Raw genomic sequence first — 115,343 nt, 5'->3', positions numbered from 1 at the left:
CTCAGTTTGGAAAAGGATGTAATCCTGAGAGACCACTTGGTGCGCCAATGGTAAGTAGCGAAGGTGCTTGCGCGGCGTATTACCATTTTTCCAAAATCAGCGGTCAGGTAATGGAAGCCTAGTACATAAACCAGAATTAACCTTAAGTTATGTCGGAATATAAAAGTATTTTATCATCCTCCTGCCCCATGCCCAAGCTTGATTTTGAGATCATTACCATGGGGCATGGCAGTGGAGGCTTGCTTACCCACAAACTTTTAGATGCAGGAGTATTTGATGTGCTTTCCAATGAATACCTAGATAAGCAGCATGACGGCGCTGTCTTTGAAGTTACTCCGGGAAAGATGGCTTTTACTACGGATAGCTATGTGGTTTCTCCGATATTTTTCCCTGGAGGAAATATCGGTGAATTGGCGATCAACGGTACTGTGAATGACCTTTGCATGTGTGGGGCAAAAGCAGCTTTTATTTCCTTATCTTTTATCATTGAAGAAGGCTTGCGTGTCAGTGATTTTTGGGAAATCTTATTGCATATCAAGCAAGCAGCAGATCATGCCGGGGTCAAAATAGTAACTGGGGATACCAAGGTGGTAGAGCGTGGAAAAGGAGATAAGATTTTATGAATATCCGCCTACATACAAGTGGGCAAATTTTATACTTTGACAATAAGTGTCAATAACTTTCAGGGCTGAATTGTAAGTGTTTAATTGGCTGTAAATAAATAAGAAGGCCATGAATATTCTACAATTCAATGAAAGATATCCTGATGAGGCAAGTTGCATCCATTACTTGAAGGAACAAAGGGAAAGAGAAGGTGTTATTTGCAAGAATTGTAATTCCAAGGATCACTACTGGCTTAATTCTCTCAATATGTTCCAATGTAAACATTGTAAATTTAGGACAGGACTGAAAAATGGTACTATTATGGAAAACAGCAAGTTACCATTGAGGACTTGGTTGCTTGCAATGACTCTTGTAAGCGCAACCAAGAAGGGATTTAGCTGCCTTGAACTACAGAGGCAGATGGGTCATAGCAGATACGAGACTGTTTTCAGACTGTATCACAAGCTCCGGGAAGCAATGGGTAAACGTGACAGCCAATATAAACTAGAAGATATGGTTGAATATGATGAGGCTTTTGTAAGCAAGGCAACAAAATCTTCGGAAAAGACGAAGCTGAAGAAAGGCCGTGGAAGCCAAAAACAAGCTACTGTCGCTGTTATGGCTGAATCATCTATTCTTGAAGACCTAATTACTGGAGAAAAGGACAAAAGCTGCAGATATTTCAAGATGGTCAAAATAGATAACTTGAAGGCAAAAACAGCCGAAAAACTGATAAAAGGACTGATTGACAAAAAAGCCGTGCTCCAAACTGATGAAAGTACGACTTATGCTAACCTAGAAGATTGTATCGATGTTCACGTGAGCGAATTATCTTCCACAAAAGAGGGCAAGTTCAACCTCAAATGGGCACATATAGCAATAAGCAACCTTAAAAGGGATTTACAGAAGTACCATATGGTTTCAGAAAAGATGCTTCAAAACTATCTCAATGAATTCTGTTATAAACTAAACCGAAGATACTTTGGTAAAAAACTCTTTGATAGACTTGTTATTGCGAGCATTTGCCCCTACTTGTATACAAGCGGATAATCATATAAGATTTTTATCAATACAAGTGGAGTGGGGAAGGTGCATCCAAAAGCGGATATTTCGGTTGACCGAATCAAAACAGGGGATAAGGTGATTATTTCCAATGATATTGCAAGGCATGGTATAGCCATTATGAGTGTCAGGGAGGGCTTGGAATTCGAATCGGATATCGAAAGCGATACTTGTCATTTCAATACGATTATTGAGCAGCTTTTGGAGGATTTTGGCAAGGGGATTCACTTTTTAAGGGATGCTACCAGAGGTGGATTGTCTACCATTTTGAATGAGGTATCAAAGTCTTTGTTGAAAGGAATTGCCATTCACCAAAAAGACATCGTTGTAGATGAATCAGTTGCAGGAGCTTGTGAATTATTAGGTTTAGATCCACTATATGTAGCCAATGAAGGGGTTTTTGTAGCATTTGTAGAAGCCTCCATCGCAGATCAAGTGGTCCAAAAATTAAAAAATTGGGAGAATGGAATACATGCAGCAGTGATTGGAGAAGTAATTGATGGTCATCCTGGTCAGGTGGTTTTGCATAGTCAAATCGGAGGAAGAAGGGTTGTCAATATGCTGGTAGGGGAACAATTGCCGAGAATTTGTTGATATGGATGATAAGAAACCAAATATAGCGCTGAATATTACCCTGAAAAGAGCTGTAGCTCCTTCCCTGAGTCCCGGTAAGAAAGTTCCGGTAATTGAGGGTTCAAATAGGGTTTTTTTAGGTGACCCAGGGAGTCCATTTCTTGCCCCGAGGGGAGTGTATGTACATGGCAACAAACTGCTGGTTTCTGATACCGGACAGAATAGGGTTTTCATTTGGCATCAGATTCCAGCGCGAGAACAACAAAAACCAGATTTAGTCATAGGGCAATCTGATTTAAAGAATACCGGTAGAAATGAAGGGGGAGAGGCTTCTGCTCAATCCCTTCAATATCCTTCGGCAGTATGGACAGATGGGAGAAGCTTAATTGTAGCAGATGCTTGGAACCATAGGGTATTGATTTGGAAGCAATTTCCCGAGCAAAATCATCAACCTGCAGATGTTGTCTTGGGTCAGGAGGATTTTCGGGGAAACCTGCCCAATAGAAAAGGAGTGAATTCAGAGCCTTCTGCTGACTCCCTTTATTGGCCTTATGGGATAGCTGTATTTGATGAAAAATTATTTGTGGCTGATACTGGTAATAGAAGGGTATTGGTTTTTAATCAAATCCCGGAGTTGTCAGGTCAGGCAGCCGATTCGGTTATTGGCCAGGAAAATTTTGAAAGTAGAAGCTATGATCCAGAGAATGCCATTTGGCCTTATGGAGTTGCCCTTGGGCCAAAAGGAGAGTTGGCCATTACAGATACACAGTACTATAGGGTCCTCCTTTGGAATCATTGGAAAGATTCGTTAAATCAGCAAGCGACATGTCTTGTTGGCCAACCCAATTTTGAGTCCAATGGGCAAAACCAATTTGGCTTATCACCAGGTCCAAATACATTGAATTGGTGTTATTTTGCAGGATTTTACAAAGAGGGGGTTTTTGTAAATGATACAGGGAATTCGAGAATTCTCTGGTTTGAAAAAATTCCTAAAGAGCATGGTGTATCTGCGGACGCTTTGATTGGTAAGCCGGATTTTTATACGGGCAGTGAATTTGGGGAGACAGTATTTGGCACTGAAAAGTCTCTGTACTGGCCTTTCAGTTTTAGTATGTTTCCTGCGAAAAATCAAATAGTAATTGCTGATACAGGTAATCATCGGATCGTATTGTGTGATTTACAAATGTCTTAAAAAGGTTAACATATGAATGGGACAGAGAGCTTGTTAGAAATGATGAAGCAATTTAACCTGCCGGTTTTGACTCAGCATGGGAAGCATATCGAGACACAGAATGGCTATGTAATTGAGGTAGAAGGCCCTGCTCTTTATAAGCTCATCCATTTGGGTGATGTCATCGCTCCGTTTGATGACCTTGAGGAACTATGTGGATTTATTAAAACTTACAGCTAAATGAAGGATACTTTAGAATTGGTGGAAGTTTTTATCGTTGCCATGTCACCAAGTACGAATTTCCCTGGTAAATTCGCTTTGATTTTGGAGGACTTGGATAAAAAAAACAGGTTTCCTTTGCTTATTGGCGAGGCTGAAGCTTTATCCATTGGGGTTGCTTTGGAGCAGATTAAAACCCAGCGGCCACTTACCCATGACCTTTTTTTCGATGTGGTGAGTTTGTTTCACGCCAAAGTGGAATATGTTTGGATTAAAGAGATCAAGGATAATATTTTTAAGAGCGAAATTGTTTTCAAAACGGCTGAGCGTAAGGAGCTGTGCGTGGACAGCAGGACATCTGATGCTATTGCCTTAGCCTTAAGGTTTGATAGCCCGATCTTAATTCCTAAGCAACTTTTGGAGGAACAACGCATAGATATGGACATTTATGTAGGGGAAAGCAAGCGAACTGCCTTTTCTTCGTATACCATGGAAGAATTGGAGAACCTCTTACAAAAGGTACTGGAAAAGGAAGATTATCAAAGCGCTGTCAGGATAAGAGAGGTAATTGCAAAGAGAAAAAATATTAATAACTAATCATGCACGAAATATCATTGGTCAAAAATATTTTCGGATCCCTTGACTCAGTCTATCCGGAAAAGGAAAGAAAAAGAATTAAAAAGATCCATATGAAAGTTGGGCTACTTTCCAATGTTGAGCCCATTTTGATGCAAAATGCATTTGAAGCGGTAGTGGCTACAGAAAGAAAAGAGTATAGGGATTGCGAGCTTTGTATTGAAGTATTGCCTATTTTAGTACATTGCGATGAATGTAATAAAGAATCGGAAGTGGTTAATTATAAGTTTGTTTGTTCTTGTAATAAACCTACCAATAAGGTAACCCAGGGAAATGAGTTGTTGATTTCAGGGGTTGAACTTATTGATTGACTTCCTTCGAGCCAAAGCCGTTTGATTGTCAAACCTAGTGTGAAGCATATGCCTGAAGACTAAATTCCCGATTACAATGCCTAGGAAAGATACCAAAACAAGAATTAAGGAGGTAGCCCTGAAACTTTTTAACAGGGATGGTTTCGTCAATGTTAGATTACAGCACATTTCAGATGTCTGTGGGCTTAGTTTGGGAAATATTGGTTACCATTTCAGAACAAAAAATGATATTCTTTATGCCTTATTCAGTGACTTTGTGGAAGAACAAAAGCTTTTACTGTCTGAATTTCGTGTTTTGCCACTTTTTGAAGATTTTAACCGTTTTCTCAATTCTAATTTTGACTTACAAAAACGGTATGTGTTCTTTTACAAAGATGCTCTGGACTTGACCAGGTTGTATGAAAACATTTCGAAGCAATACAGGGAACATTTGACCTGGCAAGAGCTACAATTGCAAGGAATGTTGGTTTTCAATGAAGCAAGGGGGGCTTTGGACTCAAAAGGGAATCAGGATTTCGTACAAAAAATGTCCTCGCTTTTGGTTTGGGCCAGTGAAAGTTGGATCAGTAGGCAGGCAGTAACAGGTGCAGAAGAATTGGATAAAAGTAGCTATCTGGAAATGGTTTGGTTTTTGTTGAGGCCTTACTTTACGGATACAGGAATAGAAGAATTTGAAAATAGGGTTATAATACATGAACTATGAAAAAAAATCCGGTTTTAGATTTTCAAACGTATAATTGGTTACTTCGCTCCATCAATCAATTATCATTGTATGAGGATAGATTGGGAAACGAGACAGAATTTAATTTCTTGCGATCCAACGAATGGCTTGTAGATACTGCTGTAATAGACAGGTTGATTTACCGAAGAGGAGCTTTTAGAATAGATCTTGTTTTTGCACATCATAAACAACCCTTAAAGTTCTTGGTCCGAAACATTACAGTCCAATCAGATAGAAAAAAGGCGGAAATTATGTCCCAGTTGTTTAGGCGACAAGCAGCAAAAGATCAACGGGGAACATTGATGATCAAAGAGGGGTTATTAAATTTGGATTATAATTAACAGCTGGGAAAATGTCTAAAACTAAAGACAGAATTTTAGAAGCAGCGATAAGCACTTTTAATGAACATGGGGTAGCCAATGTAAGGTTGCAACAGATAGCGGATGCTGCGGATATAAGCGTAGGAAACTTAGCTTATCACTTTAAAAACAAAGAGGCAATAGTTTCTCATGTCTATGACTTCATTTTTAGTGAGTTCTCTGAAATATTGTCTGATTATCTTTTTATAGAGAACTTTCAAGGACTGGACAGAAATCTCGAGCAATACTATGCTTTTTTCATGAAGTACCGCTTTTTCTTTACGGACATGTTTGAGATAGAGCGAAATTATCCAGATATCCTGGAGAAATGGCACAAGTATTCCAACCGGATGTTATTACAGGTCAAATCCAGGATTGAATTTGATGTTCAGCGGGGTGTCCTTGTTCCTCAATCTGATGAAATGAATGAGTTACTTTCCAGTAATATCTGGATGTCTATAATTTTTTGGTTACCGCAGAGAATATTAAGAGGGCTTCCAGCTGAGGAGAAACTTTTCAAAGAGGCCGTTTGGAGTCAAATGACACCCTACCTGACAGACAGGGGAGAAGAAGAGTTTGTGGCTTATATATATCCCATTCTTATCTAAGCTCTTTTTTATTACATAAACTGATAAAATCCAAGGATTTAAGATTAGTATGCTTTCAAAACCCTCTCAGTTATCATTTTTCTAATTTTTAGAAAAATTTTTCTAAAAATTAGAAAAAATATTCAAAAAAAATTAGGAAACGCTTTCTAATTTGATTGAGAATTTTTAAATTTGATATCATTGCTTGATTTCAATATTTTGTTTTGTGATCAAGTGAATTTCATTTAACAATTTAACCTAAAACAACAACTTAAATGGCAAATGTTCTTTGGTTGCAAGGAGGGGCATGTAGTGGTAACACCATGTCTTTTTTAAATGCAGAGGAGCCAACTGTAGTGGAATTGGTAACCGATTTTGGTGTCAATATTCTCTGGCATCCATCTATAGGTCTTGAAATAGGCCATCAGGTCTCTGACCTTTTGGAAAGCATCGTTGCTGGTAAAACCCAACTGGATATTCTGGTTTATGAAGGTTCCATCGTACAAGGGCCAAACGGAACCGGTACGATGAATTATTTTGCTGAAAGGCCTATGATGGATTGGATCAAAGACTTGTCCAAAGTTTCAGGCTATGTGGTCGCGATAGGTGACTGCGCAACTTGGGGAGGTATTCCAGCGGTGCCGCCAAATCCTTCTGAAAGTACCGGAATGCAATTTCTCAAAAAAGAGAAAGGAGGTTTTTTGGGTGCTGATTATGTTTCCAAAGGAGGATTACCGGTAATCAATATCCCAGGATGCCCCGCGCACCCTGATTGGATTACCCAAATTTTAGTAGCCATTTCTACAGGAAGAATAGGGGACGTTTTATTGGATGAGTTTCATCGACCTAAAACCTTCTTCACCGATTTTGTTCAGACAGGTTGTCCAAATGCCATTTCATTTGCCCAAAAAGTGGATGGTCAGTTCGGTAAACGGGGCGGATGCTTATTTTACGAAGTAGGCTGTAGAGGTCCCATGACCCGTGCTAGTTGTAACCGTATATTATGGAACCGCCAATCCAGTAAGACCAGGGCAAACCATCCTTGCTTAGGCTGTACAGAGCCTGGCTTCCCTCACAATGATCTTGTAAAAGGCTCTGTTTTCAAAACCATGAAATACTTGGGTTTTTTACCAAAGTCAGTCCCGGCCGGTAATACCAAAGCAGGGTACTATGCGAGAGCCGGATTTGAAAAAGCGATGGGTACCCTGGATAAGGTGATTGTAGGAACAAGACCTCAATTTGAAAGCTCAAAATAACCAAAACAATGTCAACATATAAAGAATTAAATATATCTCCGGTCGGACGTGTAGAAGGAGACTTGGACGTAAAAGTGTATATGGAAAACGGGGTAGTGACAAGAGCACATACCCAGGCTGCCATGTTCCGTGGTTTTGAACAAATCATGGCCGGAAAAGACCCTCAGTCTGGGCTAATAGTCACCCCAAGAATTTGTGGGATATGTGGTGGGTCACACCTGTATTGTGCCTCCTCTGCCTTAGATACCATATGGAAGACACAGCTCACTCCAAATGCCCTTTTGTTAAGGGCTATAGGACAGGCTACTGAGACGCTACAGAGTATACCAAGGTGGTTTTATGCCATTTTTGCCACCGATATGGCCAATAAAAAGTTTGCGAATAAGCCGCTATATGAAGAAGTGACCAAAAGATTTGCAGCATATGTGGGTACTTCCTTTCAAACTGGCTTAACTGCCTCTGCTTTGCCGGTGGAGGTCTATGCTATTTTTGGAGGACAATGGCCACATTCCTCTTATATGGTTCCAGGAGGTGTAATGTGCGCCCCCACCTTGAAAGATATCACAAGAGCACATGCAATCCTGAATCATTTCAGAAACAGATGGTTGGAGACAAACTTCCTAGGCGGCTCTATAGAAAGGTATTTACAAATAAAATCATGGGATGATATGTTGGCCTGGGTAGAGGAAAATGAAAGTCAGAGAAATAGTGATTTGGGACTGTTTATCAGAGCCGGTCTAGAATTTGGAATAGATAAGTTTGGACAGGGAGTAGGCAAATTTATCGCCTATGGTACTTATTTGCACAAGGATAGATATAATCATCCGACCATAGAGGGGAGGAATGATGCGGTTATTTCAGCTGGAGGATTTTATGATGGATCCAAATTTCACCGCTTAAACCATCTGGATATTCAGGAGCATGTGGATCACGCTTGGTACAAACAAGTTCCACCTGCCCACCCTTGGGATGAGCCTATTCCGACACCGGTACCTTCTCAGAATCTGGAAAATACTGATTTTTCAGGTAAGTATAGTTGGTCTAAAGCTCCGAGATATATGGGGTTTGCTGCTGAAGCAGGTCCATTATCCAGGGTGATTATGGCAGGAAATCCTGATAATTTGGAGCACCAAAACAGAGACCCTTTGTTTTTGGATATCATGGATAAATTAGGACCTTCTGTATTTACAAGAACTTTGGCCCGGCTTCATGAGGCCCCAAGAATCTATGAATATTTGAATGAATGGCTCAGTCAGATAGATCTGGACGGTGAATTCTACATCAAGCCAGAAGAAAGAGATGGAAAAGGATGGGGAGCAACTGAAGCGGCCCGTGGTGCTTTGGCACATTGGGTTGAGATCAAAAATGGTGTGATTGAAAATTATCAAGTGATGGCCCCAACCACATGGAATGTAGGCCCAAATGATGGTAAAGGAAACCCTGGCCCTATCGAAGCAGCGCTCGAGGGAACTGAAATCGAAGATCCGCATGATCCCGTAGAAGTGGGTATGGTGGCGAGGTCCTTTGATAGCTGCCTTGTATGTACAGTTCATGCCCATGATGGAAAGAGTGGAAAAGAATTGACCAAGTTTAAATTATAATGCCTTCCCCAGCTAAAAAGTGGAATCCTGGAAAGGCTTCCACTTTTTTATTTTCATAACTTGGCATTTGTCAAGTTTTAGGGATTTCCACTGTTATTTACTCTTTTAGAAATCATGATAAAAACTGCCATACTTGGATTTGGTAACCCTGTGAGAAGTGATGATGCTGTAGGTTGTGAGGTAATTCGCTTATTAAAAGATAAGTTGAATCCTGTTAATGAGCACTTGACCATTATTGATATGGGGACTTCAGCCTTCGAGGTCTTGTTTTCGCTTAAAAATCATGATAGGATTTTACTCATAGACGGTGTCATACATTCTGGCCACGAAGACGGAAGTCTATTTAAATTGCCTGCTGAGGAGATCCAATCAGCCATACAAGATGATCCCATGGTTTTTCTGCACAGTCTCAAGTGGGACCAAGCGCTCTCCTACGCCAAAAAAATCTTTAGGGATGAATTTCCTGAAGACAATATCACCGTTTATTTGATAGCAATCACAGATACTAAATTAAGCGTTGGTATGTCAGAAGTCATCCAACGATCTGCGCACAACTTGGCCAATAAAATTATTGAAGATTTAGAACTATTTGAGAAAAATGGAAAGGGCCTTTGATTTCAATCAAAATATTCCACAGCAAAGCAAAATACTGGATACTCCTGTTCAACTCCAAAATCAACACCTGATTATCCAAAATGATTTGGCAAACCAGGTGATTGGTGAGGAAAGACAAACCTATGCGGCGATGATGCCAGAAGAAAGGAAAATTCTTTTGACAAAGGCAAGTAATAAGGCGTTTAAGGCAAAGTTTAAACCCATTATGCTATTTGTCAAACAAAAGAATATTAAAGGGGACAAATCAATTTCCTTACAAGAGTTTTTTGCAGATCATCCTGATTTATCTCAAGAAAATCAGGTGCTGAAATATAGTTTTGACGAAAAAGAAGGTATTTTAGAAATACATATTTTATGATCAAGTTATTCTGTCACATTGGCTTATGGGAAGAAATAAAAGATGCTGTTTATTTCGATTTTAAGATTCAAGAGTGGATTGAATTTGCAGATATTGAGACCATGAAGCCTTCAGCTTCTGCTAACCACCTTATCGTGGATAAAGGGTATATTACCCTGCCTGTAGATTGGCAAAATGCAATGCCTCCCTATCTCCTTCCGGAAAAAATTTTATTCAGTGAAAAGGCACTTTTGGCCTTAGTCATGATAAGATTGGGGGAGTTTGAAAAATCCTTGCAACTCATTTCATTTTCCCCGACACTAAAATCAGAATTTCAAATCATTATCGGTTTGATGGAAGGTGGCGAAATAGATCCTTGGCTAATTTCTGTAGAGAGCTATGTGGAGTTTGATGACTATAGGCTGATGCATAATCATGCAGTGGTAAGACATTATGGACATGTGACAGATCCCGCCAAAGTTGACTATTATTACCAGGAAGCTACGATGTCTGCCCCAACTGAGGAATACGCTGCATTTTCAGCCTTTCATTATTTCAATTATCTGTTTGATGAAGGGAGATTTGCTGAAGCGGAGGGACAATTGAGAAGAATCCATACAGCAGAAATTTCCCAGGAAGGAAAAATGAAAATCCAGGCTACATTGGCCCATCTATCCACGCAGTTGTTAAGCCCTCCTTATGATGAGGAAGGTTTGACAGTATTGAAAGATAAGTTGTGGCAATGCGTCACCTACTATGATATTCACGGGTTTAAAGTAGAAGAAGCGCAATGTCTTTTGGACGCTGGGATGATAGCCAGCTTTTCTGAAAGCTTTTCAGAAGCATTGGGCTATTATACCAGAGCCGTCAAGCTTTTTCAGGAAGAGGGAATGGAAGAATTTGCCCATCAAACCTTGTTGCAAAAGGCCAGACTGCTAACCACCTGGGCTCAAAAAGGCAATCCTCAGTTTTTTAAACCGGCTATGGAAGCCTATCAGCAGGCCAGTAGGTTTTTTACGAAGGAATATTTCCCCTTGGCCTATGCAGAGATTCAAGAAAGCTTAGGGATCATTTATTCAGAAATCCCTGATGAAGCGAAAAAGAAAAGTGTTTGGGCGGCAGTTTCAGCTTCGTGCTTTGCAGAGGCCTTGACCATTTTTACCAAAGAAGAATTCCCTTACGATTATGCCAGAGTCTGTACCCATTATGGGAACGCTTTGATGAAATACCCACAAGCTGTAAGGTCAGATAACTTTGTAAAAGCACTTAGCTATTTTCAAGAGGCTTTGGCTGTCAGGGATGCAGAAAATTTTCCGATTGAAAGAAGTATTACTATATTGAATTACTTAGAAGCGTCTTGGTATGCCGATAATTCTTCTGATGAAAACAATCCTGGTAGGCTTCATGAGATGCAAATGCGGATCGATGAATTGATGGACATCCACGCAGGTGAAGAATTTATGCGTGAGGCCCAGCAACATCAAGAAAAATTGAACCAACTTAAAAATATTATTGCAGAAGAAGGTAAGAGTTAGTGGAATTCAAGCATTTATTTATGGTATGACAAAATCAATCCAACTAACTCATTCGAGGAAGGACCATCTTTTTGTTTGCAACAGCTTCCAAGGTACACATGGTACCATAAACCTGCTGTAGTAACTGCTCTGTCATCACTTCTTTTGGTGGACCGTCAGCGATCAACTTCTTATTGTCCAAAATGAGTACGCGGTCACAAAACCAAAGTACATGATTAGGGTCATGGGTGCAGACCAAGACTGACTTTCCCTCCTTCTTCAATTGTAACAATGTACGCCAAATCAGCAATTGATTTTTAAAATCCAAAGAGGAAGTGGGTTCATCCAATAACATCAATTTGGTCTCCTGGGCCAGTGCCCGTGCGATTAATACCATTTGCCGCTGTCCACCACTAAGCTGATTAAAGGGTTTATCCGCTAAATCCCCTAAAGAAAGTGCTTGTAACGCCTCTTCTACTTTGAAGTATTGCTCATCTGATATTTTTAAAAAATTAGAAATGTGTGAAGTTCTTCCCATGAGAACCATTTCTCTGACCAAGTAAGGGAAAGTAATGGGATGATCTTGAGGGACATAAGCTACTTTTTTTGCGATTTCGATGATTTTATGTCGTTTGACATTGATTCCATCAAAAGAAATGCTCCCCCTATTTGCATGTATAAAGCCCATAATACACTTAAAGAGTGTGGACTTTCCACTTCCATTAATACCCAAAATAGCACATAGTTCCCCGGCTTTCAAAGCAAAACTGACATCCTGAAAAATAGGTTTGGTATCATACTGAAAACTTAATTGATCTACCTCCAGCAACATGTTATACGGTTTTGGTTCTTAGTAAATAAATCAGATAAGGAGCACCTAAGATTGAAGTAAGAATACCAATCGGGATTTCTCCAGTGGCCATATTTCTGGCAAGGGTATCACAAAAAAGTAAGAACAAGGTTCCAATTAAAGCGGATAATGGAATTACATAACGGTTATCAGGCCCAATGATCATTCTTGCTGCATGGGGAACCATCAATCCTACCCAGGCTATAATGCCTACGTAGGCCACCGAAAGGGATGTTAAAACTGTAGCACACAGGATCAGGATAATCTTATTTTTTTTCGGGTCCACACCTAAGCTCTTGGCTTCTTCATCTCCAATCGAAATCACATTCAACTTCCATCCTAACAACCAAACGAGTCCGGATAAAGGAATGATTATTGGAGCTAAAAGATAGATTTCATTCCAACCGCTGTGGTAGAATCCTCCTAAAAGCCAAAATACTATTTCTCTTAGAGCAGCATCATTGGATAAATATTTTAAAATAGAAACTAGGGATGAAAAGAAAGAACCTATGACCACCCCTGCTAAGATTAAGGATAATGTTTGAATCTGTCCCCTGACAACTCCCAGGGACAAGGTCAGTAAGACTGTCAATCCGGCAAAAAGAAAGGCGGATAATGGAATAGAAAAAAACATGGCAGGAAAAACGATGGCCATCGAAGCCCCGAAAGCCGCACCACTGGACACTCCAAGGATATAAGGCTCCACCAAAGGATTCCTAAAACAAGATTGGAAGATGTTTCCGGAAATGGATAAGGCACTGCCAACCAAAACTGCCAATATGATTCTTGGCATTCGAATTTCCCAGATGATTAACCTTGCCAAATCCCCTCTTTCCGTGGCAGGAAGCGGAAGACTTTTGGTCTGAAAGATCCCATTTAACACCTCCTTTATTGATAAGTCATATGGGCCAATACTCAGAGAAATCAAGCCTGTCAAGATCACGAAAATCCCCAGAATTAGCAGAAGTGCCTTCTTTCTAGTGTAATGTTTTTTGGAAACAAATACCTTATGCATGGTTTTAAAAATAATCAATTGTCCAATCTAACCATTGAGCGCTTCTTAGCTTGATAGCCATTTCCCGATCTATATGGTAAGTTTTTTGATAAAAGTCTAAAACCCATTCATGAATTTGAATGTCTGCAAAAGCTTCCGGATAAGCACTTTTGGCAATCATCATTACCTCTATGGGGTATTCCAGTCTTTTGGAGCAATTGCAAGGTGTCCAAGGTAATGCGATGACTTTTTTTTCTTTAACGGCCCGAAGGTTTTGTAATCGAGAATAGTAGGGTGCTTCATAGATTTCCTCAGGTGGATGGTAGCCTGAAGCCGTATGTAAAATTATTATATCAGGGTCAAGGGCCAAGATCTGCTCTTCGCTAAGCATCAAGGAGGATGATCTTCCACCTCTACCCTGAATGGCATTATTGGCATTTATAACTGTTTCTATAAAATATCCTTCGATAGTATCAGTTCCTCTAGTGACACCTGCACTCCCACCTTCCCTTGCTACTGGAGATAGTCCCAGCATAAGGACTTTAGGCTTTTCATGTTCTTGGAGATCAAAGGTTCGGTTTTTGATAAATTGAATGGTTTCATTTAAATAAGTCACCAATTGCTGCGCTTCTTCTGTTTTATCAAACAACATCCCAAGTAACAGGATTTCCTGGTTCAACATATCCAAATTTGGCGGGTCGTAGGAGGTGGTGCCCTTTAAAACCACTACTGGAATACCCATTGATTTCAACATTGATAAGGCCTGTTGGCTTTTAGGGTCATCCAAATTGTTGAGGGTGCAACTTCCTTCTCTGAGAATTACAAGGTCTGGTTGTAAGGCTACCATCTGCTCTAACTGCAGTGGTAATCCAGAACTGGCGATTAAAGGTAATTGTGCAGTTTCCGGATAAAGCACGCGGACAGGATTCATTCCATCTGTATAACTGTAAGTTTTGTTCTTACCGTGAATATCGTAGGAAAAATTATGTTGCACGCATCTTGAACCTAGGGCAATTACTTTATCTAACTTTCCAAAGGCCCACAATACGGATTCTAGCATCCCATCACTTACGGTAATGATCCGTTCAGGTGAAATGGGAACATCCACTGAAACATTCCGCATATCAGTGATCGTTTTGATTCCTTCTTTAGTATTGCTGATGGCAGTATGACCTGATTTATGATTGCAGGCTCCCAAAAGTATAACAACCCACATCAATACAAAGTTGATAATACGGAAATCAATCTCAGGTTTAGTCTTACACATTTTAAGTTGTATAATTGTTGCTGCTGAATAGGCAATTCATGCTCAAACTAATCATTCGAAAGTGATTCTTCACCATTCTTAATTAGTAAAAATTTTCTAGATTCAATTCAGAATTGTAGAGATTAGTGCTAGTTGTATATATTTCATAGCTTTACATTGACCTTATTTATGGAACTCCAACTCTCCACACCTGCTTTGCTTTTTTCAGCCATCACTTTGATGATGCTGGCATTCACCAATAGGTTTTTGGCCATTGCCAATCTGATTCGGGGACTTCATAAAAAATACCTCGAAAATCCTGAAGAAAACATCATCATTGAGCAAATTCACAACCTGAAAAGGCGCTTGAGCATGATCAAGTACATGCAGCTTTGTGGGGTACTCAGTTTCCTGCTCTGCGTGATATGCATGTACCTGATTTTCATTGAAGCCCAGGAAGCGGCCAATTATGTCTTTATTGGCAGTATGCTGGCACTCTTGGTTTCATTGGGGATTTCAATGATTGAAATATTGGTTTCAAACCAAGCGTTGAATTTGGAAATTCAGGACATGGAAGAATTGTTTCAAAAGCGCTCTTCCGGATTTTGGTTTAAAAAAGATAAAAATGAAGACTAACATTTATGGACTAATAATCTTGTTGCTTCTTTTTTCCTGTAAAAAAGAGGCCTCAGACAGTCAAAAAACAGCACTTGCTTCAAATGGGCTGCATAGGATAGTACTATCTACGGTAGAAGAGGCCAGGGACTTCTACGCTTGGACTTTTGATAGGATCCCGATGGTCTCTGCACACAGGGGAGGACCTTATCCGGGTTATCCCGAAAACTCCATAGAGGCATTTGAAAACACTTTAAAACATACGCCTTCCATCATCGAATTTGATGTAGCGCTGACCAAAGATTCGGTTTTGGTTTTGATGCATGACAATACCTTGGACCGAACCACAACAGGTAAAGGGAAGGTAATTGACCATACTTTTGAAGAAATCAGAGAATTGTATTTGGTAGATAAAGAAGGTTTACAGACAGATTTTCGTGTGCCTACCTTGGATGAGGCACTGGCCTGGGGAAAAGGAAAAACTTTATTTACCGTGGATATCAAAAGAGAGGTACCTTTTGAAATGGTTGTGGATGCCATCAAAAGGCATCAAGCCGAACCCTATGCAGCGGTAATTACATACAGCGTAGATGCGGCCAGAAAGATACACAGGTTGCATCCTGAGTTGATGCTTTCTGTGACCATCCGCAATGAGGAAGAGCTGGAGCGCTTCGAAAATTCCGGAATTCCCGTTGACCGTTGGATTGCATTTACAGGGACATCAGAGAGGCCGGAAGCCTTTAATGCCATGCTCCATGAAAGGGGCGTTTTTACCATTCTTGGGGTTTTGGGCAATATTGACCGAAGCGCCATTGCCCGTGGGGACCAAATCTATGCAGAGTTTGTCGAAAAAGGAGCGGATATTTTGGCCACAGACCGTCCTATAGAAGCTGCAAAGGCGATTGTGGGCTTGAGTCCGGAAAATAGTTCCAAGTTGAAGTATTTTAGGTAAGAAGCGAGAACTTAGACTTTAGATACAAGACTTAAGACATAAGATTTTGAACAATTAAGGAGTTTAGGGATTCATTAAGAGCCAAGGTAAAAGAGGACTGAGCGTAAATAAAAGCTATAGTAAAGCATTTTAGCGAGGGGCCAGGTTGCAGCGCGGAGAAAAGGCGGATTTCGGAAATAGGCCTGAAGGGCCGCTCTGTAATAGCCCAGGATGCAGTCCTGGGTAAAAAAATAATATCATACAGAGGTCTGAAAGACCGATCTTGTGGGAGATTTCGGATTTCGAAAGTGTGATTACGGAAATAATTAAGGATAAAGGAAGATGGAAAGCGAGAGATCAGGTTTATGTGTGGGTTTGAATGGCGGTCGACGGGAAGTTCCAGATCTCAAATCTTGCATCTCATGCCTTATGTCTAAGATTTTTAGTCTTTATATTTACCATTTGCGGAAAAGTCTAGTATCTCGCTTCTCGCATCTAATCTCTTAAAAAATATGATAATCGATTTACGATCGGATACCGTGACCAAACCTACCAAAGGAATGTTGGAGGCCATGTGGTCTGCCCAGGTGGGGGATGATGTTTTTGGGGAAGACCCTACCGTTAATGCCCTGGAACAAAAACTAGCGGATATGTTCGGGATGGAAGCAGGGCTTTTCTGTCCTTCTGGCACCATGACCAATCAAATTGCCGTCAAGCTACATACCGGCCCTCAAAAGGAAGTGATCTGCCACAAGTATTCCCATATATACCTCTATGAGGCTGGAGGTATCATGGCCAATGCCCATGCATCTGTTAAACTTTTGGATGGGGCGTATGGAAAGATTACTGCCCAGGATCTGGCTGACAATATCAGTCCTGATGATGTGCATGCCTGTGAGACATCGCTTGTATCTTTGGAAAACACGATGAATAAGGGTGGGGGAAGTGTTTATACTTTGGAGGAAGTGAAGCCGATCAAAACCCTTTGTGATCAACATGGTATCAAACTCCACTTGGATGGCGCCAGGCTTTTCAATGCCTTGGTGGTGACCGGTGAAAGCCCCAAAGACTGGGGTGCTCAATTTGACACCATTTCCATCTGTCTGAGCAAAGGTTTGGGCTGTCCGATTGGATCAGTGCTGCTAGGGACAAAAGCCGATATCAAGAGGGCAAGAAAAATCAGGAAGTCCTTTGGAGGAGGAATGAGACAGGCTGGTTACTTAGCCGCAGCTGCCATCTATGCCCTAGATTATCATGTTGATCGTTTGGCCGAAGATCACGCCAGGGCGAAGGCCATAGACCAATTGTTGGAAAAACATCCACTTGTATCGGAGGTTTTTCCTGTGATGACCAATATCGTGATCGCGAGATTGCAGGGCATCAGCCCGGAAGATTTCCTTTCCAAACTGGCAGCCAAAGGCATCAAAGCCGTGAAGTTCGGCAAAGACCAGGTCCGTTTTGTGACGCATCTGGATTTTAATGATGAGATGTTGGAGGTGTTTGGGGAGAGGATAAGGGAGATATAGTAGATATTAATAGATATTTAATTCATGATATTGGATCTGCTTGGGTAATATATGCTTTGCAAAATGCTTTGCAAAATGGGTACAAGATTGACTGGCCGATATTTCAGCCATGAAGGCTTTCCATTTTCATATCAAGAATACCTTGACTTTTTAGACCTAGATGATAGTCAGGAAAACTTCAATGACTATCTTGTCAAAGGTGGATTTCCAGAATTCCTAAGAGACCAAACCCTGAAATACTTCAAATGTTATTGAAGGATATCTTGTATAGAGATATAGCGGTTAGATTTGGTATAAAAAATACACATGTCCTGATGGATATTGCGCTGTTTCTGGTTTCAAACATCGGAAAAGAGGTGAGTTTTAATGGTCTGCGAAAAGCTTTCAATGTAGGTTCTCCGAGCACGGTATAAGATTATTTATCTTGGAAGGTTTAGTAGAAGCCATGAACTTTTTCGAAATAGATAAGGGCTTTATTCTTACTTTAGAACAAAATGATCGCTTCATTGTAAATGAAAAATCAATCGTAATTGAAGATGTAAGATCATTTTTTGACCTATGAAATTAATTTGAAGGATAGCCTTTCCAATTGTAATCTTATTACTAATTTGCTTCTTCAATAATTCCCTGACAAATGATTGACAGCACCCCTTTGGCAGAACGTATGCGCCCTTCCCGTTTGGAAGAGTTGATCGGGCAGGAGCACCTGACAGCCCCAACGGCATTTTTGTACAAGGCCATCAAGTCGGGGAATGTGCCTTCCCTGATCTTTTGGGGACCTCCGGGAGTGGGGAAAACCACTATAGCCAACATCATTGCCAATGAAATCAAGGTCCCTTTTTATACCCTCTCTGCTATCAGTTCAGGGGTGAAAGATATTAGGGAAGTCATTGATAAGGCCAAATACCAAAGGGGTGCCGTGCTCTTTATCGACGAGATCCACCGCTTCAACAAATCCCAACAGGATGCTCTTTTGGGAGCAGTTGAAAAAGGGATCATCCGTCTGATAGGTGCCACAACCGAAAACCCATCCTTCGAAGTCAATGCTGCCCTGCTTTCCAGGTGCCAGGTCTATACCCTAAATTCCTTGGGCAGACATGAACTTGAGGCCATGCTGCAGCAGGCCATGGAAAAGGATGTGGAGTTGAATAAAAAGCATATTGAACTCAAGGAAACAGAAGCGCTGCTGCGGATGTCAGGAGGGGATGGCAGGAAACTGTTGAATTTGTTTGAAATTGTCATCAATGGCATCAATGAAGACCCCTGTGTCATTACCAATGAAAAGGTGATCAAGACTGCCCAACAGAAAATTGCGCTTTATGACAAATCGGGAGAGCAGCATTATGATATCATGTCTGCCTTTATCAAATCCATACGTGGTTCAGATCCCAATGCAGCTGTGTATTGGTTAGCCAGGATGATAGAAGGCGGAGAGGACGTAAAATTCATTGCCAGGCGCTTGGTAATTTTAGCTTCTGAGGATATTGGCAATGCCAACCCCAATGCCCTTTTGCTGGCAACGAACTGTTTTGAAGCAGTGAAAATGATCGGCTACCCTGAATCCAGGATTATCCTTTCCCAGTGTGTCACTTACCTGGCCTCCTCTCCCAAAAGCAATGCTTCCTATATGGCGATCAACAGGGCGCAGGCTTTGGTCAAGGAAACAGGAGATCTTCCCGTTCCCCTGCATCTGCGCAATGCCCCCACCAAACTGATGAAGGACCTGAATTACGGGAAGGAATACAAATATGCCCATGATTATGAGCAGAATTTTGTGGCGCAGGAATTTTTGCCAGAGGATATCAAAAACACCAAACTCTATGAGCCCGGGAACAATGCCCGGGAAAATGAATTGAGGAGGTTTCTGAAGGACAGGTGGAAAGGGAAGTATGGGTATTAAGTGGGATTTTCACCATTAAGGAGTTAAGGCTTTGAAGAATTTCATTAAGTTTTTTTTTAAATAATTAATAGTGCATGAATGTCGTACCTAACGGCAAATTGGACTTTTAATAGACATCACTTACCAGAGAAAATCTTGCCTTGGAAACTTATCCGATTATATCCGATTAGGGCTTTTAAGATGTGTGAAATTAGGATAACTTTATTTTGAAGTTGCTTTAGCTATGAATAAAAAGGTGATTACTCAACTGTCTTATGATGTGCTAGGCTGCGCAATTAATGTCCATAAAGAAGTCGGTCCGGGTCTTTTGGAAAGTGTTTACCAAAAATGCCTAACCTATGAATTGAGATCAAAGGGCTTTGAGGTTATTGAAAAAGTAAAAGCACCATTGTTCTATAAAAATCTTAAGCTTGAAGTTGAATTGAGGGCAGACATAATAGTCAATGAATCAATCATCGTTGAGCTTAAGACAGTTGATTGTCTCTTGGCTGTTCACGAAGCCCAATTATTGACTTATATGCGGCTTTTGAAAATCCCACAAGGTTTATTGATGAATTTTTATTCAGACAATCTTTCAAAAAATACTATCCCCATGGTAAATGAATATTTTAGAGCATTGCCTGAATAAGAACTTAATGAAGGCCTTTCTGCCTTAAATCCTTAATGGTTCAAATAAACACTTCAATTCATTTTTTTAAAAAAAACTTTTCCGAATTCCGTCTTTCGAAATCCAACTTCACCTTTTTTTCACCAATTAGAATGACCTGAACTCCTCGATCTTTTCTATCTTTTGCCTCAGGTCGCTGATATTGATACTGTCTTTTATGCCGTTGTCCCTGGTTGATTTTTTGTCTTTCAGGTTTTTACTGATGCGCTCATATACCTGCTTTGGAGATTCTTCGGTACCTCCTACTTTTCTGCCTTTGATAATGCCATTGTTATTTGCCAGATCAAGGGCATCAAGTACCCGTGTATGATAGCTATCTGCAATTTCGAAAAAGTTGTCATAGTACATGATAAATCTCTTTGACAAGTCAGCCAAGGTACTCATGTGGGTACTGAAGTTTTTCAGGTCAGTTTCACGTTGGAGTAAATTAGAATAATTGATTTCACCCCTATTGTTTTTATACCTGTTCTCAATTCTTGTCAGATAAAGTTGTACATAATCATAGGAAAAACCGTTTAAAACACGGTTAAAATAAGCGTCTATGGTTTCGTTATTAAGTCTGTCAGGGACTTGGTAACCTAACTTTGGTGCTTCTTTTTTAAGCCTTGACATCAATTCCAGCTGAAGGTTTTCAAGAAGTAAAATCCTATCGTTGTAGGAGGACTGATTGGCTGCATTGGCTTTGTCCAAGGCAGCGAAATAGGTGAGGTACTTGTTCAGTTCTGTTTCAAACCGGTTCAATTTCTGGAAATCTGGTTTTTTTTCAGTCATCAAGGAACTGTATGCCACATTCAAAAGGGAATTGGAAGCCGATACAGCTTGAGAAACAAATGGGATGCCTGCTGCGATCGGACTGGCAATCACTGAATTGGTGATTTCAAGAAAACGGTCCATTTTGGACTTGCTCTCAAATATTCCGATTCTTTTTACGGATTCCATGATGACCTCCTCAAAGGAAAAACCCAATGGCCCTCCTTCAATTGATCCCAATGAATTGATGAAACCCTGATAATCCTGATCCGTCATCCTGGACTTTAGATTGATGATGTCATCACTCAGTTTTTTATAGATTTGGGTAGAATGAAGAATGCTTGATTTTAGGTTGGTCCATCTCGTTTCATCTGAAATATTTTTGTCACGGATCAGGTCATTCAAAGCCATGTTGGTGATTTCCAGGCTGCCTGACAGGTTTTCATTGTAGTTTTTCAGCGTTTCAATTTCTTTTTCAAGCCGTTTGATTTTCAAAGAATCGGCTTCAATTTGTGAAAATGAGGCATTGGTGAAGGCGATTATCAATCCTGCTGTCAAAATTACCTTTTTCATAGGTTATAGGGGGATTAAACTTTTATGTTGCAATCACAAAAATCAAGCAAGAATTTTAATTTTTTACCGACTGCCTTCAATTATTTTTTATTTACCTAAGAAAAATCACTTCTTCATTCGGTTTCCTAAACCTTTCGCCATATATTCCATCTGGAAGCCCTTTGCCACAGCCAATGATCATGTTAATTTCGGCCCCTGAAGGCAGTCCCAGTAATTTTTTTACCCTTAAGGAATCAAAACCTTCCATGGGACAGGTGTCGTAGCCCTCGGCTTTCATGGCATACATAAATGTCATGGCAGCCAATGCAGCACTTTTGTGGACGGATACCCTTACATCTGCATCTGATACTTGCCGGACCATAGGTCTGTAAATACCAACCATCCATGCTATAACTTGTTTGATCAAAGACCAGAAGGGGAATTTGCGATAAAGTTTGGGAACCAGATTGGAATAATAGGACAAGGCTCTTTTGAGCTTTTTGGGCTCGGCATCTTTGTAGCAATCCTTGATATAGTCCTCATTGGCTTTGGCGCGTGATTTCCATAAGTCCCTTCTCGTTACCACAACCACCAGTTCCCGGGCAGTTGTGGCGGCTTTTTGTCCCATGCATAATTGGGCAAGTTTAGCTTTGTTGGGAGAAGATTCCGGTATCCGATAAAATTCCCATAGTTGCATGTTGCTGCTGTTAGGGGCCAATATGGAGGCTTCCAAACATTTTTGTACAATTTGGTGGTTGAAAGCCTCTTTTTGGTCAAAGATTCTGACGGATCTCCGCTCCTTTACGACTTGAAAAAAATCCTTTATATCCGTTCTTTCCATCATTTGGTCAATAATTCAGGTTTCACCTAATTTCTGAAATTTCTTTTAGTTATATTCAAAGCTCAAAAATAAGTTTTTATCCTATAACCACATCGCATTCTTATTATGATCCTTAGTCTGCTTAAGTTGGAGTTGTTGAAGACCATACGGTCAACTTCTTTTGCAAAAAGTGCCTTGGTGGCCATTTTTCTTACCTTTCTGGCAGTAATACTGCTCTCTTATTTACTTTTGCTTGGCATCTTTTTAAAAGAAGTCATTGAAGAGGGTTTTGATAGTACCGATGCCTATGCCACTGTAAGCGGGGCCCTGATTTATTTTTACCTATTTGAATTTATGTACCGGTATTTTGTACAAAAGCTTCCTGTGATGGAACTGCAGAGTTTCTTGCATTTGCCCTTGAAAAAAAGCAGCATCATTCAATTCCTCTTGGGAAGGAGTTTCGTGTCTCCTTTGACATTGATCGCTCCGCTTTTATTTGCACCATTTGCTTTTAAGGAAATTGCCCCAAGATTCGGTGATCTGGCGGCCTGGTCCTGGTTGGGTTCAGTTGTGATGAGCAGCTGGTCCCTGCACTGGTTGATGCTATGGTTCAAACAAAAGTTTGAAGATAGCCTCATCGGATTAGGAATAGTGTTTTTGGTACTCTTATTGGGAGCAGGATCCAATTATTATGGATGGTTCAATTTAGGTGCTTTGATGAAGCCGATTTTTGATTGGTCGTTGGTTTCTGTTTTTCCGCCGATTATCATGACCTTGGTTTTTCTGGTCCTTTACCAATTGGCTTATACTTACTATTACAAAAATGCCTATTTGGAAGACCTAGTAGAAGAGGAGGATACCAAATTCCTGAATCAGAATCTTGGGATTTTCAACCGTTTTGGCTTGGCAGGGGAACTGGCCAATCTGGAATGGAAGTTGATCATCAGACACAAAAAGAGCAGGACCTACCTTACTTTGGCTGCCTTTTTCCTGCTTTATGGATTGATTTTTTATACCAATCCCCAATACAAGACAGAGGAAGGCTTCAATCATCTTTTTGTTTTTGTGGGTTCCTTTATTACCGGAATATTTATGTTGCAATATGGTCAGCTTTTCCTGAGCTGGAATTCTTCCAATTTTGATTTTTTCCTAAATAGAAAAGGAGGGGTGAAAGCATTGGTGAAAGGAAAATATCTTCTATTTATAGCCACTTCCATTCTATGCTATATCCTTTCAGTACCTTACGTGTATTTCGGTTGGGATATATTGCTTATCCATACTGCTGCCTTCCTTTTTAATATAGGCGTGGTGATGCATTTTGTGGTTTACCTTGCCCTATGGAAACCTAAACCCATGGACCTGAATAAAGGGGCGATGTTCAATTATGAGGGGGTGGGGATAGCCCAGTTTTTAATGATCATCCCTATGATGGGTGCCCCTTATTTGATTTATCTTCCCTTTGCGCTTTTGGTCAGTCAATATGCGGGCTTGCTTGCCTTGGCCATAGTAGGTATGGTAGGCGTGATAGCCTTTCCTTATTTGTCAGACCTGTCGGTACAGAGAGTTTTATCCAATAGATATCAGATTTCATCATCTTTTAGACAAGAATTATGATCAGTGTACACAATTTAAAAAAACAATACAAAGAAGTAGTTGTACTGGATGTTCCCCAATTGGAAATACCCCGAAAGGAATGTTTTGGTTTGGTAGGTAACAATGGGGCTGGAAAAACCACCCTCTTTAGGATCATGTTGGATTTGGTGAGGGCAACGGAAGGCTATGTCCTGTTGGATGGGACCGATGTTGCCAAAAGTGAGGACTGGAAATCGAGGATGGGGGCTTTTTTGGATGAACACATGTTGATTTCCTATCTAACCCCAGATGAGTATTTTGAGACATTGAGGAAAATCTATGTACTTTCTGAGGAGGATTTAAGGCTTCATTTGAAAAAGTTTGAGGAACTCTTCAATGGAGAGATTATTGGTAAAAAGAAGTATATCCGGGATTTGTCCAAAGGAAATTTGAAAAAAGTAGGGATTGCTGCTGCCATGATGGGAAATCCCGAGGTAGTTATGTTGGACGAGCCTTTTGAAAACCTGGATCCAAGTTCTCAGGTGAGGTTGAAAAAACTTATCCTTGAAGAAAAAGAGCGGTCGCAGGTAACTTTTCTGATATCCAGCCATGACCTCAACCATGTGACTGAAATTTGTGATAGGATCATTTTACTGGAAAAAGGAAAAATCATCAGGGACCTTCGGGAAAAAGCAGAAATGGTAGAGGAGTTGAATGCTTATTTTGGCACTTAAAATTGTCATAAAATTTCGCATTCTTAAAAAGAGGTGTTACCCCTTCTGGTATCACCTCTTTTCATTATTACCAATACCTGCTTGCCCAAGCTATCCAAGTGCTCCAGTTTGGACTGGTACTGAGTCCACCGGCATGTTGTCTAAAAGCCAGTTCACCTTGGGTCAGGGCAGTGCCCAATACGGGAAAGTCTTTTTGTTCCAGTCCTTTTTTACCCAAAATCTCATACGCAGGAGAAGCATCCACTCCAGCAAGAAACATGCCTTTGCCATCAATCCAATTTCCCTCTACATGAGGAGACCCAATACTGATAAAAATAGGTCTTGGAGCGCAAAATGCTAAAAGTTGATGTGCATGGGCTTACGGTGTTGTCCCCGATTGGCCAAGCCAATTATTCCACTTCTCAAGCCGGCACCATGATCCGCCTGAATACTGTCGGGAACCAATATGGCAAAGCCCCAACCTTTAGCGAGCAATTGTTCTTTCCAGTTAGGTTCATGGGGAGAACCCAAGCCAATGGCTGGTTCCTGGGGCAGACTGAAAGGAGATCGGATAAAACCCAATTGAATTACCAATGGTGTTTTTCCCTCCTTTGCTGAAGGACTTACAACCAAAAGTTCTATTTCCACATTGATTTCCGGAAAAGCGCTGTTGTCAACAATCCCCTTGACCATTTTTTCCTGAGCGGGGAAGTTGCCTATGGTAGTATCTTTGACAGAAATCACTTCCCAAAAGACCTAGGGTATGGATTCAGGCAGCCTTCCATACATTTCACTTTCAAAATCTTCAATGATCTCCTTTCGCCTTTGTTGCCACCACATGCGTTCATCATTGACCGGAACCCCATTTTTCATTTGCATCAATTCAGGTAGCTTATAATTCCTGACCTTGTTTTCATCACTATTGGCGGCATTTGGGGCTGAAGGATTTCCAGATGGTCCTGGTCTTAAATCTGATTCCTTTATTCCTAGTTGGTCTAGCATTTGAATGAAATCCGATTGGGTAAGTTTATTGATGGAGTCCCTTGCAGCATTTGAGAATTGGCCAAAGGAGGAAAATTGTAAACAGAACAAAAAGATGAATAGAACTTTATACTTCATGGTCTGGGTTTTTAAATATAAATCTAAAAAATAAGTGATTACGTGTTGGGAAAAAAGCAAAGTTGGTGTGAAAATAAAAAATCCCTGTAATTGTTGAGATTACAGGGATTTTTTTGTGGTGGAGCTGGCGGGATTCGAACCCGCGTCCAGATAGGGAAACACCGTACCGTCTACATGCTTAGTCACCGGTTGGGTTTTCGACCAAACACTGCTGGATGACACACCTATGTTTGGCTTAGCCACTTGTCTTAGTCCTGATTAGTAGCCTCACAGGAAGCAGCCTTGTCTTATCGACACCCCAAATCCATCCGGACAATGCAACAGATGGCGGGATGTGGCCGGGGAACGCCGCATGGGTGCTCAACCCTTTAAGCCGGTCTCATCCAAAGATAGGAGAGATTAGGCAGCCATGGCGTAAGAAGTTTCGCCAGTTATCTTTGCATGAATCTTTTAAGGCCGTACATACTCCAGCCTGCATGCGAGCCCGATCTTCACACCTACTGTCAAAACCGGTCAGCCCCTAAATTAGGGTACAATTCTATAGCAAATATAAATGGAAAAAAGTTCCCGCCGGAAAAAGCCTCCATTTTTGACAAGTAGTTTTTTATCATTGAAGCCATCGAATTTTAAAATTGCTTAAAATGAATGGTTTACATAAAATTCAAGCAACTATGATTTTTTTACAGGAAACATAATTCCAATAATTTTATATCTTGCGGTGATGGAAAATTTTGTTGTTTCTGCGAGAAAGTATAGACCTTCCAATTTCAAAAGTGTAGTGGGGCAGGGCCATATTACTACGACTTTGAAAAATGCCATTAAAAATAACCATTTGGCACAGGCTTTTCTTTTTTGTGGTCCAAGGGGTGTGGGTAAAACCACCTGTGCAAGGATCTTGGCCAAAACCATAAACTGCCAGCATTTAACGCCTGAATTTGAAGCCTGTAACCAATGTGACTCCTGCAAGGCTTTTAATAACAATGCTTCCTTCAATGTCCATGAATTGGATGCTGCGTCCAACAACTCAGTAGATGATATCAGAAACCTGGTAGATCAGGTGAGGTACGCACCCCAGCAGGGCCAATACAAAGTGTATATCATCGATGAGGTGCACATGCTTTCCAATCAGGCTTTCAATGCCTTTTTGAAGACTTTGGAAGAGCCTCCTAAGTATGCCATATTCATCTTGGCTACTACTGAAAAGCACAAAATTATTCCCACCATCCTTTCACGTTGTCAGATTTTTGACTTCAATAGGATTCAGATCAATGATATCACCGAACACCTGAAATATATATCCAGGGAAGAGCATATCGAAGCCGAGGACGAAGCACTAAGGCTTATTGCTACGAAGGCAGATGGGGCTTTGAGGGACGCACTTTCGATTTATGACCTCATTGTCACTTATTCGGCCGGGAATAAAGTCACTTATCAAGAAACGATCAATAACCTGCATATTTTGGATTATGACTATTATTTCAAGGTAGTCGATGGCCTTTTGGCAGGTAATATTTCAAACGTACTTCTTATTTTTGATGAAATACTCAAAAAAGGTTTTGACGGGCATAATTTTATTCTCGGGCTTACTGAGCATTTACGGGACCTGATGGTCTGTAAAGATCCTGCCACTGTGGACCTGATTCAAGTGTCTGATGCGACCAAAGAAAGGTATCTGGAACAATCAAAAGACAGCAGTATTTCTTTCTTGCTCTCGGCCTTAAACATTTGCAATCAATGTGATATCCACTACAAAGCCAGCAAAAACCAACGCCTTCATGTAGAATTGGCTTTGATGAAATTGGCTAAACTTCCACAAGCACTCAGCCTGGCAGCCTTAGCACAAGAAGAGTCAAAAAAAAAAGCCTGATTGAGCAAGAGCAAAGCCCAAATGGTAACGGCAATGTAGCCCCATCGCTCTTTAAAGATGCCAATCCTTTTGCTGCCAAGAAAACCCCTGTACAGAGGACGATTTCCATTCCGGCGAGTTTGACTGAAGCCAGAAAAATTGTTCAGGAAAAACCTCAAGCGGAGGTTCAAATAGCAGAACCAAAAAAGGAAGAGGAAAAGGTCAGCCTCAACCCCAAACTGGCGGAGGAATTTGATGAGCAGAAGTTGAACAGTGTCTTACAAGAGATCATTGGCCAATATAGAGATCAGCACAAGAACCTTGAAACAACAGTCCTTAAACAGCCTGTAATCCTCTCAGGGGAAACCATTACCTTTCAACTTAATGGGGAAATTCAACAGGATATTTTTCATAAAATCAAGCCCGAAGTTTTTCAGTTGTTGAGAAGGAAATTGAACAATTACAGTATTCATTTAGAATCCGTAATTGTGGAGGAAGAAGCTGGTGATGGAAAGAAGAAACTTTACACAAGCACGGATAAACTTCAATACTTAAAAGAAAAATCCCCTGCTCTGGTAGAGCTGCAAAAAAGATTCGGGCTGGAAACAGACTTTTAAAAGTCCAGGGTCAGCCCAAAATTGATCATATTTTGAAGTTGTATGGCCTGTCGTGGAGGGCCGCTTTCCTGTTGAATGAGTACATTTTCATCATAAATGAGAATGGTCTCAATCCGGGTTGAAATATATTTATTCACCCGCATCGTGATCAGGGAGTTGAAGTTTACGACAAAATTGCCGAGTTTTTCGAAGTTGGAAAAGAGGTTAAGGTCTGCTTTCCATCTTACATTTTCGATGATTTGAAAGTCTGTGGTAGAACCGAAAGAAATACCGGCCTCTGCTCTCACCGCTTCCCCGGGTACCACCCCAAAAGCCCCCGCCCTGCTCAGGGAATCGTCAAGTACCACGGTAAACCTTCCCGTAAAAGGAGAGGCAATAATGGATAACCTATCTTTATTTTTAAATTCTTTCCGATAATTTAAACCTGTGGATGACTGAAGATAGGCCGGTGCCAGAAAGTCTGAAATCTGACTTCTGGAATCCTGTTCCGCACCTGCTGGTCTAAAGTACCGGAAGCCTTCTAATAACTGTGTCCTTGCATCAATCTGGGTGGACAGATACCAGAGTTCAGTCAGTTCTCGACCGTATTTACTGATAAAGATAAAGTTGTCATTGGTTTTTCTGGTTTTGAATCTTCGGTCTGCTTGCCTGTTAAAGCCGGCATTGATATTGAGTTTTGTGTCCCAAATTATCCTGTCCTTTTTATAGTTGGCAAACATCGCCAAACCGGAGTTCAGCGCCATATTACTAGCCCCACCCGCATTCCAGTTGGAAAGGCTGACCTGTTGGATGCTCAGGTTGAAGTTCCCGCCTTTTTCCCAATAGATAGGTCTGATTTTTTGTTTGACAATGATCGAATCACCTATCATGATGATGGTGTCTCCGGCTATCAAAAGTGTATCAGCCAAAATAGCAGGGTCTTGGGCTCTTGATATGCCCAATGACCCTGCTAATAACAATATTATAAGCGAAAGCCTCTTAATCATCTATGTATACTCCCAAAAAAATCAGGGTTTTATGATGGTTATTTTTTGCCCTACTTGGATTGTATTATCGGGCAAATTGTTCCACTTTTTGATGTCGTCCACACTTACGCCATAGTTTTGGCTCAAACGGAACAAGGTTTCTCCCGGGCTTACAGTATGGATAATTGTGCCACTTGAGGTTGACCTGTTTGGAATAGAAGAAACGCTCTGAGTGGGAGCAGCAGATCGATTGATGATGATTTCCTGACCTACTTTAATGGTATTGTCCGGTAAATTATTCCATCTTTTGAGATCATCCACACTTACGCCATAGTTTTGGCTTATTCTAAACAAAGTTTCACCTGGGGATACGGTATGCACAGTTCTTCCTGCAGTTGCGTTGGAAGGTTGAGGCCTATTGACAGTCTCTGTTGACCTTACCGGTTCAGCACTCCTTACCGGGGCGGCTGTTTCCGTTCTGATAGGCTCGTTTCTAGCAGTTTCTGTTCTGCTTGGCTCTGTTCTAACAGGCTCGCTGCTTCTTGTAGCCGGTGCTGTACCTGGAGTTACTGAAGTACTTGGCTGTGAAGTAGGCGTACTGGGTTGGGATACTATCGAAGTAGCAGGAGTATTGGCCTGTGCCTGGCTAGTAGATAAGGCTTCCAACATTTTTCTATACTCCGAACCTGAAACCATCACGAAATCTTCGCCTCTTTTTCTTGGCTCCTGAAGGTTCAGGATCATTCCAGGGGAAAGATCGATGTCGTCTCTGATCCTGTTCTTGGCTTTGAGGGCGGCAAGTCTGATGCCATATTTCTGAGAAATTGACCAAAGTGTTTCTCCAGGCATCACCACGTGATTGGCTACATCTGCTTTGGTGGCTTTTTTATCAAGATAATAATATTGGCCAGCTACCACGGGATCATTTTTTCCCAGATCATTCAGTTTCCTGAATTTATTGGGCTTCATTCCTATCTGTTCTGCAAAGCTTGCCTGGGAAACAGAATTGGCTGCCCGAACCCCGTCTATGTTATTTACTTTAATTTGGTTGGGGCTTGTAGCGCTTTGTTGGTTGCCTGAAATTCTAGGGAAACCGGTAGAAAGTGCCTGGGTTTGTTGCGGACTGCCAGCACTTGAACTTTCTCTTTGTGCAACTATAGGTCTGGCAGGAGGGGTTCCTTGTCTCAGAAAAACTACAGAATAGGTTTTATCACTTGGAATATCACCTCTCCCAATCCATTTATTGTATTCCCTCAAATGCTCTTCACTTACCCCTAAGCGGCTTGAAAGATCCCTGAGAGAGGAAGGCCCCTGTACTCTGACTTCTTCCAGATAACCGGTATTGCTCACAAAATTTGCCCCTGCATGATTTTCAAAAGCCACTTTGTGGGCAAGAAATTTTTTGAAATACCAATGTGAATTCCTGTCCACATCGATTACTTTTTTACCATTGAACTGACTTCCAAAATAGGCTTTTGCGCCTCCCAGTCCCATTTGGTAAGAAACCAGGGCGCACATCCAGTTATCAAACTGTGCATTGTTTTTTTTGAGGTAAAGTGCGGCCCCTCTTGTGGAGGATACAATGTTCTTCCTCTCATCAATCTGGTTGTCCACTCTTAAAAATACTTCCTCTGCTGTTCCTTGCTTAAATTGCCAAAAGCCAACTGCATTGGAGCTGGAGACTGCATCCGGAATTAGGCTAGATTCTTGAATTACTAAATACTTAAAATCTTCAGGTACACCAGATTCTCTCAGTTCTCTTTCGACTAATGGTAGGTAAAGGTTGGCCCTGTCAGCTTTGCTTTTGAAATAAATCTGGTTACGGTGAAGCGCATCCACATCCAGCTGAATTTCCCGCCTTGCCTGCTCATTGATTCTAATGGTAAGGTCCGCAAATCGCATTTCTTTAGGTACCTGGGGCACTTGGGCCATAGTTTCAAAAGAAAAAAACAGAAACAAAATCTGAATGTAGGGATTTCGAAACAATTGACTTTTTTTATTTTTCATAACTTTCTTGCTATCATTAAGCCATCTCTGATTGGTAAAAGTACATTTTCTACCCTAGGGTCCTCCTGTACCATACGGTTGTATTCCAAGATAATTTTTGTGTCTTTATCGATTTTCTGGCCTTCTTTTAAAACAACTTTTCCCGACCAAAGGACATTGTCTGCAATAATAATTCCACCAGGGCTTACACGGTCTATTACCAGATTGTAGTAGTTAATATAATTATTTTTATCCGCATCTATGAAGACCATATCAAAATTTCCTTCAAGTGAAGGAATAATTTTCAAAGCATCTCCCAATCTGTAGTCAATTTTATGGCTTAATCCTGATTTTTCAAAGAAATTCCGGACCATTGTTTCCAATTCGTCATTGATATCCAAGGTGATGAGCTTACCTGCTTCATTAAGACCTCTTGCCATACAGATACCGGAATACCCCGTGTATGTGCCAATTTCGAGGATGGTCTTGGGTTTCAGAAGTTTGACAAAAAGCTCGAGCGTCTTGCCCTGCAAATGACCGGAAATCATCCTTGGCATCAATACTTTGGCATGTGTTTCCCGGGTAATCCATTTTAATAAAGGATCCTCTTCCGTGGTATGCTGTTCGCAATATTTTAATAACTCCGGTGAAATGAATTCCATGTCAGGAAGGTAAATAGGTTAAATAACTCATTTGATTGGGATCAAATATTTCATTGGCAATATCCATGAGTTCCTCGGCTGTAGTGCTTCTTATGATTTCAAATATACTATCCAGTGAATCTATCCTGCCCTTATCCAAAAGATTTTTTCCATACACAAGCATCAAAGCAGCGTAATTTTCTTCTGCCATCGCCATTTGACCTATCGCCTGTTCTTTTGCCATATGAAGTTGCAAGGTTCCCATTTTTACTTTTCTAAGCTTCTCCATTTCCTTTAAGACAAGTTTTTTGGCTTTATTGGCAGTCTTCTGCTCTGTACCAAAGAAAACACCAAAAAAACCAGTATCTGAATAGGTCTGGTAATGGGATTCCACGCTGTACACATAGCCATGTTTTTCTCTCAATGCCATATTCAGGCGGGAGTTCATACTGGGACCCCCGAGTATATTATTGAGCAGATAGAGCTTAAACCTTCTTGGATCAAACATCGAGAAGGCAGGTTTTCCAATGGCGCAGTGGGCCTGGGTGATCTCCTTCATTACCATTTTCGTTTTGGGCTGATAATTTGAAAATCCGCTGCGGACATATAGGCTTCTTTTATGCGGTATCTCAGAAAGGAGTCCCTCGATTTTTTGTAAAGCCTTTTCGAAAGAGATATTGCCGATTACAGAAAATACGATCTGGGTAGTATCCAATCTGCTCGAAACAAAATCAAAAAAATCCTCTTGCCTGAATCTGCTTACAGTTTCTTCATTCCCCAGGATGTTTCTTCCCAAGGCATGGCCTTCAAAAACCATTTCATCAAAATCGTCTTGGAGTGAGTCATCCGGGGAATCTTTGTACATGGCCATTTCCTCCAAAATTACCTGCCTTTCCTTTTCTATCTGCTTTTTTGGGAAGGTAGAATTGAAGGTGATGTCAAAAAGAAGTTCTGCTGCTTTTCCATAATGCTCCTTTAACACACTCGAATAGAAACAAATTTTCTCCTTGGTAGTGTAGGCATTGAGTTCCCCGCCTAAAGACTCAAGACGGTTGATGATATGGTAGGCCTTTCTTTTTTTGGTGCCTTTGAAAGCCATATGTTCCCAAAAATGTGCAATCCCCTCTTCCTCTTTGGATTCATCCCTGCTGCCTATGTTTAACACAAATCCGCAATGGACTATCCTGGTATGGTTGACTTCCTGATGAACAATTCTGATTCCGTTGGCTAATTGCTTTAAATTGTACTGCATGTAATCCTTTTTCCTCACCTCAATGTACAAAAATAAAAGACTTTCAATACTCTTTTTCGATTATTCCAAAGATTCAATTTCCCTTAGTGGTTTTTTTAGCCGGAGTGAATTGATAATTTAGAGTTTTGTAAAGCATGATAAAATCCTTAGACACTTAATTTACTGAATTCATAAGCATTGAAAACTTACTTATCTATGAAATACACACCTCTTCCAAAAAGCCTTTATATCAAAAACAGGAAAAAATTAACCGAGAAATTGCCGGCTAAATCAGTAGCGGTTTTTCATTCCAATGATATTATGCCGACCAATGCAGACGGGACCATGCGTTTCAGACAAAACAATGACCTTTTTTATCTCAGCGGGATTGATCAGGAAGAAAGCATTTTGGTCATCTGCCCTGATTTTCCTGATCCTACTATGCGCGAAATTCTATTTTTAAGGGAAACCAATGAACATATTGCGATTTGGGAAGGGCATAAATACACCAAAGAGGAAGCCCATGAAATTTCAGGAATAGAAAACATCCAATGGGTGAGCAGTTTCGACGGTGTTTTTAATACCCTGATGGCTTTAAGTCAGCATGTTTTATTAAATACCAATGAACATCTCCGTGCAGATATCCAGGTAGAAACCAGAGATGCCAGGTTTATCAAAAAATGTAAGGAAAAGTATCCCCTTCATCACTATCACAGGCTGGCTCCGCTGATGCACCAGTTAAGAGGGGTTAAAGAAAAGGAAGAAATTGACCAAATGCAGATAGCCTGCGATATCACCGAAAAGGGTTTTAGGAGAATACTTTCCTTTGTAAAGCCAGGAGTAACCGAGTACCAGATAGAGGCTGAGTTTATCCATGAATTTGTGAGGAACAGGAGCAAGGGTTTTGCCTATGAACCCATTATTGCTTCTGGGGCAAATGCCTGTGTGCTGCATTACATAGAAAACAAAGATACCTGTAAAGATGGAGACCTGCTTTTACTTGATGTGGGCGCAGAATACGGGAATTATAATGCGGACATGACCCGGACTATTCCTGTAAATGGGAAATTTACAGAAAGACAAAGGAAGGTGTATGATGCAGTATTGAGGGTGCAAAGAGGGGCTATGAATATTCTCAGACCTGGCATCAATATCCAGGATTACCATAAGGAAGTGGGGCTGATCATGCAGTCTGAATTGTTAGGCTTGGGTTTATTGGATCAGACCGACATCAAAAACCAAGACCCCAAATGGCCTGCGTATAAAAAATACTTTATGCATGGCACATCTCACCATTTAGGTTTGGATGTACATGATGTGGGTACCATGTATGACCCGATTACCCCGGGTATGGTTTTTACGGTTGAACCCGGTATCTACATCAGAGAGGAAGGATTGGGGGTCAGGCTCGAAAATAACATCCTGATCCAGGAAAACGGATATTTTGACCTGATGCGCAATATTCCAATTGAGGCGGAAGAAATCGAAGAATTGATGAATCGATGAAATTTTGATTTCGAAAGTCGGATTTCGGAAATGTGAATACCTTGCAATTGATATCGAATACCGGGAATTCCAACATCCGAAATCTGACTTTTAATTTTATTTCTTGTAACTGATCTTATAAATACAATTGGCCATGTCATCCGAGACCAGCAGGCTTCCATCAGGAAGCTGAAGCACATCCACAGGTCTGCCCCATACATCCTGGGTTGCATGGTTGAGCCATCCTTCAGCAAAAACCTCTTCCCTGACCACTTTTTGGTTTTTATCCAATATAACATGTGTAACCTGGTAACCGATTTTTTTGCTGCGGTTCCATGATCCATGCTTGGCAATAAATATGTTGTTATGATATTTTTCAGGGAATTGGGAACCGGTATAAAATCTCATGCCTAAAGGAGCTGTGTGTGGGCCAAGTTTGGCGGCAGGAGCGGTGTAGGCATTTTTATCCTTTCCCTTATTTCCAAACTCCGGGTCTTTGACATCACCGGCATGCCAATAAGGATATCCAAAATGCATGCCTTTTTGGGGAGCATGGTTGAGCTCGCAATCCGGGATATCATCCCCCATCATATCTCTTCCATTATCAGTAAACCATAATTCTTTGCTTTGGGGGTGCCAGGCAAAACCAACAGTATTTCTGACCCCTTTGGCAAAGATCTCTGGCTTAATGATAGGGGAATTGACATCGATCCTGGTGATCGAAGCAAATATTTCTTCTGATTCACAAATATTGCACGGAGCACCAACTGGTACATAGAGCAAACCATCCGGTCCAAAAGCGATAAATTTCCAGCCATGATGGGCCTTGTCCGGATATTGGTCATAGACTACTTCAAATTTTGGATTTTCAAGGTTCTTTTCGATGTTTCGGAAACGTAATATCCTGCTGACTTCTGCCACATAAAGATCCCCATCCTTGAAGGCAACTCCATTGGGCATTCTGAGTCCCGAAGCTAGGGTATATCTTTTATCTGCTTTCCCATCTCCATTGCTGTCCTTTAAGGCATACACGTTTTTCCCCTGCCTGTTGCCGACAAAAATGATACTGCCGTCCGCATTCATGGCCAATGACCTGGCATCGGGGACATCTTCAGCCCAAACCGAAATCTGGAAGCCTGCCGGTAGCTTGATGGTCTCCAGTTGGATGTAATTGTTTTTTTTGTTTTGTCCTGAACAGGAAAAGCTAATCAGGATAAAAAGCCCTAGGATCAGTTGTTTTGCCATTACTTGGTTTTTTAGATTCTCACTCAATTTAACCAAATCTTTCACGCATTGTTAGTCAATTTGGATAAGTGATAAAATGGGTGCTTAAAACCTATTGAAGTTAATTTAAAAGGAAATGTGGAATCCAAACTCAGCTTAGTTTGTTAATTTAGCCGACTGGATTAGCGTATACCTGAATCTGAAGCATGTTATCTATCAATAATCTTTCTTATTATATAGGAGGGAGGGCCCTCTATGAAAATGCCTCTTTGCATATCAAGCCTAAAGATAAAATCGGTTTGGTCGGCCTGAACGGAACAGGAAAATCTACTTTGCTCAAGTTGATCAATGGAGATTATCAGCCCAGTTCCGGAGAAATCCAAAAGGCCAAGGATTGTACCATAGGCTTTCTAAACCAAGATTTGCTTTCCTATCAGTCAGAAGACTGCATATTGGACGTAGCATTAGAGGCTTTTAAAGAAACCCTACAGCTTCAGGAGGAAATTGATAAGGTACTCAAACAGATGGAAACCGATTATTCAGAAGAGACCATCAATAGACTCGCCAAATTGCAGGATCAGTTTGAAGCAAAGGAAGGCTATACCATCAAGGCTAAGGCAGAGGAAGTTTTGGAGGGGATAGGATTTTCGACATTGGATCTGAAAAGACCACTAAAGACTTTTTCAGGAGGATGGAGGATGAGGGTGATGTTGGCCAAGTTGCTTTTGGAAAAACCCTCCTTATTGATGTTGGACGAACCGACAAACCACCTGGATCTTCCCTCTATTCAGTGGGTGGAAAATTATCTGAGGACCTACGAAGGCGCGGTGATTGTGGTTTCTCACGACCAAGAATTCCTGGATAATTGCATCGAAACTACGGTAGAAGTTTCCAATGGAACGCTGACCATGTATCCCGGAAATTATTCTTTCTATCAAAGGGAGAAAAAGGAAAGGATGGAAATCCAGCAGAATGCTTATGAAAACCAGCAGCAGATGATCAAACAAACGGAACGCTTTATTGAGCGTTTCCGTGCCAAGGCTTCCAAATCCAATCAGGTCCAATCCCGTATCAAGGCTTTGGACAGAATGGAAAGGGTAGCAGAAGTAGTGGATGATAACATTGCCGTTAATTTTAAGTTCAAATTTTCCCAAAAATCAGGTAGGGACGTAGTGGTTTTGGACCATGTGTCCAAAGCCTATGGGGACTTGGTCATTCTCAAAAATGCCTCTGCCAGAATTGAAAGAGGAGATAAAATAGCCCTCATCGGGGCCAATGGCAAGGGGAAATCAACCCTCCTCCGGATTATTGATGGAACAGAGCACATTCAGGGTAAGCGAGAACAAGGGCACAATGTCATCAAATCCTTTTATGCGCAGCATCAGCTTGAAGCCCTTAATGTTGACAATGAAATCCTGCAAGAATTGCAACAAGCAGGATCAGGTAAAACCGATACAGAACTCAGGAATGTACTGGGCTGCTTTCTATTTACCAATGACGATGTGTTTAAGAAAATCAAGGTGCTCTCAGGAGGTGAAAAATCAAGGGTAGCGCTTGCCAAAACACTTATTTCTGAGGCTAATTTTCTACTGCTTGATGAGCCTACCAACCACCTGGATATACAATCTGTCAACATCCTGATCCAAGCTTTGCAACAGTACGAAGGTACTTTTATTACTGTTTCCCATGACAGGCATTTCATCCGAGGGGTTGCAAATAAAATTTGGTATATAGAAAATCAAGAAATAAAGGAGTATCCCGGAAGTTACGAGGAGTTTGTATATTGGAAATCCCAACAACAGGAAAACCAAGCCCAGGTCCGGCAAGAGGAAAAAAGCAAAACTGAGCCCAGGAAGAAAGTTTTTAATGATGTAGAACTCCAACAGAACAAAAAAGAGCTCAAGAAAAAAGAACAGGAACTGACTCAATTGGAAAGTAAAATCATGGACTGTGAATCGCTTAAAAGTGAGTTGGAAGCTGCATTGTCAGATCCTGAAAATTACTCCGTTCCGGAAAAATTGGAAAATCTTAACAGGCAGTACCAACAGGTGAAGCTTAAAGAAGATGAACTGAACAGAGAGTGGGAACAACTCGTAGAACTGATTGGGACCCTTCAGGAAAACATCCGATAATGGCATATCCTTTGAGTTAACTGTTTAATCAAGAAAAACTGATGATGCGCAAAATTCTTATTCTATTTTCCCTCTTTCTTTGGTCTGAAACTGTCATAGGGCAGGCTAACAAAGTGTTATATGACAGGGTCTTTGAAGAAAATATCCAATCAGTTAGGCTTTTTCCTATGAGAGGGGATTTGGATGCACAGATGAATTCTCCTGTTATTCAACTTGGCGGCAACATCCCACTTGTTTTATTATTTGATGACCTGGCCTATGATCCTGATATGTATTCTGTGAAAATCATTCACTGTAATATGGACTGGACTCCTTCGGATCTCAAAGAACCGGAATACCTCGATGCCTACAACGAGTTCAATGTGACTTCCTACGATTATTCTATCGATACCCGAATTCCCTACATTCATTATCGCTTTACCATTCCTCCGGTAAAAAAATCAGGGAATTATGCCGTGATGGTTTACCGGGGTAGGGACCAAAATCAACCCATTATCACAAGAAGGTTCATGGTGTTCCAAAACATGGTCAATCTTGCAGCAAGGGTTGTCCCTCCCAGTCAAACCGAGATGAGAAGGCAAGTGCAGCAGATCAATGTCAATATCAATTATAAGGGAAGGGAGTTGTTTGATCCCATCAATAACCTTAGAGTGGTGATCAGGCAGAACCAAAGATGGGATAATGTAAAAGTCCTCAACAGGCCGACCATGCTTAGGGAAGATACCAAAATGTTGGAGTACAATCTATTTGATGGAAGCAATGCATTTTTTGCAGGGAATGAGTTCAGGTTTGTGGACTTAAGGTTCATGAGGGCCAGAGGAGTCAATGTCAATGCGATAAGGATAGAGGAGGATGCTGTCTTTGCAGAAGGGGGGCTTGATAAAATTCGCCCGGCAGGGGTTTATTCTCAATACCTCGATCTCAATGGACAATATGCTGTTATGAATATGGAGCGCCAAAATTATGAATTGGAAAGTGAATACATGATCATGACTTTTAGCTTGAATGCAGATGGAATCACCGAAACTCCTTATCTCATTGGTGCACTTTCAGCGTGGGGATTTAGTCCCGATGCAAAAATGACTTTAAATAAAAAAAGGAATGCCTATGAAACCACTTTGATTCTTAAGCAAGGGTGGTATGATTATCAGTTTGCTTATAAAGGTCAGGAGGGTTGGGATATGCTTCCAATAGAGGGGAGTTATTTTGAAACAGAAAATGAGTATGAAGTTTTTGTGTATTATAGGGATATGGGATCCCGATATGATGAATTGATCAGTTATTTCAATTTGAACCCCAATAAAAGGAGATTATAAAAAAAATCCCGATCGATAGATCGGGATTTTTTTTAGATTTCCTGTTCACCTTCAAGTTGATCAGGTTTTTGCCTTTCCGAATGGGATTTGTAAGGAATGAAACCTTCTCTTTTGAACTTGTAAGGTTCAGTTCTTTGACTTGGCAGATGGTTTGCTAAGTCTAGCATGCCAAAACCTTTGTGGGTGAAGGCACCCAGTCCACATTTGAACACAAAGTCCTGAACTTCTGGAGCAGCATACAAAGTAAAAGGCAAGGTGTAACCCCTCACTTCATATTTGACATCCATGTCGTAAACAGAATAGATCCTGGCAAATTTCTTTTGCTGTTCTCTTAGCTTGTTTACATAATTCATGTCCGGTACAACTTGGAACTTGTAAAAAGATTCCATTTGTTCCTGGCTGTACCAACCTGACTTTTCCATTCTGGTCAAGGTGGATTCATACAACAGATCCGAAAATTCATCGGTATCCGGATTGATGAAACGCTTGCCTGACTCATCATTGAATGAAGGGGTGATCAGTACCAAAGGTGAGATACAAACAAATTTGTTTGAACTCTCCAAGGTTGGTTCGAATTCCTGCTCAGTGTACTCCGGGGATAGGATCAGATTGCCCAACTCAATTTTCGGAGTTTCAAATACTTGCTCCAGCAGATAGTCCATAAATTCTTCATTGGGTGATGAAAGCACTAAGGTGACTAAACTGGAATAATAATGAAGCCCGCTTCTACTTACTTTGGTCTGACCTTTCAGACCGGAGAAGTTGAAGTAATTGTAGTTGAAAAATTCTTCACGTCCACCTTTTACGATGAGACCTTTAAGGAATTGTGCCAGAATGTACTGGTGGTGAAAGGGTAAATAAGCACCTTTGTTTTTCAGGGAAAATATTAGTCTTATTCTCACGGTTTTAAAAATAAAATTTAAACAATCATTAAACTTAGATTACTAACTATTTACTTTTTGTTTGGTTTCTGGCAAAAGTACAAATTTTTTTTAAAGATTAATTAAACATTGAACCTAAAATGCATAATATCTCCATCTTGTACCACGTACTCTTTTCCTTCAATAGCTATCTTGCCATTTTCCCTACAAGCAGCCTCAGTTTTAAATATCTGATAGTCATTGAGTTTAATTACTTCAGCCTTGATGAAACCTCTCTCAAAATCCGAATGGATTACTCCCGCTGCTTGAGGGGCTTTCCATCCTTTTTTTATGGTCCATGCCCTTACTTCCTGGACGCCAGCAGTAAAATAGGTAATCAGATCAAGTAATTTATACGCAGCACGGATCAATTTGTTGAGTCCACTTTCCTCTAATCCATATTCTGATAAAAACATGGCTTTCTCCTCTTGGTCCTCAAATTCTGCAATTTGAGATTCAATGGCAGCACAGAGAACAATAACTTCTGCATTTTCCTCTTTTACTTTTTCCTTAAGCTGATCTACAAATTTATTGCCGGTAAGAATGCTGCCTTCATCTACATTAGCGACATATAGCACTGGCTTAATGGTCAACAGATGGAGGTCCCTGACTGCTTCCAGGTCCTCTTTTTCAACTTCTACTGCTCTGGCATTCTTGCCTGACTCTAATCCCTGTTTGAAAAGTTGGAGGATCTCCAATTCTTTCTTTGCTTTGGCATCACCGGATTTGGCGATTTTTTCTATTCTTGTAATTTTTTTCTCTACTGACTCCAAATCTTTCAGTTGGAGTTCCGTGTCTATGACCTCCTTGTCGAATACAGGGTCCACGCCGCCTGCCACATGGACAATATTGTCATCCTGAAAGCAACGGATGACGTGGATAATGGCGTCTACCTCCCTGATGTTTGCTAGAAATTTGTTGCCCAATCCTTCCCCTTTGCTGGCACCTTTGACCAAACCTGCGATATCAACGAATTCTATAACAGTGGGAACGACCCGGTTAGGATTTACCAATTTCTCCAGGATTTCCAGCCTTTGATCAGGTACGGTGACGACACCCACATTAGGTTCGATGGTGCAGAAAGGAAAGTTGGCAGCCTCTGCTTTGGCACTTGACAGGGCGTTGAATAAAGTAGATTTACCGACGTTGGGAAGCCCAACGATACCACATTGTAAAGCCATTATTGATTATTTTCTTTTACAGTTTAAAGATTCTGTACTCCCTGTAACCTTTGTAGAATTCCAAAAAGGAAACCCTAAAGATGGTGTAAACAGGTATCGCAAAAATCATCCCGAGGATGCCTGCGATTTTAGCACCGGCAAAGATAACAACAAATATTTCAAGAGGGTGAGCTTTTACAGATTTAGAAAAAATTAATGGTTGGAGTACCACATTGTCGGTCAATTGTACCACTGAAAATACAGACAGGATTTTTACCACCATGAAGAGGATTTCGTTGGAGGAGTCAAATGAACCGGTAGTCAGGCCTACAATTACGCCAAATGCCGCTCCTAAAATAGGGCCTGCATAGGGGATTAAATTGGCCACTGCTGCAAACATCGCAATGGTTAGGGCATATTCTATTCCCATTAGGCTCAATCCTATTGCTGCCAATGAAAAAATGCAGGTCAGTTGAATGAGTAAGCCAACGAGATAATTGGAAAGCAACCTCTCCACTTTGTTGAAAGTATATACTGCCAATTCAAAATAGGCATTGGGTACCAGGCTCATAATATTTCTTCTCAGCAGGCCATTTTCCAACAATAAGAAAAAAGTGATGAAAGAAATAGCCATAAAAGCGAGTAATATAGAGCTGGTTGTGCTGAAAATGGTGTTTATTAAGCCCTGGATATCAATTCTTCCAAAACTGTTCACCAGATTTTCCCTCACCTGGGTTATCAGAAATCCAGGTTCACTTTTGATGATTTCATATTTGATCAGAAGGTCCTCAATTTTCCCGGCTGGATTTTGAATCTGTTGATAAAGGTAGTCAAGGTCGTACGAAGCAATCACCTGAATCTGTGCCCCAATCAAAGGGAAAAACAGGGCGCCTATAAAAAATATGATGGCCCCCACTACCGCAAAGGAGATCAAAATTGAAATCCATCTGGGAACATGCTGCCCAAAAATATGAAAAGAGTTTATCCTATTGGTCAGCGGCCTAAGAATGGCGGCAAGGACCAATGAGAAAACGAAATACATGGTGATGTTTGAAAAATACCAACCTACTGCAAAGAGCAGTAAAAAAATCAGGACAAGTTTTGGTATTGGTTTTTTCATAGCATAACAAAAAGGAGAAAGATGCTCTTCTCCGCATTTGAAATCACGCAGCGAATAGACTTTTGTCCTTAAGCTTCTTTCTCCTAAATAAACTAAAAAACGGGAATTATTCCCACCTTAATTCATCATCAAATTCGTTTTCTGATTCCTCTTCTCTTTCAAATTGAGAGAAATCAAAATCCGCCATCAAATCGTTTTTTACATGATCCACTGCGTCCTGTAGCGCTTCAAGAAACTTAGAGAAATCTTCTTTGTAAAGAAAAATTTTGTGCTTTTCAAAAGAGAAGGAATCATCTCTCATTCTCCTCTTACTTTCTGTAATTGTTAAGTAATAATCATTTGATTTAGTTGACTTAACATCGAAAAAATACGTTCTTTTACCTGCTTTTACTCTTCTAGAGAAGATTTCTTCTCTGTCGTTGCCTCTGTTGTCTTCCACTGTCAAAAGAATTTATTGTTTGTGTTTGGAATGATTTGTCCACCAAGATAAAGCAAATCAAAAAATATATTCAAGGGAATTGTCAGTTTTTTTTAAATAAATGATGGGAATTGTGTAGCAAACGGTTAAAAATCAGAAGTATTTATAAGTTGAAAAGGTAAAAAAAGAGGACCGTCTGAGGTCCTCTTTTTTTACTCACCATGCAAGAATATCTTTTTGGCCATCAATTCCTCCTCTGTCTCCCTGTGATCAGGATCATCTACACAGCAGTCGACCGGACATACCGCTGCACACTGGGGCTCTTCATGAAACCCGGTGCACTCCGTACATTTTTCAGTTACGATATAGTAAAACTCATCGGAGAGAGGTTTTTGTTTTTGGTTGGCATCAATTACCGTTCCATCGGGCAAGGTCACTTCTTTGAGATTAGTGCCTCCTGCCCAAGTCCACTCTATTCCTCCTTCATAGATGGCTGTATTAGGGCATTCAGGCTCGCATGCACCACAATTGATGCATTCGTCAGTTATCATTATAGCCATAGTAGATCCAATTTTATTTTTCCCAAAATTACTATGCAAATAACATTGGATGCAAAAAAAAGTTGTCATGCTAACTAATTTAAATTCATTCTATCCAAAGTTCCTTTTTTCTATTTGAATATCTTTGTGCCGGAAATGTGGAAAAATGACCTTAGAAGATAGAATTAAAGCTTTTGTTTTGCTTGGAAAAGCCATTTCGGAAATTTCCCAAGAAGAGTTTGATGAACTTTCCTGGAAAATCGAAAATAATAATATTTGGTTTACTCCTGACCAGACAAGATTGGCTTTTCTAGCCATTTCAGAAATGCTTGAGGAAAATAAACTCAGGAATTGGGTCAAAGCTTATCATTTGGAGGATAAGGTTGAACCAAAGGACATAGGAATACTCATGGCCGGTAATATACCTGCTGTCGGCTTCCACGATTTATTGTGTGTGCTGATAGCCGGCCATCATGCTTCTGTAAAGCTCAGTTCTTCAGATACAGTGTCCATAAAATGGCTGATGAATAAGCTGTTTTCCATTGATTCAAGATTCGCTTCTATGGTAAAATTTGAAGAAATGCTGAAAGGCAAGGACGCATATATTGCCACAGGAAGTGATAACTCTGCGCGGTATTTCAATTATTATTTTGGGAAATATCCACATATAATCCGAAAAAACAGAACCTCGATCGCTATTTTGGACGGTAAAGAATCACCTGAGGATTACAAGGAACTTGCGAAGGATGTTTTTCAGTATTTTGGAATGGGCTGTAGGAATGTTTCCAAAATCTATATCAATAAAGAATCGTCCCTTATCGGCTTTTTAGAAAACATAAATGGGTTCCAATTTTTAGTAAGCCATCACAAATACCTCAATAATTATGATTACAATAAGTCCATTTACTTGGTAAATAAGGATCCCCACTTGGACAATGGTTTTCTGCTTTTAAAAGAAAGTACAGACCTGGTTTCTCCTATTGGGGTATTATATTATGAATATTACAGTAACTTGGAGGAACTTAATTCAAAGATCAATTCCATCAAGGAAAAAATTCAGTGTATCGTAAGTAAAGATGCCTGGTTTGAAAGCAGTCTTCCTTTCGGTCAGGCACAATGTCCAGCTTTAGAGGATTATGCTGATGGCCTTGATACCATAAAGTTTTTGAAAAACCTCAAATGATTTCCGGGTTCTTTTTGGGCAAACTAAAACTAAAAGCACTTCCTTTGTTCAGTTCACTGGCTATATTCAGCACTCCTCCGTTTTTTACGATGTAATCTCGGACGAGCACCATGCCCAGTCCTGTACCTTTCTCTTTGTTCTTTCCAAAAGTTGTAAAGGAAATCCCCTTTTTCAATTTATCCAGATTTTCCGGGGTCATACCAGCACCGGTGTCTATGACCTGGATAAACACGGTGTTGACCTGTTCAGTGGCTGATAATAAAATCTGATCCCCTTTGCTGCAGAATTTAATGGCATTACTTAACAAGTTTCTGATGATCAGGTCAATCATATTTCGGTCTGCAAAAACCTGAAGGTTTCCTTCTTTTTCCAATCGGATTGAGATGTCTTTGTCTTGGGCAAATTTCCTGAATAGCTCCAAATGTTGATCCATCAAAGATCCAAGGTCAAATTGTTTCTTGGCAATATATTCTCCCTGCATCTGAGTACTTGTCCAGGCCAACAGGTTTTCCATTAGAATGGAAACAGAATCAAGGTTTTTGGAGATTTCAGGCATCAGGTCAAAAAACTCCTCCTGACTTACCAAGCCAGAACGGGTCATTTTGATGAGTTCTTTAAGACCGAAAATAGGCCCTTTTAGGTCATGAGAAATGATGCTGAACAGTTTGTCCTTAAGCTGATTCAGGTCTTTAAGTTCTTCTGCCTGTTTCTTTATTTGTTCGGCTGTTTTCCTGTCCTCTGAGATGTCATCAAAGGTTAGGACAGAACCCAGATAATTATGGTTTTTGCTATAAATAGGACTCAGGCTTAATTGTAAATGTTTCAATTCCCCTGATTTTGCTTGGATGATTTCTGTTTTCCCGCTTTTTTGTGAAGCAAGATTTTTTTCAATTTCTTCATGGTCTTGAAAAAGATCTGAGATTTTTCTCCCTATCAATCTCCTTTTTGGTAGTTCTAATAAGCTGAATATAAATGGATTGTAGTCAATGATACGATTTTTGGGGTCAACAACCAAGATCCCTTTGTCGAGGGATTCAATGATGGTGTCTCTTACAATTGGCTTGAAATCAAACAGCCTATATTTGAGTAATGCAAATCCTACAATGATATACAGCAACAAAAAAGAAAATGGTGTAAGGTCAATATGTCCAAATGGCCTGTAGCCGAACATATAAAACAGGTTGAAAAACCACGGAAAAAATCCGGCCATGATCAAAAGATAGGTTTGCCTTCTGTAGACTGGATCAACATTTTTAAACTTTGCCAATAGAATGGCATTGCCGGCAAACAAACTGATATAAAAATATCCAATATGGACATAATACCAAGGCCCAATCCTTATGTCCAGCATAGGAAAAGGCCCAGAGGGGTCTACAGAAGTCTGGGCATAATACAATCCATGCCATTCATTCGTCCAAACCAAAGACAGGGTAATCAATGGAATGGAGAAAACCAGTATCCAATAAAATTTTTTGGTGAATTTTTGAAGTCCTGAATAGGATAAGCAGAACCAAAACCAAGTGGCTGGGGCTAATGCGATACCAAGGTATTCGATTTTTACCCAGAAAAGCATGCTTTCCAGGTCAAGGCTTGCAAGTTCAAAACCATAAGCCATTGCCCAAACGGAAACGGCAACCATTGTTATGGCAAACCAGCGGATGCTGCCGCGGACCTGACTGATCAAAACGCTGGAAATACCTGCTACAGTCAGTCCAGAAACAAGTAGTACAACCGAAAAGACATTCAACTCCACCTTTTCCTCTAGGTTTTTAAATTATCTCAATCTGTTTTTTTCGCTCCCAAGAAATTTTAATATTGAAGGCTGAACCTGATAGTTGCTGGTCAAAGCTTTCAAGAGTAACACATGCTAAGAAAACTTAAATTCCCTTCCACTTTTGAAATTGCACTCTTTTTGAGCCTGCTGGTCTTTTTATTGGCATTAATTTTTACCAAGCCGAATGGGGGTAACTCATTTTTTTACGGTCTACAGATATTATCATTTTGGAAATCAGGGTTTTGGGAACTCCTTGAATTTACCATGCAGATGGTGCTCATTCTGGTGCTGGGACATACTTTAGCTTTATCCAAACCCGTTGATAGGGCGTTAAGAAAACTGGCTGGAATGGTCACATCCAACAGACAGGCAGTTTTACTGACAGGTTTGATGGCCTTGGCTGGCGGATACATCAATTGGGGCTTTGGTTTGGTCCTTGGGGCGATTTTGGCAAGAAAAATAGGTGAATCCGCACAAGAAAAAAAACTTTCCATCAATTATTCTTTGGTAGGCGCTTCCGGTTATTTGGGAATGTTGGTTTGGCACGGGGGATTATCAGGTTCAGCCACACTCAAAGTAGCAGAAGATACTCATTTTTTATTTGGGCTCATAGGGGTAGTACCTGTGAATCAGACCATTTTTTCGAGTTTTAATCTGGCCATCAATTTATTATTGGTCCTCATTTTGTTTTTGCTATTGGTCTTTTTGTCTTCCAAAAAATGGAAAAATTTACCTATTGTCCTAAAGCCTAATCAACCGGTGCAGGCAGATGAATCTTCTGACAAGTTGGGATGGGTTGTAGGAATAATCATATTCCTTTCTGTTTTTTGGGAAATTTTTCTTTCACAAAACGATGATTGGTCCTTTATCGACCTGAATTTTGTAAACTTTCTTTTATTAGGGACAGGGCTTTTGTTTTATGGCAGCCTGAGGTCTTTTGTTGGAACATTGGCCAATGCATTGAAAGGTGCCACAGATATTATCATTCAGTTTCCTTTTTATGCGGGAATCTTGGGAATCATGAAGTATTCTGGGCTACTGGTCCTTCTGGCAGATGATATGGTGGCCCGATCTTCAGCGGAAACTTTCCCTTTGTTTTCTTTTTTCAGTGCTGCTGCAGTCAATTTTTTCATTCCTTCTGGTGGAGGGCAATGGGCCATTCAAGGCCCGGTAATGATGGAGGCAGCTATAAAAATGGGTTTGGATATACCCTCAATGATATTGGTTTTCGCCTATGGTGACCAAGTTTCCAACATGTTGCAGCCATTTTGGGCTTTGCCCTTACTTTCCATAACAGGTATTCCTGCCAAAGAAATCTTCAAATACACAATTTATTTCTTTTTTGCTGGATTTTTAATCTTTGGCCTTGGTGTGTGGATTGCAGTTAGTTGAGGGTTTTTTTAAATTCGGTATAAATAACTGCTTATGATGGGATTTCGCTTCCATTTTTGCCGCTAATTTTTATCTTTGCGGACGATTTAAATAACCTAATCCATATTTATAATTTTAATTATTAGTAATGGCATTCGATATAGAAATGATAAAGGCAGTCTATGAAAAATATCCTTCCAGGATAGCGGCTGCCAGAAAAGCGGTAGGTAAACCACTTACTTTGACTGAAAAGATTTTGTACGCACACCTGACCCAGGGAGAAGCTACGCAGGTTTTTAAAAGAGGTGCAGATTACGTGGACTTCAATCCGGACAGGGTAGCCATGCAGGATGCAACCGCACAAATGGCATTGCTACAGTTCATGCAGGCCGGTAGAGATAAAGTAGCCGTTCCTTCCACCGTGCACTGCGATCACTTGATTCAGGCAGAAGTTGGAGCGGCAGCAGACCTTAACAAGGCAAAAGACAAAAACAGAGAAGTTTACGAATTCCTTTCTTCCGTATCCAACAAGTATGGAATTGGTTTCTGGAAGCCAGGTGCCGGGATCATCCATCAGGTGGTTCTGGAAAATTACGCTTTCCCTGGAGGAATGATGATCGGAACCGACTCGCATACACCAAATGCCGGTGGTCTTGGTATGATTGCTATCGGAGTTGGTGGAGCTGATGCCTGTGATGTAATGGCAGGCTTGCCTTGGGAATTGAAGTTTCCCAAGCTGATCGGTGTTAAGTTGACCGGAAAGCTTTCCGGTTGGACCTCTGCCAAAGATGTGATTCTTAAAGTTGCCGGTATCCTTACTGTGAAAGGTGGAACAGGTTATATTGTGGAATATTTTGGAGAAGGGGCGAAGTCCTTGTCTGCAACCGGTAAAGGAACCATCTGTAACATGGGAGCCGAAATTGGTGCTACCACTTCTATTTTCGGTTACGATGAGAAATCAGAAGCTTATCTAAGAGGAACCGACAGAAGCGATGTTGCTGATATGGCAAATGCCATCAGAGAACACCTTACCGGTGATGCGGAAGTATATGATAATCCTGAAAAATATTTTGATCAGGTTATTGAAATTAATCTTTCCGAGTTGGAGCCACATATCAATGGTCCATTCACACCTGATTTGGCATGGCCTCTTTCCAAGTTTGCTGCTGCTGTGAAGGAAAACGGATGGCCCGCAAAATTGGAGGTAGGTCTAATAGGTTCTTGTACCAACTCTTCCTATGAGGATATTTCCAGAGCTGCTTCACTGGCCAAGCAAGCGGTAGATAAGAAACTGGTTGCTAAATCTGAATTTACCATTACTCCAGGTTCTGAACAGGTGAGGTATACGGTAGAAAGAGATGGTTTCCTGGATGTATTCGGTAAGATGGGCGGCGTGGTTTTGGCCAATGCCTGTGGTCCTTGTATCGGACAGTGGGCCCGTCATGGTGCTGAAAAACAGGAAAAGAACTCCATCATTACCTCATTCAACAGGAATTTTGCGAAAAGAGCTGACGGTAATCCAAATACCCATGCTTTTGTCGCTTCCCCTGAAATTGTAACGGCCATGGCAATTGCAGGTGACCTTACCTTCAATCCCATGACAGATACATTGACCAATGAGGATGGGCAACAAGTAAAACTGGAAGAACCGAAAGGTTTGGAATTGCCAACCAAAGGATTTGCCGTAGAAGATGCAGGGTACCAGGCTCCAGCGGTTGATGGTTCAAAAGTGGAGGTAATCGTTGATCCGAAGTCTGAAAGATTGCAGCTTTTGGAACCTTTTAAACCATGGGAGGGAACAGACCTCAAAGGTTTGAAACTATTGATCAAGGCAAAAGGAAAATGTACTACAGACCATATTTCAATGGCAGGTCCTTGGCTGAGATTCAGAGGTCACCTGGACAATATCTCTAACAACATGCTGATTGGGGCTGTAAATGCCTTCAATAATGAAACCAACAAGGTCAAAAACCAATTGACTGGGGAATACGGAGAAGTTCCTGCTGTACAGCGTCACTACAAGCAACAGGGAATTGGTTCAATTGTCGTAGGAGATGAGAACTATGGAGAAGGTTCCTCAAGAGAACATGCCGCTATGGAACCAAGGTTCTTAGGTGTTAGGGCAATCCTTGTAAAATCATTTGCAAGGATTCACGAAACCAACCTAAAGAAGCAAGGTATGCTGGCATTGACCTTTGCTAATCCAGCGGATTATGACCTGATCCAAGAGGATGATTCCATCGATATCATAGGATTGACTGAGTTTGCTCCAGGCAAGCCCCTGACTGTGGTATTGAACCATGCAGATGGCTCAAAAGATGAAATCAAAGTAAACCATACTTACAATGAAGGTCAGATTGAATGGTTCAAGGCAGGCTCTGCATTGAACCTTATCAAAGCCGGGATTTAATCAGTAGGTAAATAATAACCAGATAGAGCCGGGGGGAGTCATCCCCCGGCTCTTTTTTTGTTTTTTGCTTTTATTTATACAAATGGATAACCTGTTTTTGCATCTTTTCTCTATTTTGATCAAAAATCCAAGTACTATGGTAATGGAGCCCATCATTCAGCAGCATTATCCCAATGTCAAAACAGGAGAAGAGATCACCTTTAATTATTTGAATCTTCTTGGTAGAGAATACAAGACCAATCTTAAAAAGATGCTCTTTGCTACGTCTTTGTGTTCGGATGATGTGAATGTTTCCACTGATTTTAGAAAGGTCTTGAACAGACCATTTTCCATGGGTGGGCTTGGAGGACTTCCCTATTCCGGTCTGACAGGCATGGTGGCTTTTTCCCATCATATTCCAGATGGAGGAGATGCTTTCATTTTTTATGGGCCCCATATAGGAATTACTGATGAGGGTGAATTGGGAAGGATGAGGAGGCTGGGGCAGAAGAAACTTACCAACAGCTGCGGTGCACTGATGTTGGCTTTGGAAAGGTTTCAGCAGGAAGAGAAAGGCGAGGAGACCTATGTTCCCCACTTGGTAGAATATGATTACCAACAAGTCCTGTTGGAACAGATGCTGATGCCATTCAAGGACAGAATTATCCATGCCGAAAATCCCAAAAAGGAAATTACCGAAGTAGCCTATTATAAGATCAATAAGCAGATCAACCGCCTGGTGAGAATGAGCATCAAAGAATTCCGTTGCCAGAAAATCTTCCTTTTAGGCGGTATCATTATCAATACTTCCGAAGATTACCACGATTATGTAGACATTAGGAATTTTGAGGTCATTCATACCAAAGAGCAAGAGCAGTATATACCAAACTCCATTCTGGAAACAGAGGCTTTCAAACATTTGTAAACCTTTATCTCAAAGATAAATTTAGCAGGGTTTATTTTTTAAATCCCCAAAAATGCATTACAATAACGCTATTTATCTTTGTTTAACAAGGCTGTTTTTTATTTGGTAATTTGCTTTATATTTAATCCGTTTTGGTAAAAGTTTTAATGAAAAAGTATGGGCCGTTTGGCTGGTAAAGGGTATAAAATCATTTTGATCCTGATTCTTGGATTTCCAATTTTTCATGGAACGCTGGCGCAGGTGGTAGAATCTGACGAAAGGGCCTTGTTGAAAGTGGAAGATGGAATTTCCTTTTCTAAGGATTCCTTGTTCCTCATGAATTTTAGGTTTAGGATGCAAAATAGGGCAGGCTTCAATACCCTGGAGGGTGACGATTTTCAGGTAAATCAATTTGAAATGAGGGTCAGGAGGCTTCGTCTCCGTTTTGATGGATTTGTAGGCAATCCTAGGCTACAATATTACATTCAATTGGCTTTTTCAAGGGCAGATCTGGATCTTGAAAATGCCTTGATTGCCCAACCTGTAAGGGATGCGGTACTTTATTATGTGGTGAATGAAAATTTTTACATAGGTTTTGGGCAGGCAAAGCTCCCCGGAAATAGGCAGCGTGTGATCAGTTCAGGAAACTTGCAGTTTTCAGACCGCTCTACTGCCAATGCGCTGTATACCATTGATAGGGACTTTGGTCTGTTTTTATATCAGACTATCCCTTCTAAAAGCAGTTCCTTGCTTCAATTGAAGGGCGCTTTGACAACAGGCGATGGGAGGAATGCCCCTGCCATAAACAATGGACTGGCGTACACCGGTAGGGTGGAATTTTTACCTTTTGGTAAATTCTTAAATAATGGGGACTATTCGGAGGGAGACCTGGAGTTTGAAATCAAGCCCAAGCTATCTATTGCCATGACTTATTCTGCAAATTATAAAGCTACCCGAACAGGAGGACAGTTAGGGTCAGAATTGTTTGCCCCTCGGGATATGAATACTTTGATTATAGATGGGATGTTCAAGTATGCAGGTTGGGCAATTTTGGCAGAATACTTTAAAAGGACCAGCCCGGACCCTATTACCGTTAACGAACAAGGGGATATCAGGTTCGTACAGGAAGGAGTTGGTATTAATACCCAAATCAGTAGGATGCTGGATAGGGACAAAGAAATTGCCTTTCGTTTCTCAAAAGCTACACCGGATACGAGTATCCGCCAATTTCAGGAAAGGGTTGATGAGGCATTGCTGGGATTTACTAAGTATGTCAATGGGCATAGGATAAAATTACAGGCAAATATTGGGTATAAATGGTTAGAAGGACTTTCAAGCTTTGAAAATGTAGGAAACTCCTGGACAGGAATGTTTCAGGTAGAATTTGGGATTTAAGGGCTTAAAAACAAATTTTTACATTTTAAAAGCAAAATATTTGTTACAAAAAACAATTTAATGTATGTTTACATCGGCAATTGTTCAGTACCGCAATTATCACCCGATTATTTAACTTTATAGACAGCGTTATATTTGACTTTCGATGAAAGAAAGAGGTATAAATAACACTTTTAAGAAAATAATTTTCGAATCCAGCGAAATGGTTTTTTTGGCTGATGATTCGTATCCCTATAATATTTTTTACAGTAACCAGGCTTTCGAAAACCAGATTGGTCAATTCCTTGACGAAAGGAGTCTTGTCGGTTTAGGACTGGATATCAATTCATATATTTTTAATGAAGAGTTGATCTTGACCTTCATGGGAGTGGAGTACACCTTTTTTCTTGAACTTCCTCAGGAAAATGCGTCCAACTATTTTCTTTTTTATAAAGGAAAAGAATTAAGAGGACAGGGCTTGCCCAATAAAAATGATTCACAATATTTTTTCAGAAATGCGATTGACCTGATAGGTATTGGCCAAGAATCTTTCCTTACTTGGGTAAGCAATTCTGTGAAGCCTATTTTGGGATATAATCCCGATGAGATCATCAATATTGAATTATGTGGGTTTTTCCATCCCGATGATTTGGAAGAGGTGAAATCTTTGCTTTTTGATGTCAGACAGGAGAGGAAGAATACGCATTTTGAAGCAAGACTTCAGACAAAATATGGAGATTACCGTTGGTTTGAGTTCAACGTTCATTTCATAGTAGGTAAGTTTTACGCTGTTGCAAGGGACATCAACGATTTTAAGACCCAGCTTCTTCAATCCCAAAGTCTTTCCGAACTCCATAAACTTGGGGAGAAATTGAGTAAGATTGGTTTTTGGGAAATTAACACCCAGTCCAATTCGGTTTATTTTTCCGATGAGCTTTACAATATCTTTGCCCTCAACAAAAATACTTCTCTCAGTCTGGAGGATACCATTGAACTTTTCCAGCCTGCCGATAGGTCTTTGGTCAAAAGTTCCCTTTCTTCTCTTATTTCCTCCAGTAAGGAAATTGACCTAATATTGCAAATAAAGGCGGGAGAGGATGGACTAAAATGGGTTAAGCTTTCCGGGAGGGCCCATGTGCTGACCAATAAAACAGCCAGAATTTTTGGGACAATTCAGGATATTTCAAAAGATCAGGAATATATCGGCCGGTTGGATATTTACAAAGAGCTATTTGATCTTTCCCCTGACCCTGCAATTATCCTTGATCTTTCAGGTAAGATACAGTTTTTTAATCAAGAAGCCCAAAGAAGGCTTGCAGGATCGAATGCGCAACACTTTCCTCAAACAATTGGCCAACTTGACCCTCAGTTTTCAGAAAAGGAAATTTGGGAGAATCACTTGGGATACCTTACTACCAATGGGGAAAAGCAATACTTGAGCAGGATAAAAAATAGCAAGGGCGAAGATATTCCCTTTGAAATTTCTTCAAAGCTTGTTCAGGTCAAAGAAACGAATTATATCATTTCCAATTTTAGGGAAATAACTGAAAGACAGGCTGTCGCCAGCAGCCATGGTGCACCGGATTTTCTTTCTCATCTTACAGAGCACATTCCCGGGGCGCTGTACCAGTTTGTCGTAGACAAAGAGGGAGAAATGAAGTTCAATTACCTCAGTCCTGGTATTAAGAATCTTCTGGACCTGGATGAAAAGGAACTCTCAGAATTTAAAGACGTGGGAAAGGCTATTGCCAAGGTACATCCGGAAGATATTGCCAATGTCCTGACATCTACTGTTTCTTCAGCCCGAAAACTTACAGCATGGTCCTGTAAATTCAGGATTGTTGAACCTGGAAGCAAGAATTATAAATGGGTAATGGGTGCTGCGAAGCCAGAGCTACAGGAAAATGGGGACGTGGTTTGGTATGGATATCTGACAGATATTACTGACCAGAAAAGATTTGAGGAGAAATTGAGGGATGCGAAGGAAGAAGCTTTGAAAACCAGCCAGGTAAAATCTGAATTTCTTTCTATCATCAGCCATGAACTTAGAACTCCTCTCAATGCGATTTCAGGTTCTGTGTATTCTCTGCTCCAGGATGAGCATACTCCTGTACAGGCCTCTGCATTCAAAACCATCAATTTTGCAGTGGATAATCTCATAGCCATGATCAATGATCTCCTTGATTTTCAGAAAATTGATGCAGGTAAGTTGACACTGGAGATGAGTCCAATGAATCTGGAGGAGGTCATAAAAAATGTGATCAGTGGATTGGAGTACCATGCGAAGGACAGTGGTAATAAATTGACCCTTCACCTGAAGAGCGACCTTGATTTCGAGGTGAAAGGGGATAAAACCCGTTTGGCCCAGGTGTTGAACAACCTGATTACCAATGCGCTTAAATTCACGGATAATGGTAATGTAGATGTTACGGTTGAATTGAAGGAGAAAAATGATTCCAAAGTAAAGGTATATTTTGAAGTAAAAGATAATGGAATTGGCATAGCTGATGAGCACAAACAGCGAATCTTCAATGAATTTGACCAGATCCAGCACTCATTTAGCAAAAAATATGGAGGAACAGGTCTAGGCCTTTCCATCACTAAAAAGCTTCTAGGGCTTATGAACAGTCAGATTGACCTTCAATCTGAATTAGGAGTTGGATCTACTTTCTTCTTCGAAATTGAGTTTGAAAAAGTTTTTGGTCAATCTTCACTAAAACCGGCTGTAGACCATAAACCAGTGGTTGAGGTAAAGCCTATCTTGCCAGAAACTCAAAAACCAGAGATCCCTGAGTCCAAGAAAGAAACGACAGCTGTAGACAATGAAAAAGGGAAGGAGGTGGAGTCAAAAGTGCCTGTACAGTCAGTAAACAGGCCTAAGAGTCTATCCGATGTTAAGCTGTTGATGGCGGAAGACAATGATGTCAATGCCCTTGTATTGGGTAAAATCATTAAAAAATGGGGTATACAATTCCACAGGGTAAATAACGGAAAACTTGCTGTTGAGGCAGTTCAGGACGGTGATTATGACTGCGTGCTGATGGATATACAAATGCCGGTAATGAACGGATTTGATGCCACTGAAAAAATAAAGGAAATTTCGAATGTTCCTGTCTTGGCATTGTCGGCAGCAGATAAGATTGAGGTAATGGACAGGATTGACAAAACAGGTTTTGATGGCTATGTGGCCAAACCGATAGACGCTTCCGAACTTTTGAGAAAAATCAAAGAGGTGCTCAAGATCTCCAGTCAGAGCGTCTGAGCCAAAGAAAGATATTCCTGAACCAGTTCCATTTCCGGATCTTTTGCATGGACATCTTCCAAATACCTTAAGGCCAATTCTTTTTGGCCTTTTTTTGTATAATAAATACCCTTGTTTCTAAGAGCGTATAAGTTTTTGGGATCTTGTTTCAGACTAAAATTGATATCTTCAAGACCTGCCTCCAGGTCGTTGAGAAACAGTTTGTAGAGCCCTCTGTTGTTGTAGGGATAAGGATCTCTGGGATTCAAAGCAATGGCCTTTTCTACCCAATCCAATGCTTTTTCCGTTTCTTTTTGTTCAAATGCAATCATGGACCTGAGATTGAAAATATTGGACTCGGTAGGATTGACCTTTTCAGCCTTTTCCAAGAGGGCTTCAGCCTCAGCATAAGATTTTTTGTAGAATAATAATATCGCTTTATTGACCAAAAGGTCGGAATTTTGGGTTTCCAATTGAAGGCCTTGGTCAAAAGCTTCCAAAGCAGCTTCCCAGTTTTTTAATTTTTCAAGCACAAGGCCATGGAGAAAATGGCTTTGCCAGTTGTCAGGATATAGTGCTACAGATTTTTCTGCATCAGCCAAAGCTTTATAATACTCTCCGTTATCCATCAGAGCCAATCCTCTTTGGAATAAAGCCTCCCTATGTGCAGACTCAATAGAAAGAACTGCACCGAAATCCGAAATGGCTTCATCTAATCGGTTTAGTCTTTCGAATACCAGCCCTCTGTTATACAAGGCATCTACAAATTGGGGATCTATTTTCAGTGCTTCAGAATAAAAATCTATGGCTGATTTGGTGTCATTTTCTTTCAATTTTTCATTCCCTTTCAGAAGGAACCTACCTTTTTTATCTTCCTGTGAATCACAGGCACTCAGTATAAGGGCCGCCACAACAATCAAAAGCAAACTACGTCTCATCTGTTTTTTCTTTCTTTTCACTTTGTAACTCTTCTTCACCTAACAAGATGGCATAAGGCTTGGTTGCATCACTGAGTTCAAAAATTTGTCTCAAAACTGCTAAAGCCGGTATGATGATGATCATCCCTGCTATTCCCCAAATAGCCGCACCCACCATTAGGCCCACAAAGGTAACAAAGGCATTAAGGTTAACATTGCTTCCCACGATTTTTGGGGTCAAAAAGTTGCTTTCAATCAATTGGATCAACTGGAATGAGATCACCACGCCCAAAGGATACCATAAACTGTCCTTGGTCAAGAAGGCAAAAATAGTGGGCAAGATGGCTCCCAGAAAAGGCCCAAGAAAAGGGATAATGTTCAATATTCCGGCAAATACACCAAAGAAAACAGCATGTTTTATCCCTAACCCAAACAAAACCGCTGTATTCATCACCGCCAGGATAGCCATTACCTTCATTACTCCGATGATGTATTTTTGGATCACTTTCCTGAGGTTTTTTATTTCCCTTTTGACATTTTCAGGCTCATGATGTTTAAAAACATGGGAAATAAAAACTGTTAAATGATCCCGATAGAGCAAAAAGAAAAAGATAAAAACGATCAGAAGGACAAAGGATGTCAATGATCCCAAGGTGCCAAAAATGAAATCTGCCACGCTTTTGCTATTGTCCTGTAGAAGGCTGATCAGATAATCCTGGTTGATACCTTTTCCTATACCCGTCTCTATTTGAAGTTTTTCAGAAAGGAAGTGTTCAGCATCAGCCAGGTATTTGTTTAATTTTTCCCCTACATTGTCCAAATCTCTGCTGAAGCTTGCCACCTGGAAGGCTATGAATGTCAATAAGCCCAATATGCCCAATAAACTTGAAAGTAATGCCAAAAGCGAACTTGAGATCCTGGAAAATTTTTTGGATTCAAGCCAATTGCTTAATGGTATCAATAGAGCCGAAATGAATCCAGCCAAAAAAAGCGGAATCAATAGACTTTTTCCTAAGATCAGGATAAAGATGATGACTATGATCAAAAGTAAAACAGACAGTGCCTTCAAATAAGCGGGCAAAATAACTGTGGGCTTTTCCATAATATTTTAAACAAACCGTGAACCTGTTGGGATTATTACATTGTTGCTCTTAGATAGCAATCGAATCAATTGCAGAGCTTGAATGAAATAAATAAGGGCATTCCTTAAATTTAATCTTATTTTTGCCACTTAAAAAAAACCTTCGGTGGAAAAAGAAAAAACGTTTTGGATAAGGATTTCATTTGTTATCAGTATTTTACTGCTGATCGTGAAGTTCTATTCATTTTACATTACGAATTCTACTGCTATCCTGACAGATGCACTTGAAAGTATTGTGAATGTGGTAGCAGCTGGTTTCGCTTCTTACAGCATTTACCTTAGTTCCAGACCCCGGGATGATAACCATCCCTATGGACATGGGAAAATCGAGTTTTTCAGCGCTGGGGTGGAAGGGGTCCTCATTATGCTGGCAGGCTTATTTATCATTTACCAGGCTGTTTATAATCTGTTTTTTCCAAGTGGATTGGAAAAACTCCTTGAGGGGATCATTTTGGTTTCTTTTTCAGGAGCAGTCAATGGGATTTTGGGAACAATTCTCAAAAGGAAAGGAAAAAAGCTGAACAGTATTACCCTTGAAGCTAGTGGAAAGCATTTACTGACAGATACCTTTACTTCATTCCTGTTGATTTTGGGTGTAATGGTCATTTATCTGACTGGATTGAACTTTTTGGATTCAGTCATTGCCATAGGTTTTTCCATGTACATTTTATTTTCAGGATATGGCCTGGTCAGAAAGTCTGTAGGTGGTCTAATGGATGAAGCCGATCCTGTTGCGGTCGAATCTACTGTCAGCGCTATCAATAGAAACAGAAAAAATATCTGGATCGATATCCATAATATGAGGGTACAGCAATATGGAGGGGATCGCCATGTGGATCTGCACCTTACACTTCCGTATTATTTGGATTTGGGGCAGGTACATGATGAGGTGGAGGAACTTGAAAAAGTTTTGGAGGATGATTGGCCGGGAGTGATGGAGGTATTTGTACATGCTGATCCTTGTATACCCGAAAAGTGCTGTCATTATTGCCAAATCTCAGATTGTCCCGTCAGAAAATTTTCCATGGATACAAAAATTGAGTGGAATGCACTGAATATGTCTAAAAATCAGAAACATTACCACGAATTGAGTGATTAAAAGTTATTTTTTCTTTTGCGAAAAGAAAATTTTTCGTTTATTTGAATCACTGCAAAAATATTTGTATATTTAACAAAAAAAAGGCTATGAACGAGGAAAAACAATTCAAGATACTATTGGCGATCTCGTCGATCGTATGGTTGATCCTTGTTGGGTTACTCATTGTGGTCTAACAGGATCCAAGGAGTGCAAAGCTACTTACACAAGACAGCTACTGCTTTTCAAATGGATTAAAGAGTTTAGAAAGAGGATGTCACTTGACATCCTCTTTTTTTTCCAGGATTCTTTTAGTTTTCAATATTTATCAATAAGCGAAATTCCAAACATCATCCTGGGATTTTATAAGGGTGAATATGTTGATCATTTTACTTTTGTATCATTCATCTTATCCAAAATTCTGTTTTGTTTTACAATTCATTGGCTTATTTTTATGAGCAGGTAATTCAGCAAAACAAAAAAGTCACCTCTATGAAAAAATCCATACTCAGTTTGATGGGAGGGTTCTTGTCCCTATTTGTTATGGCTCAGGAAACTTCCCATGACGCATTTATTGTCAGAAATCTGGACAATAATACCGAAAGGTTTTCTAAAGTGGCCAGGGAAATCTGGGAAAATCCTGAATTGGGTTACCTCGAATTTACCAGTTCCAAATTGCTCATTGATGAGTTAAGAGCGGCCGGATTTAAAGTAGAAACCGGATTGGCAGGTATGCCCACCTCTTTCGTAGCAACTTATGACAAGGGTGGACCGGTTATAGGTTTTCTTGCAGAATATGACGCACTACCTGGATTGTCCCAAGATGCTGTTCCTTTTAGGTCTGTATTGGTAGATGGAGGAAATGGGCATGGATGCGGGCATAATCTTTTTGGCACAGCAGTGGTGGCCTCTGGCGTCGCCTTAAAAGAATGGATAGATGCCAATAACATTCAGGCGACCATCAAAATATTTGGAACTCCTGCAGAAGAGGGGGGAGCGGGTAAAGTGTATATGGTAAGAGAAGGCCTGTTTAAAGGGGTAGATGCAGTAATCAATTGGCATCCCAGTGACAGAAATGCTGCCAATGCTTCTACCTGTACTGCTGTGATGCAGGGGTATTTTAAATTCCATGGTCAGACTTCCCATGCAGCAGGGGCACCACAACGTGGACGCTCTGCTCTGGACGGTGTGGAAGCCATGAATATGATGGTCAATATGATGCGTGAGCATGTGGATCAGGAAAGTAGGATACATTATGTGATCACCAATGGAGGTCTTGCTGCCAATGTGGTACCTGATTATGCTGTAGTGGAATACATGGTCAGACATCCAGATGTGACAGAAGTGAAAGATATCTGGCAAAGGGTCATCAAAGCCGCGGAAGGAGCCGCCATGGGAACAGGTACAAAGGTGGAAGTAGAAGTGGTAGCTGGAATTTATGGCCTTCTGCCCAATGAAACTTTGGCTAAAACCATGCACAAAAACCTTACCCTTGTAGGAGGGGTGGAATATGATGAAAAGGAAACTGAATTTGCCAAACAGATCCAGGCAAGTTTCAATACGCCTAGGGTACCTCCTCTTTCTGTTGCCAAACAGGTGCAACCCTACCAGTTGACCCATTTCCCCGCTTCCACCGATGTGGGCGATGTCAGTTATGTGGTGCCTACAGTAGGTTTAAGTACAGCTACATGGGTACCTGGAACAGCAGCACATACCTGGCAGGCAGTGGCTGCTGATGGAATGAGCATTGGCTACAAAGGGATGATGGTTGCTGCCAAAACAATGGCACTGACGGGAAAAGACCTTATCCTTAATCCCCTGTTGATCAGAGAAGCCAAAAAGGAATTTGATGAAAGGTTGGGGGACGTGGTTTATGAACCGCTTATAGGAGACATGGCTCCTCCATTGCATTTCAGAAAAGACCAAAACAAGGTAAATTAGGGCGATAGCCAAAAATTAAAAAATCCCACAAAGCCATGACCTGGCTTTTGTGGGATTACTTTTTCCAGCAGGAATTAACTGATCAAACCCGCTCTTTTCAATAAGGCTTCCGGCCTTGGATCTCTTCCTCTGAATCTTTTATAAAGAATCGACGGATGTTCGCTTCCCCCGGCAGCCAATATGTGCTGCTTGAATGAAGTAGCTGTCTCCCGATCAAAAATCCCCCTTTCCAAGAACAGTTCAAAGGCATCTGCATCCAAGACTTCAGCCCATTTGTAGCTGTAGTATCCTGCTGCATAGCCTCCCTGGAAAATATGGGAAAATGAGGTGCTCATCAGCGTTCCTTCCACCTCCGGAAGCAATTGTGTGGCTTTCATGATCTCCTTTTCAAAAGCTGCAATATCAGAGATTTTTTCAGGATCAGAGCCATGATAAGCCATGTCCAAAAGCCCAAAACTGATCTGTCTTACGGTCTGATAGCCCTGATGGAAATTTGCCGCATTTTTGATCTTTTGGATCAGTTCCGTAGGAATAGGCTCCTCAGTTTCATAATGCTTGGCAAATAAATCCAAACACTCCTTTTCATAGCACCAGTTTTCAAAAATCTGAGAAGGGAGTTCCACGAAATCCCAATAAACACTGGTACCGGATAAGGATTCATAATTTCCTTTTGCCAACATGCCATGCAAAGCATGGCCGAATTCATGGAATAAGGTGGTTACCTCATTGAAAGTTAAAAGTGAAGGCTTTGTTTTGGTGGGTTTGGTGAAATTACAAACAATGGAGACATGAGGCCTGTAATCTACCCCATTTATGATTTTTTGCCCTCTGAAACTCGTCATCCATGCTCCATTTCTTTTTCCAGGCCTGGGGAAAAAGTCGGCATAAAATACCGCTACATGATTTCCGTCTGTATCAATGACTTCATAGGTGGTCACTTCAGGATGGTATTTCGGTATGGCGGCATTTTCGACAAATCTGATGCCGTAGAGTTTTTCAGCGGTGGTAAAAACTCCTTCAATAACATTTTCAAGTTTGAAATAGGGGCGTAAAAGTTCATCATCTACTTCATACTTTTTCTTTTTCAGCTTTTCGGCATAATAGTTATAATCCCATTTTTGAAGTTTATCTAAGCCATCCAACTCTTTGGCAAAAGCTTCAAGTTCTTCAATTTCCAATTGCGCCTTGGGTTTTGCCTTTTCCAGTAAATTTTGCAGAAATTCCATTACTGTGCTTGCACTTTTGGCCATCCGCTCTTCCAAAACAAAGTCGGCATACCTTTTATATCCCAAAAGATTTACCCGCTCATTTTTCAAGCGCAGCATGTCTTTGATGTTTTGTTGGTTGTCCAACTCATCTCCTTTGCAGGATTTTGTATTATAGGCAATGAATAGCTGCTTTCTCAATTCCCTGTTTTCCGCATACGTCATAAAAGGGATGTAGCTGGGGAAAGCGAGGGTAAATACCCATTTACCGGGCTTTCCTTTTTCCTCCGCCGTCTGTGCAGCGGCTTCTTTGATGGCTTCAGGAAGACCGGCCAAGTCTGCTTCATTTTCTATTACCAATTCAAATTTGTTGGTTTCAGCAAGTACATTTTCTCCGAACTTCAGACTGAGTTGTGATAACTCCCTATCTATTTCCCTCAATCGGGCTTTTTGGGAATCATCCAATTTGGCTCCATTTCTGACAAAGGCCTTGTATGTTTTATCCAACAGGGTTTTTTGCTCTTCTGTGAGTTGGAGATCGTTTCTCTGTTCATAAACTAACTGAATCCTTCTGAACAGCTCTTCATCCAAAAGGATGTCATTGCTGTGCGCAGTGAGTAAAGGAGATATTTCTCTTGCCAATGCCTGAATCTCATCATTGGTTTCAGCACTATTGATATTGAAGAATATAGAGGAAATGATGTTCAGCTTTTCCCCCGATCTGTCCAGGGCGACAATGGTGTTTTCAAAATCCGGTATTGGGGAAGACTTGATGGCTTCTATTTCGGATTTGGCAAGTTGTATGGCTTCCTTCACAGCAGGAAGGTAGTGCTCAATTTTGATCAGATGAAAAGGAGCGGTTTCAAAGGGCGTATCGAATTTTTCCAATAATGGATTCATAAAATCTTTGATTTGTTGACTTGGTGTTAATAGAGACAAATTTAAAGAAGTTTATCGAAAAGCATGAGAAGCAAAATGGTAAAAGGGGAAAGGGGAAAAGGATGATCAGATGTAAAGAATCAGTCCAGTATACTGATTTTAAAGATCCTTTTCCGCGAGCAAGGCAATCGGGGAGGCCAGGTTATAAGTTGGGAATAAGATCCAAGGTAAAAGTAAAAAAAACCAAGAACTATGTGCCTATGACTAAATTCCAGGTTCTATGTATCGGGAGGGAAATTTTTTTGATTGGTGTAGAAGAAGGTTAGAAAAGGGGAAAAAACTCTCCCCTTACCCCATTAACTATTTTAAATGTTTATTTCAATATCTGAACATGGATGGCTGTTGGGTTTTCAGCATCATGATAAACTTTGTGGGTTGCCTTAATGAAATCAGCATCATCTGCCTTGAAAATATTTTCTACATATTTCTGGGGATTTCTGTCTATTAAAGGGAACCAGGTGCTTTGTATTTGAATCTGGATTTTATGTCCTTTTTTAAAGGTGTGCATGACATCCTGTAACTGTAAAGGCACTTCAGTGATTTGATTGGGTACAAATGGTTTCGGCTCGGAGAAACTTTCCCTGTATCTTCCCCTGATGACTTCAGACCGTACCATCATGTGGTAATTGCTCAGATGGGTTCCTTCCTGGACACGCTCATGGTCCGGTGTATCAGCTGGGAAGACATCCACCAGTTTAACAATCCAATCCGCATCGGTTTCCGAAGTGGAAACCATCAGCTTGGCCATAATTTCTCCTGCAAGTGTCAAATCTTCTTCCAAGACATCGGTTTCAAAAACCAATACATCCGGTCTTCTTGCAGCAAAGCGCTGGTCATCGGCCATGTATTTTCTTGGAGTAAAGTTAAATTTGATATCAGGGCTGTAAGGTACGGGTTTTGCAGGATCTGAAATAAAAGTGGACACTTCATTTCCTCGTGGAGTCTGTGTAGACAATTTGCCATTAGCATGGGGGTAATAGACGGTATTGACCGCTTCTTTTGGAGGCCAGGTATCAAAGGTTCTCCATTCATTTTTTCCTGTATCAAAGATGTAAGCCTCCGGCAAATTGGTTTTTCCATCAGCAGGTCCTTTGAGGAAGTGCTCAAAAAATACAGCCTCTACATTTTTTTGGTACCAGGTAGAGATAGAATCCCCAAAATAGATGTTGGAAACCTGCTGATATCCCCTTTCCCTTGCCCAGTCCCCGTGGGACCAAGGGCCCATGACCAGGGTGTTGTAGGTGTTGGGATTGTTCTTTTCGATGGTTTTGTAAATGGTCAATGGGCCATAGAGATCTTCTGCATCAAACCATCCCCCTACAGTCATTACCGCGGGTTTGACATCTTTCAGATGCGGAATAATGCTTCTTTTTTGCCAGAATTCATTGTAATCTGGGTTTTCTTTCAATTGGGTCCAAAAGAAATTGTCTTCTCCATAGTATTTGTCAGCATTTTTTAGGGAACCCATGTCCATAAAAAACTGGTAGGCATCCTTTGTTCCGGTATTTACCATGGTGTACCAGGGTTTATCGGTCGGTCCATTATGTTGATAGCCAAATACAGCTGTGGCTACCCAATAACTCAGAAAATATGCGCCGTTGTGATGGAAATCATCAAAATAAAAATCTCCGATAGGCGCCTGAGGAGAAACAGCCTTAAGTGCCGGATGGGCAAAAGGGAGGGCTGCTGCCGCATAAAAACCAGGGTAGGAGATACCCCATTGCCCAAATTTCCCATTGTGGTTTTGAATGTTTTTCAAAAGCCATTCTATGGTGTCATAGGTGTCAGTGCTTTCATCGATTTCTTTGCTTCCCTTTTTTCTGTGGGGAACAGTTGGCCGCATATTGTCATATTTACCTTCCGACATCCATCTTCCTCTTACATCCTGATACACGAAAATGTATCCATCTTTCATCATTTTTTCTGATGGGCCCAAAAGGGTTTTCATTTCCCCTTTTCCATAAGGGCCTGAACTGTAAGGAGTGCGCTGCATGACAAAAGGATATTTCTTTGTTTTGTCTTTGGGGGTATATACCACCGTATGCAGTTTGACCCCATCCCTCATTGGGATTTGGTATTCCACTTTTTCATAATGGGTTTCTACATATCCGGGCTCCTGTGCCTTGGCTTGAAACAGGGTCACAAAAAAAGCCCAGATTAGGAAAATGGATCGGTATGTATTCATCATAGCATTTGCTTTTCTGTTAAATATACCAATCAAAAAAATCAAGGGAGCAATTTTTTTGGGGAATGGACTTATTTATATACCAGGATATAAAAAACCAGCCATAACAGGAAAAACAGGACGTAACTGAATAGGATGACAATAAATGAAGTGCTGAAACTTCTATTGCTTAGGTGTTGGAATCCCAGGGTCAAGAGGTAGATGTAAATCAGTTCAAAAAGATTGATAGCCCGGAGCGGGTAATGGAATCTGGTATCGAAAGAGGGGCCGTCGATCAAAGTGAACAGTGACAATGGGTAATAGTCTTTTATTTCCTGAAAACTTACGCTCTCATGGGGCTGGATGAAATAGATCATTTTGAATAATTCAGGTAAAATGAAAATAACTTCTGCTACCATGACAAATTGCCATAGCTTCTTGAATGATATTTTATAACCGAATGCAAATGCTCCTGTCCAGATTAAAAATGAAGTTAGGGTAAACTTCCAGAGTAGAGCAAAAGGTGTCCACAGGTAATTCAGGGTGTTGAAAACATGAAAGATAAGAAAGGAGCCTTCCTCCTCTAGTTTTTCATAGCCGGGAATGGATTGTAAGATAAGGTCATTGGTGATGTACCGGATTACAACAAAAAATAACACCAGAATGAAAAAAAATATTCTTTTATCGAAATCTAAAATCGATTCTATACGTTCTGAGAGTGTGGTTGTTTGGTGCGGCATAAAAAAGAAATAATTTATACCAAATCTAAACGATTATTTGGATTAGCCCATAATTTTGGGGAAGATTTAGAACAAGTATGCAATTGAAAATAAAAAACGGAATATCGGTGCTGATTTTTTTCTTCTGGCTTTTGCAAGGAGGTATGGCATCGGATAGCTTTGCTTTTCAGTCTGCGGAGCAGGGGGCCAATTCACCATTGGATAAAATTGGTGAAAATGAGTCGCCTTATTTGCTATTGGATAAAGGATTGCAGTTCAGGATTACAGAAAATGTCAATGCCCTTTACAATTTTGAGTTTGAGAAAGCAGAGAGGGGATTCAAGGTGATGCAATACCAGTATCCTGATCATCCTTTGCCTTATTTTTTAATGGGATTGAGTACCTGGTGGAAAATAGCTCCAGATGTAGAAAATAAACGATATGATGACCTTTTTATCAAGCAGATGGATGTAGTGATAGAAAAAGCCAAGAAAATGCTTGATAAAGATCCCGGAAACAAAGAAGCAGCGTTTTTCCTGGCCGGAGCCTATGGTTTTCAGGGAAGGTTACTGAGTGAGCGAAAAAGCTGGACCAAGGCTACTTTTGCCGGTAAAAATGCCCTCAAATACTTGAATATGAGTAAAGGTGAGGAAGAGCTCAACCCGGAATTGCTCTTAGGGGATGCTTTGTTCAATTATTTTTCAGTGTGGATTCCTGAAAATTACCCCATCTTGAAGCCGGTGGTAGCCCTCTTTCCTAAAGGAGACAAGGCATTAGGGCTAAAACAACTGGAAGATGTGGCGCAGAATGCATTTTATGCAAGGGTGGAGGCTCAATATTTTCTTTTCCGCTTATATGCTTCTGAAGAAAAACAGCCCTACAAGGCTTTGGCAATAACGGAATATCTTCATACCAAGTTTCCCAATAACCCTTATTTCCACAGGTCTTATGCCAGGCATTTGTATACAGTCGGCAGGATTACAGAATCTAAAGAGCAATCAGAAGAGATTTTGAGGAGAATTGATGAAAAATGGACCGGATATGAAGCCAACAGCGGGAGGTATGCAGCTTTTTACCTAGCGCAGTATTACGACAGGGTCAATGACAGGGCCAATGCAAAAAAATATTACCTGCAAACGCTTTCCTATGGGGAGGAATCTGAAAGCCAGGAGAGTGGTTATTATCTCTATTCCCTGATTGCTTTGGGCAAAATGGCCAATGAGGACAAAAATAAGGCCCAGGCAAAAGAATATTTCAACAAAGTCAAAAAATACGCTAAAAGAAAACATCCTGCTCACAAGGAAGCGAGAGATTATATAAAAAAGAATAAACTTTAATTTGATTACTTCGTTAGATGGGATAAAAATCAGGAGATAATTTGAAATTTTCCGATGCTGCGGGAATATTTCAAAGTAAAAATTAGAAATTACCTGTATTGCTATAACAATATTTCGAAATTAGGCTCGTTTTTTGTTTGCAATTGCTTTAAAATAATATCAAAATATATTACATTTGTACCGCATAAAATTTTGAAAAAACACTAAAGATGGATAACAGCATAAAAGTGAAATTCGACAAGATAGATCGCAAGATTCTTGAAATTCTGCAGGCTAATGCTAAAATCACTAACGCTCAACTTTCCAAAGACATAGGATTGTCTCCTGCACCGACTTTGGAGCGTGTTAAAAAATTGGAGCAGTCTGGCATCATCAAGAGTTACCATGCGAAATTGGATCCGGAAAAAATCGGTTTGGGTGTGAGCACTTTTGTGTTGGTTAGCTTGATTGGCCACAACAAAGGCAATATTGATGCTTTCATGAAGGAAATCAACCAGATTCCTGAAGTGATAGAGTGTCACCACATTACAGGTACCGGTGATTTTATTCTTAAAATCATTGCTAAAGACATCACAGCCTATCAGAAATTGATGCTTGAAAAAGTAAGTGAAATCAAGGAGGTTGACTCTATGCAATCTATGGTAATTCTTTCTACCTTTAAGGACAGCAAAGTTTTGCCTATCCCTGCGTAATTAAGTTTGAAATTTTATAGGAAGGGTGGCTTATGGTCACCCTTTTTTTGTGCTATGGAAAATAATCCCTGGAAAACCAAAAGCAAAAAGATAGTGTTTGAAAATCCCTGGATAGTGCTCGAGGAGCATCAGGTCATCAATCCCTCAGGTAAGGATGGGGTTTATGGTAAGGTCTCTTTTAAAAATAAGGCTTTGGGTATTGTACCTTTGGATGATGAGGGTTACACCTGGCTGGTTGGGCAATATCGGTATCCTCTGGATGAATACTCTTGGGAAATCCCCATGGGGGGAGGTCCGGTCGGAAAGGATATCTTAGAATCGGCCAAAAGGGAGCTTAAGGAAGAAACCGGTCTTTCTGCTAACCAATGGACCAATGTCATGCGCATTCATACTTCCAATTCGGTTACTGATGAAGAGGGTTTTGTTTTCCTTGCCGAAGATTTGACCCAAGGAGAAACAGATTTCGATGAAACGGAGGTTTTAAAGATAATCAGATTACCTTTGCATGAAGCTGTGGAGAAAGTAATGAAAGGAGAAATTACTGACGCAATCAGCATAGCCGGATTACTCAAAGTAGCCCGACTAAAAGGGATTTGATACCAGCCAATTGCCATGATCGGAAACTTTAAAGATAATTTTTCAAAAACTTTTAATTTGGCTTTTCCAGTAATGCTAAGCCAGTTGGGCCAGGTTTTAGTAGGTGTGGCCGATAGTATGATGGTGGGACGTTTGGGTGCTGAACCTCTTGCTGCTGCTTCTTTGGCCAACAGTATCTTTTTCGTTGTGCTGATGTTTGGCATAGGGGTCTCCATGTCCATTACACCTTTAGTGGCGATGGCAGATGGAAAGAACAATCCCAAAAGAATTTCAAGACTCTTTAATCATGGTCTAAGTATTAACCTGGCTTCAGGTTTTATGCTGTTTTTGTTGATTATCCTGGCTTCGCCCATGCTTTATCATCTCAATCAGCCCGAAGAGGTGGTCATCCTGGCGATTCCTTACTTGGCGATCATTACTTTTTCCTTATTGCCTTTTATGATTTTCCAGACATTTAAACAATTTGCCGAAGGGCTTTCCCAAACCAAGCAGGCCATGTACATTACCTTGATCTGTAATGCGGTCAATGTATTTCTGAACTGGGTTCTGATATATGGAAACCTTGGTTTCCCTGAAATGGGGTTGAACGGTGCTGGCTGGGCTACTTTGATTTCCAGAGTTTTGATGGGATTGTTTATGGGGTATTATGTTTTCAAATCAAAGAGATACCTGCCCTATAATTTGAGCTTTAAACTGAAGAAGCTGAGCTTCCCTATGGTTTCAAAAATGCTAAGAATTGGTGTTCCGACAGGTTTTCAGTTTATTTTTGAGGTAGGGGCTTTCAGCTCAGCCGCTATCATGATGGGGTGGATAGGGGTGACAGCTCTTGCGGCCCATCAGATTGCCATCAATTTGGCTTCCATCAGCTACATGATGGCCTCAGGGCTTTCCACTGCTGCAATGATCCGGGTAGGCAACCAACTTGGAAAAAATGATGTCAAAACCTTGAGAGAAGCAGGTTTTACCGCTTTTGTTATGGTAGCCATATTTATGAGTGTGAGCGCCATGATCTTTATACTCTTTAGAGAGTTTTTACCTTCCCTTTACATCAGTGATGTTGAGGTAATCCAAATGAGTGCAACTTTATTGATTATTGCCGGATTATTTCAATTGTCAGATGGGGTACAAGTAGTAGGCTTGGGCGCTTTGAGGGGAATGGCCGATGTACGAATTCCCACTATTGTCACGCTTGTGGCTTACTGGGTCATAGGTCTTCCTTTAGGTTACGTTTTTGGATTTATTTTCAACCTGAAAGAAGTGGGGATTTGGTATGGGCTTTTGATCGGTTTGACTGTCACAGGAGTGATGTTGCTATACAGGTTCCATTCATTGAGTGCCCGATTACTTCACCAAAATAAGAAGCAGGTATCACTCATATAGTTTTGCTTTTTATTGTTCTATTTCTTTTCTATTTTCCAACACTTGTTTTAACAACTGACTCTATGCATTTCAAACGATTCATTACCCTCATCTTGGTCATGCTGATGAGCGCACCTTTAGCTTTTTCCCAAAAGTTCCACATTTTATCTCAAAGAGAACAGGCCGCTGTCATTGACCAATGGCTTGAGGAGAGGATAGAGACATTACTGCCCTCGCTGATGGACAGGGCCGGAATTGATATGTGGATCATTATTTCCAGAGAGTACAATGAAGATCCTGTCATCAGGACTTTTTTGCCTGCCACCTGGCATGCAGCGAGAAGAAGGACCATGTTGCTTATCTACAAAGCCCCAGGTGCTTCCAAAGTTGAAGCTTTAGCTGTTGCACGGTATGATGTAGGTAAATCTTTCAAAAAGGCCTGGGAGCCAGAGACCCAACCTGACCAATGGAAGCGATTGACAGAACTTATCGTGGAGCGCAATCCCACTAAGATCGGGATCAATATGTCCAAAGACTATGGCCATGCCGACGGGATCAATCTGACTGAATACAATACTTTGATGGAATACCTTCCTGAAAATTTTCGAGGTAAAGTTGTCTCTGCCCAAAACTTAGCCGTAGGTTGGTTAGAAACCCGAACGGCATCTGAAATGGCCACCTACAGACATATTCAGGCGATTGCCAATGATATCATTGCCGATGGCCTTTCAGAAAAAGTCATTACTCCTGGAGTGACGACTACGGAAGATGTGCAATGGTGGTACAGGGAAAGGATCAAGGAATTGAAACTGGATACTTGGTTCCATCCTTCGGTTGATATCCAAAGGGCTGACCCATCCAATAAGGAGAGTGAAAGGAACTTTGCGGTTAAAGCAGAAGCCGATGTGATCATGCCCGGAGATATGCTGCATATTGATTTTGGAATTACTTACCTGAGACTCAACACAGATACCCAGCAATTGGCTTATGTATTGAAACCCGGTGAAGATGATGTGCCCCAATACCTCAAAGATGCTTTCAAAGTAGGTAACAGGTTACAGGATATCCTGACTTCAAACTTTGTTTCTGGAAGGACAGGCAATGAAATCCTACGTGAAACTAGGAAGCAAATGGAGAGAGAAGGTATCCGAGGCAGTATATACTCCCATCCACTGGGTACCCATGGACATGCTTCAGGACCGACCATTGGGATGTGGGACAATCAGGGTGATACACCAGGAGCGGGTGATTATCCGCTCTATCCCAATACTTTGTATGCAATTGAGTTGAATGCCGTTGTTTTTTTGAAAGAATGGAACAAAGACTTCAGGGTGATGTTGGAAGAAGGTGCTTTCTTTGATGGTCAAAAAGTTACCTACCTGAACGGCCGTCAAAAGGAAATCATGCCGATTCCAAGGCCACAGCCACATTTAAAAAACAGATAATAATTGTCCAGGGTTTAAAAACTCTGGACTTTTTTTGACTTTCAACCCAATTTGTTCTTGGATTTTGAATGATGCGTTGAAAAACAAGGGGCCTTTCACGCGCTGCAAGCGTATGACAACTTTAACCCTTTAACCCTTAAGCTTTCAACCTTTTCCCTTATCCTTTTGAACCCTCCATCATTACTTATCCTCCGGCACCAAAAACCTTTGCTCCTTGGGAAGCATAAATAAATAGAAAAAAGCAATCACGGCAGTGACGGCGCCAAGCGAAAAGACCAAAGGGAAATTTTCTGCTTTATTGGCAAATACCCATCCTGAGACCAAAGCACCTATGCCAATGCCCGCTTCCAAAGCAATATACATGGTTGCCAGGGCCCGTCCCCTAAAGGCATCCAATGACAAATCTATGGTCCAAGCTGAAATCGTAGGTGAGTTCATCCCGACAGAGCAGCCGAAAATTACCCCGCCCAACATCAACATGGCTTTGCTTTGGGCAAAAGCAATCAGTATCATCGCAACTGCCATAGAAAGTGTGGCAACTTTCATTACCGGAATCCTTCCGTATTTGTCAGAAGTTTTGCCTGCAATGATCCTTATGCCCAGTGATGAAAGTGTAAAAACTGCAAAAAACAATCCTTTATTCTTAATACCCAGATATTCAGAGTAATCTGGGATTATTGTTAACACTGTTCCAAATGAAAACACTGTTAAAAACAAAACCAAAGAGGGTTGAATTACCCTTTTTTCGATGATTTCATGCCTGTGTAGCCTCAGGTGTTTCCTGCTCATTTTTTCAGGATCCTGCATGGTCTCCTTCAGGCGGATAATAACAAGTATGGAAAGAATGGCTGTAAAAGCGGAAGCATAAAATAGGGGTTCAATTCCCCAGATTTGTCCGATGTAGCCTCCCAAGGCCGGACCTGCAGCCATTCCCAACGAGCCAAAAAGTGATTGTAAACCCATGGCTTCTCCTCTTCTGTTGAAAGGCACAATATCGGCGACATAGGCTGATACCCCTGTGGGTGTAAATCCTGTTGAGAAGCCATGGACAAACCTCAGCAGCAGAAATCCTGCTACGGAGGTAATGACAGGATACATCAAACTGACTGCAAAGCAGATCCCCGCACCAAACACCATGACGGGTATCCTGCCAATTTTATCCGCAAGTTTCCCACTAAATGGCCTGGAAAGGCCTGCCGTCAAAGTAAAGAGGGAAATGATGAGTCCCTTGTAATCTTCCCCTCCCAAAGACGTAAGATAAGCAGGCAGTTCAGGAATGATCATATTGAAACTGGCAAAAAATAAAAATGAGCTTAGGCAAAGCATGAAGAAATTCCAGGTGAAAAAGGGAGGTAGAATTTTCATGTTTTTATCAGGGAAGAATTAGGGATGCTTGGTAAAAGAAAAAACCTTCCGGTAAAATATGTTCCGGAAGGTTTGAAGTATTAGTCTTGTTTTGCTTCTTCCTCACTTTGGGCAAGGAGATAAGCTTTGATGAATTCATTGAGTCCTCCGTCCAGTACATGCTGAACATCTGAGGTTTCATACCCTGTTCTTGCGTCTTTCACAAGTTTGTAAGGATGGAGAACGTAATTTCTGATCTGTGAACCAAAATCGATTTTCAGCTTGCTGGATTCGATTTTTGCCCTTTCGGCATTCCTTTTCTCCATTTCCATTTGGTATAACCTGGATTTCAGCATCTGCATGGCCCTTTCACGGTTGGCCAATTGGGAGCGTTCGACCTGACACACCACAACAATGCCTGTAGGCTTGTGTGTCAGCTGTACCTTGGTTTCTACCTTGTTGACGTTCTGACCTCCTGCACCTCCGGATCGGGAAGTGTGGAATTCAATATCAGAAGGGTTGATTTCAATGTCTATGGTATCATCTACTACCGGATACACATAGACAGAAGCAAATGAAGTATGTCTTCTTCCGTTGGAATCAAACGGTGAAACCCTTACCAGGCGGTGAACACCTGTTTCAGATTTAAGGAAGCCATAGGCCAGGGGACCATCAAATTGTAAAGTAACTGATTTGATGCCCGCTACCTCGCCTTCCTGAAGGTCCACTTCTGTTACCTTGTAGCCATTTTTCTCTCCCCACATGATGTACATCCTCATCAGGATGGAGGCCCAGTCGTTGCTTTCTGTACCCCCTGCACCCGGATTGATTTCCAACATGGCAGATAACTGATCTTCCTCGCTGCTCAACATTTTTTTGAGCTCAAGCTCTTCTACCTCTTTTAGGGTTTTTTGATATTCAGATTTCATCTCCTCTTCGGAGACCTCATCCATAGAGTAAAAATCAAACAGTACCTCCAGGTCCTGAAGCATGGTTTCCACCTTTTCAAAGGAAGTGGTCCAACTTTTTCTCGCCTGGATCTGTTTCATCGTTTTTTCAGCCTCTTCCGGATCATTCCAGAAGTCCGGTTGCGAAGAAACAGCCTCCAAATCTTCTATTTCAGCTTTCTTTTTATCGTAGTCAAAGATACCTCCTCAAAGCCGAAACACGGGCTTTCAAGTCTTTCAACTGGTCTGCGGTCATAAATTTCTTGAATTTTAAGGTGCAAATTTCGCAAAAAATATCCTATAAACCTAAGTCTTTTCAATCCCCATAAAGAATTACCAATTGTATCTTATTCTTGCCCTGGTTTCGGAACTTTTTGTATTTCATTTTTGAAAGCAAAAAACCACCTGCAAATAAGCCTACAGGCCAAGCCCATGAATTACTGACTTCAGAAAGATCCCCGTTTTGATACAGGCTGTTTACCGTACTTCCCAGCAGAAAAATGAGCCCTCCACCCATGCCGAGGTAACCTAAATTGCCAATGGTGCTGTTGCGGGGATCTTTATGGAGGATAAAAACCTCCGCGATATCTTCGGGAAGCAGTAAATTTTCGGTCAATACAATGACCTCTGGTGTGATATCTTTGATTCTTTCGTAGATAAAAAAATCTGATCCCCTGGTCTTGTAAATGAATTCTTCACCGATCTCATATTTAAGCCTGGATTTTTGATTGGACCCTCTTTGAAGCAGGATAAATTTTTGACCAAATACAGGTTCCCAAATTCCTGTGAGACAAAAAATCAAAATAAAAATTAAGCTGCTCTTTGGATTCATAGGGATTGGGTTGCTTTTTCAAACTAAACGTAAAATAAGATCCCACGTTCTGAAACGCGGGATTTCTCTTTATTTTTTTTGCATGTTTCCGATGCTGGATTTGTATTGCAAATTTTATTATCTGTTTGTAAAGTATGGACAAGGGACTGGTAAAGTGAATTTTTTGGAATACAGCTAAGACCTGAATAAATTTCTTAAATACCTTTACTCTTTAATGTTTCAAAAACCCCTCCTTCCACTTCCGACCACCACCTTTCAAAATCCCACCTGTTCTGTCGGTCCTTCAGACCTCTGGTATACCTTTATCCCAATTTAACCAGGGCTTCGTCCCGGGCTTTAACTATACGGCCCTTTATTGGCTTTTAATTTCTAAATCAAACATTCGAAATCCGCCTTCCGAAATCCGCCTTTCATTCGACTCGCTTTTCATTCCACATTTCTCATTCTCTGTCACGTCCTGATTTTACTTGACACTTTTTTCTTTGTTTTTTCTTTTATTTTCAATCCTCTTAAATGCCCTAGAGCCCAAGTAAGGAGACCTGTCAAGGCCGGAGCGAAGCGACGTTTATATAGCCTTGACAGGTCTCTGTCTTGGGCTACTTTTGCGTTTGAGAGATGAAAACACTGTTAGTCCCTCATGTACCTCAATCGGCTTCTTCATATTTAATGAACAATGTGGCCTCTTTTCATTGTAGGCCCATACTCCATGCCTTACTGCTGCAAACGCTTCTTTGAGATTCTTAAACCTGTCCCCAAGTTTATATTCAATCTTCAGAATCCCGTTAACCCGCTCTGCCATTGCATTATCATAGCAATTCCCTGCTTCTCCCATACTGGACTTTATACCTTCCTTTTCCAGTAATTCAGTATAAATCTTACTGCAATACTGAAAGCCCCTATCTGAGTGATGAACAATGCCTTCTGTTGACGGACATTGTTCTATCGCCATTTTTAAGGCTTCTACAGCACATTTTGACTCAAGCGTATTCCCCAAATACCATCCTACTATCTTCCTGCTGTATGCATCGGTAATAAGATACAGGTACCTGAAGGAATCCCCGACACGGATATAGGTTATGTCCGAAACCCAGGCCTGATGGGCAGTGGTCCAGACATTGCCATTGAACAGATCCTCATATTTACTGTAGCGCATAAATGACTGCGTTGTAACAACATACTTCCTCTTGCGCTTGACCAGCAAGCCTTCAGAACGCAACAACTCAAAGAGCCTGTCCCTTCCTATGCTGATCTCCAACCTCACCGCATCTTCTCTGATCAACTCCTGAAGCTTTCTTGTGCCCATCATCGGATGCGTCCTCCGGTAATCCCGGACAAGCTCCAATACCAGGTCGTATTGCGCTTCCTCCTTCAACTTGGAGTCCATCCAACCATAATATGCTGACCTACTGTAACCAAAGTAAGTACAACCGGACTTAACGCTCACTTCTTCAGGCCTTTTTGAAACAGTCCGTTGCCAAAGTTTTTTTTTAAATCCGTCTTGTATTCATCATTTGAAACATCTATCAGCGTCTCAAGCATCTTGTTGGCAACTATCGAATCGGCCAAGGCAAGTTTTAACCTCTTGTTCTCCTCTTCCAGTTCCTTAAGTCTTCTCTTCTCATCCATAGTCTCTATTCTAACCCTTTTGTTCAACAAATGATCCCTGCCAAAGGACCTGACCCACCTCTGGATCGTCTCCGCTCCTCTAATATCATACTTCTTTTGTAGATAAGAATAGGAACTTCCATTTTCCAGCTCCTCTACTACTTGCTTCTTGAAGCTAATACTGTACCTGTTAAATTCCCGAACCGTTTTTGTCATTTTTTTCCTGTTTTTAGTTTGACTTAATCTGTCAAGCTATTTCAGGACGTGACACTCCATTCCTCATTCCTTACTCTTCACTCTTCATTCTTCAGACCTTCACAATCCAGCCCCTGCTATCCGCAACTTTTCCGTATTTGATATCATCCAGTTTTTTGAGAACCTGGTTTGAAAAGGCATATTCAGGTTTCTCAGGAAGTTCATAATCCTTCCCTTTGATATTGATTTTGGCTATATGGGCAATGGTAGCGGCAGTTCCTGTACCAAATGCTTCCTGAATACTGCCATTTTTCAGCGCATCTTCCAATTCAGAAACTTTAAGGAATCTTTCTTCCACCACATATCCCATTTCTTTTGCCAGCTGTATTACCGAATCTCTTGTAATACCTTTTAGTATGGTTCCTGTATGGGTTGGTGCTGTAATCAAAGTGTCATTGATCATGAACATGACATTCATGGTTCCGCTTTCCTCAATATTTTCATGGGTTTTAGCATCCGTCCATAGCAATTGGTCATAACCTTGTTTTTGGGCCAAAAGTGCAGGATATAAAGACCCGGCATAATTTCCTGCCGCCTTGGCAAATCCAGTTCCTCCTTCTGCTGCTCTTGTGTAATGTTGCTCTACTTTCACGCTGACCGGTTTGGAGTAATAGTTTCCAACAGGACAGGTGAAAATCATGAATTTGTAAGTTTCAGATGGTCTTACGCCCAGGTAATCATCCGTAGCAAAAATAAAGGGCCTGATATACAGAGAATAACCCGGTTTGTTGGGAATCCAGTCCCTGTCAAGATCCAGCAAAGTCATCAGTCCTTCCATAAATATTTCGGCAGGAACTTCCGGGATACACATCCTCACTGCAGATTCATTTAACCTTTTCTGATTGGCATCTGCCCTGAAAAGCAAGATTTCTCCTGCTTCATTCTTATAGGCTTTCATCCCCTCAAAAATTGCCTGACCATAGTGAAGGGTGGAATTCGCAGGATAAAGCATCAAGGGTGCATAAGGTTCTATCCTAAGGTCTGTCCATTCCCCGTTTTTATAATCTGCCACGAACATGTGGTCGGAGATGGACTTTCCGAATACCAGGTTTTCGAAATCAGTTTCCTGTAAGCGGGATTGCTTGGTTTTGCTGATGCTGATTTGTAAGGTTGTTTTCATCTGGTTACATTCTTGGCTTCCATGTTACTTCTTCTACCCCTAACTCCAGGGCTATCATCCTACCCAGGACAAAAAGATAATCGGAAAGCCTGTTTAAATATTTTACAATGATTTCATCTACATGTTCCACTTCCATGAGGTCAATCACACACCTTTCGGTACGGCGGCAAACAGTCCTGGCGATATGGCAAAAAGATACAACCTGATGCCCGCCAGGAAGGATAAAGTGACGCAAGGGGGGCAATTTTGCTTCCATGGCATCTATTTCCTTTTCGAGAAGTTCGAGGTCCTCTTCATGCAGGTCCGGACGCTTTACGTTTTCTTTACCGGGTTCAGTAGCCAAAGTAGCCCCAATGGTAAAAAGTCTGTCCTGGATTTCTTTGAGCAAACTTTCCCTCTTTAAATTGATTTCCTGATCCCTTAGCAAGCCTATGTAACTGTTCAGTTCATCCACAGTACCATAAGCATCTATCCTCAGGTCTGCTTTTGAAACCCTTCTGCCTCCCAAAAGGGAAGTTTTACCCGTGTCTCCGGTTTTGGTGTAAATTTTCATCCCGTGCAATAAATTTCGTAGGGATCTATGCCCTTACTACGCTACAAAAGTAACAATTGATTTTTAAAAATCTTAAGAAAGACTATCCGATGGCAGCTACTGTCTTCCCTCTGGTTGGGTTAGGATTGACGGTATCAGACTCCACCAAGCCATCTCTCAACCTTACAATCCGGTGGGCATAGTGTGCGATGTCATCTTCATGGGTAACCATGATGATGGTATTTCCTTTTTGATGAAGTTCATGAAAAAGCTCCATGATATCGTAAGAAGTTTTGGAATCAAGATTTCCTGTTGGTTCATCTGCCAAGATAATACTTGGATCATTAACCAAAGCCCGTGCGATGGCCACCCTCTGGCGCTGACCACCCGAAAGTTCATTGGGTTTGTGGTTAACACGGTCTCCCAATCCTACATTTTTTAGGGCCTGAAATGCCTTCTCTTCTCTTTCGGCTTTTCCATAGCCTGCATAGATCAATGGTAGGGCCACATTTTCAAGGCAGGAGGCCCTAGGCAGGAGGTTGAAAGTCTGGAATACGAATCCGATTTCTTTATTTCTGATCTCTGCAAGTTCATTTTCAGACATGTCGCTGACATCCTTGCCGTTGAGGATATAAATGCCGCTGGTGGGTGTATCCAAACAACCGATGATGTTCATCAAAGTGGATTTTCCTGAACCGGAAGGCCCCATAAAGGCCACATATTCACCTTTGTTAACTTCAATCGAAACAGATTTCAGTGCCTGCACTTCTTCGGCACCCATGCGGTAAGTTTTTTTGATGTCCTTCGTTTCAATAATTTTTTTCATTGGTGAATATTTTTGCTCAATTTAAACCAAAAACCAAAAAGGGAAAAATATACTTCTAACAAACGTCTCTTTTTACCAATAGTTTTGCATCTGTAACCTTTCCAATTGGGAGGGACTCAGCCATTGTCCCATTTCAGATAGGGCTGTACCTGCATAATTGTCAAGTCCCACTTTTCTACTCTGATTCACATACAATATCCAAAGAATGGGATCCCGGTTGAATTGTATGGCTTCTTGGAGAAGCGCGTACCTTCCCATATCATCCTCGGTTTCCCTTAACTTTTTCCAAACCAGAGGGGTCCAGTAAGCATTTCTGTCCAACCCTAAATCAGGTCTGAATATTTGTGAAATTGAAGCTTCCAAGCTTTCCTGTTTTCCATGTACATAATCGAACCAATGGTTCAGGGATGCTTCTGTCCAGCCTGTATTGGACTGTTTCAAAATAATATCTTTGATTTTTTTGAAGCCATTGGCATCGAAGGCGTGCAGTTTATGCCGCATCAAAGCCAATGCCCATTCTGCTTGTAATGTTTCGGACCCGAGCTGATCCAAAACAACCAAAAGATCTTCCGGTAGCTGTTCGTGAAACCTGCCTAAAGCCGTCCAGAATTTCACCTGTGGACTTTCTTTCAGTTTTCCGGATTCATTCCACTCCATCCATTCCGGAAAATCCACTTCAAATCTTTGGTGAATGGAAATCGCTTCTATAGGTTTTCCCCCAAAATAGAGAATGGCCAAATGTACAGGTTGAAAGTTTTCAAAGCCTTTTTCATAGGCCACTAAAATATCCACAGAAGCTTTCCCCAAATCCCATTGACCTGCCAGGACCTTTGCCGCAAGGGCATGGTAATAGGCGGCTGAATTAGGGTAAGTAGCCGCGGTTCCATTCAGATATTTCAGGGTTTCATTGATGTGGTTGTCTTGTAATGTCCTTAAAATCCTGGTTTCGCGGTAATTTCTTTCCTCAAAACTCATTTGTTGCTGTCCTATCAGGCTGTCCAGTAAAAGGATGTCCGACTCATAATCACTGATGACCTGATTGCTCCATTGGTTACGCAGCAAAGCTGTTTTCAGTACAAAATTTTCGGGAAGGTCCTGCGTTGGCAAAACGAACGGAGCGAAATTACCCTGCCGGTTAGCATGTGCCAGGTAGTTCAGTTGATAGGGTAGGTCCTTCACGATTTCCAGTCCTTCCTCTATTCTTGCCTGATGTTTGACTTTTAGTCCCAGCAGATTGGATTTGGCAACATTCAGCTCAGATTTCATGCTGTTCAAACTGGCATATGCATCTGTAGGCCGGTTCAATTTTGAATAAAGCAGTGCGAGGTTGTTGAGCAGGTAGGGGTTATCGGGAAAAATTTCCAGACCTTTCTCCAGGTAAAAAATTGCATCAAAAATTTTGTCCTGTTGGTGCAATTTGTCGCTGAGCAGCAGGATACTCTGGACCGAGGGCACATAGTCAAAGTTTTGGTACAAGTGTTCCATGGCCTCGTTGGAATTACCCAATTGGAAGCGGAGGTGGGCAGCTGCATTTTTGGCCTTGTAATTTTTGCGGTATTGTAGCCAGCTGTTTTCATAAAGAATCGCAGCTTCCAAAGGCCTATTGCTCTGATAATAATAATCGGCGGAAATATTGGTACTAAAAGAAGACAATTGCATGCCTACTACACCATCAGCGAATATAACCAAAATGACCATCGCCATGATGGCCCCTATCCTCATGTGGAAATAAGCAAAGAACTGGGGTTTGAAAAGTACTTTTTCAATGTCACGACCGCTATTGATAATTTCGTAGAAATTGGCCAGGGTATACAGAAAAAACAATAAACTCAAAGCTATCTGCCCATAAATGAAGCTATGGTTGAAAAATTCAAACAAAGGTTGGTTTCCTGTGAAATCTGCCTTTGCCCAAGTAAAAGCGGTGATGGCAAATCCCAACCAATAAAAAGATTTGCCGATCAATGGCCTGTCATAATACTGGTCAGTCTGTTCGATTTTTAATTTCAAGACCCCATATCCCAAAAAACCGGCTATCAGCATCAACACCAAAGGGGGGAGCGTAGGGAAGGGGATATTGACTTCTCCGGTCAGGTGTAATAAAGTGAAAACCAATAGAAGGAAATAAAGAAAAAAGATCACAATGAGGTGCCAGATGATTTTGATCCCAGTGCCTTTGTTCAATCGTATCAATAAGACGGTGATACTTGAAATGACTGCATGACCAATGTGAAGCAAAAACAGTACGGTGACTATGGCAGCTGGGAAAGTTACATTTTCGGAAAGCCAAAGCCAGGGGTTTTCAATTCCTGAGTTTTTCACCAAACCCCAAAGGCTCAAGGAAGAAATCAAGAGCAAGACCAAAAACCTTTGGACCAGACCCCAGGAAACCGCAAAAAAAGAAATCAAAACAAGGGGCAGAACAGTGCCGAGGAGCAAAATAATCAGTGCCGTATTGCTGGATAATCCACCTATGTTGAGGCCATTGATCCCACTGAATGTAAATAGAAAAATCGTTAAACCTGTGGCCACAATAAAGTACATTCTTTTCAGTGTACTGACCAGGCTCAGGCCTAAAATAAACAAGATCCAAATGATGGCTCCATAGATAAGGCTAAGCTGAGGAAAAATTAAGGGAGGCAGTGATTGGAAATTCTGGAAAATTAGAAAATTGTCCATTTCCAGTGAGAAGATCTCGGATCCAATACTATAAAAGTTGACGGGAACTTTGATTGATTCAGAGAAAATCCCCGGAATTACGGGCATTATTTTATCATCCCAGATAAAGAAACTGCCTAAGAGCAAAAGGCCTCCTATGATACTCAGCATAAAGGGAAGGCCTTTGAAAATTATTTTTTCGGCTTGTCTGCCGGTATGTATCGACATTATTCAAGAACCTTAGGTACCCTGAAATAATCCGAATCCTTTTGTGGGGCATTTTGTAGGGCTCTTTCATGGGAAAGGTGTTCTCCCAACTCATCCGGCCGGAGAACATTCACCTCTGAGGACATGGTGGTCAGTGGCTCCACTCCCTCTGTATTGATCTCATTGAGTTGTTCTTCCCAGTCCAGAATTTGGGTCATGTCTTTCACCATCTTTTCAGCACCTTCTGCGTCAAATTCAAGACGGGCCAGGTGGGCTATTTTTTTAACGGTATTTAAATCTACTTTCATACACTTTTTATAATTGTTTTTTCCGATTCGGGAAGCTGATTGTCTTTCCAAAGTTGGTTTTGGATGATTTCATAGCATTTTTCCCTTAATGCGGGTAAATCTTTCGATGTCATTCCATCCGTAACCAAAGGAGGATGGATGACTATTTTTCCTTTTTTAAAATTCAGCAAAAGCCTGCCGTCATCGGGCAAAATTAAATGATTAAATGATAAGGTGACAGGAATCAACGGTATTTGTTTGTCTATCGCCAAAGAAAATGCGCCATCTTTGAATCGGTTCATATGGGGCGGCTCACCGGTAGTAATTCCTCCTTCAGGAAAAATTACTATGCTGCTGCCTTGACTGATTGCTTTTTTTGCCTTGATAAAAACTTCTCCTCTGCTCTTGAGAGATGAGCGGTCCACAGCTATATGGAGTTTTTTGAAGTAGTAACCAAATAAAGGGATTTTGGCTATGGAGCTTTTGCCGACAAAAACCACATCCCCCGGCAAAAAACCCATGAAAGGAATGTCCAAATAGGAAAAATGGTTGGCTACAAAAATATAAGGCTGCCCCTTCTGGATATGTTCTTTTCCTTCAATCTGAATGGGCATTCCGATAAGGATAAAGTATATTCTGGCCCAGAATTGATTGACCACCCTTCCGTATTTTTGCCAGCCCGGTACCCAAGCAGCCACACAAAATACAGGAAATAGGATCATGAAGGTGATCAAAAAGACCAAAAGTGCATAAATGGAATATAAACCTCTTAAAATCACCATATTTATTGGTTGATCATATGATTGGCTACTTTGATAAAATAATTCATCAATGCTTCTTTGACGTCAGTTTCAATATCCACTTTATCCATGGCCCGAAACATACAGTCCAGCCAAATGTTTCTCATGCTGTCATCTATGGCCCATTGAAAATGCCTTCTTCTTAACATGGGATGCCCACGTTTTTCCAGATAGGTATGAGGGCCACCAAAGACATGTACCAAAAACAAAAATAACCTTTCTTCTGCTGGGGCCAAATCCTCTTCGGGGTAAAGTTTCCTTAATTCCGGGGTTTGCTCCACATGGCTGTAAAAATGATGGACCATGTTTTTAATTTTTTCTTCCCCCAAAACTTCATAGATGCTATTTCCAGAATTCATGCCCCGAAATTAAGCGATTTTTTTGTACCCTTTGTTTAAAAGCCATAAGCACACCAAGAATTTCTTTTAGACTTTAAAGAAGATGCCGGTTTCTGATTTAATATAAACCGCAATGGCCGTAAGTTCCACTCCATTCTTCATTCTCCATTACTCATTCTTAATTCCACATTCTTCATTCCTCATACCTCCTTTCTCACCCTACCTTCCTTACCTTCAGACTTGTCCCTTCTGTACTGATCACTTTTATCCTTTCTCCTTTATCGATGAATTCTCCTCGGGAATAGGCATCATAAATTTCATCCTCAATCATCACTTTTCCGCTTGGCATCAATCGGGTGTGGGCGGTGCCCTCTTTTCCCAATAATTCATTGCTATATAATGATGAAGTGTAGCCTTCTTCCCTTTTTTGGGTAGTAGCCAGCGCAATGCTGCTGAAAGCTCTCCATTGATTGACTTTGGGAGCCATGAAGAAAATTAGCCCTATCGCAGCCAGGGCAGACAAGATGACTGTTACCAATGCTGCAAAGAGCTCACCTGAGGGAACAAAGGTGAAGTCAAAGGCATCGTTGGGAATCATGCCTAAAGTCAGCCCTACCAATATCCCTATGATGCCTAATATTCCGAAAATACCAAAGCCCGGAATAAGGAATATTTCTACCAACAAAAGAATAACCCCGACAATAAAGACCGCTATTTCCCAATTTGCCGCCAAGCCTGTCAGGTAATAAGGGATAAAATACAGAATAATGGCCGTAACAGACGCTGCCAATGGAAAGCCTACACCTGGTGTCTGTATTTCAAAATAAATACCTGCGAATATCACCAATATCAAAAAGCCACTGACTACCGGATTCAGGAAAAATGCGATCACTTTCTCCACTCCCGATATTTCATAGGTGATGATTTCATAATCTTTGATGCCCAATTTTTCTTCAATTACTTCTTTTTTAGATTCTGCTTGTCCTTCACAGAATCCGTTTTCAATCGCTTCCGAAACAGAAAAGGTAATGACTGATCCTTTGGAGGTTATGCCTTCGATTTCAATGTTTTGGTCCACCATGGCCTCCGCAATTTTGGGATTCCTGCCTTTGGCTTCTGCGGTGCTCCGCATCATGGAACGCATATAGGATTGGTATTTGTCAGGAGCAGCATCACCTCCTCCCCCCATGACCACCGTAGCAGCACCGATACTGGCGCCTGGCGCCATGTAGATGCTGTCACAGGCGATAGAAATCAATGCCCCTGCTGAAGCAGCGTCTTTGTTTATCCAAACATGGATGGGAATTTCTGATTCTAAGATCATGGTCCTGATATCATCTGCATCATTGACGGCCCCTCCATAGGTGTCCATTTCTATGAGAATCAGGTCAGCCTCTTTGTTTTTGGCATCCTCCAGAGCCAATTGAACCCTGCGGTTCATCCTAGGGTCAATATTGTCATCGATCAAAAAGGTGTAAATTTTTTTCTTTTTAATTTCTGATGTACCGTCCTCTTGTGCATAGACAACTGGTGATGCCCAAAAAAGACCCAAAAACATCAATATTGCGAGGTATTTCATCTTGTATTGGTTTAGTTTTTGAATATACCAATAATCTTGGATATCCGAATTTATAAATAATCCGTAAAGAATCATGGAGCAAAAAAAGGATATATCCTTTACATGCCGCTCACTTGGAAATGATAAAATTAATCTGAAATTTGTGCATTAATTATCCTGTAGAATATGAAGAAGTTGATTGTCCTTTGTTTTGGTATTTTGGTTTTTGCCCAGGCCCATGCCTATGAAATCCATCCTATGGATTCCATTGGTATAGAAAGGGTGGGCGATAAGACATTTATCATCCATCAGGTTGATCCAGGGGAAACACTTTTTGGGATTTCCAGAAGGTACCAAACAGCAATCAATGATATATTACAAGCCAATGAACAATTGAAAGATGGTCTGAAGGCCGGGCAGAGGATCCGTATTCCATACATTACCAAAGCTGCTATTCCTACCGATTCGAGGTTGCACAAAGTAGCTCCGGGAGAGACCCTTTTTGCAATCTCCCGTCAATATGGAGTGACCGTCAATGACTTGATGGCCTGGAATCAATTGAAAGGCAATGATATTTCAGTGGGGCAGGCCCTTATCATTAAAGGAGTGGCAGAGCCTGAGCCTGCACCTGCGCCGGTACAGCAAACTCCCCCTGTTCAGGTAAGTGCTCCGGTAGCCGCTTCAAATGAAAGAGCTGCTAACAATAGAGAAAGGGCTTCAGCTGCAAGGGAAGAAGCAAGAACTAAAGAAGAACCCAAAGCTGCCACAGCACCATCAAACCCAGCTTCTTCACTAAATAATAGACCTTTGCCAGGTGATTGGATAACCCATACTGTGGCACAAGGGGAAACGCTGTTTTCCATTGCCAGGGCTTACGATGCCAAGGTGGAAAACCTCATCAATTGGAACTCTTTGTCCTCCAACAACCTTACCGTTGGGCAAAAGCTTAAAGTAGGCCGAGAACCGGAATCAAATGTGCCAGTGGTGACATCTTCTGTTCCCATAGTGGTCAATAATCAAAGAACTGAAGGTCAATTGGCTGTACCAAAACCGGAGATCAGCAATCCGAGCGCCAGTACAGCCTATAAAAACATCAAAGAAACCGGGTTGGCAGAGGTGATAGAAGGAACAGGCAACCATAAAAAATACCTTGTACTACACCGTACCGCCCCTGTGGGTACCATCATGCGGGTCAGGAATGAGGAAAATGACATCACGATTTTTGCCAGGGTGGTGGGTAAGCTTCCAGATACCGGTGACAACAGCCGATTGGTAATTAAACTCTCCAAAGCTGCTTACGATCAGTTGAGGGCTGTCAATGCCCGATTCCCTGTGGAAATTGCTTATTAATAGAGACAGATTTCGAAGGTCGGAAGTCGGAGATCGGAAAGTTCGCTTCCGAAATCCGCCTTCCGATATCCGACTTTATATTTCCGCCTTTCCAATGGTTCAACTTTGTAACCATTTCCCCATAAAATCCAATGGTAACTGCCAATCATTTTGGGAATCCAAAACCTTAGCCTTACCTTTGTGTAGTATTGCCTTCCTGATGAATAAATTTCAACTGATATTTCATAATATTTTCCGTTTTTTATGGAATGCCATTTTCGTAATCTCTTATCCGGTAATGGCTACCTTTGGGCTTCTTTTTGTAGGACTGACTTATGTATTTTCTGCTCTGTCACGTTTTTTGGCTAATCTAAGGCCTGAGAAGGAAACTACAGTTCCTAAAAAGACGGATTGGGAAGAACTGCCCAACACCCAAGGTTTGTTGGAAGCCAAGGTTCACAAGCAGATCATGTTTGGACCCACCTGTTTTCAGATCAGGAGAAAGGATGGCGTTCCCTCTGTGCTGGAAGAATATTATTTTGGGGGTAAAATTAAATTCATTGAGGAAGGGTTGCTTTTGGAAAAATGGAATACCACCGACCCGAAAAGCCTTCCGGATTTTGATGTTTGTCTGTATGATCCTGATAGTGACAGACTTACTTCTCTGGCCCATATGAAATGCTTCGATTGGCATTTATCCGAAAGAAATGACAATCAGCTATTGTTCAAATGGTTTGACGGTACCCAAGGTGGGGAAGTGAATGTAGCCCTATAAATGGATTTAAAGGATTTTTTGGACCAGAAAGTAGAGGAATTTAACCGGCCGGATTTTATCCCATTGGATCCCATTTCTATTCCCCATCGTTTTTCGAAAAAACAGGACATTGAGATAGCGGGTTTCATTGCTGCGGTTTTGGCCTGGGGGCAAAGAAAGACCATCATCAATAAGTGTTTGGAGCTTTTTGAAATGATGGACTATGCTCCCTATGATTTTATGTTAAATCATAAAGAACAGGATTTAAAGCCTTTCCTTCAGTTCAAACACAGGACTTTTAATGATATTGACACCCTGTATTTCATTGAATTTTTCAGCTGGTATTATCAAAATCATGAGAGTCTTGAGGAAGCTTTTATCATCGGATGGACACCTGGGATCGATATCATGGGGAAGCTTTTAAGCAATTTCCACCATTTTTTCTTTCAATTGCCCGATGCGCCTCAGAGGACAAAGAAACATATTGCTACCCCGGAACGGAAGGCAGCCTGTAAGCGGATCAACATGTTTCTCCGATGGATGGTGCGGTCGGATGAAATGGGAGTGGATTTTGGAATTTGGAAGACCATCAAACCCTATCAGTTGGTCTGTCCCTGTGACCTACATGTGGACCTGATAGGGAGAAGATTAGGGTTGATTACCCGAAAGCAGACCGATTGGCAGACAGCTGTTGAGTTGACAGAGCGGCTAAGGGAATTTGATTCTGAAGACCCGGTCAAGTATGATTTCGCCCTGTTTGGATTAGGGGTAGAGGAGAGGATGATGGGATGAGATTATCCATCGCTAATCTCATCTCGGTGAGGATTATGGCTGGCACAATGCCCTTTGGGCAAAGTTGTGTTATCTCGATCCCTCGGGCCTCGGAGGATTGGGGGGAATGTGCGTTATAATTGATGGGCTGTGCCCATCATTGGGTTATTCCGGCAATGTACGGTGAATATTGCTGGATTATCACGGCCTTTCAGGCCTGATTATACGGGAATTAGCTTGATCTAGGCCTGAAAGGCCGATATATCATAGGAATGGGTATAGCCCGTTCCGAATATAAACGAGTATGGGAAATACCCGTTCCGAATAAAAAACAAATATCTCCTATGTTCCCGGGCCTGAATGGCACGGATAATTTGAGAACAATAAAAAAGCCCCAAAACTGGGGCTTTTTCGATTTTTTTTATTTTTCAATGGCCTGGAAAATATCAATCTGTGTGGCTTTTGCTTTTTCTTCAAAAGGTTTCCAGTCATTTTCAAAGAAAGCTTTCCAGACCTTCATAGCCTCTTCAGCACTTTCTTTGGCATGCTGCATCAGCCGCTGTTCAGTAGCTCCTGGAGCTCCGAAGGATGAGCTGGCATAACTTCTTGGCGCAAATAACCTGGTCATGGTCGTCGGGAACAAATTCCTCACGATACCCTGCCCTTCTCTGCTCGGCCCATAGAATGCCTCTCTGGTTGCATCCACTTTTTTCTTAGTATCATTGGCCAATTTTACCAATTCTTTCACTTCATCCGTATTCACATCTTTGGCATAAGCCAAGAGTTTGTCAATTACCCTTTTTGCTTCATCCAGCTGTCTTGTTGCTTTCATGACATCAGCTGCAAGCAATTCAGCTTCTTTCAGGAAGTTTTCCCTTGCCTGAAGATTTGCCAAAGCAGGTTCGATCCTTGGGTCTGCATTTACTTTGATACTCGTTTCTGCCGATGTGTCGCCATAAGTAAACACAACTTTGTAAGTTCCCGGTAGCGCAGGGCCTCCGCTTGGCTCAAAGAATCCTCTCGCTCTGCCTGATTGGCCCCCCCATCCTGAAGGGATGTCTGCTGCGGATTTTCGGTCCAGGTTCCAGATCACTTGGTTTACACCTTGCTGCGGTAAGATTTTCAATGTTCTGATCTGCTCACCTGCGGCATTGAAAATGGCTACAGTTACAGAGTCCATTTTTTCTTTACCGGAATCATTGATGATGAAATGCAATCTGCCTCCAAATGGTCTGTTCTCAGCAGCATATTTCCCATCTGCAGGGAAGCGCTCTCCGTGAGGCTGATGGATTTCAGCCTGGTAGGCTTCTGAAGGTTCGACTGCAGTGATTTTTGCTGTTGGTGCCTTGCCCTGGTTTTTCGCATAGACCCTTAGGGGGCGGATATCATCCAGTACATAGATGGATCGTCCGAATGTGCCTATCACTAAATCGGCTTCCCTTTCCTGAATGACCATATCGTAGGTGGAAACGGCGTTTGGATAGCCATGTCTCCATTGGTTCCATGTTTTGGCATTGTCAAAACTGACATACAACCCGAATTCAGTCCCTAGAAATACCAGATTAGGTTCTACCGGATCCTGAATAATGGACAAGGTATAACCCCAGACTTTGTTATCATCAGCAATGCGCTCGTAAGTATTGCCATAGTTTTTGGTGCGGTATGCGTAAGCCGTGAAATCGTTGTTTCTGTAATTGTTTGCCACAACCCATGCCTCTCCTGCATCATAACGGGATGCCTGGATTTGTGGGATCCAACTGTTTTTTGGAAGTCCCGGTAATTTGGCAGCGGTATTGGTCCAGGTTTTCCCACCATCTCTGGTTACCTGTAAATTGCCGTCATCTGTTCCCACCCAAATTACGTTGGGGTCGATTGGACTTGGCGCTATTGCGATAATGGTGGTATGGTTTTCAGCACCGGTAATGTCATAGGTCAAGCCTCCTGTTTCCTGTTGTTTTTGTTTTTCGGGGTCATTGGTGGTCAGGTCAGGGGAAATGATTTCCCAGGTTTCACCCCTGTCCGTGCTTTTGTGCAGAAACTGACTGCCATAGTAAATGGTCGCAGCATCATGTGGGGATTGTGCAATGGCGGCATTCCAGTTGAACCTGAGGAATACATCTTTATCGGGATGGGTAGGCCTAATATTTCTTTTATGCCCGGTTTCTTTGTCATAACGGGCTACATTGCCTCCTTGGGACATGGCGTACCCGTACCTTGAATTTTCCGGATCAGGCACTACATCAAATCCGTCTCCGAACATGATTTCCTGCCAGTAGGTATTGCGGATACCGTCCCGTCTCCAGGCGTAAGCAGGTCCGACCCAGCTTCCATTGTCCTGAAGTCCTCCATAAATATTGTAAGGTACCTCATTGTCCACATTGATATGGTACCATTGCCCTAAGGGTAGGTTTTCTGCAAAATACCAGGTTTTACCTCCATCTCGGGTAATATTCAAACCTCCATCGTTCCCATCAATCATGTAAGCGGGATCCTCAGGATGAATGTACCAGGCATGATGGTCCGGGTGAACACCCTCATAGCTCAGCAATTGGGTAAAGCTGCGGCCTCCATCTTCAGACATGCCTACCCTGGAATACAAAGTATATAGTCTGTCCGCGTTTTTAGGATCAGCAAATATTTCAAAGTAGTAAAATGGCCGGTCTCCGATTTCAGGTTTGTCGTTGACCATTTTAAAATTGTCGCCGCCATCTTCAGAAACATACAGGGCGTTTTTTGAAGATTCTATCAGGGCATAGACCTTGTTGGAATTGGCTTTGGAAATGGCCAAACCCATTCTTCCAAGCTCTCCTTTAGGAAGTCCGTTTTTCTCATCCAACTTTTTCCAGTTGTCCCCTCCATCGATGGTCACATACAGTCCAGAGGATGGGCCTCCTGATTTGAAAAACCAGGGATAACGGCGGTGTTCCCACATATTGACAAAGAGTTTGTTGGGATTGTTGGGATCCATGATCATTTCCCCCACGCCTGTTTTGCTATCCACATATAGGATTTTTTTCCAGGTTTTTCCGCCGTCTGTGGTTTTATACACTCCCCTTTCTTCCTGTTCGCCCCAAGGTGAACCAATTGCTCCTACAAAAACGGTGTTGGGATCATCAGGATGGACAATGATGCGGTGGATGGCACGTGTTTTTTCCAATCCCATCAATTGCCAGGTTTTGCCGGCATCAAGGGAACGGTAGACGCCATATCCCATATTGAGGGAGTTCCTTGGATTACCTTCACCTGTTCCTACCCAAATGATATTGGGATTTTTCTGAAAGATGGAAATGGCACCTATTGAATGCACCCTTTCCTCATCAAAAATCGGGCTCCAGGTGATGCCTCCTGAAGTGGATTTCCAAAGCCCTCCTGAAGCAGATCCGGCATAGATAATATTAGGTTGGGCATGTACTGCATCAATTGCCGTCACCCTGCCGCTCATGGCAGCAGGTCCTACATTTCTGGTTTTCATGGCCTTAAATTGGCTCATGTCGACCTGTTGGGCCAAAACAGAGCTCATCGGGAAAGAAATTACCAAAAGCAACATCAATCCCAGCCAGCTTATTTGGGTTAATTTTCTGTAAATATTGTGCATGAATGAATGGGTTTTGTGATTTCTATTTCAATTAAAAATTACTGTCGTCCGAGAACTGAGGCAATATAAAAAATAAAATCCTAGAATAGTACAAAAATCAAAGATGGGCAGCCCTTTTGGAGCTTACCCATCTTTTTCATATTGTTGTTTCGACCAAGAACCAACAACGTGACACAATTTAAGCATAAATTTTTGTCTGGGCATCCTATTATCGCTCAACTCCTCTCTCTTATTCCCAAAGAGCTATTGAATCAGGTCGTTGAGGAAGAAAACTCGGATAGGTACTACAAGAAACTCAAAACAAGTGATCACTTCATCTGCATGTTTTATGCGGTGTTGACCAGAAACAGCAGTCTTAGAGAGGTCTGCAAAAACATCGGCCTGATCATAACCAAGCTTATTCCTTTTGGAATGAAGCAGCTACCTGCCAGGAGTACCCTTTCTGATGCAAACCGTAAACGCAGTTATCGTGTTTTTGAACAACTATACAAAGGGCTGTATTCATACTATAGGGCATCTTTGGTAGGAAATTGGCTCGATATCGGTGGAGAGGTCGACCTCAGCCGTGTTGAGGTTTTTGATTCCTCAACGGTCACGCTGTTCAAGGAAATCCTCAGAGGGGCCGGACGCAATCCCCTGAACGGAAAGAAAAAAGGTGGTGCCAAGATATTTGCCAAAATGAATCTGGCAGAAGGCGTTCCCAACTTCATATGTATCCGTTCTGCGGCCACAAATGAAAATATGTTTTTAAAAGTGATGGATCTGCCTGAGCACGGGATAGCTGTTTTCGACAAAGGATATAACCGCTATTCCTGCTTTGAAAAGTGGGACAGTTCAAACAGATATTTTGTGACCAGAAAAAAAGACAATGCAAGATATGAAGTGGTCAGTGAGTTTGACTGTACGCATGCCTTGGACATCATCAAGGACCAGATTATCTCACTGAGCTACAGGGAGAAGGGAGTTTCTCGGACAGTTGAAGCCAGACTGGTGGTTTATGCTGACCCTGAAAGCGGTGAAACGCTGGAGTTTATCACCAATCTTAAGGGATTGGATGCCCTAACCATAGCTCTTCTCTATAAGAACAGGTGGGTTATCGAAGTGCTTTTCAAGCAGATCAAGCAGAATTTTGAACTCAGATATTTTTTGTCGGACAGCGAGAACGGGATCAAAATCCAGATTTGGGTGGCATTGATACTCAACCTCCTGTTTACAGTTCTACATAAGCGGATAAAAGAGGCTGAAGACTTCTCGACCATGGTCATGGTAGCCGCAAAAAATCTTTGCTCCTACGTCAGTCTTGAAAAGTTCCTACTTTTTCCTGAAGCTTACTTTAAAAGTATATTTCAAAAAGACATCCAAAATGTACAAACCCAATTATTCCTTTCCGGATAGGGGGTGCTTTTTGACTTTCAACAAAAAACACCTCTAAAACTTCATTAGAGGACTTTATTTTAAATTTCTTATTTTAGTCGGACGACAGTAATTAAAAATACAAAAACCAATGAAAATATGGATTTGATATGGTAGGGAAATTGGATTGATGAACGGGATTTGTTGTTGGATTGATGAGGGACTTGGGGACTGAGGGAGGAAGGGATTTAGGGACGAAGGGAAAGGGTGACTTAGTGATTAAGAGACTGGGGGACAGGTGGACTGAGTGATGAAGGGACTTAGGGACTTGGAGACGAAGGGACGGAGGGAGGTAGGGCCTTCTCGATCTAGGGATAAAGAGGATTAAGGATTTTGGGGAGGAGGAGAAGAGATTATCACTTTAAGGCTTAAATGTTTAAAGTTTAAAAATACCGCATCAGGATCAGGTTTAATTGTCCCAAATGGTCATTGCGGAAATTATGGCCAAGATGTCCATCAAGATCATCGCTGAAGGTGTGCATAAAAGTGCCTTCCATTCCGATATTATAAAGGTAGCCAACCCTATAACTGATTCCAGCCCTGAGCGGAATGTAAGAAGTCAAGGTGTTCACCCTAGAGATTTTGTCTCCGCTTTCGTGGTATACCCGTTGCTCTCTATTGACAAAAATTGCTCCAAGGCCTACACCTCCATAAGCATTGAACCTGGGTCTGTTGCTGACATGGTCCTGAGGAAAAAGGAGAAACTGCGGCATGATGTCAAAATACAATGCCCCTCCCTGAAAAGCATAAGGTTTTCCTCTATTTGCCCAATTTTCAATGAGCCCCTGATTGAAGCCATCCCAACTGACCAATCTCTGGTATCCGGAGGTTAAGCGTAACTGTAGGAAATTAATGAGGTTTTTGGTATATCCTACTGAAATGTTTGGTCGGACCGGAAACTTCATGAAAGAATATTCTCCGCCATTGTCACCATAAAAAGCTGAAGGCCCAATTCCAATCAATAATGTTTGATTTCTATCAGTTGCCTACTTTTGGAAATTTTGGGCATGGGAAAGTCCTCCTGAAACCAAAAAAAATATACCGAAAATGATGGAAGTGGCATATTTTTTTGAAGAATTACTATATAAATGCAAATGATATTTTCTCATTGTTTTTATGGAAATCCGTCCTTTAAATTCCTGATGGAATCCGATAAAAACTAGGGCTAAAAGATTAATTACAAATAAGCAATATCAAATTAAACAATTGAAATCAAATTAACCATCGATTGGGTCAAATTATTTCAAATTAAATCCATTTCAGTAAGAATTTTCAACTTTCATGGATAGATCTCTTTATGAGTTGGTTTTGTTTTTTTAACAAAATTCCCTTCCAAAAATATCTTTTGATGCTATATTTGGAGCTTTGAATTTCAATGGCCTTAAGGAAGGAAAATAGGGAAGGTATTTTTCTTGGCCATAATCCACAACTTGGCGGTTAAACCCTTATTGATACACGAATTCCTTGCTCTTTCATGCTAAGTGACATTATCCTTTGACAACAGGGAAATGTGACTGAAAGGGCGAAGCTGTATTTGATTGGGAGACAAAGGGACTAAGGGAAAGGGAGATTTGGCGAAGAAGTAAATTGGTGAAAGGAAGACTTAGTGAGGGATTAATAGCGTGTTGAAATAATTAAGTTTTAATATTTTCGCATAAAAAATTTTAAAAGGAGTCAACTTATTTTCAAATTTAAATTTTAGGAATTCACGAAGATTTCATGTTTGACTATGGGAAAAATAAGAAGCCATGAAGATTTGGATGTTTTTCAGTTATCTTTTAATACGGCAATGGAAATTTTTGAATTGTCAAAGTCTTTTCCGCCTTAGGAAAAATATGCTTTGACCGATCAAATTAGAAGAAGTTCAAGATCTGTATCGGGAAATATTGCGGAAGCTTTTAGAAAAAGAAAATACCCAAAATCTTTTGTAGCAAAACTGATTGATGCTGAAGGTGAAGCAGCTGAAACACAGGTGTGGTTGCTTTATGCTCTAGCCTGTGGATATATAGATGAAGCAACTAAATCAAGACTTTATGAAAATTGTGATAGGATTTTGGGTAAATTGTTTAGCATGGGAATGAATCCTGAACAGTGGACGTATTAGTTTCAATTCTCCAAATCACTTTGTCTCTCAGTCCCTTAGTCCTAACGTTTTGAAATTGTCTAAATTTTAGAATATTTATATACTTTTAACTTCATGAAGTCCATAAACGTAATTCTCAGCGGTGGTGTAGGTTCCCGTCTATGGCCCTTATCCCGAAAAAGCCGTCCCAAACAATATCTCCCGATTTTTGAAGGGGAAACGCTGTTCCAAAAAACAGCACTCCGCAACAAGACATTTTGTGATGAATTGCTGGTTGTCGGAAATAAAGACAATTATCAACTTTCAAGAACTGACCTGGAAAAAGCGGGTATCGCACATTACAGGGAAATCATTGAAGCTTGTCCTAGAAACACCGCTGCAGCGATCACCTTTGCGGCCCTTGCCTGCGAACCGGAAGATATTCTCTTTGTAACCCCTTCCGACCAACTGATCCAAGATGGAGAGGCTTATGAACAAGCGGTAAATAGAGGAATTTTATTGGCAAAAGAAGGTTTTATTGTCACCTTCGGGCTTCAGCCCACAAGACCAGAAACAGGCTATGGCTACATAGAAGCGGTCGGAGAAGATGTCAAAAGCTTTCGTGAAAAGCCCGATCTTGCTACGGCCAAGCGCTTTTTGGAGCAAGGAAACTTTTATTGGAATTCCGGGATGTTTTGCTTTCAGGCAGGGGTGTTCCTGGATGAATTGGCCAAGTACGAACCCAATGTTTACTTGAAAACTTTCAATGCTTTCAGGCAAATGAATGGCAGTTTCCTGGATGAAGACCTTTCAATGGAAATCCCATCTATTTCCGTGGACTATGGCGTAATGGAGAGAACCGAAAAAATCAAAGTTGTTCCTTCCCAGTTCCAATGGTCTGATATGGGATCCTTCGAATCTATTTATGATTATTTGACCGAAAAAGGCTATCCAAAAGACGATTTGGGCAATTTGGTGATCGGAACGGATAAGCATACCGAATTTACGGGCCTTTCCAATACCATTTTGATCGAAACGGATGATGTCATTTTGGTCTTGAGAAAAGAAAACTCCCAGGATGTCAAAAAGATCTACGAAAGATTGGAGAAAGAAAAGCCCGGCTTGGTTTGAAAAGTGGAGAGTGAGAAGTTAGGAGTGTATGATGAAGAGTGAGGGAATAAGTGAGTGACTAGGGGTAGGAGAGACTGGGAGAAGAGTTTAAAAGCTTAAGACTTGCTCCGAAGCATTTCGAAAGTTTAAGGTTTAAGGAAGAGGTTGCATTGTCACGCGCTTGCAGCGCGGGACCTTTAATCTTTGAGTTTTCTAACTCAATTAAAAACTGAGCTAAAAGCTCAACAATCAGTGATCCAGAGTTGAAAACTCCGGACAACAGAAACCTGAAAACCAAGACAACCTTACAACAATCAAGATGCCTCCTATCATTTTTAATTCTATACAACCATTAAACCCAAACCCTTATATTTGCTCATTGAAATCATTTAATTTAAATAACCACAAACATTTTTGTTACTGATTATTACATGTTAACTCCATTACAAGATTCTAAAATTGCCATTATCGGCCTGGGTTATGTAGGTTTACCTTTGGCTGTAGCATTTGCTGAGAAATTCAAAACCGTAGGTTATGACATAGATCCCAAAAGGGTGGACGAACTCCAAAAAGGAACAGACCGTACCCTGGAAGTGGAAGATGAATTGCTCCAATCCGTTCTGGTTACCAATTCCATTGTCCTGGAAGAAAAAGGCAAAGGATTACTGGTTACCGATGCGGTGTCTGCCATTTCCAACTGTAATATTTTTGTAGTGACGGTGCCTACACCGACTGACAGGCACAACCGTCCGGTCTTGACACCGATGATCAAGGCTTCAGAGACCATTGGCAAACTCCTGAAAAAAGGCGATGTAGTGATCTATGAGTCTACCGTTTATCCCGGAGTAACGGAGGAAGAAATGGTTCCCGTTCTGGAAAAATTCTCCGGACTGAAATACAATGAAGACTTTTTCTGTGGCTATTCCCCAGAGCGTATCAATCCGGGAGATAAGGAACATACGGTTACCAAAATTCTGAAAGTAACCTCCGGTTCCACTCCCGAAGTGGCGGAATATGTGGATCAACTCTACAAATCCGTGATCACTGCCGGAACTCATTTGGCATCTTCTATCAAGGTAGCTGAAGCAGCCAAAGTGATTGAAAACTCCCAAAGGGACATCAACATTGCCTTTGTCAACGAACTTTCCAAAATATTCAATTTGTTGGGCATCGATACCCATGAAGTCTTGGCAGCTGCGGGTACCAAGTGGAATTTCCTTCCCTTCAAACCGGGTTTGGTAGGCGGTCATTGTATCGGGGTGGACCCTTATTACCTTGCCCAAAAGGCGCAGGAAGTAGGTTATCATCCAGAAATCATACTTGCTGGAAGGCGCTTGAATGATTCCATGGGCCGACATGTGGCTACCGAACTCATCAAGCACATGATGCGCAAAGACCTGAAGGTAATCGATTCCAAAGTTTTGATTTTGGGGATAACATTTAAAGAAAATTGCCCGGATATCCGCAATACCCGTGTGATCGATATCTACCATGAACTCAAGTCATTTGATATGGATGTCGATGTGTATGACCCATGGGCTTCGCCTGAGGAAGTCATGCATGAGTATGGCATTTCCATTCTGAACGGGGGCAATCCGCTGGATATCAGTCAGTATTCCGGTATTGTCCTGGCTGTTTCCCATGATAAGTTCAAAGGAATGCAGATTCAGAAGTCCGATAGCTGTGTGGTGTTTGATGTGAAAGGCTTCCTGCCGAAGGAGGCGGTTGATGCGAGGTTGTAGTTATAAAGAGCCAAGAGCCAAGGCAAAAGTAAAAAGAGCAAAGCATAGTGTTCTTCCCTGAATAGCGTTGACCGTTTGGTTCAACATTCATTAAATATTTCCATCGGGCAATCATGAGCCAGAGGTTCTTCTCTTGGGCAAACTTCGAAGGGGCTCGATGCCCCTAAGAAGTTTTTTCTTCCTTCGGTATAAACAATCACCGTCGGTCTTTCTTGGGCTTTTAAATTTAGTATATTTTTATAAAATCCCATGGGGGTGTATTTCATTTTAAATCCCCTGTGTAGTCTTATGCTGTTGTAGTTGGCTACAGCTTTCGCCACTTTTCTTTTCAGGTCGCTGAAATCTTTGATTATCCACCTTTTGAGGTATTCATTTTTTATGATTCCATTGATTCGTTCTGCGTAGGGGTTTTCCCATGCGATATTTCCCATACTGATATGGATATTGTTTTTGTTGAGCAAGGAGGTGTATTCTTTACTACTGTACTGGGAACCTTTATCTGAGTGGTGGATCAGGCCCCAAGGCTGGTATCTCAAAGTACTGAGGGCCATTTTCATAGCTTTGATATTACCTTCTGTGCGCAAGTTGTCGTTGACCGAATATCCCACGATGATCCTGGTATAAACATCAATAATGAAGACCAAATAATAGAATTCACCATTGAGGTAAAAGTAAGTGATATCGGTTTGGATGACCTGAAAAGGTCTGTTTATGGCCATACCTTCGATAAGGTTTGGATAAGAATAAAGGCCTGCGTAAGTGGTTTTCTGGTAGTTTTTTATTTTTTTGATACCATATCCCATTTCCATGAAAATTTCACAGAATTGATCCCTTCCCATGAATTCGGGTTTCAATGTATAATACATTTTTTCGACCCCACATCCTGGATGGTCTTCCCTGAGCTCATCGGCCAGGATTACCAGTTGGGCAATTTCAAGATCGAATGCTTGCTGCCTTTTTTTGGCTTGTTGAACGGCCTGCTTGGTTACTCCAACAGTCCGATAAAGTTCATTGAGCGAATGGTTTATCATACTTTTGTTGGATTGGAACCACCAGAGTGTGGGGTTTTGGAGTTTTTTTTAATATCGATTGAGTAAGTTTCTTTGGCCAAATCAATCATTTTTTCCAAATAATCAATCATGATCTGTTTTTGGCCAACGGTACGCTCGAGATCTTTGACCTTTTCTTCGAGTTCTTTGAGCCTATTGGTTTGACTGTCTTTCATCTCAATTATCCTGATATTTTTTTCATTATAGGTCGAATACTTATAAATCCAATGATAAATAACTGAGTTCACAATTCCATAATGTCGCTCCATTTGCTGAACTGTCATGATTCCTTTCTCAAAATCATCAACCAACTTACGTTTAAATTCCTCTGAAAATCTACGCTGAGAATTAATCCTTTTTCCTGTTTTTAACATCTTTTTTCTCGGTTAAAAACGGTCAACCTATTTCAGGGAAGGACATAGGTAGTAAATATAAGAGCTAAGTAAAAATAAAATCAGGGGACAATTAGTTGGAAGTTAAGCTTAATGGATGAAAGAAAATGATCTTTTAGAAAGCACTTTTAATTTTGGCGTAAGGTGTTTGAAGTTACTCAGGAATCTGCCCAAAACTTCTGAATTTCAAATCATTAAATATCAATTAGGAAAATCATCAACATCTGTCGGAGCAAATTATGAGGAAGCCCAGGCAGGTTCTTCCAAAGCTGATTTTAAAAATAAAATTAGAATTGCACTGAAAGAAGCTAGAGAATCTAATTATTGGTTACGGGTAATCAAAGCGATAGAAGAAAGGCCCAGTGAAGATTTAAATTCCTTGGTTGCTGAAAGTAAAGAGATAAAAAATATTTTGGCAAGTATTCCCAAAAACTGAACAAATCATAATAGACTTGTTCAAGAATTAAGTGTCACTTTTGCCTTGGCTCTTAATATTTCCGTCAACCCTGAAAACCCGACAACAATAAAGAATCCTTTTACCTTTTGCCTTTTGCCTTGGCTCTTAATATTTGGAGGGCTTAGCGGTTAAAATTATGCATCTTCAGTCCCTTACAACGCTTGCTAAATCCACCGCCATCGAAGCAGGCCGCATCATCCTTTCCATTTACCATTCCTTTGATCAAGGATTGGAATACAAGGAGGACGAGTCTCCGCTCACCAAAGCGGATATAGCAGCGCATGAGGTGATTGTCAAGTATTTGAAGGAAACAGGCTTACCGGTCCTTTCTGAAGAAGGGAAGTTTACCCCTAACAGTATTCGTAGAAATTGGGACTATTACTGGTTGGTTGATCCCCTGGACGGGACCAAGGAGTTTATAAAGAAAAACGGAGAATTTACCGTCAATATCGCATTGATCCATCAGCAAGAAGCCATTTTAGGGGTTGTTTATGCTCCAGTGTTGGGTTGGCTTTATTGGGGAACCAGGGAGGAGGGGGCCTGGAAAGAGGAAATCGGCAAATCCCCGCAGAAACTAAAGGCAAGCCCTAATGCACCTGTAAAAACCATCGTTTCGAGCCGTTCCCATATGACGGAGGAGACGCAGGCATATATAGATCAATTTCCCGGAGCGGAAACCATCAGCATGGGATCGAGCCTGAAATTCATGTTGGTTGCAGAAGACAAAGCCCAGCTATATCCCCGTTTTTCCCCGACCATGGAATGGGATACCGCAGCGGCCCAGGCCATTGTGGAAGCAGCAGGAAGACTGGTGCTGACCTATCCCGATTTGCAGCCGATGAAGTACAATAGGGAGGATATGCGGAATGGGTGGTTTGTAGTGAAGTAAGTGGGAGTTCGAAAGTCGGATTTCGGAAAGAAACCGTGGAGAAGTTAAGGGTTTCATTAAGAGCCAAGTAAAAAAAGCAAAAGTGGGGATTGGTGGTGTTGAGTGATGAAGGATCAAGAGACGAAAGGACTGAGTTCCGAAGAGCGCTGGGAGGGTTTAAAAGCTTAGGATTTAATGATTAAATACACGTGTAAGCTTTCAATCATTTCCGAATTCCGCGTCATTGGTCTGAGAGAGGGGGTAAATGTAGTGTGATGCACGTAAAATTTAAACTGTTTCAATGAAACAGTTTTTTGAAAGAAATTGAGTAAGGATCCGTTTTATTAAGTAAACAAAATTTTTAAATTGACACATGGAAGCAAAAATTAAATAATAGATCATTCCATTGAATAAGTTAGATAAAAACAGCAGATTATCCGGTTTTTCTCCAGTTCTTTTTTGGGATATGGACAGTAAAGCCCTTGATGTAATTCAATCAAAAAAACTGATCATCGAGCGTGTTTTGGAATATGGCCTTATAGAAGACTGGAAATTGCTTCAGAAGATTTATGGATTGGAAGAGATCAAGCATGTTGCCCTGAATATGAGGTCAATAGATGATGTCACGTTATCGTTTTTATGTCATTTTTTTGATTTAGAGAAAACTGATTTTAGATGTTATACCGGCAAGCAGTCAATTCCGAGCTTTTGGGAATTCCGAATTGAGCTTAATAATTCAATCCCTAAATCGACTAAAAAACAATTGACAATAAATAGCGGTTTCGAATAATAACACTAGTCCGCCGTGCAGGAACCCTATAACTGGGACTATGACACAAACTGTGTAAGTTGGTTTCACTACTTACGAAGTTAAAGTTAAACCTCGAAATTCTCTGTGTGATTTAGAAGAAATCGCACAGGGAATTTGAGGAACCCGCGGTAGGCGCCCCCCGGTCTGTGTGTGGACAATTTCTTACCTTTATAACACACAGATTACAAAAATGAAAAAAGAAGATCTCCTAAATGATGACTTCCTCAAGCAGTTCAGGACTGCCGGGGAGCTTAATTCCTTCCTTCAACAGCTTCAGAAAAGAGCCGTTGAGAAAATGCTTGAAGGCGAGCTGGATGCCCATCTTGGCTATGAAAAGCATCAGAATTCCGATAATCCCAATTCAAGGAACGGCTATTCCACCAAAACAATAAAAAACACATTTGGGGAAGCTGAAATCAGAGTCCCAAGAGACAGGGACGGCAGCTTTGAGCCTGCCCTTGTGCCCAAACGCAGAAGCATGGCGGAGGGCGTTGAAAACGTGATCATTTCCATGTATGCCAAGGGAATGTCAAACCAGGACATCGAAGAACAGATCCGGGAGCTTTATGACATCAATGTTTCCTCCTCCACCATCTCAAGGGTTACCGGTGCCGTAGCGGAGGATATTGTTGCATGGAGAAACAGGCCGCTTGACCCTGTATACCTGATCGTTTGGATGGATGGTATATCCTTCAAAGTCAGGGAGAACTCCAAAGTGGTCAACAAGACCGTTTATATTGCCGTTGGCCTCAGAACTAACGGCCTTAAAGAGATCCTAGGCCTTTGGCTTGGCAAGAATGAATCTTCGGCTTTCTGGATGGGGGTACTCACCGACCTGAAAGCCAGAGGGGTTGAAGATATTCTCATAACGGCAACTGACAACCTGAACGGGTTTACTGATACGATAAAAGCTTCATTCCCCCAATCAGTCACTCAGATATGTGTCGTCCACCAGATCAGAAACGCATGTAGATATGTCGCATGGAAAGACCGCAGGGCGTTTACAAGGGATATGAAGGAAATTTATACCGCCCCTACAAAAGATGCTGCTTGGGCTGCCCTGAACGATTTTGCCAAAAAATGGGAATCCAAATACGCTTATGCCATCAAAAGCTGGAGGGACAACTGGGATGAACTCACCGTTTTCTTCGATTACCCGGCTGAAATCCGTAAAATCATCTATACCACCAACCTGATTGAAAATCTCAATGGAAAGATCAGAAAATACACCAAAAACAAGCTCTCTTTCCCGACAGATGATGCCGTAATGAAGTCTGTTTTCCTGGCTGCAAGAGAAGCATCGAAAAAATGGACTATGCCTATCAGAGACTGGGGAGCTATTCTTAACAGTTTCCTGCTTATATTTGGTGATAGGGTCAGGCTTCTTGATACCTGACAATAAAACCATAATTTGAAGTTTACACACTTATCGGGATAGTGTCCTATAACTTGACAACCATGTCAATCAAAAAACAATGAAGAAGCCACTTTTGCCTCCCGAAATTCATCGGGACAGGTTTTTATCTTGGCTCTTGGCTCTTAAAATTGTCTAACTTGCCACCGTTTCAAGTCATTCAACATTCCTAATTCATCATTCTACATTCTTAACTCCCAAATGCGCATCAATAACTCTACACTTTTAATATCCTCCTTCCTCCTCCTACTCCTGTACACCGCGAGCTGCGTCCCCAACAAACGCATCATCTACATGCAGGAAAGGGATGCTTCAGAAAGCCCACTCAAGTACGCCTCGGAAATGATGCCTTATGATGTAGAGGAGTACAAACTCCAGTACAATGATATTGTGGACATCAGTATCCGTACATCAAGCAAGGAACTGAATGAGCTTTTTTCCCTTTTTGATTCAGACAATGTCAGAGGGAATATGATGATGCAGGGAGCCATATCTGGTGGAGATGCTTTCTTCATGACCGGTTTTAACCTGGATGAAAGGGGAATGGTAGAGTTACCCTTGCTGGGAGAAGTGCAGCTCTCAGGTCTTACCCTTCAGGAAGCCAAACTTCTTATAGAAGGACGTTTGACTGAGTTTGTAAATAGAGAAGACATGTTTGTGAGGGTCAGGTTGGGAGGTATCCGCTATTCTGCCTTAGGTGAATTTCGCCGTCCCGGGAAGCATAATATCCTTCAAAACAGGGTGACCATTTACGAAGCCATCGCCTACGCGGGAGACCTGACAGAAGTGGCCAAAAGAGATGACCTGGTCCTGGTAAGACAATATCCCGGAGGTACCCGCATGTACCGGATCGACCTGAACAATAAAAACATCCTCACTTCTGAATATTTCTTTATTCAGCCCAATGACATGCTCTATGCAGAGCCGATGAAGATCAGGGAACTGGGAACAGGTGTCAATTTTGTCCAGACTTTTTCCCTGGCTGTCACCACTTTGTCCGCAGTCCTATTGGTGCTGAACATTATCAATTAATTCCATGAATCCAAATACGCCATATAATTCCCCCCAGCAGCCCTTTCAGGAAGAAGATGATCTGCACCAGATCAAGGACATCGTCCGGCGCTACCTGCGCAACTGGTACTGGGTAGGATTATCGCTCTTCGTTTTTATACTGGGAGCATTTTTGATCAATAGATACAGCCCAAAAGTGTACCGTTCCACTTCCCAGTTTTTTGTCAAGGAGGAGGACTCTGGTATGAACCTTTTCGATCAGCGCTTATTTGGTTATAACTCCGAACTGGATATGACCAATCAGATGATCATTCTCCGTTCGAGGCCTATCGCGGAACTGGCATTGAAGAAACTCGATTTTCAGGTGGAATACCTTTATGAAGGGTATGTCAGCAAAGCTGAATTGTATCCTACCGCTCCAATTTTAGCAGAAGTGGACTGGAAACACCCACAGTTGGTCAATGGTGAAATTGAAGTCAGATGGACAGATAAAAACAGTTTTAACATTGCTTTTCCAGATGAGGAATATGGCCTAACCCAATCCAACAATTCCGATATTACCAAAATTAATCGGCCTGTTCAGGAAAAATCACAGCATGCATTCGGAGAATGGGTAGAGACACCATATATGCGTATCAAGGTGTCATTGACATCAGGAGAAAATGAGGGCAAGATTCTGGTGAAACTCAGAGACAAGCAAAGCCTGATCAACCAATACGCAGGGGCAGTGGACATAGCCCCTGTAGAAAAATTATCTTCCATCCTGCAGCTTTCCATCGATTCCAATCTTCCAAGTAAAGGTATGGATTACCTGAATGCTTTGATGGAAGCGTATATCGAAAATGAACTGAACCAAAAGAACCGAACTTCCAGCAATACCATCAATTTTATAGACGAACAATTGGCAGGGCTATCAGATACCCTTTCCTTTATAGAAGATAGGTTAGAAGGTTTTAGATCTGAAAACCGTATTTATAATATCAGTTCACAGGGTACCAATGTATTTGATCGATTAGCAGAACTGGACAGGGAACTGGCACAGGAGAAGCTGAAAAGAGAATATTACCGCAACCTACAGAATTACCTGGTCAAGGAAGATTACAATGAGATCATAGTGCCATCCGGTTTGGGTATCGATGATCCTATCCTGAACAACCTGATCAAGAATTTGCTGGAACTTCAAAACCAGAAAGCTTCCCTGATGACCACGCAGAAGGAAGCTTCTCCGGCAGTGAGGGAAGTGAACCGTAAGTTGCAGGACCTGAACAATTCCATCCGGGAACTTCTGGTCAATGTGGATGAAAACGCAGCCTTCTTGATCAGGGACCTGGAGAGAAGGATTGCGGCCATAGATTTAGAATTCAGTAGGCTGCCTGCGAAAGAACAGAACTTGTTGCGTATCCAAAGAGAGTTTACTTTCAGTGAGGGGATTTACAATTTCCTTGCCCAGAAGCGGGCAGAAGCGGCCATCACCAAGGCCTCCAATACCCCAAACAATAAGATTATCGAATATGCCAGGCCTTTGCCTGATCCCATTAGTCCTCGTCCTATGCGGAATTATGCCCTTGCCCTTTCTCTGGGTTTGCTGATTCCATTACTGTTTGTGTTAGCAAAGGTGTACTTGAGTGATAAGGTCAAGGATGTCAAGGAGCTGGAGAAAAAGGCTCAGGTGCCAATTTTGGCCTCTGTGGCATACCGTAAACTCTATCATGTACTGGTGGCCTTTATGGACAAAAATTCCGGGATTACGGAAGCCTTCCGGTCCCTGAGGGCCAATATGAACTTCGTCCTTCCTAAGGATCAGTCTTCTGTGATTTTGGTAACCTCCAATACCTCAGGAGAAGGGAAAACCTTCTGTTCAATGAACCTCGCGGCAGTCTATTCCTTATCAGGAAAAAAGACCCTGCTGATCGGAACGGACTTGCGGAAACCCAAAATTGCAAAAGATTTTGGACTGAAAAACGATAAGGGTCTGTCCAATTACCTCAGTGGGCAGGAAATGGATTTAAGGAAATTGATCCATTCCACGCATTACGAGCATTTGGATGTACTGCTTTCAGGTCCTATTCCTCCTAATCCCTCTGAGCTCATCAGTAATGGCAAAATGCCAAAATTATTGGAAGACTTAAAGGCCCAATACGATATCATTATCCTGGATACTCCTCCTATAGGGATGGTATCCGAGACTTTGGAAATGTTCCCCTTGGCCAATGCGGTATTTTTTGTGGTGCGCTATGACTATACCCTCAAATCCGGAATAGACCACATCAATCACCTCAAGACAGCTCAAAAACTCCAAAACTCCTATATTATTTTCAATGCCGTGGATGAGAAGGAGATGCAGTACAATTATGGGTATGGTTACGGGTATGGTTATTATGGGGAAGAGGAAAGGAAAGGTCTGTTGGCGAGTATAAGGAAAAAATGGTTCGGGTAAGGGGGGGAAATGTAGAATGAAGAATTATTAATGAGGAATGAAACCATTAAGGAGTTAAGGTCTTTAAGGATTTCATTAAGAGCTAATTTTTAAGAGCCAAGAGGACGGAACGTTAAGAAATGATCCCTTTGGATCATTTTAGTGACGGGCCAGGATTTAGGGTAGGAAAAAGAGCCAAGATGGGTTGGTAATGTAGAGTGAAGAATTAAGATTCAAGAATGGTTAATTTACAAAAAAGGTTAACTAGTGTCAAAGGCCTCACTTTGTCACCTCGATCCCGACAGCTGTACGGGAGAGAGGTCTATGAATGAAGAATTTTGAATGAAGAATTGTTGTATGTACCTGGTTGGGTTGCTAGTGTCAAAAGCTTATCCTTGTCACCTCGACTAAGGAGAGGTCTATTAAGAATACATAGAAAACCATTAAGGAGTTAAGGGATTCATTAAGGAGAGACAAAGAGTCAACTTGAAATAAAGCAATAGCCATGAAAGGGCATGATAATCAAAGATGAAGCCCAATTCAATAATTACCCAAATTCCTTCCTCTTTTTCAAGACAATCCTAAGCAGCGACTGCCGATTATCGACTTGGCTAAGAAAGAATTAGGCTGGGAACCTAAGGTGCAGCTTGAGGAGAGATTTAAGAATAATATACAACCTAAAATCCGCAGGATTTTAGTTTGGAGATTTGAATCTGCTTGTTTGTGTTCATTTTTGGTCTAGTTCGGGAATTTCTTCCCTTTGATTGAAGAGTGTTCATAGTTTTGAGACAATGGATTTTAGGTTTGAGGATAAAATGGACGGTTTTTTTTCCTCAATTTTAATGGAAAAGGCATACCTCTTCCCTGTAAATCTTTATTTTTTGAGCTCCTGAGGGGTTTTTATCTGAATTTAGTTCAAAATCGGCTTGTAATCCTTACTCGTGAACAGTTTGAGCACTTCTCTTCTTCCCGTTCTTATCCACTTGGCTGAAACAGTGATAAATCTGAAGATAAACTTCTTGAGCCTGTCGGTAGGCTTAAGCCAATCAACTTTTCTGGAATACTCTCCAATGATATAGGTGTAAAAATTGGCATACATAGCCGTCATAAGCATAAAGGAGGTATTCTCTGCAAGGAACGAACAGGGCAACTTAGACCAGCCAAAGTCATTGTTGAGTACATCAAACAAGCGTTCGCTTGCACCCCGGGCGTTATAAAACCTTACAACAGCTTCATTGGACGATGTATGTTCATTGGTCAGAATAGCCCTGTAAGTAAATGCATCTCCACTAAACACATCTGCCTGCCCGTCTTTACGCCTGATTCTGGTAATGACCAGCCTGTAAGACCTGTCTTTACCGAAAGGTTTGTAGTCGGATAGGTCAGTAACTTCCATTTCCTGTACACCCAAACGTATTTTCTGCCACTTCTCAGGGGCTATACTTCCAAGGATATTATCCAGTTTGGCACATCTGTTTGCCCGTATATAAAAGCTTTCGGTATGTGCTTCCAGTGTGCGGAGAACTTCTTCCTGATAGGATGCTGAATCGGCTCTGAACCTTCCGATACGGATATTTTCATTGGTAAGCTGCCCAAACATGCGTGTAAGTGTATCAGCCTGCAAATATTTGGCCTGACTGTTGCCATTTCTGCCCTCTACGTACACAGGAATGGCCTGTGAAAATTCAGGATGTGCTATGGAAGCTACACCTGGCTGATATCCATAGACGTGTTTATATGTCTTTTTTGAATCGTACTTTTCAGTTGGAATGACGGTGTTGTCATAATCGAGGTCGTAAGCAACACCTGACTTGAGTAATCCGGTCTTACAAGCTGATTTTAACAACAAGCTGTTGAGTTTTCCATTGATATTAAATTCATGGCTTACTCCACTGGACGGATTTATAAAGAGTTCTGTATCAACAGCAAGCTCTTTGATACCTCTCAGAATTGTATCGGCACTGCATACTGAAAATGAAGGGACCTGTTCAAGTGCGTCTCTCAAGTGAACATTGATATCTTCAGTACAGTCGCCACCATTAAAGAAAATAGCCATATGATTGGCGAAAATGTCACTGTATGAAAACCCTCCCCTTAAGGCTCTAACCCCCAATTGATTATCAATGAGTTCTGGGAGACCAGAATTTTTGAAAGAGTTAAAAACAAAATTAAAACCTCCGAAAGGTGTGATTTTTTCTGTCGAATTCGTAATTTTCATACCGCTTATCAAGGATGTGTGGTAACACCTAAATAAGTGAAAAAAAAACGAGCCGGAAAAGCCTGAATTGAATAAATTCAGCCACTTTTTCGGCTTTTTTTAAATCCGCCCTGCGGATTTAAGGTACAATATTTTTTTGAGCTGGGTTCTCGGAAATTATTGGTTTTTTTCTGCTGATATTAAGGGTTAACTATTTTCAGTTAAAGCATTTCAAAAGTAAAGAAAATTGAAAGAAAGGTTTTTTTTAGCAATAAAGTACACGGCATTTTCTAAATATTTAAACCTGTTATTTAGTCTTATAATCGGTGCCGTACTTGCAAGATTGCTTTCTCCTGAAGAGTATGGAATAGTTGCGGTAATTACGGTGTTTTATACTTTTTTTTCCATGTTTTCGGATTTTGGAATAAGCTCTGGAATAGTTCAGTTCAAAGAATTATCCATCAAGCAAATTCAGGCAATTAATACGCTTACGGTATTTTCAGCTTTAATACTTGCACTAGTTTTTTATTTAGCTTCATTTTTAATTGCAGAATTTTATGAGAATCCAGTTTATGTAGAAATAGGCTTATTTTCATCCATTACTTTATTTTTTGCAACAATTCAGGTAGTTTATAATGGTATTTTAAGAAGAGATAATCGATTTAAAGAAATAGCTTATGTTTCTATTGTTGTAAATGTATTTTCTGGAGTTTTTGCGATTATTTTAGCATGGAAAGGTTTTGGGTTTTGGTCTTTGGTATATAGGTCAGTATTTTCTGGTGTTTTTAATTTTATATTATTTTATTGGATCACTAAGCTGCCATTCAATTTTAACTTTGACTTTCGCGGAATTGGAAAGATGTTAAAATATTCTTCTTATAATTTCCTATTCAATTTTGTTAACTACTTTTCAAGAAATCTTGATAATATTTTGATTGGTAAATACATTGGTGTGGCAGCTTTAGGATATTATGAAAAAGCTTATACGCTGATGCGCATGCCTCTGGATAATATAACTGTTGTGATTACGCCTGTTTTGCATCCCGTTCTATCATCGCCTGAAATCACTCCTGAGAAAGTTTTTGATGTTCATAAAAAACTTATTGAAATGATGGCATTTTTTGGAGTGCCCATTTCAATATTTTTATTTTTTTCGGCAGAACCTATCGTCTTAATTCTTTATGGGAAACAATGGTTAGAGACTATTGCTCCATTTAAATGGCTTACTTTGTCAGTCTGGATTCAGATGATTTTATCCAGTACTGGGGCGTTTTTCCAGATCAACAATAAGGCTAAATGGCTTTTTGCTAATGGTTTGATTTCATCTTTAGTTTTGGTAACTGCAATTTTAATTGGAGTTTATTTTTCTTCAATTAAGTACATTGCAATGTTTCTCGTTATTGGTTTTTTAATCAATTTATTTCAAGCTTTTTATTTCTTACCTTAAATCCGCAGGGCGGATTTAAAAAAAGCCGAAAAAGTGGCTGAATTTATTCAATTCAGGCTTTTCCGGCTCGTTTTTTTTTCACTTATTTAGGTGTTACCACACATCCTTGATAAGCGGTATGAAAATTACGAATTCGACAGAAAAAATCACACCTTTCGGAGGTTTTAATTTTGTTTTTAACTCTTTCAAAAATTCTGGTCTCCCAGAACTCATTGATAATCAATTGGGGGTTAGAGCCTTAAGGGGAGGGTTTTCATACAGTGACATTTTCGCCAATCATATGGCTATTTTCTTTAATGGTGGCGACTGTACTGAAGATATCAATGTTCACTTGAGAGACGCACTTGAACAGGTCCCTTCATTTTCAGTATGCAGTGCCGATACAATTCTGAGAGGTATCAAAGAGCTTGCTGTTGATACAGAACTCTTTATAAATCCGTCCAGTGGAGTAAGCCATGAATTTAATATCAATGGAAAACTCAACAGCTTGTTGTTAAAATCAGCTTGTAAGACCGGATTACTCAAGTCAGGTGTTGCTTACGACCTCGATTATGACAACACCGTCATTCCAACTGAAAAGTACGATTCAAAAAAGACATATAAACACGTCTATGGATATCAGCCAGGTGTAGCTTCCATAGCACATCCTGAATTTTCACAGGCCATTCCTGTGTACGTAGAGGGCAGAAATGGCAACAGTCAGGCCAAATATTTGCAGGCTGATACACTTACACGCATGTTTGGGCAGCTTACCAATGAAAATATCCGTATCGGAAGGTTCAGAGCCGATTCAGCATCCTATCAGGAAGAAGTTCTCCGCACACTGGAAGCACATACCGAAAGCTTTTATATACGGGCAAACAGATGTGCCAAACTGGATAATATCCTTGGAAGTATAGCCCCTGAGAAGTGGCAGAAAATACGTTTGGGTGTACAGGAAATGGAAGTTACTGACCTATCCGACTACAAACCTTTCGGTAAAGACAGGTCTTACAGGCTGGTCATTACCAGAATCAGGCGTAAAGACGGGCAGGCAGATGTGTTTAGTGGAGATGCATTTACTTACAGGGCTATTCTGACCAATGAACATACATCGTCCAATGAAGCTGTTGTAAGGTTTTATAACGCCCGGGGTGCAAGCGAACGCTTGTTTGATGTACTCAACAATGACTTTGGCTGGTCTAAGTTGCCCTGTTCGTTCCTTGCAGAGAATACCTCCTTTATGCTTATGACGGCTATGTATGCCAATTTTTACACCTATATCATTGGAGAGTATTCCAGAAAAGTTGATTGGCTTAAGCCTACCGACAGGCTCAAGAAGTTTATCTTCAGATTTATCACTGTTTCAGCCAAGTGGATAAGAACGGGAAGAAGAGAAGTGCTCAAACTGTTCACGAGTAAGGATTACAAGCCGATTTTGAACTAAATTCAGATAAAAACCCCTCAGGAGCTCAAAAAATAAAGATTTACAGGGAAGAGGTATGCCTTTTCCATTAAAATTGAGGAAAAAAACCGTCCATTTTATCCTCAAACCTAAAATCCATTGTCTCAAAACTATGAACACTCTTCAATCAAAGGGAAGAAATTCCCGAACTAGACCAAAAATGAACACAAACAAGCAGATTCAAATCTCCAAACTAAAATCCTGCGGATTTTAGGTCTTAAGTAAATACGTATTTATTAAAAACTATAATTATTTCATTGCATGTATCTTTAAATACATTGTCGTTGGACTTGGTTTGTTTGTTTTTAATTACGTGTTAGTAGAAAAAATTCAAATATCATCCTTTACCCTTCCTATAGTTGTTCTTATTGTTACTTCAGCTATTTGGTTAATTTTTGAAAAATTATGGTTTCATTTTCTGGAAAGAAATAAAATCCAATTAAAAGTTAATTGATATTTAAATGAATTTATATGTATGTATTTCTACATATGGTGACAGGATTTTCAATTTGGCAAATGTAATTCTTGACCCAAGAAAAGATGTCAAATATATTGTAGCTCATCAAATTGGAAATACATCAAAAAAAGATTATAAACTAGATTTTTTAAATCGTAGTGATGTTGAGTATTATCAACTTCAAAATAAAGGCGTAAGTAAAAGTCGGAATTTTGCCATAAAAAAGGTACCGCTAGGCAATATTATCTGGATACTTGATGATGATGTAAAAATTTTGTCTGATGCTTTTGATAATATTTTTCAAGCATATAGTCATAATAAGGATGCTGATTTTATTTCTTTCAAAATAAAAACTTTGTTAGGAGAACCTCCTTTTAAGAACTACTTAAAGAGTAAAAAGAAAATTAAAAGTATTGATGATTATGAAGGTCCGAAACCAAGTATTATTGAAATGACTTTCAGATCATCCTCAATTAACAAAAATAGAGCATACTTTGATGAAAGATTTGGAGCTGGATCGTTTTTGATAGGAGGTGAGGAGAACCTTTTTATACATGGAATGATAAAAAAAGGGTTTTGTTTATACTTTTCTCCAATTTATTTAGTAGTCCATCCATTCGAGAGTACTCGGAATAAATACAAAACCTTTTCAAAAGAAAGGCTTAGATATCTTGGAGCTCATTATTATATTTTTCTGGGTTTTTTTTCTTTCATAAGATTGATAGTTTCACCAATTAAACATAGAGATGAGATAAAGAGTAAAAAGTCATCAATTATAAAAAATATTTATTTTTCAATGCAGGGATTTCTTTACCTTTTAGTAACGGATATTATAAAAATGAAATATACTAGATATAAATGAAGCAATTTTTATTATCCAAAGGCTTCCTTCATTTTCTAATAGCAATTAGTATTCTACCATTTCAACAATCCCTACCTGAGATTGTTAAACTGGCATTTGCTCCCTATGTATTTTATCTTGTCTTTACAAAGAATCCAATTTTTATTCCAGCTTTGATAGCATATGTAACGCCTGGTACTACAATTGCTTTTGCTGTTTTGATTTCAACTTTTGTTATTACCTTGTTTTCTGTTCCTGTCTTAAAAAAATATGGACTAGGTAAAACACTTTTTTTTTCCTTACTGCCTTTGCCTTTTCTTCTTTATTTGACGTATCAAAGAGTATTTGAATTAGGTGAAGGTCTAATTGGGACATTGGTTCCTTTGGATTATTATTTAGGCTTGTTTCCGTTTTTTTATGGTGTGTTATGCTACAAGAAATTCGGCAATTATAGTTTGTGGGGGATTCTTTTGGCTTTGTTTATTTTACCACTATTCAGTACTTTTCAAATAATTGATTTTTCTGTTAGGGTTTTTTGGTTAAGCTATCCGGTATTTCTGACAATATTTTTAAGTTCGATTTACCTAATTATCAGGAATAAAAGGATTGATAAAGGCGTTTTTACATTAAGTGTTTTATTTTTAATGATTCATTTTTCTCCCAAATTCACTGTTTTGTTTTCTGGAATTGTTGGTCTTTTGGTAATTTATTTGAAGGCATCAAATAGACAATTCTCTTTGTCAATTTTGACAGGATGGAAAGTGGTAGTTTTATTTTTAGTTGTTGTCTTTCTCATTATCTCGAATACTGATACAGCTATCAATTCATTGAATGCTCAAAATATTAGCTACGATGAAAGGTCATACTATGAATCTTGGGAGACCTTTAAAGAAAAAATCTATTTTAAATCTTTTGGAGATCGTGCCCCGATTTGGGCCGGTGCGTGGGATATGCTGAAGGAAGAAACTGAATACTTTTTTTTTCCTCCTTTAGAACCCTTAAAATATTCTATGCAAACACTTAGTGGAGGCACAATCGAAGATAATGAATTGCCTATTCATAATTTGTTGCTGGAGCTTATCCGAAATTTTGGATTTCTTATCGGGGTATCAATTTTTGTGGCTTTTATGTTTTACTTAGTACTAGGTCCAGGGAAATTTATGTTCAAATCGAATAATGGGCATATAGCTTTATTTTTTTTGGCAGCTGGAACTTTAGGTTCTGCAATTGTCGGTTCTTTGGTTGGCCAGTATCCATTGATGGGTACTTTCTCCATTGGTATGATTTCGATATCTGGAGTATTTTATGGATTTAATTTTAGTACAGCATTTGAGAGTAATTCGGAATGAAAAAAATAAAAATTTTGTATGTGCACCATGGTTCTGGAATTGGCGGTGCACCTATTAGTTTACTTAACTTGGTTAAAAAACTCGATAGATCAAAATATTATATTAAAGTTCTTTTTTTCACTAATGATGAAATGGCGGAAATTTACAGAGAAAATAATTTTGATGTTGAAATATTAGATGTTAAGCAAAAGTTTTTTGGCCATCATTCGAAAGGTAAAAATTCATTTTTAAAACATTTATTTTCCATTCCAAATTGGTTAAATGTTGCTTACAATATTGCCCCAAGCTATTTAAAGGGAAATAAATCTTTTCATATTATTCATTTGAATTCAGATGTTCTCTCAAGCTGGGCATTTGCCGCAAAAAAATTAAATTTTAAAGTAGTTTGTCATAATAGGGATCCGATTGCTACCGGTATGCTTGGATTGAGAAAATCAGTTCTAAAATATTTTCTAAAAAATCATACTGATAGAATAATTAGTATAAGCTATGATAATCGAAAAAGATTGGGATTAGAAGATAAAACAGAGGTAATTTACAATTTTGTTCAACTTCCGGATCAATACAACTCACCATTTTCAGCGCCTCAAATAAAGGCTTTGTATCTGGGAGGAAGTTCTAGATTCAAAGGGATTGGAACTGCTGTGGATAGTTTATCATATTTAAACGATAACATTAAAATTCAATTTGCGGGCAGTCTTAATTCGTGGAACAAACCTAAATCATTTAAAGAAAGATTAAAAAATCTTTTAAAGTTAACTGTTTACAGGTCCTCATACTTGCCAATTATTAAACTTTCAAAAGCAAAAAACGCAGAAATTCTTGGCCTTTTAAAAGACCCCTATCCCTACATTGATGCTTGTGATATTTTGATTACACCTTTTACTGTAGAACATTTTTCTCGACCAGCTATGGAGGCCTTTGCTTATGGTAAACCTGTTATTGGCAGTAATGTGGAAGGGATGAATGAAATCATTGACCAGGGTATCAATGGGTTGTTGTTTGAAAAAAATAATCCCAAAAAATTAGCAGAAGCAATAAACTATTTAGCAATGAATCCTGAATTAGGAAGGAAATTGGGAGAAAATGGAAGAAGGAAAGCAGAAGAAGTTTATTCTCCAGAAGTAAATACAGCAAAGGTAGAAGAGATATATTTAAGTTTAATGAAGAGATAAAACTAAATTTATATTCTTTTTGACTTTTTTGATCAAAATAATGACTCAAAATTGATTAAAATTTTAATATTTCAGAATCCTTATAACCAATCCTCCGCTAGCGCCAACCGTTGGCTAACTTTGATAGAGGGGGTTGCTTCTTTAGGTGGGAAAATCCATTTATTGATCTGTGGAGGCTACACCAGTGCTGAAGAAAAAGCCAAATTTGGAGTTAAAGGCAAACATAAGAACGTAAGCTATGAGTATGTACTCCCCATCCTAGTTCAAGGCTATTGGAAAGTTCGTTTTCATAATTATATCGGCCAGGCCATTCGAAATGGCCAAGTGATAAGGGAGTTACAAAAACGTCTCAAACATGAGAAAGGAGTCATTTGGACAGATGCATCACCCTTGAGTTTTAAATTTGCAGTAGCTTTTAAAAAGCAAAATACTCACGCAAAGCTTTTTATTGAAATGAGTGAATTTCTTGACATTCACCGATACAATAAGGGTAATTTTCTTCAACGATGGCAAGGGGATGCTAAACAACGCTTGTTTGAGAGAAAAGCTTTCTTTGCCTATGATGGCATGGCCTTGATGACCCAAACCTTGGTGAAGCATTACCAAGGATTTCCAAAACCCTTACCTAAACTGTTGCATCTTCCTATGACAGTGGATTTGGAGAGGTTTCAAAGTCCAAAAGTGCCACTTCCAGAATTTCAATCGCCTTACATTGCTTTTGTTGGGGTAATGAATGATGCCAAGGA

At 40.8% G+C, this 115,343-nt stretch carries 103 protein-coding genes and 1 other RNA gene (2 of these 104 only partly in view); 61 read left to right on the top strand and 43 right to left on the bottom strand.

What is annotated here, in order from left to right:
* The 16 genes from hypD to BC751_RS20515 form a co-directional block, all read left to right on the top strand.
* On the top strand, positions 1-122 hold the end of the coding sequence (gene hypD / locus BC751_RS20590) for a hydrogenase formation protein HypD (protein WP_130277244.1). Its footprint begins 985 nt before the window's first position; 122 of the gene's 1,107 nt are visible here — the last part of the coding sequence; the start codon falls outside the window, past its left edge; the stop codon is at positions 120-122.
* A gap of 27 nt (positions 123-149) precedes the next feature.
* The gene (locus BC751_RS20585; protein ID WP_242617555.1) at positions 150-623 is read left to right on the top strand and encodes an AIR synthase related protein; all 474 of its coding nucleotides are present in this window, start codon (positions 150-152) and stop codon (positions 621-623) included.
* 109 nt (positions 624-732) lie between these two features.
* Positions 733-1,653, top strand: a complete 921-nt coding sequence (locus BC751_RS20580; protein ID WP_130274191.1) for an IS1595 family transposase — start codon at positions 733-735, stop codon at positions 1,651-1,653.
* A gap of 30 nt (positions 1,654-1,683) precedes the next feature.
* Positions 1,684-2,259, top strand: coding sequence for a HypE family hydrogenase expression/formation protein (locus tag BC751_RS20575; RefSeq protein ID WP_242617554.1), 576 nt, complete (start codon positions 1,684-1,686; stop codon positions 2,257-2,259).
* Position 2,260: 1 nt separating this feature from the next.
* Positions 2,261-3,430 carry an NHL repeat-containing protein gene (locus BC751_RS20570; RefSeq protein WP_130277243.1) on the top strand — a complete coding sequence of 390 codons (1,170 nt, stop codon included), beginning with the start codon at positions 2,261-2,263 and terminating at the stop codon, positions 3,428-3,430.
* Positions 3,431-3,442: 12 nt separating this feature from the next.
* Positions 3,443-3,649 carry a hypothetical protein gene (locus tag BC751_RS20565; RefSeq protein ID WP_130277242.1) on the top strand — a complete coding sequence of 69 codons (207 nt, stop codon included), beginning with the start codon at positions 3,443-3,445 and terminating at the stop codon, positions 3,647-3,649.
* Complete coding sequence (locus BC751_RS20560; protein ID WP_130277241.1) at positions 3,650-4,225, top strand: bifunctional nuclease family protein; 576 nt, start codon at positions 3,650-3,652, stop codon at positions 4,223-4,225.
* 2 nt (positions 4,226-4,227) lie between these two features.
* Positions 4,228-4,575 (top strand): hydrogenase maturation nickel metallochaperone HypA/HybF, encoded by a 348-nt coding sequence (locus tag BC751_RS20555; RefSeq protein WP_130277240.1) that lies wholly within the window; start codon positions 4,228-4,230, stop codon positions 4,573-4,575.
* Positions 4,576-4,651: 76 nt separating this feature from the next.
* Positions 4,652-5,278, top strand: a complete 627-nt coding sequence (locus tag BC751_RS20550) for a TetR/AcrR family transcriptional regulator (protein ID WP_130277239.1) — start codon at positions 4,652-4,654, stop codon at positions 5,276-5,278.
* Positions 5,275-5,637 (top strand): hypothetical protein, encoded by a 363-nt coding sequence (locus tag BC751_RS20545; protein ID WP_130277238.1) that lies wholly within the window; start codon positions 5,275-5,277, stop codon positions 5,635-5,637. The genes BC751_RS20550 and BC751_RS20545 overlap by 4 nt, the downstream gene beginning before the upstream one ends.
* Positions 5,638-5,648: 11 nt before the next feature.
* Positions 5,649-6,263, top strand: a complete 615-nt coding sequence (locus BC751_RS20540; RefSeq protein WP_130277237.1) for a TetR/AcrR family transcriptional regulator — start codon at positions 5,649-5,651, stop codon at positions 6,261-6,263.
* Between the two features lie 254 nt (positions 6,264-6,517).
* The gene (locus BC751_RS20535; RefSeq protein WP_130277236.1) at positions 6,518-7,498 is read left to right on the top strand and encodes an NADH-quinone oxidoreductase subunit B family protein; all 981 of its coding nucleotides are present in this window, start codon (positions 6,518-6,520) and stop codon (positions 7,496-7,498) included.
* A gap of 8 nt (positions 7,499-7,506) precedes the next feature.
* A complete protein-coding gene (locus BC751_RS20530; RefSeq protein WP_130277235.1) occupies positions 7,507-9,099 on the top strand; it encodes a nickel-dependent hydrogenase large subunit in 1,593 nt (530 codons plus the stop codon).
* A gap of 114 nt (positions 9,100-9,213) precedes the next feature.
* A complete protein-coding gene (locus tag BC751_RS20525) occupies positions 9,214-9,714 on the top strand; it encodes a hydrogenase maturation protease (protein WP_130277234.1) in 501 nt (166 codons plus the stop codon).
* On the top strand, positions 9,698-10,072 hold the full coding sequence (locus BC751_RS20520; RefSeq protein ID WP_130277233.1) for a hypothetical protein: 375 nt from the start codon (positions 9,698-9,700) through the stop codon (positions 10,070-10,072). The genes BC751_RS20525 and BC751_RS20520 overlap by 17 nt, the downstream gene beginning before the upstream one ends.
* The gene (locus tag BC751_RS20515; RefSeq protein WP_130277232.1) at positions 10,069-11,586 is read left to right on the top strand and encodes a hypothetical protein; all 1,518 of its coding nucleotides are present in this window, start codon (positions 10,069-10,071) and stop codon (positions 11,584-11,586) included. Before BC751_RS20520 ends, BC751_RS20515 begins: the two co-directional genes overlap by 4 nt.
* A gap of 43 nt (positions 11,587-11,629) precedes the next feature.
* Here the strand turns inward: BC751_RS20515 and BC751_RS20510 are convergent, their stop codons facing one another.
* From BC751_RS20510 to BC751_RS20500, 3 genes are read right to left on the bottom strand one after another with little or no spacing between them, the layout of a single operon-like run.
* Positions 11,630-12,397, bottom strand: coding sequence for an ABC transporter ATP-binding protein (locus BC751_RS20510; RefSeq protein ID WP_130277231.1), 768 nt, complete (start codon positions 12,395-12,397; stop codon positions 11,630-11,632).
* A 1-nt stretch (position 12,398) separates the two neighbouring features.
* Entirely contained in the window at positions 12,399-13,430 is a 1,032-nt protein-coding gene (locus BC751_RS20505) for a FecCD family ABC transporter permease (protein ID WP_130277230.1), read from the bottom strand.
* A 4-nt stretch (positions 13,431-13,434) separates the two neighbouring features.
* Complete coding sequence (locus tag BC751_RS20500) at positions 13,435-14,676, bottom strand: ABC transporter substrate-binding protein (RefSeq protein ID WP_130277229.1); 1,242 nt, start codon at positions 14,674-14,676, stop codon at positions 13,435-13,437.
* A gap of 168 nt (positions 14,677-14,844) precedes the next feature.
* Here BC751_RS20500 and BC751_RS20495 point away from each other — a divergent pair, with 168 nt between their 5' ends.
* The 6 genes from BC751_RS20495 (at position 14,845) to BC751_RS20470 (ending at position 20,255) form a co-directional block, all read left to right on the top strand.
* Positions 14,845-15,291 (top strand): DUF2721 domain-containing protein, encoded by a 447-nt coding sequence (locus BC751_RS20495; protein ID WP_010608502.1) that lies wholly within the window; start codon positions 14,845-14,847, stop codon positions 15,289-15,291.
* Positions 15,281-16,222, top strand: coding sequence for a glycerophosphodiester phosphodiesterase family protein (locus BC751_RS20490; protein WP_130277228.1), 942 nt, complete (start codon positions 15,281-15,283; stop codon positions 16,220-16,222). Before BC751_RS20495 ends, BC751_RS20490 begins: the two co-directional genes overlap by 11 nt.
* Positions 16,223-16,713: 491 nt before the next feature.
* Complete coding sequence (locus BC751_RS20485; RefSeq protein ID WP_130277227.1) at positions 16,714-17,727, top strand: threonine aldolase family protein; 1,014 nt, start codon at positions 16,714-16,716, stop codon at positions 17,725-17,727.
* Between the two features lie 75 nt (positions 17,728-17,802).
* Complete coding sequence (locus BC751_RS22165) at positions 17,803-17,982, top strand: ATP-binding protein (protein ID WP_207226929.1); 180 nt, start codon at positions 17,803-17,805, stop codon at positions 17,980-17,982.
* A 379-nt stretch (positions 17,983-18,361) separates the two neighbouring features.
* Positions 18,362-19,627 (top strand): replication-associated recombination protein A, encoded by a 1,266-nt coding sequence (locus BC751_RS20475; RefSeq protein ID WP_130277226.1) that lies wholly within the window; start codon positions 18,362-18,364, stop codon positions 19,625-19,627.
* A gap of 223 nt (positions 19,628-19,850) precedes the next feature.
* Entirely contained in the window at positions 19,851-20,255 is a 405-nt protein-coding gene (locus tag BC751_RS20470) for a GxxExxY protein (protein ID WP_130277225.1), read from the top strand.
* A gap of 126 nt (positions 20,256-20,381) precedes the next feature.
* Here BC751_RS20470 and BC751_RS20465 read toward each other — a convergent pair whose 3' ends face one another.
* Both BC751_RS20465 and BC751_RS20460 read right to left on the bottom strand, forming a co-directional pair.
* A complete protein-coding gene (locus BC751_RS20465; RefSeq protein ID WP_130277224.1) occupies positions 20,382-21,617 on the bottom strand; it encodes a hypothetical protein in 1,236 nt (411 codons plus the stop codon).
* 91 nt (positions 21,618-21,708) lie between these two features.
* Entirely contained in the window at positions 21,709-22,440 is a 732-nt protein-coding gene (locus tag BC751_RS20460; RefSeq protein ID WP_130277223.1) for a nitroreductase family protein, read from the bottom strand.
* 102 nt (positions 22,441-22,542) lie between these two features.
* On the opposite strand from BC751_RS20460, the gene BC751_RS20455 reads away from it, so the two are divergent.
* Complete coding sequence (locus BC751_RS20455; protein WP_130277222.1) at positions 22,543-24,030, top strand: DUF5687 family protein; 1,488 nt, start codon at positions 22,543-22,545, stop codon at positions 24,028-24,030.
* Positions 24,027-24,722 carry an ABC transporter ATP-binding protein gene (locus BC751_RS20450; protein ID WP_130277221.1) on the top strand — a complete coding sequence of 232 codons (696 nt, stop codon included), beginning with the start codon at positions 24,027-24,029 and terminating at the stop codon, positions 24,720-24,722. The genes BC751_RS20455 and BC751_RS20450 overlap by 4 nt, the downstream gene beginning before the upstream one ends.
* 67 nt (positions 24,723-24,789) lie before the next feature.
* On the opposite strand, the gene BC751_RS22540 is transcribed toward BC751_RS20450, so the two are convergent.
* The 4 genes from BC751_RS22540 to ssrA form a co-directional block, all read right to left on the bottom strand.
* On the bottom strand, positions 24,790-24,981 hold the full coding sequence (locus BC751_RS22540; RefSeq protein WP_242617553.1) for a hypothetical protein: 192 nt from the start codon (positions 24,979-24,981) through the stop codon (positions 24,790-24,792).
* A gap of 77 nt (positions 24,982-25,058) precedes the next feature.
* Positions 25,059-25,445: a hypothetical protein gene (locus BC751_RS22535; protein WP_242617552.1), complete on the bottom strand. Its 387-nt coding sequence runs from the start codon at positions 25,443-25,445 to the stop codon at positions 25,059-25,061.
* A gap of 12 nt (positions 25,446-25,457) precedes the next feature.
* On the bottom strand, positions 25,458-25,820 hold the full coding sequence (locus BC751_RS22530; protein ID WP_242617551.1) for a hypothetical protein: 363 nt from the start codon (positions 25,818-25,820) through the stop codon (positions 25,458-25,460).
* A gap of 116 nt (positions 25,821-25,936) precedes the next feature.
* Positions 25,937-26,341, bottom strand: a transfer-messenger RNA (tmRNA) gene (gene ssrA / locus BC751_RS20440).
* 200 nt (positions 26,342-26,541) lie between these two features.
* Here ssrA and BC751_RS20435 point away from each other — a divergent pair.
* A complete protein-coding gene (locus BC751_RS20435) occupies positions 26,542-27,687 on the top strand; it encodes a DNA polymerase III subunit gamma/tau (RefSeq protein ID WP_130277220.1) in 1,146 nt (381 codons plus the stop codon).
* Between the two features lie 119 nt (positions 27,688-27,806).
* Positions 27,807-28,283, top strand: a complete 477-nt coding sequence (locus BC751_RS20430; protein ID WP_242617550.1) for a DNA polymerase III subunit gamma/tau — start codon at positions 27,807-27,809, stop codon at positions 28,281-28,283.
* Here the strand turns inward: BC751_RS20430 and BC751_RS20425 are convergent.
* From BC751_RS20425 to BC751_RS20410, 4 genes are read right to left on the bottom strand one after another with little or no spacing between them, the layout of a single operon-like run.
* Positions 28,280-29,269: a DUF3078 domain-containing protein gene (locus tag BC751_RS20425; protein WP_130277218.1), complete on the bottom strand. Its 990-nt coding sequence runs from the start codon at positions 29,267-29,269 to the stop codon at positions 28,280-28,282. The genes BC751_RS20430 and BC751_RS20425 overlap by 4 nt on opposite strands.
* 21 nt (positions 29,270-29,290) lie before the next feature.
* A complete protein-coding gene (locus tag BC751_RS20420; protein WP_130277217.1) occupies positions 29,291-31,255 on the bottom strand; it encodes a LysM peptidoglycan-binding domain-containing protein in 1,965 nt (654 codons plus the stop codon).
* A complete protein-coding gene (locus BC751_RS20415) occupies positions 31,252-31,896 on the bottom strand; it encodes an O-methyltransferase (RefSeq protein ID WP_130277216.1) in 645 nt (214 codons plus the stop codon). Before BC751_RS20415 ends, BC751_RS20420 begins: the two co-directional genes overlap by 4 nt.
* A gap of 1 nt (position 31,897) precedes the next feature.
* Positions 31,898-33,127 (bottom strand): M16 family metallopeptidase, encoded by a 1,230-nt coding sequence (locus BC751_RS20410; protein ID WP_130277215.1) that lies wholly within the window; start codon positions 33,125-33,127, stop codon positions 31,898-31,900.
* A gap of 195 nt (positions 33,128-33,322) precedes the next feature.
* On the opposite strand from BC751_RS20410, the gene BC751_RS20405 reads away from it, so the two are divergent.
* Positions 33,323-34,612: an aminopeptidase P family protein gene (locus tag BC751_RS20405; RefSeq protein ID WP_130277214.1), complete on the top strand. Its 1,290-nt coding sequence runs from the start codon at positions 33,323-33,325 to the stop codon at positions 34,610-34,612.
* Between the two features lie 96 nt (positions 34,613-34,708).
* On the opposite strand, the gene BC751_RS20400 is transcribed toward BC751_RS20405, so the two are convergent.
* On the bottom strand, positions 34,709-35,836 hold the full coding sequence (locus BC751_RS20400) for a PQQ-dependent sugar dehydrogenase (RefSeq protein WP_130277213.1): 1,128 nt from the start codon (positions 35,834-35,836) through the stop codon (positions 34,709-34,711).
* 185 nt (positions 35,837-36,021) lie between these two features.
* Between BC751_RS20400 and BC751_RS20395 the strand changes: the two genes are divergently transcribed.
* Both BC751_RS20395 and BC751_RS20390 read left to right on the top strand, forming a co-directional pair.
* Complete coding sequence (locus BC751_RS20395; RefSeq protein ID WP_130277212.1) at positions 36,022-37,947, top strand: ABC-F family ATP-binding cassette domain-containing protein; 1,926 nt, start codon at positions 36,022-36,024, stop codon at positions 37,945-37,947.
* A 41-nt stretch (positions 37,948-37,988) separates the two neighbouring features.
* Entirely contained in the window at positions 37,989-39,263 is a 1,275-nt protein-coding gene (locus tag BC751_RS20390) for a type IX secretion system plug protein (protein WP_207226928.1), read from the top strand.
* A gap of 32 nt (positions 39,264-39,295) precedes the next feature.
* On the opposite strand, the gene cas6 is transcribed toward BC751_RS20390, so the two are convergent.
* From cas6 to BC751_RS20365, 5 genes are all read right to left on the bottom strand, one after another.
* A complete protein-coding gene (gene cas6, locus BC751_RS20385) occupies positions 39,296-40,165 on the bottom strand; it encodes a CRISPR-associated endoribonuclease Cas6 (RefSeq protein WP_130277211.1) in 870 nt (289 codons plus the stop codon).
* 101 nt (positions 40,166-40,266) lie between these two features.
* A complete protein-coding gene (ychF, locus tag BC751_RS20380; RefSeq protein WP_130277210.1) occupies positions 40,267-41,364 on the bottom strand; it encodes a redox-regulated ATPase YchF in 1,098 nt (365 codons plus the stop codon).
* A gap of 16 nt (positions 41,365-41,380) precedes the next feature.
* The gene (locus BC751_RS20375; protein ID WP_130277209.1) at positions 41,381-42,463 is read right to left on the bottom strand and encodes an AI-2E family transporter; all 1,083 of its coding nucleotides are present in this window, start codon (positions 42,461-42,463) and stop codon (positions 41,381-41,383) included.
* Between the two features lie 106 nt (positions 42,464-42,569).
* Complete coding sequence (locus tag BC751_RS20370; protein ID WP_130277208.1) at positions 42,570-42,902, bottom strand: DUF3276 family protein; 333 nt, start codon at positions 42,900-42,902, stop codon at positions 42,570-42,572.
* Positions 42,903-43,093: 191 nt separating this feature from the next.
* Entirely contained in the window at positions 43,094-43,441 is a 348-nt protein-coding gene (locus BC751_RS20365; RefSeq protein WP_130277207.1) for a 4Fe-4S binding protein, read from the bottom strand.
* 145 nt (positions 43,442-43,586) lie between these two features.
* Between BC751_RS20365 and BC751_RS20360 the strand changes: the two genes are divergently transcribed.
* On the top strand, positions 43,587-44,603 hold the full coding sequence (locus BC751_RS20360) for an acyl-CoA reductase (RefSeq protein ID WP_130277206.1): 1,017 nt from the start codon (positions 43,587-43,589) through the stop codon (positions 44,601-44,603).
* On the opposite strand, the gene BC751_RS20355 is transcribed toward BC751_RS20360, so the two are convergent.
* A complete protein-coding gene (locus BC751_RS20355; RefSeq protein ID WP_130277205.1) occupies positions 44,596-46,356 on the bottom strand; it encodes a sensor histidine kinase in 1,761 nt (586 codons plus the stop codon). The two genes, BC751_RS20360 and BC751_RS20355, sit on opposite strands and share 8 nt — an antisense overlap.
* A 111-nt stretch (positions 46,357-46,467) precedes the next feature.
* Here BC751_RS20355 and BC751_RS20350 point away from each other — a divergent pair, with 111 nt between their 5' ends.
* The 5 genes from BC751_RS20350 to BC751_RS20330 all read left to right on the top strand — a co-directional run bounded on the left by BC751_RS20350 (position 46,468) and on the right by BC751_RS20330 (position 55,677).
* Positions 46,468-47,769, top strand: coding sequence for a TIGR00366 family protein (locus BC751_RS20350; RefSeq protein ID WP_130277204.1), 1,302 nt, complete (start codon positions 46,468-46,470; stop codon positions 47,767-47,769).
* A gap of 127 nt (positions 47,770-47,896) precedes the next feature.
* Complete coding sequence (locus tag BC751_RS20345) at positions 47,897-50,158, top strand: aconitate hydratase (protein ID WP_130277203.1); 2,262 nt, start codon at positions 47,897-47,899, stop codon at positions 50,156-50,158.
* 82 nt (positions 50,159-50,240) lie between these two features.
* On the top strand, positions 50,241-51,062 hold the full coding sequence (locus BC751_RS20340; RefSeq protein WP_207226927.1) for a hypothetical protein: 822 nt from the start codon (positions 50,241-50,243) through the stop codon (positions 51,060-51,062).
* Positions 51,063-51,218: 156 nt separating this feature from the next.
* Positions 51,219-52,436, top strand: coding sequence for a porin (locus tag BC751_RS20335; RefSeq protein WP_130277202.1), 1,218 nt, complete (start codon positions 51,219-51,221; stop codon positions 52,434-52,436).
* Positions 52,437-52,581: 145 nt separating this feature from the next.
* Positions 52,582-55,677 carry a PAS domain-containing hybrid sensor histidine kinase/response regulator gene (locus BC751_RS20330; RefSeq protein WP_130277201.1) on the top strand — a complete coding sequence of 1,032 codons (3,096 nt, stop codon included), beginning with the start codon at positions 52,582-52,584 and terminating at the stop codon, positions 55,675-55,677.
* On the opposite strand, the gene BC751_RS20325 is transcribed toward BC751_RS20330, so the two are convergent.
* Complete coding sequence (locus BC751_RS20325; RefSeq protein ID WP_130277200.1) at positions 55,665-56,594, bottom strand: tetratricopeptide repeat protein; 930 nt, start codon at positions 56,592-56,594, stop codon at positions 55,665-55,667. The genes BC751_RS20330 and BC751_RS20325 overlap by 13 nt on opposite strands.
* Entirely contained in the window at positions 56,584-57,675 is a 1,092-nt protein-coding gene (locus BC751_RS20320; RefSeq protein ID WP_130277199.1) for an AI-2E family transporter, read from the bottom strand. Before BC751_RS20320 ends, BC751_RS20325 begins: the two co-directional genes overlap by 11 nt.
* Positions 57,676-57,820: 145 nt before the next feature.
* On the opposite strand from BC751_RS20320, the gene BC751_RS20315 reads away from it, so the two are divergent.
* Complete coding sequence (locus BC751_RS20315) at positions 57,821-58,813, top strand: cation diffusion facilitator family transporter (protein ID WP_130277198.1); 993 nt, start codon at positions 57,821-57,823, stop codon at positions 58,811-58,813.
* 468 nt (positions 58,814-59,281) lie between these two features.
* Positions 59,282-60,730, top strand: a complete 1,449-nt coding sequence (locus BC751_RS20310) for an amidohydrolase (RefSeq protein ID WP_130277197.1) — start codon at positions 59,282-59,284, stop codon at positions 60,728-60,730.
* 74 nt (positions 60,731-60,804) lie between these two features.
* Here the strand turns inward: BC751_RS20310 and BC751_RS20305 are convergent, their stop codons facing one another.
* From BC751_RS20305 to BC751_RS20295, 3 genes are all read right to left on the bottom strand, one after another.
* Positions 60,805-62,835: a M3 family metallopeptidase gene (locus BC751_RS20305; RefSeq protein ID WP_130277196.1), complete on the bottom strand. Its 2,031-nt coding sequence runs from the start codon at positions 62,833-62,835 to the stop codon at positions 60,805-60,807.
* A gap of 352 nt (positions 62,836-63,187) precedes the next feature.
* Positions 63,188-65,062 carry a CocE/NonD family hydrolase gene (locus BC751_RS20300; protein ID WP_207226926.1) on the bottom strand — a complete coding sequence of 625 codons (1,875 nt, stop codon included), beginning with the start codon at positions 65,060-65,062 and terminating at the stop codon, positions 63,188-63,190.
* A 68-nt stretch (positions 65,063-65,130) separates the two neighbouring features.
* On the bottom strand, positions 65,131-65,778 hold the full coding sequence (locus BC751_RS20295; protein ID WP_130277195.1) for a sulfate ABC transporter permease: 648 nt from the start codon (positions 65,776-65,778) through the stop codon (positions 65,131-65,133).
* Between the two features lie 143 nt (positions 65,779-65,921).
* Here BC751_RS20295 and BC751_RS20290 point away from each other — a divergent pair, with 143 nt between their 5' ends.
* The 5 genes from BC751_RS20290 (at position 65,922) to BC751_RS20270 (ending at position 71,187) form a co-directional block, all read left to right on the top strand.
* Positions 65,922-67,094, top strand: a complete 1,173-nt coding sequence (locus BC751_RS20290) for a tol-pal system protein YbgF (RefSeq protein ID WP_242617593.1) — start codon at positions 65,922-65,924, stop codon at positions 67,092-67,094.
* Between the two features lie 209 nt (positions 67,095-67,303).
* Entirely contained in the window at positions 67,304-67,786 is a 483-nt protein-coding gene (locus BC751_RS20285; protein ID WP_130277193.1) for an Lrp/AsnC family transcriptional regulator, read from the top strand.
* Between the two features lie 54 nt (positions 67,787-67,840).
* A complete protein-coding gene (locus BC751_RS20280) occupies positions 67,841-68,383 on the top strand; it encodes an NUDIX domain-containing protein (protein ID WP_130277192.1) in 543 nt (180 codons plus the stop codon).
* Positions 68,384-68,398: 15 nt separating this feature from the next.
* A complete protein-coding gene (locus BC751_RS20275; protein WP_130277191.1) occupies positions 68,399-69,763 on the top strand; it encodes an MATE family efflux transporter in 1,365 nt (454 codons plus the stop codon).
* Between the two features lie 98 nt (positions 69,764-69,861).
* Entirely contained in the window at positions 69,862-71,187 is a 1,326-nt protein-coding gene (locus tag BC751_RS20270; protein ID WP_242617592.1) for a M24 family metallopeptidase, read from the top strand.
* Between the two features lie 180 nt (positions 71,188-71,367).
* Here BC751_RS20270 and BC751_RS20265 read toward each other — a convergent pair whose 3' ends face one another.
* The 13 genes from BC751_RS20265 to BC751_RS20205 all read right to left on the bottom strand — a co-directional run bounded on the left by BC751_RS20265 (position 71,368) and on the right by BC751_RS20205 (position 84,514).
* Entirely contained in the window at positions 71,368-72,552 is a 1,185-nt protein-coding gene (locus BC751_RS20265; protein WP_130277189.1) for an MFS transporter, read from the bottom strand.
* 80 nt (positions 72,553-72,632) lie between these two features.
* Positions 72,633-73,734 (bottom strand): peptide chain release factor 2 gene (prfB, locus tag BC751_RS20260; RefSeq protein WP_130277188.1). Its coding sequence is split into 2 segments (ribosomal slippage): positions 72,633-73,673 and positions 73,675-73,734, totalling 1,101 coding nucleotides; the frame shifts between segments, so codons are not numbered across the junction.
* A gap of 60 nt (positions 73,735-73,794) precedes the next feature.
* Positions 73,795-74,310 (bottom strand): hypothetical protein, encoded by a 516-nt coding sequence (locus BC751_RS20255; RefSeq protein ID WP_130277187.1) that lies wholly within the window; start codon positions 74,308-74,310, stop codon positions 73,795-73,797.
* Positions 74,311-74,875: 565 nt separating this feature from the next.
* Positions 74,876-75,754, bottom strand: coding sequence for an IS3 family transposase (locus BC751_RS20250; RefSeq protein ID WP_165389788.1), 879 nt, complete (start codon positions 75,752-75,754; stop codon positions 74,876-74,878).
* Positions 75,751-76,131 carry a transposase gene (locus BC751_RS20245; RefSeq protein WP_130275476.1) on the bottom strand — a complete coding sequence of 127 codons (381 nt, stop codon included), beginning with the start codon at positions 76,129-76,131 and terminating at the stop codon, positions 75,751-75,753. The genes BC751_RS20250 and BC751_RS20245 overlap by 4 nt, the downstream gene beginning before the upstream one ends.
* Positions 76,132-76,222: 91 nt before the next feature.
* Entirely contained in the window at positions 76,223-77,290 is a 1,068-nt protein-coding gene (locus tag BC751_RS20240) for a branched-chain amino acid aminotransferase (protein WP_130277186.1), read from the bottom strand.
* Between the two features lie 4 nt (positions 77,291-77,294).
* A complete protein-coding gene (locus tag BC751_RS20235) occupies positions 77,295-77,843 on the bottom strand; it encodes a cob(I)yrinic acid a,c-diamide adenosyltransferase (RefSeq protein ID WP_130277185.1) in 549 nt (182 codons plus the stop codon).
* A gap of 82 nt (positions 77,844-77,925) precedes the next feature.
* Positions 77,926-78,648, bottom strand: a complete 723-nt coding sequence (locus tag BC751_RS20230) for an ABC transporter ATP-binding protein (RefSeq protein WP_130277184.1) — start codon at positions 78,646-78,648, stop codon at positions 77,926-77,928.
* A gap of 72 nt (positions 78,649-78,720) precedes the next feature.
* Positions 78,721-81,531 carry a tetratricopeptide repeat protein gene (locus BC751_RS20225; protein WP_130277183.1) on the bottom strand — a complete coding sequence of 937 codons (2,811 nt, stop codon included), beginning with the start codon at positions 81,529-81,531 and terminating at the stop codon, positions 78,721-78,723.
* The gene (gene gatC / locus BC751_RS20220) at positions 81,531-81,818 is read right to left on the bottom strand and encodes an Asp-tRNA(Asn)/Glu-tRNA(Gln) amidotransferase subunit GatC (RefSeq protein WP_130277182.1); all 288 of its coding nucleotides are present in this window, start codon (positions 81,816-81,818) and stop codon (positions 81,531-81,533) included. The genes BC751_RS20225 and gatC overlap by 1 nt, the downstream gene beginning before the upstream one ends.
* On the bottom strand, positions 81,815-82,579 hold the full coding sequence (locus tag BC751_RS20215; protein WP_130277181.1) for a lysophospholipid acyltransferase family protein: 765 nt from the start codon (positions 82,577-82,579) through the stop codon (positions 81,815-81,817). The genes gatC and BC751_RS20215 overlap by 4 nt, the downstream gene beginning before the upstream one ends.
* Positions 82,580-82,581: 2 nt before the next feature.
* Positions 82,582-82,956, bottom strand: a complete 375-nt coding sequence (locus BC751_RS20210) for a globin domain-containing protein (RefSeq protein ID WP_130277180.1) — start codon at positions 82,954-82,956, stop codon at positions 82,582-82,584.
* 193 nt (positions 82,957-83,149) lie between these two features.
* A complete protein-coding gene (locus BC751_RS20205; protein WP_130277179.1) occupies positions 83,150-84,514 on the bottom strand; it encodes an NfeD family protein in 1,365 nt (454 codons plus the stop codon).
* 165 nt (positions 84,515-84,679) lie between these two features.
* Here BC751_RS20205 and BC751_RS20200 point away from each other — a divergent pair, with 165 nt between their 5' ends.
* The 3 genes from BC751_RS20200 (at position 84,680) to BC751_RS20190 (ending at position 87,368) form a co-directional block, all read left to right on the top strand.
* Positions 84,680-85,843, top strand: coding sequence for a LysM peptidoglycan-binding domain-containing protein (locus BC751_RS20200; RefSeq protein WP_130277178.1), 1,164 nt, complete (start codon positions 84,680-84,682; stop codon positions 85,841-85,843).
* A 199-nt stretch (positions 85,844-86,042) separates the two neighbouring features.
* Positions 86,043-86,597, top strand: coding sequence for a hypothetical protein (locus BC751_RS20195; RefSeq protein ID WP_130277177.1), 555 nt, complete (start codon positions 86,043-86,045; stop codon positions 86,595-86,597).
* A complete protein-coding gene (locus BC751_RS20190; RefSeq protein WP_130277176.1) occupies positions 86,598-87,368 on the top strand; it encodes a TIGR02757 family protein in 771 nt (256 codons plus the stop codon).
* A 400-nt stretch (positions 87,369-87,768) separates the two neighbouring features.
* Here the strand turns inward: BC751_RS20190 and BC751_RS20185 are convergent, their stop codons facing one another.
* Positions 87,769-90,942, bottom strand: a complete 3,174-nt coding sequence (locus tag BC751_RS20185) for a VPS10 domain-containing protein (protein WP_130277175.1) — start codon at positions 90,940-90,942, stop codon at positions 87,769-87,771.
* Positions 90,943-91,110: 168 nt separating this feature from the next.
* Here BC751_RS20185 and BC751_RS20180 point away from each other — a divergent pair, with 168 nt between their 5' ends.
* Positions 91,111-92,337: an IS4 family transposase gene (locus BC751_RS20180; protein ID WP_130273774.1), complete on the top strand. Its 1,227-nt coding sequence runs from the start codon at positions 91,111-91,113 to the stop codon at positions 92,335-92,337.
* Positions 92,338-92,738: 401 nt separating this feature from the next.
* Here BC751_RS20180 and BC751_RS20175 read toward each other — a convergent pair whose 3' ends face one another.
* Complete coding sequence (locus BC751_RS20175) at positions 92,739-93,260, bottom strand: hypothetical protein (RefSeq protein WP_207226925.1); 522 nt, start codon at positions 93,258-93,260, stop codon at positions 92,739-92,741.
* Between the two features lie 935 nt (positions 93,261-94,195).
* On the opposite strand from BC751_RS20175, the gene BC751_RS20170 reads away from it, so the two are divergent.
* From BC751_RS20170 to BC751_RS20160, 3 genes are all read left to right on the top strand, one after another.
* Positions 94,196-94,459: a four helix bundle protein gene (locus BC751_RS20170; RefSeq protein WP_207226924.1), complete on the top strand. Its 264-nt coding sequence runs from the start codon at positions 94,196-94,198 to the stop codon at positions 94,457-94,459.
* Positions 94,460-94,552: 93 nt separating this feature from the next.
* Entirely contained in the window at positions 94,553-95,548 is a 996-nt protein-coding gene (locus BC751_RS20165; protein WP_130277174.1) for a mannose-1-phosphate guanylyltransferase, read from the top strand.
* Positions 95,549-95,958: 410 nt separating this feature from the next.
* Positions 95,959-97,269, top strand: coding sequence for a nucleotide sugar dehydrogenase (locus tag BC751_RS20160; protein WP_130277173.1), 1,311 nt, complete (start codon positions 95,959-95,961; stop codon positions 97,267-97,269).
* A gap of 80 nt (positions 97,270-97,349) precedes the next feature.
* Here BC751_RS20160 and BC751_RS20155 read toward each other — a convergent pair whose 3' ends face one another.
* Together BC751_RS20155 and BC751_RS20150 are read right to left on the bottom strand one after the other, a co-directional pair.
* A complete protein-coding gene (locus BC751_RS20155) occupies positions 97,350-98,300 on the bottom strand; it encodes an IS3 family transposase (RefSeq protein WP_242617320.1) in 951 nt (316 codons plus the stop codon).
* A complete protein-coding gene (locus tag BC751_RS20150) occupies positions 98,297-98,692 on the bottom strand; it encodes a transposase (protein ID WP_130273830.1) in 396 nt (131 codons plus the stop codon). The genes BC751_RS20155 and BC751_RS20150 overlap by 4 nt, the downstream gene beginning before the upstream one ends.
* 115 nt (positions 98,693-98,807) lie before the next feature.
* On the opposite strand from BC751_RS20150, the gene BC751_RS20145 reads away from it, so the two are divergent.
* The 6 genes from BC751_RS20145 to BC751_RS20120 all read left to right on the top strand — a co-directional run bounded on the left by BC751_RS20145 (position 98,808) and on the right by BC751_RS20120 (position 105,708).
* Entirely contained in the window at positions 98,808-99,146 is a 339-nt protein-coding gene (locus BC751_RS20145) for a four helix bundle protein (RefSeq protein WP_130277172.1), read from the top strand.
* Between the two features lie 157 nt (positions 99,147-99,303).
* On the top strand, positions 99,304-100,056 hold the full coding sequence (cysQ, locus tag BC751_RS20140; RefSeq protein ID WP_130277171.1) for a 3'(2'),5'-bisphosphate nucleotidase CysQ: 753 nt from the start codon (positions 99,304-99,306) through the stop codon (positions 100,054-100,056).
* A gap of 385 nt (positions 100,057-100,441) precedes the next feature.
* Complete coding sequence (locus BC751_RS20135; protein ID WP_130277170.1) at positions 100,442-100,825, top strand: DUF6922 domain-containing protein; 384 nt, start codon at positions 100,442-100,444, stop codon at positions 100,823-100,825.
* A gap of 211 nt (positions 100,826-101,036) precedes the next feature.
* Positions 101,037-102,242: an IS256 family transposase gene (locus BC751_RS20130; RefSeq protein WP_130274032.1), complete on the top strand. Its 1,206-nt coding sequence runs from the start codon at positions 101,037-101,039 to the stop codon at positions 102,240-102,242.
* 312 nt (positions 102,243-102,554) lie between these two features.
* Positions 102,555-103,292 (top strand): polysaccharide biosynthesis/export family protein, encoded by a 738-nt coding sequence (locus tag BC751_RS20125; RefSeq protein WP_130277657.1) that lies wholly within the window; start codon positions 102,555-102,557, stop codon positions 103,290-103,292.
* Positions 103,293-103,296: 4 nt separating this feature from the next.
* Positions 103,297-105,708: a GumC family protein gene (locus BC751_RS20120; protein ID WP_130277169.1), complete on the top strand. Its 2,412-nt coding sequence runs from the start codon at positions 103,297-103,299 to the stop codon at positions 105,706-105,708.
* Positions 105,709-106,597: 889 nt separating this feature from the next.
* Here the strand turns inward: BC751_RS20120 and BC751_RS20110 are convergent.
* The gene (locus tag BC751_RS20110; RefSeq protein WP_130273823.1) at positions 106,598-107,905 is read right to left on the bottom strand and encodes an IS1380 family transposase; all 1,308 of its coding nucleotides are present in this window, start codon (positions 107,903-107,905) and stop codon (positions 106,598-106,600) included.
* Positions 107,906-108,131: 226 nt separating this feature from the next.
* Here BC751_RS20110 and BC751_RS20105 point away from each other — a divergent pair, with 226 nt between their 5' ends.
* The 6 genes from BC751_RS20105 to BC751_RS20080 all read left to right on the top strand — a co-directional run.
* On the top strand, positions 108,132-109,331 hold the full coding sequence (locus tag BC751_RS20105) for a lipopolysaccharide biosynthesis protein (protein ID WP_130277168.1): 1,200 nt from the start codon (positions 108,132-108,134) through the stop codon (positions 109,329-109,331).
* 118 nt (positions 109,332-109,449) lie between these two features.
* On the top strand, positions 109,450-110,757 hold the full coding sequence (locus tag BC751_RS20100) for an IS1380 family transposase (RefSeq protein WP_130273823.1): 1,308 nt from the start codon (positions 109,450-109,452) through the stop codon (positions 110,755-110,757).
* A 479-nt stretch (positions 110,758-111,236) separates the two neighbouring features.
* The gene (locus BC751_RS20095; RefSeq protein WP_130277167.1) at positions 111,237-112,094 is read left to right on the top strand and encodes a glycosyltransferase family 2 protein; all 858 of its coding nucleotides are present in this window, start codon (positions 111,237-111,239) and stop codon (positions 112,092-112,094) included.
* Positions 112,091-113,422, top strand: a complete 1,332-nt coding sequence (locus BC751_RS20090; protein WP_130277166.1) for a hypothetical protein — start codon at positions 112,091-112,093, stop codon at positions 113,420-113,422. Before BC751_RS20095 ends, BC751_RS20090 begins: the two co-directional genes overlap by 4 nt.
* Positions 113,419-114,597, top strand: a complete 1,179-nt coding sequence (locus BC751_RS20085) for a glycosyltransferase family 4 protein (RefSeq protein WP_130277165.1) — start codon at positions 113,419-113,421, stop codon at positions 114,595-114,597. The genes BC751_RS20090 and BC751_RS20085 overlap by 4 nt, the downstream gene beginning before the upstream one ends.
* A gap of 51 nt (positions 114,598-114,648) precedes the next feature.
* A protein-coding gene (locus BC751_RS20080; protein WP_130277164.1) for a glycosyltransferase family 4 protein crosses the window boundary here: on the top strand, positions 114,649-115,343 show its 5' portion. The gene runs 538 nt beyond the window's last position; 695 of the gene's 1,233 nt are visible here — the first part of the coding sequence; the start codon lies at positions 114,649-114,651; the stop codon falls past the right edge of the window.

This window comes from Cecembia calidifontis (assembly GCF_004216715.1).
GTDB classification, from domain to species: domain Bacteria; phylum Bacteroidota; class Bacteroidia; order Cytophagales; family Cyclobacteriaceae; genus Cecembia_A; species Cecembia_A calidifontis.
The sequence above is the reverse complement of the archived record's forward strand: the minus strand, read 5'-3'. Positions and strand labels throughout refer to the sequence as shown.

What these genes read in the sequence shown, in the direction of transcription:
- BC751_RS20585 (WP_242617555.1), top strand. Translation starts at nt 150, where the DNA reads ATGTCGGAATATAAAAGTATTTTATCATCCTCCTGCCCCATGCCCAAG.
- BC751_RS20580 (WP_130274191.1), top strand. Translation starts at nt 733, where the DNA reads ATGAATATTCTACAATTCAATGAAAGATATCCTGATGAGGCAAGTTGC.
- BC751_RS20570 (WP_130277243.1), top strand. Translation starts at nt 2,261, where the DNA reads ATGGATGATAAGAAACCAAATATAGCGCTGAATATTACCCTGAAAAGA.
- BC751_RS20565 (WP_130277242.1), top strand. Translation starts at nt 3,443, where the DNA reads ATGAATGGGACAGAGAGCTTGTTAGAAATGATGAAGCAATTTAACCTG.
- BC751_RS20560 (WP_130277241.1), top strand. Translation starts at nt 3,650, where the DNA reads ATGAAGGATACTTTAGAATTGGTGGAAGTTTTTATCGTTGCCATGTCA.
- BC751_RS20555 (WP_130277240.1), top strand. Translation starts at nt 4,228, where the DNA reads ATGCACGAAATATCATTGGTCAAAAATATTTTCGGATCCCTTGACTCA.
- BC751_RS20550 (WP_130277239.1), top strand. Translation starts at nt 4,652, where the DNA reads ATGCCTAGGAAAGATACCAAAACAAGAATTAAGGAGGTAGCCCTGAAA.
- BC751_RS20545 (WP_130277238.1), top strand. Translation starts at nt 5,275, where the DNA reads ATGAAAAAAAATCCGGTTTTAGATTTTCAAACGTATAATTGGTTACTT.
- BC751_RS20540 (WP_130277237.1), top strand. Translation starts at nt 5,649, where the DNA reads ATGTCTAAAACTAAAGACAGAATTTTAGAAGCAGCGATAAGCACTTTT.
- BC751_RS20535 (WP_130277236.1), top strand. Translation starts at nt 6,518, where the DNA reads ATGGCAAATGTTCTTTGGTTGCAAGGAGGGGCATGTAGTGGTAACACC.
- BC751_RS20530 (WP_130277235.1), top strand. Translation starts at nt 7,507, where the DNA reads ATGTCAACATATAAAGAATTAAATATATCTCCGGTCGGACGTGTAGAA.
- BC751_RS20525 (WP_130277234.1), top strand. Translation starts at nt 9,214, where the DNA reads ATGATAAAAACTGCCATACTTGGATTTGGTAACCCTGTGAGAAGTGAT.
- BC751_RS20520 (WP_130277233.1), top strand. Translation starts at nt 9,698, where the DNA reads ATGGAAAGGGCCTTTGATTTCAATCAAAATATTCCACAGCAAAGCAAA.
- BC751_RS20515 (WP_130277232.1), top strand. Translation starts at nt 10,069, where the DNA reads ATGATCAAGTTATTCTGTCACATTGGCTTATGGGAAGAAATAAAAGAT.
- BC751_RS20510 (WP_130277231.1), bottom strand. Translation starts at nt 12,397, where the DNA reads ATGTTGCTGGAGGTAGATCAATTAAGTTTTCAGTATGATACCAAACCT.
- BC751_RS20505 (WP_130277230.1), bottom strand. Translation starts at nt 13,430, where the DNA reads ATGCATAAGGTATTTGTTTCCAAAAAACATTACACTAGAAAGAAGGCA.
- BC751_RS20500 (WP_130277229.1), bottom strand. Translation starts at nt 14,676, where the DNA reads ATGTGTAAGACTAAACCTGAGATTGATTTCCGTATTATCAACTTTGTA.
- BC751_RS20495 (WP_010608502.1), top strand. Translation starts at nt 14,845, where the DNA reads ATGGAACTCCAACTCTCCACACCTGCTTTGCTTTTTTCAGCCATCACT.
- BC751_RS20490 (WP_130277228.1), top strand. Translation starts at nt 15,281, where the DNA reads ATGAAGACTAACATTTATGGACTAATAATCTTGTTGCTTCTTTTTTCC.
- BC751_RS20485 (WP_130277227.1), top strand. Translation starts at nt 16,714, where the DNA reads ATGATAATCGATTTACGATCGGATACCGTGACCAAACCTACCAAAGGA.
- BC751_RS22165 (WP_207226929.1), top strand. Translation starts at nt 17,803, where the DNA reads ATGGGTACAAGATTGACTGGCCGATATTTCAGCCATGAAGGCTTTCCA.
- BC751_RS20475 (WP_130277226.1), top strand. Translation starts at nt 18,362, where the DNA reads ATGATTGACAGCACCCCTTTGGCAGAACGTATGCGCCCTTCCCGTTTG.
- BC751_RS20470 (WP_130277225.1), top strand. Translation starts at nt 19,851, where the DNA reads ATGAATAAAAAGGTGATTACTCAACTGTCTTATGATGTGCTAGGCTGC.
- BC751_RS20465 (WP_130277224.1), bottom strand. Translation starts at nt 21,617, where the DNA reads ATGAAAAAGGTAATTTTGACAGCAGGATTGATAATCGCCTTCACCAAT.
- BC751_RS20460 (WP_130277223.1), bottom strand. Translation starts at nt 22,440, where the DNA reads ATGATGGAAAGAACGGATATAAAGGATTTTTTTCAAGTCGTAAAGGAG.
- BC751_RS20455 (WP_130277222.1), top strand. Translation starts at nt 22,543, where the DNA reads ATGATCCTTAGTCTGCTTAAGTTGGAGTTGTTGAAGACCATACGGTCA.
- BC751_RS20450 (WP_130277221.1), top strand. Translation starts at nt 24,027, where the DNA reads ATGATCAGTGTACACAATTTAAAAAAACAATACAAAGAAGTAGTTGTA.
- BC751_RS22540 (WP_242617553.1), bottom strand. Translation starts at nt 24,981, where the DNA reads ATGTTTCTTGCTGGAGTGGATGCTTCTCCTGCGTATGAGATTTTGGGT.
- BC751_RS22530 (WP_242617551.1), bottom strand. Translation starts at nt 25,820, where the DNA reads ATGAAGTATAAAGTTCTATTCATCTTTTTGTTCTGTTTACAATTTTCC.
- BC751_RS20435 (WP_130277220.1), top strand. Translation starts at nt 26,542, where the DNA reads ATGGAAAATTTTGTTGTTTCTGCGAGAAAGTATAGACCTTCCAATTTC.
- BC751_RS20425 (WP_130277218.1), bottom strand. Translation starts at nt 29,269, where the DNA reads ATGATTAAGAGGCTTTCGCTTATAATATTGTTATTAGCAGGGTCATTG.
- BC751_RS20420 (WP_130277217.1), bottom strand. Translation starts at nt 31,255, where the DNA reads ATGAAAAATAAAAAAAGTCAATTGTTTCGAAATCCCTACATTCAGATT.
- BC751_RS20415 (WP_130277216.1), bottom strand. Translation starts at nt 31,896, where the DNA reads ATGGAATTCATTTCACCGGAGTTATTAAAATATTGCGAACAGCATACC.
- BC751_RS20410 (WP_130277215.1), bottom strand. Translation starts at nt 33,127, where the DNA reads ATGCAGTACAATTTAAAGCAATTAGCCAACGGAATCAGAATTGTTCAT.
- BC751_RS20405 (WP_130277214.1), top strand. Translation starts at nt 33,323, where the DNA reads ATGAAATACACACCTCTTCCAAAAAGCCTTTATATCAAAAACAGGAAA.
- BC751_RS20400 (WP_130277213.1), bottom strand. Translation starts at nt 35,836, where the DNA reads ATGGCAAAACAACTGATCCTAGGGCTTTTTATCCTGATTAGCTTTTCC.
- BC751_RS20395 (WP_130277212.1), top strand. Translation starts at nt 36,022, where the DNA reads ATGTTATCTATCAATAATCTTTCTTATTATATAGGAGGGAGGGCCCTC.
- BC751_RS20390 (WP_207226928.1), top strand. Translation starts at nt 37,989, where the DNA reads ATGATGCGCAAAATTCTTATTCTATTTTCCCTCTTTCTTTGGTCTGAA.
- ychF (WP_130277210.1), bottom strand. Translation starts at nt 41,364, where the DNA reads ATGGCTTTACAATGTGGTATCGTTGGGCTTCCCAACGTCGGTAAATCT.
- BC751_RS20375 (WP_130277209.1), bottom strand. Translation starts at nt 42,463, where the DNA reads ATGAAAAAACCAATACCAAAACTTGTCCTGATTTTTTTACTGCTCTTT.
- BC751_RS20365 (WP_130277207.1), bottom strand. Translation starts at nt 43,441, where the DNA reads ATGGCTATAATGATAACTGACGAATGCATCAATTGTGGTGCATGCGAG.
- BC751_RS20360 (WP_130277206.1), top strand. Translation starts at nt 43,587, where the DNA reads ATGACCTTAGAAGATAGAATTAAAGCTTTTGTTTTGCTTGGAAAAGCC.
- BC751_RS20350 (WP_130277204.1), top strand. Translation starts at nt 46,468, where the DNA reads ATGCTAAGAAAACTTAAATTCCCTTCCACTTTTGAAATTGCACTCTTT.
- BC751_RS20345 (WP_130277203.1), top strand. Translation starts at nt 47,897, where the DNA reads ATGGCATTCGATATAGAAATGATAAAGGCAGTCTATGAAAAATATCCT.
- BC751_RS20340 (WP_207226927.1), top strand. Translation starts at nt 50,241, where the DNA reads ATGGATAACCTGTTTTTGCATCTTTTCTCTATTTTGATCAAAAATCCA.
- BC751_RS20335 (WP_130277202.1), top strand. Translation starts at nt 51,219, where the DNA reads ATGGGCCGTTTGGCTGGTAAAGGGTATAAAATCATTTTGATCCTGATT.
- BC751_RS20330 (WP_130277201.1), top strand. Translation starts at nt 52,582, where the DNA reads ATGAAAGAAAGAGGTATAAATAACACTTTTAAGAAAATAATTTTCGAA.
- BC751_RS20325 (WP_130277200.1), bottom strand. Translation starts at nt 56,594, where the DNA reads ATGAGACGTAGTTTGCTTTTGATTGTTGTGGCGGCCCTTATACTGAGT.
- BC751_RS20320 (WP_130277199.1), bottom strand. Translation starts at nt 57,675, where the DNA reads ATGGAAAAGCCCACAGTTATTTTGCCCGCTTATTTGAAGGCACTGTCT.
- BC751_RS20310 (WP_130277197.1), top strand. Translation starts at nt 59,282, where the DNA reads ATGAAAAAATCCATACTCAGTTTGATGGGAGGGTTCTTGTCCCTATTT.
- BC751_RS20305 (WP_130277196.1), bottom strand. Translation starts at nt 62,835, where the DNA reads ATGAATCCATTATTGGAAAAATTCGATACGCCCTTTGAAACCGCTCCT.
- BC751_RS20300 (WP_207226926.1), bottom strand. Translation starts at nt 65,062, where the DNA reads ATGATGAATACATACCGATCCATTTTCCTAATCTGGGCTTTTTTTGTG.
- BC751_RS20295 (WP_130277195.1), bottom strand. Translation starts at nt 65,778, where the DNA reads ATGCCGCACCAAACAACCACACTCTCAGAACGTATAGAATCGATTTTA.
- BC751_RS20290 (WP_242617593.1), top strand. Translation starts at nt 65,922, where the DNA reads ATGGCATCGGATAGCTTTGCTTTTCAGTCTGCGGAGCAGGGGGCCAAT.
- BC751_RS20285 (WP_130277193.1), top strand. Translation starts at nt 67,304, where the DNA reads ATGGATAACAGCATAAAAGTGAAATTCGACAAGATAGATCGCAAGATT.
- BC751_RS20280 (WP_130277192.1), top strand. Translation starts at nt 67,841, where the DNA reads ATGGAAAATAATCCCTGGAAAACCAAAAGCAAAAAGATAGTGTTTGAA.
- BC751_RS20275 (WP_130277191.1), top strand. Translation starts at nt 68,399, where the DNA reads ATGATCGGAAACTTTAAAGATAATTTTTCAAAAACTTTTAATTTGGCT.
- BC751_RS20270 (WP_242617592.1), top strand. Translation starts at nt 69,862, where the DNA reads ATGCTGATGAGCGCACCTTTAGCTTTTTCCCAAAAGTTCCACATTTTA.
- BC751_RS20265 (WP_130277189.1), bottom strand. Translation starts at nt 72,552, where the DNA reads ATGAAAATTCTACCTCCCTTTTTCACCTGGAATTTCTTCATGCTTTGC.
- BC751_RS20255 (WP_130277187.1), bottom strand. Translation starts at nt 74,310, where the DNA reads ATGAATCCAAAGAGCAGCTTAATTTTTATTTTGATTTTTTGTCTCACA.
- BC751_RS20245 (WP_130275476.1), bottom strand. Translation starts at nt 76,131, where the DNA reads ATGACAAAAACGGTTCGGGAATTTAACAGGTACAGTATTAGCTTCAAG.
- BC751_RS20240 (WP_130277186.1), bottom strand. Translation starts at nt 77,290, where the DNA reads ATGAAAACAACCTTACAAATCAGCATCAGCAAAACCAAGCAATCCCGC.
- BC751_RS20235 (WP_130277185.1), bottom strand. Translation starts at nt 77,843, where the DNA reads ATGAAAATTTACACCAAAACCGGAGACACGGGTAAAACTTCCCTTTTG.
- BC751_RS20230 (WP_130277184.1), bottom strand. Translation starts at nt 78,648, where the DNA reads ATGAAAAAAATTATTGAAACGAAGGACATCAAAAAAACTTACCGCATG.
- BC751_RS20225 (WP_130277183.1), bottom strand. Translation starts at nt 81,531, where the DNA reads ATGTCGATACATACCGGCAGACAAGCCGAAAAAATAATTTTCAAAGGC.
- gatC (WP_130277182.1), bottom strand. Translation starts at nt 81,818, where the DNA reads ATGAAAGTAGATTTAAATACCGTTAAAAAAATAGCCCACCTGGCCCGT.
- BC751_RS20215 (WP_130277181.1), bottom strand. Translation starts at nt 82,579, where the DNA reads ATGGTGATTTTAAGAGGTTTATATTCCATTTATGCACTTTTGGTCTTT.
- BC751_RS20210 (WP_130277180.1), bottom strand. Translation starts at nt 82,956, where the DNA reads ATGAATTCTGGAAATAGCATCTATGAAGTTTTGGGGGAAGAAAAAATT.
- BC751_RS20205 (WP_130277179.1), bottom strand. Translation starts at nt 84,514, where the DNA reads ATGAAATACCTCGCAATATTGATGTTTTTGGGTCTTTTTTGGGCATCA.
- BC751_RS20200 (WP_130277178.1), top strand. Translation starts at nt 84,680, where the DNA reads ATGAAGAAGTTGATTGTCCTTTGTTTTGGTATTTTGGTTTTTGCCCAG.
- BC751_RS20195 (WP_130277177.1), top strand. Translation starts at nt 86,043, where the DNA reads ATGAATAAATTTCAACTGATATTTCATAATATTTTCCGTTTTTTATGG.
- BC751_RS20190 (WP_130277176.1), top strand. Translation starts at nt 86,598, where the DNA reads ATGGATTTAAAGGATTTTTTGGACCAGAAAGTAGAGGAATTTAACCGG.
- BC751_RS20185 (WP_130277175.1), bottom strand. Translation starts at nt 90,942, where the DNA reads ATGCACAATATTTACAGAAAATTAACCCAAATAAGCTGGCTGGGATTG.
- BC751_RS20175 (WP_207226925.1), bottom strand. Translation starts at nt 93,260, where the DNA reads ATGAAGTTTCCGGTCCGACCAAACATTTCAGTAGGATATACCAAAAAC.
- BC751_RS20165 (WP_130277174.1), top strand. Translation starts at nt 94,553, where the DNA reads ATGAAGTCCATAAACGTAATTCTCAGCGGTGGTGTAGGTTCCCGTCTA.
- BC751_RS20160 (WP_130277173.1), top strand. Translation starts at nt 95,959, where the DNA reads ATGTTAACTCCATTACAAGATTCTAAAATTGCCATTATCGGCCTGGGT.
- BC751_RS20155 (WP_242617320.1), bottom strand. Translation starts at nt 98,300, where the DNA reads ATGATAAACCATTCGCTCAATGAACTTTATCGGACTGTTGGAGTAACC.
- BC751_RS20150 (WP_130273830.1), bottom strand. Translation starts at nt 98,692, where the DNA reads ATGTTAAAAACAGGAAAAAGGATTAATTCTCAGCGTAGATTTTCAGAG.
- BC751_RS20145 (WP_130277172.1), top strand. Translation starts at nt 98,808, where the DNA reads ATGAAAGAAAATGATCTTTTAGAAAGCACTTTTAATTTTGGCGTAAGG.
- cysQ (WP_130277171.1), top strand. Translation starts at nt 99,304, where the DNA reads ATGCATCTTCAGTCCCTTACAACGCTTGCTAAATCCACCGCCATCGAA.
- BC751_RS20130 (WP_130274032.1), top strand. Translation starts at nt 101,037, where the DNA reads ATGAAAAAAGAAGATCTCCTAAATGATGACTTCCTCAAGCAGTTCAGG.
- BC751_RS20125 (WP_130277657.1), top strand. Translation starts at nt 102,555, where the DNA reads ATGCAGGAAAGGGATGCTTCAGAAAGCCCACTCAAGTACGCCTCGGAA.
- BC751_RS20120 (WP_130277169.1), top strand. Translation starts at nt 103,297, where the DNA reads ATGAATCCAAATACGCCATATAATTCCCCCCAGCAGCCCTTTCAGGAA.
- BC751_RS20110 (WP_130273823.1), bottom strand. Translation starts at nt 107,905, where the DNA reads ATGAAAATTACGAATTCGACAGAAAAAATCACACCTTTCGGAGGTTTT.
- BC751_RS20100 (WP_130273823.1), top strand. Translation starts at nt 109,450, where the DNA reads ATGAAAATTACGAATTCGACAGAAAAAATCACACCTTTCGGAGGTTTT.
- BC751_RS20095 (WP_130277167.1), top strand. Translation starts at nt 111,237, where the DNA reads ATGAATTTATATGTATGTATTTCTACATATGGTGACAGGATTTTCAAT.
- BC751_RS20090 (WP_130277166.1), top strand. Translation starts at nt 112,091, where the DNA reads ATGAAGCAATTTTTATTATCCAAAGGCTTCCTTCATTTTCTAATAGCA.
- BC751_RS20085 (WP_130277165.1), top strand. Translation starts at nt 113,419, where the DNA reads ATGAAAAAAATAAAAATTTTGTATGTGCACCATGGTTCTGGAATTGGC.